Source organism: Caulobacter sp. GW821-FHT11E11, assembly GCF_058808315.1.
This window is the reverse complement of record NZ_JBXARO010000008.1, coordinates 54,928-167,252: the sequence shown is the minus strand read 5'-3', so window position 1 is coordinate 167,252 and position 112,325 is coordinate 54,928. Positions and strand designations below refer to the sequence as shown.

Here is a 112,325-nt window from a genome sequence, read left to right as displayed (position 1 = left end):
GCGGCGAAACGCAGGCCGTTGTCGGGCCATTCGACGCCCGGGGCCTGGAGATAGGGATTGCCCGGGCGCGCATAGAGATGCGGCGCGTCGATCACCAACAGCTCAAGGTCCTTGGCGCGGCCGCGCAGCAAACGCGCGGGCCCGCCCATCAGCGCCTTGAACTGGTGGATCACGATGGGCGCGTCCAGGGCGGCGATCACCGCCGGATAGCCAGGGACCAGGGTGACGACCTGAACGCCTTCGCGCGACAGGGCCAGGGGCAGCGCGCCGACCACGTCGGCGAGGCCGCCAGTCTTGACCAGGGGAAAGATTTCGGCGGCGACCGACAGGACCTTGGGGCCGCTCATCGGCGGACGCCGAGCAAGGCGTGCGCCGCCGGCGCTTCGCAACTGCACAAAAAGCTTTGCCACGCCCCGCACGCCATTGTCTGAACTCCATGAGATGTCCCGGAAACAACGAGCGCGACCAAGGGTTCCGCGAGAATTTTTTGACAGGCCACGGCACAGATTGACCGCCTGTTCGTTGTGCACTCGCAGCAATTTGGAGATGGCGGTGGGGCTGGAAAGTGCGGGGTCTTGGGCGTCCGATCCGTTCGGGTTCCTGGGACGTCACGGCGCAACGGTGCGGACGTTTCAGCCGGGCGCCGCCGGCGTCGAGGTCATCGCCCGCAAGACCCGGCGACGGCTGACGACGCTGGCCGAGGTGGAGCCGGGTCTCTTTGTCGGCGAGCTAAACTCTTCGACTGACTATGCTTTGAGAGTGCACTGGCCAGACGGGCCGCACGAAGCCGAAGACGTCTACGGGTTCGGGCCCGTGCTTTCGCCGGAAGACCTGACGGCGATCACCGAAGGCGAGGCGCTTGATCTGGCGGAAAAGCTGGGCGCGGTCGTCCGCGCGCTGGACGGCGTGCCAGGCGTGGCCTTCAGCGTCTGGGCCCCCAATGCGCGCCGGGTCAGCCTGGTGGGCGACTTCAACAGCTGGGATGGCCAGCGTCACCCCATGCGCCTGCGTCATGCGGCCGGCGTCTGGGAGATTTTCATCCCGCGCCTCGAGGCTGGCGAGCGCTACAAGTTCGACATCGAAGGCGCCGACGGCGTGGTGCGCCGCAAGGCCGATCCGATGGCGCGGGCCAGCGAGACCCCGCCGGCCACGGCCTCGATCGTCGCCCCGGCCCTCGACCATGTCTGGAGCGACCAGGCGTGGATGGCCGGGCGCGCCGAGCGCCATCATCCCGGCGCGGCGATCTCGATCTACGAAGTGCATGCGGCGTCGTGGCGCCGTCCCTGGGACGGCAGGCCCTGCCATGACTGGGACGCGCTGGCCGATCATTTGATCCCCTATGTCACCGGCCTTGGCTTTACCCACCTGCAGCTGATGCCGATCATGGAGCATCCGTTCGGCGGCTCGTGGGGTTATCAGCCGCTTTCGCAGTTTTCGCCCTCGGCCCGTTACGGATCGCCCGCCGCCCTGGCCCGGTTCGTCGACCGCTGCCATCAGGCCGGCCTTGGCGTGATCCTCGACTGGGTTCCGGCCCACTTTCCCAATGATGCCCATGGCCTGGAACGCTTCGACGGCACGGCGCTGTATGAGCATGCCGATCCCAAGGAAGGCTTCCACCCCGACTGGAACACCCTGATCTACAACCTGGGCCGCCACGAGGTGTCGACCTTCCTGATCGCCTCGGCGCTCTACTGGCTGCAACAGTTCCATATCGACGGCCTTCGGGTCGATGCGGTGGCCTCGATGCTCTACCGCGACTACAGCCGCAAGGCCGGCGAATGGACGCCCAACATCCATGGCGGCCGCGAGAACCTGGAATCCATTGCGTTTCTGCGGCGGCTCAACGCCACGATCGGCGAGCACTTCCCAAGCGTCATCACCATCGCCGAGGAATCGACGGCCTGGCCGGGCGTGACCGCGCCGGTCGAGCAAGATGGGCTGGGCTTCTCCTACAAATGGAACATGGGGTGGATGAACGACACCCTGCGCTACATGCACCGCGATCCCGGACATCGGGGCTGGCACGGCGGCGATCTCGGCTTTGGCCTGACCTACGCGTTTTCCGAGCGCTTCATCCTGCCGCTCAGCCATGACGAGGTCGTGCACGGCAAGGGCTCACTGCTCTCCAAGATGCCGGGCGATCCATGGCGCCAGATGGCTAATCTCCGCGCGCTTCTGGCCCTGATGTGGGCGCATCCCGGCAAGAAGCTATTGTTTATGGGCGGCGAGATCGGCCAGTGGCGCGAGTGGAACCACGACGCCGAACTGGATTGGGCGCTGCTTGAAACGCCCGAGCATGCCGGCCTGCAACGCCTGGTGGGCGACCTCAACCGGGTCTACCGCGCCGAGGGCGCGCTGCACCACACCGACGCCGACGCCCGCGGCTTCGAATGGATCGCCGAGAACCACGACCAGGACGGCGTGTTCGTCTTCGAGCGCCGTTCGTTCCACGGCGGCGCGCCGGTGATCGTGGCCGTCAACATGACGCCCGAGCCGCGTCACCAACGCCGCGTGCGCGCGCCCCACGCCGGGCGCTGGGCCGAGATCCTCAACACCGACGCGGCCATCTATGGCGGCGGCGACCTGGGCAACCAGGGCGAGGTGATCGGCTTTATCGACCCGGACGGCCCGGCCCTGCGCATGACCCTGCCGCCGCTGGCCGCCGTCTTTCTCCGTTACCAAGGACCTAGCGCTTGACCTCTTCGCCCGACCGCCTCGAAGCCGGATCACCCTATCCCCTGGGCGCGACCTTCGATGGTCTCGGCGTCAATTTCGCCGTGTTCTCGGCCAATGCCGAGCGCATCGACCTGTGCCTGTTCGATCCGTCCGGCCGCAAGGAACTGGCCCGTTATCCCTTGCCCGAATGCACCGATGAGGTGTGGCACGGCTATCTGCCGCACGCGCGCCCAGGCCAGCTCTACGGTTTTCGCGCCCATGGCCCCTATGCGCCCGAGCAAGGTCACCGGTTCAACCCCAACAAGCTTTTGCTGGACCCCTACGCGCGGCGCCTGGCGGGCCAGCTGCGCTGGACCGACGCCCTGCATGGCTACCATGTCGGCTCGCCGCGCGGGGACCTCAGCTTCGATCGCCGCGACAGCGCCCCGGCCATGCCCAAGTCGGTGGTCACCGCCGACGCTTTCGACTGGGACGGCGACCGGCGCCCCAACACCCCCTGGTCGGAAACGGTCATCTATGAGGCCCACGTCAAGGGCCTGACGGCCCTCCTGGAGGAGGTCGGACCCAAGGATCGCGGCACCTTCGCCGCCCTCTCCCACCCCAAGGTCATCGCCCACCTCAAGCGCCTGGGCGTCACGGCGCTTGAACTCCTGCCCGTCCATGCCTTTACCCAGGACCGGTTCCTTCAGGAACGGGGCCTCTCCAACTACTGGGGCTACAACACCCTGGCCTTCTTCGCGCCCGAGGCCCGTTACCTGGCCAGCGGCAGTCACGACGAGTTTCGCCTGGCCGTGCGCCGGCTGCACGCCAGCGGCATCGAGGTGATCCTTGACGTTGTTTACAACCACACCGCCGAAGGCAGCGAACTGGGCCCGACCCTGTCTCTGCGCGGTCTCGACAACGCCACCTATTATCGGCTTCTGGCCGACAACCCGCGCCATTGCGTCAACGACACCGGCACCGGCAATTCGCTGAACATGGCCTCGGCGCGGGTCATCCAGATGGTGGCCGACTCGTTGCGCTACTGGGCCCAGTCGTTCCGGGTCGACGGCTTCCGCTTCGACCTGGGCGTCACGCTCGGCCGCGAGGGCGATGCAGGCTTTTCGCCGGGCGCGGCGTTCTTCGACGTCCTGCGTCAGGATCCGGTGCTGGGCCGGCTGAAGCTGATCTCCGAGCCGTGGGACATCGGCCCCGGCGGCTATCAGCTGGGCCACCATCCGCCTAGCTTCGCTGAATGGAACGACAAGTTCCGCGACACCACGCGGCGCTTCTGGCGCGGCGACGCAGACCAGCGCGCCGACCTCGCCGCGCGCCTGTCGGGATCGGGCGATCTCTTCGATCGTCGCGCGCGTCGGCCCTGGGCCAGCGTCAACATGCTGACCGCCCACGACGGCATGACGCTCAATGACGTGGTCAGCTACGACCATCGCCACAACGAAGCCAACGGAGAGAATGGCCAGGACGGCCACAGCGAGAACTACTCGCGCAACTGGGGCGCGGAAGGCCCAACCGAGGACGCCGCGATCCTGACCCAGCGTGGCCGCATTCAGCGCTCGATGCTGACCACGCTGATGGCGTCGCTGGGCACGCCGATGCTGTTGGGGGGGGATGAGTTTGGCCGCACCCAACAGGGCAACAACAACGCCTACTGCCAGGACAGCCCCATCAGTTGGTTCGACTGGACCCTGGCGGCCAGCGCGCCGGGCCAGGCGTTGACCGACTTCACCGCGCGTCTGATCGCCCTGCGCAAGGCCCATCCGCTGCTGCGGGCCGGCGCCTTCCTCTACGGCCAGGAAGAGGTCGCCCCGGGCGTTTTGGACATCGACTGGTTCGATGAGCGCGGCGCGCGCCTGTCGGAGGACGACTGGCGTAATCCCGAAGGCCGGGCGCTGCTGATGCGGCGGGCCCGCCGGCTGGAGGATGGCCAGGTGGAGTTGCTCGCCCTGGCGCTCAACGGCGCGGCCGAGGTCCTGACCTTCAAGCTGCCTCACGAAGGCCTGACCTTCGAACGCCTGATCGACAGCGTCGCGCCAGACGCGGCCCCGGGCGCGCTTGGCGAGACCCTCGACCTGGCCGGCGGTGGGGCGGTCGTGCTGCGCGCCGTGGGGAAGCTGGCATGACACGGCGCGCCGGACCAACTTGGCTGGGACCGGATCGGGCGCGCTTCGATCTGTGGGCTCCCAGCTGTACGGCCGTCGCGCTGGAGCTTGGTGACGGCCCCGCCCTGCCGATGCACGCCGTCGGCGACGGCTGGTTCAGCCTGGACGCCTCGGCCGCCCCGGGGGCTCGCTACCGTTTTCGGCTGGACGAGTCGCGGACGGTCCCCGATCCGGCCAGCCGCGCCCTGGCCGACGACGTCCATGGCTGGAGCCTGCTGGTTCCTGATCAACCTTATCCCTGGCGCCACGCCGACTGGCCCGGTCGGCCCTGGCGCGAGGCGGTGCTCTACGAAGCCCACGCCGGCCTGTTGGGCGGCTTCAAAGGGGTGGCCGAACGCCTTCCAGACCTGGCCCGCCTGGGAATCACGGCCCTGCAGCTGATGCCGGTGAATGCGTTTTCGGGCGCGCGAAACTGGGGCTACGACGGGGTCTTGCCCTACGCCGTCGCCCCGGCCTACGGCGCGCCCGAGGACCTCAAGGCCCTGGTCGACACCGCCCACGGCCTGGGCATGATGGTGTTGCTGGACGTGGTCTACAATCACTTTGGCCCTGACGGGAACTATCTGCCGTCCTATGCCGGCGCCTTCTTCGATGAAGACCGCCAAACCCCCTGGGGCCCGGCGATCGCCTTTCATCGCCCGCCGGTGGCCCGGTTCTTCATCGACAACGCCCTTTACTGGCTGGAGACCTTCAAGCTCGACGGCCTGCGCTTCGACGCGGTGCACGCGATCGGCGACAACGGCTTTCTCGACGCTCTGTCGATGGAGGTCCGCGCGCGCGTGGGCGATCGCCCCATCCACCTCGTGCTCGAGAACGAAGCCAACGACGCCGCGCGCCTCACCTCCGGCTTCGACGCTCAATGGAATGACGACTTCCATAATGTCGTCCATGTCCTGCTGACCGGCGAAACCAGCAGCTACTACCAGGACTTCGCCGACCAGCCCGCCGAACGCCTGGCGCGCTGCCTGGCCGAGGGGTTCATCTACCAGGGCCAGCCCTCGCCCAATCACGAGGGGCGTCCTCGCGGCATCGCGAGCGGCCACTTGCCGCCGACCGCGTTCGTCAACTTCCTGCAGAACCACGACCAGGTCGGCAACCGCGCCCTGGGCGAGCGCCTGACACGCCTGGTTGCGCCCGAGCGCCTGCGCGCGGCCATGGGCCTGCTGCTGATGGCGCCGCAGATTCCCATGCTGTTCATGGGCGAGGAAGACGGCTCGACCAGGCCGTTCCTGTTTTTCACAGACTTTCACGACACCTTGGCCGACGCCGTACGCGAAGGCCGCCGGCGCGAGTTCGCCAAGTTCCCCGCCTTCGCCGACCCGGACGCGCGCCAGGCCATCCCCGATCCCAACGCCCCGGCAACCTTCGAGGCCTCGCGGCCGCAGCCAGGCCCGGACGCGTCGGCCTGGCGCGCCCTGATCGGCCACCTGCTGCGCCTGCGCCGCGAGCACCTGGCTCCTCATCTAGAGACCGCCGTCAGTCTCGGCGCCGAGGCGATCGGCGCGAGCGCCGTGCAGGCGCGATGGCGGCTGGAGACCAAGACGTTCACCCTGGCGATCAACCTGGGCGACGAGCCCGTCCTGCTCTCCCGCGCTATGGAGGGGCCGCCCTTGGCCGTGGTCGGGGTCGAGCCGCATCGCGACCTGCTCCCGCCCGCCACCTTCGTCGCATGGCTCGAGGCCGCGCCATGACCAACCGTGCCCTCTTGGCCTTGGCCGAGGCGGTCGGCGTCCTTGTCGACTGGACCGACTTCGACGGCGTCGAGCGCCAGGTCAGCGAGGAGACGCTCCGCGCCGTGCTGGCCGCCCTTGGCCATGATCCCGATGCTCCGCGCGACGCGCTGGCCCGTCTTGAGCACCGGCTGGGGCCGGATCTGCTGGTCGTCCAGGCCGGGCAGACCCTCACCTTGCCGTCCAAGTCCGGACATGCGCGCGTGACGCTCGAGGACGGCGGTATCGTGGACCTGATCGCGACGGGCGGGATGCTGACCTTCAGCCTCGACCCGCCCGGCTACCATGCCCTGGATCTCGATGACCGGGTGCTGACCCTGGCCGTCTGTCCGCAGCGCTGCCTGACGCCGCGCGATCTGCTGGGCCGCCCGGCCTGGGGGCTGGGCGTCCAACTATACGCCTTGCGCGAGTTTGGCTCCTTTGGCGACTTCGCCAACCTGACGGCCTTCGCGCAGGCGGCGGGCGCCGCCGGCGCGGACGCTCTGGCCATCAGCCCCACCAACGCGCTCTTTCCCGCCGCGCCCGAGCGGTGCAGCCCTTACTCGCCGTCGAGCCGGGACCATCTCAACATCCTTTATGGCGATCCCAGCCTGATCGGCGCGGCGTCGCCCGCGCCTACCGGCACGTCCCTGATCGATTGGCCCGCCGACGCGGCCGCCAAGATGGCGCGGCTCAACGCGGCCTATCACGTGTTCTCCGGTGATCCCCGTCTGGAAGCGTTCATCGCCGCTGGCGGAGAAGCGCTGCTCCGCCATGCCTTGTTCGAGACGTTGGACGAGCGCTTCGCCCCCACCCTGGGCGCAGGCGCCTGGCGGCGATGGCCGACGCCTTTCAGATCGCCGCACACCGCCGAGATCGAGGCGGAGGCCTTGGGCCTGGGCGACCGCATCGGCTTTTTCCTGTTCGCCCAATGGCTGGCCGATCTTGGACTTGAGAAAAGCCAGGCCGACGCCAAGGCCGCCGGCATGGGCCTTGGCCTGATCGCCGACCTCGCCGTGGGTCTGGATCCTGGCGGCTCCCACGCCTGGAGCCGTCCGCAGGAGCTGATGATGGGGCTGACGCTGGGCGCGCCGCCTGACGCTTTCCAGGCGGCGGGTCAAGGCTGGGGCATCACCAGCTTCTCGCCCGACGCCCTGGTCGCGTCCGGCTACGCACCGTTCCTGAAAACCCTGCGCGCGGCCCTGCGCCACGCCGGGGGCGTGCGCATCGACCACGCCCTGGGCCTGGGCCGGCTGTGGGTCGTGCCCGACGGCGCGAGCGCCGACCAGGGCGCCTATCTCCGCTATCCGCTCGAGGATCTGATCAGCCTGATCGCCCTGGAGTCGCGCCGCGCCGGCGCAGTGGTGATCGGCGAGGACCTGGGCGTGGTTCCCCCCGGCCTGCGCGCCAGCCTCACCGAGCGGGGGCTTCTGGGCATGCGCGTGCTCCCTTTCGAGCGTGATGCGCAGGGCGCTTTCAAGCCGCCGGCGCGTTGGGACGCCTTGGCGGTGGCCATGACCAGCACCCACGATCTGTCGCCCACCGCCGGCTGGTGGAAAGGCCGCGACATCGACTGGCGCCAACGCCTGGGCGCGGCCGGCGATCGGCAGGCCGAGGCCGCTGCGCGCGAGGCCGAGCGCCAGGCCCTGTGGGAGGTAGTCAATGCGGCAGGCGTGACGGCCGAGCCGGCGCCGCCGACCGAAGCGCCCGAAGCCGTTGTCGACGCGACCCTGGCGCTCGTCGCTAACACCCCGTGCGAGTTGGTGCTGGTTCCCGTCGAAGACCTCGTGGGACTGGAAGAGGCCCCCAATCTGCCAGGGGTCGTCGACGTCCATCCCAACTGGCGTCGTCGTCTCCCAGACAGCAGCCAATCGCTCCTGTCCACAGCCCCCGTCCCCGCGCGCCTGGCGCGGTTGCGCGCCCAGAGACCCGGATGATCCCGACCGCCACCTACCGCGTGCAGTTTCACGCCGGTTTCGACTTCGCCGCCGCCGCGGCCCTGGCGCCCTATTGGGCCGCCTTGGGTGTGAGCCACCTCTATGCATCCCCCATCGCCACCGCGCGTCAGGGCTCCACCCACGGATATGACGTCATTGACCCGACGACGATCAATCCGGCGCTGGGCGGCGAAGCCGGCTTTCGGGCCCTGGCCGACGCGCTTCGCGCCGAAGGGCTTGGACTTGTGCTCGATATCGTCCCCAACCACGTCGCCGTCGGGGCCACCGATAACGCCTGGTGGCTGGATGTGCTGGAGAATGGGCGCGATAGCGCCTACGCCCGCTATTTCGACATCGACTGGGCGCCGCCCGACCCGACCCTGACCGACAAGCTGCTGGCCCCGTTTCTGGGCGCGCCCTATGCCCAGGCGCTGGCCAATGGCGCCCTTGTCCTGGACGTGGAGCCAAGTCTTGGGCGCTTGTCGGTCCTGGCCCATGGCGCGCATCGTTTCCCTCTGCGGCCGCAGGACTACCCCGAGGTTCTGGCGGCGGTGGGCGCAGAGCGGGTCGCCGATGTCGATCCTGGCCAGCTTGCGGCGGTCTACGATCGCGTCCGCCTGCATGCCCTGTTGGAACGTCAGAACTATCGCCTGGCCTGGTGGCGCACGGCCGGTGACGCCATCAACTGGCGCCGATTCTTCGACATTACCGAGCTGGCCGGGCTTCGCATCGAGGATCCCACCGTATTCGAGACGGTCCACGCCCTGCCCTTGCGGCTCTACCGCGACGGTCTCATCGATGGGCTGCGGGTCGACCACGTCGATGGCCTGGCCGATCCGGCCGCCTACGGTCGCCGCTTGCGCGGCGCGCTGCAGGACGCCGCACCCGACCGCACGCCCTGGCTGGTGGTCGAGAAGATCCTGGGCGCCGGCGAAACCCTGGCCAGCGATTGGGGCGTCGACGGCACGACCGGCTACGAGGTGATGAACGAGATTTCCGCCGTGCAGCACGCCGCCCAGGGCGCTGCGCCCCTGGGACGGTTGTGGCGCGACCTCAGTGGCCGCTCGGACGCCTTTGCCGACGAAGAGCATGCCGCGCGCCGCGAAATCCTGACCCGCGATTTCGCCGTTCAGCTCGATAGCGCCGCCCTGGCCTTTCACCGCCTGGCCCAGGCCGACATCGCCACGCGCGACCTGCCCCTCCCAAGCCTGCGCCGCGCGCTCGTCGCCTTGATCAGCCAGTTTCAGCGCTACAGGACCTATGCGGCGGACACCGCGCAGGCCCCGGCCGAGGCGCTGGCCCTGGCGGCGGCGGCCGAGCCGGCGTGCGGCGCGGCCCTGGACCAGATCGGCCTTTGGCTGCAGGGCCAGGGGGCCCCCGACCTGCGCCTGAAGGCTATCCGTCGCTTCGAGCAGCTCAGCGCGCCTGTGGCGGCCAAAGCCGTCGAAGACACAGCCTTCTACCGGTTTGGGCGTCTGCTCTCGCGCAACGACGTCGGCTTCGACCCCGGCCGCTTTTCGACCGCGCCGGACGCTTTCCTCAAGCTGGCGGCCGCGCGGGGCAAGGCCTTCCCCAATAGCCTCCTGACCACCGCCACCCATGATCACAAGCGCGGCGAGGATGTCCGCGCGCGCTTGGCCGTGCTCAGCCACATTCCTGACGTCTGGACCGCGCGCGCCACGGCCTGGCTCGGCGCGGCGGCGCCGGAGGGTGTCGCCCCTGGCGACATCCATCTCCTGCACCAGATGATCGTCGGCGCCTGGCCGCTGGACCTGTCGCCAGAGGACGCCGCCGCGATGGCCGCGTTCGCCGACCGCTTGGCCGGATGGCAGCGCAAGGCGCTGCGCGAGGCCAAGCTGCAGACGTCCTGGACGGCGCCGGATGAGGGCTATGAAAGCGCTTGTGAGCGTTATCTGCGCGCCTTGCTGGTTGGACCTGACACGAGGTTTCGCACCGACTGCGCGGCTTTCGTCGAGCACATCGCCCCAGCGGGCGTGGCCTTCAGCCTGATCCAGACCGGCTTGCGCCTGACCCTGCCAGGCGTGCCAGACCAGTTCCAAGGCGCCGAGTTCTGGGATTTCAGCCTCGTGGATCCCGACAACCGTCGCCCCGTGGACTACGCGGCGCGGCAGACGGCCCTCGGGCGCGATCCGGCCCAGATCCCCTGGCAGGACGGCGCCAGCAAGCTTGCCCTGATACGCCGTCTTCTGGGCCTGCGGCGCCAACACCCGGACCTCTTCGCCGCCCCGCTGCATCCGCTCACGGCGACGGGCGCGCGCGCCAGCCAGGCTGTGATCTTTGAACGGGTCGCGGGCCAACACCGCCTGCTTGTCGTCGCCGCGGTCGGCTGCGCGAAGGCCTGCCTGGCCGCGCGCGCGCCCTTGGTCGGAGGCGATTGGTGGGACGACACCGCCCTCCCCGATGGTCGCCTCTTGGCCGACCTCACGCACGGCGCGCCCTTCTGGCTGGAGATCGCGTGAGACCGTTGGTCGCGGCCTGGTTTGGTTGACAGGACTCGTTATCGGCGCGTCCATGGTCGGGCTTCTGGGGAGGGGCGCCGTGGCCAAGGTCATGATCGACTACGAAGAAAAGCTCTTTTTGGCTCTGGCCGCCCTGCGCGGCGCGGGCTTCTCGCCGCTGCGGCTGGTGCTTGACCGGGCTGCGCGCCTTGGCCCGACCAGCCTCGACTGGCCCAAGGGCGGGCCGCCCCGCGCCCTGGATCTTGAAGTTCAGTTCGAGGCCGACGGCGAACCCCACATTGTCGCCCAGAAGGACGATCGCACGTACCACGCCCCGATCCGGCCAAGCCTCCTGGCCCGCTGGCTGGCCTCCGACGCGGGCGAACGCGAGCCGCTGGCGCTGATCCCGGTGTATGCGCAACCTCGCCTGCGCGTCGTCCGCTAGACGCCAGGCGACAGGCTGATCGCGGCGAGAGATGGCTCCGCGTCGGCGACCGCAACCCCGCCCACAATCGCCAGAACGGTCCAACGCGGGTCCGGCGCGATGGCCGGGCTCTCACGCGAAGGCAAAGCGTTTTCGGCGCGCGACGCGCGCCTAGATCGGCAGGCTCGGCGATCTGACCCGAGAGATCGCCGACGAAGCGCCGTCGATTCTGGCGAGCCTCTAGCCGTCCAAAGGCGTCAGCCGCGAACGTTCGCCGTGGCGCGCCACGAGGCGCATGGCCTTGCCGTGAACGAAGAGGCGCTCGACCTCGATCGCCGCCCAGCCGGACGGCAATACGACGTCAGCGTGCGCCCAGGTTTCAGGTGGCCCTTCCCCAGGCTCCAGTCTCGTAAACCCCAGCAGAAGACTGGTGAGAAACCCGCCCATATTGGCGAAGAACGGTCCCGCGCGCGGCTGCTCGGGAAAACGATCGGGCCGATACTCCATGATCTGCGAGAAGCGGCCCGTCTCGAACTTGGCGTAGCCTTCCTCGAGCAGCTGCAGGGACAGAGCCCGGTCGCCGGTCCGGGCCGCCCACGCGCCATAGAGCGCCGACAGCATCGGGCTCCCCACATAGGCGTCCGCCTGATCAAGGTAGAACGCCAAGGTGGCTTGCTCCTCCTCTGCTGAGAGCGAGAATCCAAACGGCCAGATCCCCATCAGCGGGTCAGGTGTCGCGCCCTTCTCCTCGCGCCTGCGATAGCCGTCATGCGACACCACAACCGCGCCACGTTTGGGGATCGCCATGGCCTCGGCGATCGCCCGCCATTCGGGGTTCACAGCGCGCCCCAGCCGCTGGCCACAGCGAATAGCGTCCTGCAACACCACGACCGCCGCCATGTTGGTGAAGGCGGCGTTGTCGGCCGGCGTCTTTCGCTCGGCGATACCCATGGAGGCGCGGATGTCATAACCGTCGGCCGTCCGATGCGTGCGCGAGACGATCCAGTCGGCGACGCCCGACAACACCGGCCAGGCCTTCAGCCGGCGAAATTCGCCCAGGCCGGTGATGTCGGCATAGAGCGCAAAGGCGCGCGCGACATCAAGGGAGCCGTGGTCTTCGTGCCAGGCGGCCGTTCCGGGCAGCGGCGCCGCCTCTTCGCCGCAAGACGGTGAGCTTTCCCATGGAAACTGCACGCCCCGCCGCCCCATCAGCTTGGCGTTGGCGCGGGCGCCGTCCAGGTTTCGGAAGCGGTAGTCGAGCAGGCTGTCGGCCGCCCATGGCTGGACGAGCGTCAGAACTGGGACGGCGAAGGCCTCGATGTCCCACATCACGTGCCCGTAGTAATAGTGGTAGTCGTGCCAGGTCGCGAGACCGAAGATCGAGGTCGAAGCGCAGGATGACGGATGCACGGAACTGTTGAGGTAGAAGAACGCCGCGTCCGCTAGCGCTTGCCATCTTTCCTCGGCGCCGATCAGCCGAATGCGCCCTCTCCAGAGCTCGTCCCACGCCGCACGGTTCTCCTCGCGCAGCGCGTCGAACCCGTCGAACCTGGCCTTGGCGACCAGGCGAGCCGCCTGCTCATCGGGGCGCGAGTGCATAGCGCTGGGGACCAGGCTGCTGACTTGGCGGAGTTTATACCGCGTGTTGGCGCGCGCCCTGAAGGCATAAAGGCTTGCCAGCCCTTCAGCGTTCAAGGCGGGCCGTTTGGGCTCGACCTTGTCGCCCGCGCCGCCGGTCAGCGCCGTGACGTAGGCCAGGCCCAGGCGGCCCAGACCGCCGGCCGCCTCCCAAAGCAGGCTCCCGTCAAAGTGCGCCGTGTCTTCGCCCGGGGTCTGGCGTAGGAACCCGAGCGCGCGCCCCAGCGTCCCAGCGGTCGAGACGCCGGCGCGAAGCTGCAGATCGCACGCGCCGTCGACCTGGAGGGTGACCTCCTGGCAGACCAGCGTCGGATCTCCGCGACTGGCGAAGGTCAGCACCGAACACGCCAGACGCCGGCCGCCGGCCGTGAACGCGAACCGACTCGTCAACTCCCCCGTGGCGAAGTCGTAGGACTGTTCGAGGTCGTCGACCTGGTGAGCCAGATCCGAAAGCCAGACCCCGTCGATCGCAATATCCCCCGCCAGGGGATAGGGCGCGGGCGCGGCCGCTTCGATCCGCCGTTCCGGGTCCTCGCCCGCATAGCCGCTCACCAACGCCATGCCGGCGCGCAGCGCCTGAGGGCGCACGCGCAGACCAACCAGGCCATTGCTCACATAGGCGGGCAAGGCGTCGCCCCCCTCCCCGAAGACCGACGGCGGACTGATGGGTTTGGACATGACGCCCTCTTCAAGCAGACGAACCTTTCGACGCCCGACGGGCGCGACCTTGCCTTCAATCGCGCGTACGACACGCAAAGGCTCGCGGCGCTGCCAGCGAGCGCTCCGACGCAGCGACGCTGTCGCGCGCCGCCAAGCCCTGAGGCGTCAGCGTCCCGAGCGCTTGAAGGTCTCGCCGACCTCCGTGGCGTCGGGTCCGTCAGGACCGGCCGAGCGTTGCTCAGCCTTGCCGGTTTTCACCGTCGCCTTCTCGCTCACCAGGCCCGGTCTCTCGCCGAGCGGCTCGGCTGCATTGGCCTTGCGGCCATCCGTATTGGCGTTCTGAGCCATCGCTGCGTCCTTTCGCCCGCGGCGCTCACCGCGAGCGCCGCAATCGTTCCTAGTCCGCACCGTTCCCCGGGTCGTCAGCGGTCGGGTCGTGCGTGGCGTCCGTTTTCTGGTTGGGATCGAGCGCCGGCGGTGGCGGGGCCTCAAGGCCCGCGTCACGCTCGAGAGGCGGTTTAGCGCGCTCTTGCGTCATGACTTTGCGCTCCCGGGCTCGGCCATCTTGCGGTGCTGCTCAGCCAGAACGCTTTGGGGCGTCACCGCCGCCATCGCCGCCTGCAGCTTGTTCTTGAAGCCGGCGACGACATCGCCCTCGCCCTTCTGCATGGCGCGATAGCCGGTCAGGGCGACGTCGGCGGGGTCGGCCTTCTTGGGATCGGCGCCGACCTTCGTGTCCAGCATGTCGGCGCGTTCGAAGAACTCGGTGTCGGTGGGCCCGGGCATCAGGCAGCTGACCGTGACGTTGGTGTCCTTGAATTCGTTGCGCAGGGCCCAGGCAAAGCTGTCCAGGAAGGCCTTCGTGCCGTTGTAGACGGCCTGGAAGGAGCCCGGCATCAAGCCGGCGATCGAACCGGTGACCAGGATCTTGCCGTGATCGCGCTCGCGCATGGCCCTGGCGATCTTCTGGATCAGATAAACCGTCCCGGTGATGTTGGTGTCGATGACGAACCGGGCCTCGGTCCAGTCCTGATCGAGGAAACCATGACCCAGGCCCCGGCCGGCATTGGCCATCAGCGCATCGACCTGTCGGTCGGCGATGACGGCCAAGAGCGCATCGACGCCTTGCGTGGTCGACAGATCCACCTGCAGGGCCTCCACCCTGCCGCCGAGCGTTTCGAGCCCGGTTTGCGCCTCGACGATATCGGGCGCATCGGCGGCGATCACCAGGTCGTGGCCATCCTCGGCGGCCAGCCGCGCCAGTTCATAGCCGATGCCGGACGAGGCGCCGGTGACGACGGCCAGGGGGCGAATGTCTTCGATCATCACGCGGCCTCCTTCTGCCAGTCAGGCTTGAGGACGACCTTGGTCACCTCGTTCTGGTTTTCCTTGAACATCTTGTAGCCGTCGGGCGCGTTCTCGAGCGGCAGGCGGTGGCTGATCAGGAAGGTGGTGTCGATGACCCCCTCGCCGATCAGGTCCAGCAGCGGCCGCAGGTACTTGTGGACGTGGGTCTGGCCGGTGCGGATCTGCAGGCCCTTTTCCATCAGGGCGCCGATCGGGATCTTGTCGCCCATGCCGCCGTAGACGCCGGGGATTGAGACCCGACCGCCGGTGCGGCAGGCCATCAGGACCTCGCGCAAGACGTGGGCGCGATCGGTGCCCAGGCGGGTGGCGACCTTGACGGCGTCGACGACGTTGTCGATCGAGAAGCCGTGGCTCTCCATGCCGACCGCGTCGATGCAGGCGTCGGGACCGATGCCGCCGGTCATGGCCATCAGGGCCTCGCGGACCTTGACGTCATGGTAGTTGATCACCTGCGCGCCCAGCGCCCTGGCCAGCTCCAGGCGGTGCGGGTGATGGTCGATCGCGATCACCTTGTGCGCGCCTTGGATCAGGGCGCTCTGGATCGAAAACAGGCCGACCGGGCCACAGCCCCAGACCGCGACGGTGTCGCCCGGCTCGATCTGGCAGTTCTCGGCCGCCATCCAGCCCGTGGGCAGGATGTCGGAGAGGAACAGCACCTTCTCGTCCTCCAGGCCGTCCGGAATGACGATCGGCCCGACGTCGCTATAGGGCACGCGTACATATTCGGCCTGGCCGCCGGCATAGCCGCCGGTCATGTGCGAATAGCCAAACAGCCCCGTCATCGGCGTCCCGTAAGCGATTTCGCCCAGGTCCTGGGTCTCGGCGGGGTTGGAGTTCTCGCAGCCCGAGAACTGCTGCTTCTCGCAGTGGAAGCACTTACCGCAGGCGATCACGAACGGGACGACGACCCGCTGACCCTTCTGCAGGGTCGAGCCAGGGCCGGTCTCGACGACCTCGCCCATGAACTCGTGACCGAGGATGTCGCCCTTCTCCATCGACGGGATGAAGCTGTCATAGAGGTGCAGGTCCGAGCCGCAGATGGCGGTCGAGGTGATCTTGATGATCGCATCGCGAGGATTGACGATCTTGGGGTCGGGCACGGTGTCAATGCGAACGTCATGTTTGCCGTGCCAGGTCAGAGCGCGCATCGGCGTCTCCATCAGATGAGGGTTGGAGTCAGCCTTGCGGCGCGGCGTCGGGGCCTTTGGCCGTGGAGATCTCGCCGGTCTCCATCAGCTGCTTGAAACGGCGTAGCTCGCGGCGCGCCTGAATCTTCGGCTCCTTCTGGAAGAGCTTGGCGATCAACTTGCCCAGGTCGCCACCGGGTGGCTCATAGACAATGGTCGCGGTGACTTCGGTCCCGCGACCGGGCGGGCCGTCGCGAAATTCGACGCGACCGGCGTTCTTGATGTCGGCGCCTTCGGCCGACTCCCAGGCCAGCAGTTCGTTCTCGACCTCTTCGGTCAGGATGCTGTCCCACGCGACGGTCCTGCCGGCCGGGGCCTTGACCACCCAGTGCGAGCGGCGGTCGTCGCCCGGCGTGACACTTTCGACGTTCTCCATGAACAGCGCCAGATTCCGGAAGTCGCGCCAGAAGGCGTAGAGCTCGGCGCGTGGACGATTGATGGTGACGGTGCGGCCGACCAGGGCCGCTTCATGCCAGCCGCGCTCTTCAGCCACCTCATGGGCGATGTCGCGTTGATGGACTGCGGCGGTCAGCGGCGCGTCGCTGTCCAGCGCACGCGCGAGGGTCTCTTCCGACATCTTCGGTCTCCCGGGTTTGGCGGATCAACCTCTCGCCCGACCGCTTGTTCCGAAGGCCAAGGTTCAAGACGCGGGCGCCCATCAAATGAAGGCCCCAAGGCGGCGCCAACCACGCGGCAGCCCCAACAGGCTGAGTTTTTGAGGCCCAGTCCCGGCGCCGGCAGCCCGACATTGGAACGGGGGTCGACCACCTCCGTTTGTGCTGCTCGCCGCCTCAAACGCGGCTCACATGATCAAGGAGGCAAGACGATGCGCCATCTGCGCTCGCGCCGAGCCTCCGTTCAGCTGTCTGGAGTAGCAACCATGTTTGGTGGCGATCGCCTCTCGCGCCTCGGCGCTTTTTCCCCGCAGTTTCCCGACGCGGACGCCCTGCACAAGGGCTTGGCCCATTGGAACCATCGCCGCCTCTCACCGGAAACGCCGAGCGAGTCCTGGCGTGACGACCTCAGTGAAGAACGACGTATGAAGCGCCTCGAAGGCGAATATGTCGAAGCCTTCCGCGCGCATATCCAAGATCTGGTCGTCGACGTGCCGACGGACGCTGAGGCCTTCGTCGCCTGGTTCGAGGCGCTGAAGGAACACGGCCCCGGCCAGGGGGATCCCTTGTTCGACTGGCTGGAAGGCTCGGCCGCCTTCGAGGATCTCAAGTGGTTCCTGACCCAGGAGGCGGCCGGCGAGGCCGGGTTCGACGACCTGGTCGCCCTGACCCAGGTCAAGATTCCCGATCGCGCCAAGCTCGAACTGGCCCGTAACTACTGGGACGAGATGGGCCGCGGCAATGCGCGCGGCATGCACGGCCCTATGCTGGAGCGGACCACCGCCACCCTGGGCATCGCCCCGACCATCGACACCACCCTTTGGCAGTCCTTGTGCCTGGCCAACACCATGACCGCCTTCGCCACGACCCGGCGCTACACCTGGCACTCGATCGGCGCCCTGGGCGTGGTCGAGCTGACCGCCCCCACCCGCGTGGCCTGCGTCGACGCCGGTCTCAAGCGCGTCGGCGTCGCACCCGAGGCGCGCAAGTACTTCGCCCTCCACGCCCATCTGGACGTCGAGCACTCCAAGGCCTGGAACGCCGAAGCCCTGATCCCGCTGGTCTCGGAAGATCCAAACCGGGCGCGCTTCATCGCTGAAGGCGCGCTGATGCGTCTGATCTGCGGCGAGCAGTGCTTCGAGACCTATCGCGCCCATCTGTGGGCCCACACCCATCCGCTCGTCTACGCGGCGGAGTAGGCGCCATGGCCAGCGTGTTCGATGTCTCGCCCTATGACGGCGGCTGGTGCGTGAAGATCGCCGACACCGGCGAAGTGCTCTTCTTCGACGCGCGCCGCCGCGCGATCGCTCGAGCCAGAGGGCTCGCGCAATCCTGGCCACAGGCGGTGCAGGTCAAGGTGCACGGCAGATGTCGTCCGAGGCGCGAAGCCTGGGCGCAAGCGCCGAGCGACTTTGCCTATCCGCTCGGAGCGCCGGTATGACCCTCGCCCTCAAGCGGGCGCCGTCATCGCGCCCATTCGACCGCGCCGCGCCTCAGGCCGTCGAAACCATGATCCGGTTCTCGATCGCGCCAACAGACGCTGGCCCCTGGCTCTGGCGGACGTTCGACAACGACGGCGGCGTCCGGAGCCAAGGTTTGGCGGCGTGCCGAAAGCAAGCCGCCGCCTTAGTCATCCGCGACATCATTCAGGCCTGCGAACCGGTCGCGCCCTCCCTTCCCGCGTTTTCCGCGAAGGCGGCCTGACATGCGCGTTCTCGAGACGGCGACCTATCGCGGCCCGCACCTCTACGCCAATCGGCCGATGATGCGGATCCAGCTGGACCTGGGCGCCCTGGAGGCCTGGCCGACCCAAAGGCTTGCAGGCTTCACCGATCATCTGATGGTCGCCCTGCCCGGCTTGGAGTCGCACGGCTGTTCCTACAAGTCGCACGGCGGGCTGCTGCTGCGGATGCGCGAGGGCACTTGGCTGGGCCACGTGATCGAGCACGTCGCTCTCGAGCTGCAAAAGATGGCCGGGATCGAGGCTGGGCATGGCAAGACGCGGTCGGTCAAGGGCCGGCCGGGCGTCTACAACATCCTCTACGTCTATGAGGGCGAGGGTCTGGGTCGCGCGGCGGGACGGGCCGCCATCGAGCTGGTCCACAGCCTGCTGCCGCACGAATTGCAAGGCGTGGACGGCCTAAACCGGATCGCCCCGCCGATCGGCGACCTGCCCCCGCCGCTGTTCGACCTGCGCCGCACGCTGGAGCAGCTGCGCGCCATCGCCCGACGCGAGACGCTGGGCCCGACGACGCGCGCCCTGGTCAACGCGGCGCGCCGCCGGGGCATCCCAGTCCAGCGCCTCGACGAGCAGAGCCTGATCCAGCTTGGCTGGGGCGCGCGGCGCAAGCTGATCCGCGCCAGCATCACCGGCCAGACCAGCCACATCGCCGTGATGACGGCCGGCGACAAGGCCCTGACCAAGACGCTGCTGACGGCCGCCGGCCTTCCGGCGCCGAGCGGCAGCGTCGTGCGCACGCTTGACGAGGCGCTTGCCCAAGCCAGACGGATCAAAGGGCCGGTGGTCCTAAAACCGCTGGACGGCAATCACGGTCGAGGCGTCAGCCTGGGCCTGGAAACGCCGGACCAGGTGCGCTGGGGCTACGAGCAGGCGATCAAACACGGTCGCCGCGTCATCGTCGAAGAACAGTATGTCGGCCACGACTACCGCATCCTGGTGATTGGCGGCCAGGTCACGGCCGTCGCCGAACGGGTCCCGGCGCAGGTGATCGGCGATGGGGCCAGCACCGTGGCCCAGCTGATCGAGGCCGTGAACCAGGACCCGCGACGCGGGGCCGGCCACGAGCAGGTGATGACCCGCATCGTCGTCGACGACCAAGTCCGCGAGATGCTGGCGCGGGTCGACCTTTCGCTGGACGCCGTGCCGGCGTCCGGCGCCGTGGTCGTCCTGCGCGCCACCGCCAACCTCTCGACCGGCGGCACGGCGATCGACCGCACCGATGTCATCCACCCTGACAATGCCGCCATCGCCCGCCGCGCCGCCCTGACGGTCGGGCTGGACGTGGCCGGCATCGATTTCATGGCCCCTGACATCACGCGCTCGGTTCGCGAGACCGGCGGCGGCATCGTCGAGATCAACGCCGCGCCGGGCTTTCGCATGCACCTGGAGCCTTCCGAAGGCGAGCCGCGCGACGTGGCCAAGGCCGTGGTCGAAAACCTCTTCCCGCCTGGGGCCCGCAGCCGTATCCCAATCTGCGCGGTGACCGGCACCAACGGCAAGTCGACCGTCGTGCGGATGGTCGCTCGCATCGCCCGTGAGATGGGCAAGACCGTGGGCCTGACCAACACCACCGGGGTCTATGTCAACGACGAGAAGATCCTGGACGCCGACGCCAGCGGCCCCAAGAGCGCGCGCATGGTGCTGCGCGATCCGACCGTCGAGGTCGCGGTCCTCGAAACCGCGCGCGGCGGCATGCTTCGGGAAGGCCTGGCCTTCGACCGTTGCGACGTCGGGATCGTGCTCAACGTCACGGCCGACCATCTGGGCCTCAAGGGCGTCGACACCTTGGAAGACCTGGCGGCGGTCAAGTCGATCGTTACGGAGTCCGTCGCCCGGCGGGGGATCAGCGTGCTGAATGCCGATGATCCGCTGACGCTTCGGATGGCGCGTCATGCGGGCGGGCGCATTGGGTACTTCACCCTCAAGGGCGGCCCGGACATGAGCCCGTTCCTTCAAAAGCATGTCGCCGAAGGCGGCCTCTTGGCGGCGTTGGAGTCCTCGGTTCGAGGCGGTGAGCTGGTGCTGCACGACAAGGGCCAGCGTTGGTTGCTCATGCACGCCGATGCCCTGCCAGCCAGCCTCAACGGCATGGCGCGGTTCAACATCGCCAACGCCCTGGCGGCGATCCTGGCCGGCCACGGCCTGGGGGCGACGCCGCAGATCATGGCCCGCGCGCTGGGCGCCTTCAGCTCGTCGCACGCCGAGAACCCGGGGCGGTTCAACATTCATGACGCCCATGGTTTCAGAGTCATTGTCGACTATGCCCATAACCCCGGCGCCATGCGCGCCATGGGAGACCTTGTCGCCCAGCTGCGGCCCAAGGTCGGCCGCGTCATCGGCGTCGTTAGTATCCCGGGCGATCGACGCGACGAGGACATCCTGGAAATGGGCGCGATCGCCGCCGAGATGTTCGACGACCTGATCTTCCGCGAGCTTCCGGACGGCCGGGGCCGGCCCGCAGGTTCGGTGCTCTCGCTGCTCACCGACGGCGCCCTGGGCGCCGGTTTTCCCGATGAGCGCATCCATCGCATTCTCAGCGAAACGCGGTCGGTCGAGGCGGCCTTGCGCATGGCCCGCTCTGGCGACCTGGTGCTGGTCTTCCCAACCGCGGTCGATGCGGTCTGGAAGCAGGTGACGGCGTTCCAGCCGACAAGCGCGCCAGCGTCGCAGGCGGGTGAACCGGAGGTCGCCCTTGCCTGAGGCCCGCGTGCGTGACGGCCATTGGGCGATCATCGTGCATGGCGGGGCCAAGGACATTCCGCCTGGTCTGGAACAGGTCCACCGCGACGGCTGCCTGCTGGCGCTCGCGGTCGGCCAGGCGATCCTGGAGGCCGGCGGCAGCGCTCTCGACGCCGTCGAGGCGGCGGTCCGAGCCCTGGAGGACGACCCGACCTTCAACGCGGGCTATGGCGCGGTGCTGAACGCCAAGGGCGAGGTCGAGCTCGACGCGGCGATCATGGATGGCGCGACCCTGAACGTCGGCGGCGTGGCGGCGGTCAGGACCCTGCGCCACCCGATTTCGGTGGCGGCCTCCATGCTGACGGAAAGACCCGTGCTGCTGGTCGGCGACGGGGCCGAGGTCTTCGCCCGCGATCACGACGGCGAATGCTGCGATCCCAAGGACCTGGTGGTCGAACGCCCGGGCGATCCCGGCTGCGACACGGTCGGCTGCGTGGCGCTGGATCGCCAGGGCAACCTGGCCGCCGGCACCTCGACCGGCGGCCTGACCGGCTGCCATCCCGGACGGGTCGGCGACAGTCCCCTCCCTGGCTGCGGCCTCTATGCCGACAACGCCGTCGGCGGGGTGTCGCTGTCGGGTGACGGCGAGAGCCTGATCCGCACCGCCCTGGCCGCCCATCTCATCAACAGCCTTGAAACCACCCCCCCGGGCCGAGCCATCGCCGCGGCGCTGGAGCGCTTGGCGCGGGTCGGCGGCGAGGCCGGACTGATCGTCATCGACGCCGACGGACGCATCGACTGGGGGCACAACAGCGCCCAGTTCGCCGTCGCCCACGCTTGCTCGGGACACCCCCCTCAGGCCTTCGTCAATCGGGCGCAGGACGTCCAGAAAGACCAGACATGACCCCCGCTTCGACCGCTGAAGGCCCGCTGATCATCATCGGAGGGCACGAGGACAAGGAGGGCGAGAAGACCATCCTCAAGGCCGTCGCCGAGCGCCTGAAGGGCGGCCGCCTGGTGCTGGCCACCATCGCCTCGCACGCCCCCGAGGGCTACTTTGAAACCTATCAGACGGCCTTTGCCGCGCTGGGTGTCACAGATCTCGTCGAACTCTATATCGAAGACCGCGCCGAGACCCACCAGGCCGACAAGCTGGCCCTGCTGGACCATGCCGCTGGCGTGTTTTTCTCCGGCGGCGATCAGTTGCGGATCAGCAGCCAGATCGGAGACACCCCAATCGAGGCGCGAATCCGCGAGATCTGGCGCGGTGGCGGCGTTTTGGCCGGCACGTCGGCCGGCGCCTCGGTGATGAGCGACACCATGATGGTGCGCGGCGCCAGTTCCGAGACCCACCGGATCGGCGACCTGCAGATGGCGCCGGGCCTTGGCCTGGTGCGCGACACCATCATTGACCAGCACTTCGCCGAACGCGGCCGCATCGGCCGCTTGCTGGGCGCTGTCGCCCAGAGCCCGCGCGTGCTGGGCGTCGGCATTGACGAGGATACCGCCATCGTCCTCGAAGGCGACGACTTCAAGGTCATTGGCAGCGGCGCGGTCTATGTCGTCGACGCCGAGGGCGTCAGCGCCTCCAATATCGCCGAGGCTCGCGCCGAGCGGGCGCTGTCGATCTTCGACGTGCGCCTACATGTGCTGGCCAGCGGCGATGGTCTCAACCTGACGACCCGCCGGCCGCACGGCCAGCCGCAAGCCTTGGACTAGGCGCGCTCGATCACCGCCCCGACCGCGGCGATACGCTCGACGTCGGCATAGGCGTCGCGGCGCAATTCCCCGGCGAAGATATCCGGGTCCAGCTCCTCGTAGGTCAGCCGGCAAGGCGCGCGGGCGACCATGTCTTCCAGAGCCGCGCGCAGGGCGTCGATGCCGCCGTCGAGGATCGCGCTGCCGGTGTAGACCACCAGCCGGCCCCCCGGCGCCAGGCGTTCGAGCGCCTGGCCTGTCCAGTCGAGCGCCAAGCGCGCGCCGTGCATGTCGCCACCGTCCTTGTAAGCGCGTCCGGAAACGCCCGCGACATAGGGCGGGTTAGCGACGATGAGATCGTAGGGACCGTCCAAGGCGGCCATCCCATCGCTGATGAGGGTTCGCGCCGCCACGCCGTTATAGGCGGCGTTCACCGCCGCCAGCGCCAGCGCCGCGCCATTGACGTCGCCCAGATCGACGCGGGCGGCAGGGTGGAGGCGGCCGGCGACCAGGCCGCCGACACCCGCGCCGCAGCCGATTTCGGCGATGGAGCCGACCTGGAAGCCAGCCGTGGCTTGCGCGATGAGGCGCGCGAAGCGGTAAGAGTCCGGACCCAGGAAAACCGCGTCGCTGGCCGTGGCGGGAAAGGCCGAATGCAGCAACAGCATCCCCGCTAGCCGCGACACGCGCAACACGCTTCGGCACGCCTCGCCGTCCTCAATGAGAATGCCGGCCGCCTTGCCCAAGGCCAGGATGACCGGGTCAAGATCGGCGCCGGCCACGGCCTGGCTCCACCCGAAGAGCGCTCGGAGCGGCGCGGCCTGCGACAGACGCCGGTCGGCGCCGCGGCGGCTCACCGATGGGGTCGGGGTGACGAAATCATAGCCCGCTGCATCCAGCGCCGCTAACAGCGCAAGCAGCGCATCGCGGTTCAGCGCGGCGTGCGGGCCCGCTGGGTCTTGGCCGACGCGCGCCTGCGGCGCCAGAGGCGAGCGATGATCAGTCCACACGTGCGGCCCCGCTGTCGCATCACGCCTCGGATCGGAGGCTGCGTCGTTGCGATGATGGCTTGCGCAACGCGACGCCGATCACCGGCGTTCCGCCACGATCATTTGAAGGCTCAGCGTCAGACCGCATCGCTCTGCAGGCGCAGGTAGGCCGGGTCGAATTGGCCGAGCTGCGCCAAGGCTGTCCAATCGTTGATCGTCACCTGCCCGCTCTTCCACTCGACGAGGCCTTGCCGGCGCAGCTCCATCAACACGCGGTTCACATGGACCTGCGTCAGCCCCAGGACATCGCCAAGATCGACTTGGGTCATGGGCAGGGCGAACTTGAAGTCGCTGGCCAGGCGGGCCGCCTCCAGGCGGGCATAGAGCTCGCACATCAAGTGCGCCAAACGGCTGGCGGCGTTCTGCTGGCCCATAGTCACCAGCCACTGGCGATGGATGGCGCCGTCGACCACGGTCTCCAGCCACAGGAGCCGGGTTAGGTGAGGATGCTCTTCGGTGAGGCGGCGAAGGTCTTCATGGGCGGCCGGCGCGATGACACAGTCGGACAAAGCCAGGACCCCATGGTCCATCTGGCGCATCAGCAGGCTGTGCAGGTCGACAAAATCGCCGGCGACGTTGATTTCGGTCAGTTGGCGCCCGCCGCTCGGCGTCAGGCTGAAGCGGGCGCAATAGCCGCTGACCAGAAAGGTGCTGAAATGGGGCCGGTCGCCCGGTTCGATCAGTGGCTTTCCCGCCGGCACCGCGCGAGCAGGCCCCAGCAGGCGCGCCAGGGCCTCGCGCTCGACCGGCGTAATGGCATCCCGTCGGTTCATCTTCTCGATCAGTGGCGCGATCGCGGCGGACAAGGACATTGCATGCGAGGCCAAAGGCCCTCCCCAACGAAGCCGACGCCAATCAAAAGACAGGGGCCGATAACCTAGATTGCCGATAACCTAGATTAACGCGCGGCCCGATCGATCCGCCTAGATTCTCCGTCCACCGGAGGTTCTCTTGATCGCCCCACTCATGTTCGTCGCCGCGGCTAACGCGCTCAAAGCGATCTGGATCAACTTTGGCATGGACGCCGTGGATCCTTTCGCGCGCGCGCACGGCGAGCTCGCCGAGCACCGCGGCTGCGAACGCCTCGGGATCTGGCGTGAGGACAGCGGCATCGCGCTCTTCTCGCGTATGGGCCCGGGCCAAGCGTCTTGAACCGTCTTTTGATTGCAAGCCTCGACCGCTTCGGCCCGCTGGGCGATGGTCTGCGCGAGCGGCTGACGGCGTGCGTCCTCAAGGCGGAGACATTCGAGGCGGGCGAGGTCATCGCCCCGGCCGGGGCCCGCGCCCAGCTGCGCCTCCTGGCGCGGGGGCTGGCGGTCAAACAGACGGTCTTGGCCGACGGTGCGCGCCAGATCTTCAGTGTCGCCACGCCCGGCGACCTGATCGATCTTGCCGGCCTTTTCGTCGGGGCAGACCATGAGATCAGGGCGCTGGGGCCTTGCGAGGTACGCCGGCTTGGCGAGCGCGAGCTGCAGACCCTGCTACACGACCATGCCAGTTTGCTGGCCGCACTTTTGCGGGCGGTGCTCACCGAGGCCCGCGCGCAGCGAAACTGGATGGTGGGCCTGGGCCGCCGGTCAGCCGCCGCGCGCACGGCCAATTTCTTCTGCGAAATCTACTGGCGTCAACAGACCCTGGCGCTGGCCAAGGACGGCCGCTGCGCCCTGCCCGCCGTCCAGAACGACATCGCCGATGCGCTGGGCCTGTCGGTCGTGCACATCCACAGGGTGTTGCGCGGTTTGCGCGATGATGGCTTGGCGGTCTTCAAGAGTGGTGGCCTTCAGATCCTGGACTGGGATCGACTGGCCGCGCTGGGGGACTTCGCCCCCGAGGCCTTCAGGCCCCAGATCGACCAGGCGGTCGGCGTCGTCCGGCCAGCGTCGCACGCGCCCTAGCGCGAGACGCTCGAGGCGATCAATTGATGCCCGAGGCGGCGTCCGGGAACGCTCGGGCGCGCGGAGGTTTGCGTCTAGGCGGCCCCTCCCGGCGAGGCCTTGGACGTTCAGATCGCTTGGCGATCAGGGCGAACGTCGATCGCGTCGAACCGGCCAGCCGCCATCCGCCGCGCCCGATCGAGGATCCGGATATGACGCCCCTGCCCCTCCACCACGCCGGTCGCGCGCAGGGCCTTGATCATCCGGCTCGGATGGATGGCGGTCATCCCCAGACCCTTGCTGAGCTGGATGTGGCTCAGTGGCGGCTCAAAAGCGTCTTCGGCCGCCAGGCCGACCCGTGCGAGGCGAGGGGTGATCTCACACAGGCAGCGCGCCAGACGTCCATCGCCGGCCTGCCCCCGGCCCAGGAACCCGTCGCGGTGGCCAGCCCCCTCCAGCGCCGTCTCCAACCCCAACCGGCGCATCCGGTGGGGCTGCTCCTGGGTTATGCGCCGGCGCTTATCGGGCGGCGCCGCGGCGGCGATCAGCCGATCCCCCCTCTACGCCGCCATCGTCCATCAGCTCCTGTTCATCAAGGACCGCCGAGCGTGCGGCGATGAGCACCTATCACTTCGAGATCGACAGTGACGGCGCGACGACCACCGAAATCGTCGAGGCAGCGGACGAGAACGCCGCCATTCGCCAGGCGTTGCTGCTGATTTCCGAGATCCTGCGCGACCACGGACTCTCCAGCCACGAGGCCATCACCGTGCGCCTGCTCGTGCGCGACGCCGGCGGCCAAACGGTGTGGAGCGGCGGCGCGACCGGCGGTCAAACGGGTCCGGCGGCGCCCAGCGACGGGCGGCTGGGCCCGGCCGGCGATCCGGCCGAAGGCAAGCGCGCCCTTGATGACCAAGCTCGCCCGCGTTGAAGCGTGGTCCATGGAAGCGCGTTCGTCCCCGATCCTGCCCTCGTCGCCGATCAGAAGATGGACGACCGCAACCGAAGCTTGGCTTTGACGTTGTGGCCGAGGGAGGGCTGCTGATTCCGCGACGCCCTGCCGCTCGCAATCGCCTTGCCGGATCGCCGCCCTGATGAGCTTGATCGACACCCAGGTTCCGCTGCGCGGCGAAGTGGCGAGCCTGCTGAACGCGGCCGGCGCCCGCACGCGCCTGGGCCCGCCGGCCAGTTGGCCCCAAGGTCTGCGTCAGCAGATCCATGTCATACTCAGCGCGGCGTTTCCGATGTTCCTGGTTTGGGGGCCCGACCGGATCCTGATCTATAACGACGCCTATCGCCCCATCCTCGGCGACAAGCACCCAGACGCGCTTGGTCAGCCTTTCTTTGGCGTTTGGCCCGAGGTCCGCGGCGCCATCGAACCGGTCATCGAGGCCGCGTTCGGCGGCGAGGCCGCCGTCTACGAGGACTTGCCAGTCGTCCTGCATCGCGATGGTCGGACCCGATCAGCCTTCTTCACCTTCTCCTACAGTCCCGTGCCGGTCGACGGCGAGATCCCGGGCGTCCTGTGCGTTTGCGTCGAGACAACTTCAGCGGCCCAGGAGCGCGCGGCGCGGGAGGAGAGCGAACGCACCCTGCTCTTCCTGGATCATCTGACCCGGGCGACCTCGTCGCTGGCCAGCGCCGACGCGGTGATGAGCCGCGCCGCACAGATGATCGGCGAGCACCTGGACGTGGGCATCTGCGCCTATGCCGACATGGATGCCGACCAGGATGGGTTCACCATTCGCGGCGACTGGTCCGGGCCTGGGTCGACCTCGATCGTGGGGCGCTACCGGCTGGCCGACTTTGGCCGGATGGCGGTGGAGAACCTCACTCAGGGCTTGCCGCTGGTCATCAACGACAATCGTGTCGAGCTCGCGCCACACGAGGCGGCCACCTTCCAGGCCATCGGCATCGGCGCGACCGTCTGCATGCCGCTGGTGCGCGATGGGCGGCTGCGCGCGCTGATGGCGGTGCACCACAAGGGCCCTCACGTCTGGACGGATCGCGAGCTGGCCGTGGTGCGCGAGGTCACCGAGCGATCGTGGGCGTTTGTCGAACGGGTCGGCGCCCAGTCCGAGCTGCGCGACAGCGAGGCCGAGCTTCGGCGGATCACTGACGCAGCGCCGCTGCTGATCGCCTATGTCGACAGGGACAGGCGCTACCGCTTCATCAATCGCGCTTACGAGGTCTGGTTTGGCCAAGCGCGCGAGGCCATCCAGGGCCGCCGGGTCGAGGAGGTCCTCGGCGACGCCTATGCGCCGGTCGCCCCCCACCTGGAAGCGGCCCTGGCGGGTCAGCGGGTGACCTTCGAAAATCAGATCAACTACCCGGCCGCCGGCGTCAGGGACGTGCAGGTGGACTACGTGCCGCGAAGGGGTCCCGATGGGTCGGTCGTGGGTTTTTACGCGGTCATCTCCGACATCACCAAACGGCTCGAAGCCGAGCGCGCGCTTCTGCAAAGCGAGACGCGCCTGCGCCTGGCCACCGAATTTGGCGAGGTCGGCCTGTGGGACGTCGACAACGGTGATGGCGCGCTGTTTTGGGATGATCGTGTCCGCGCGCTCTTTGGCCATTCCCCGGGCGTGCCGGTCACCATGGCCGATTTCTATCAGGGCCTGCACCCCGACGACCTGAAGGAAACCTCGCGCGCCTACGCGGCCGCCGCCGACCCGGCTCAACGTGGGCTTTATGATGTCGAGTATCGCACGATCGGCGCCGAGGATGGCGTCGAGCGTTGGGTGGCGGCCAAGGGGCGGGGCCTGTTCGACGACAACGGTCGCTGTCTGCGGGTGGTGGGCACAGCGATCGACATCACGACCCGCAAGCACGCCGAGGAAGCCCGCGATTTGCTGATGCGCGAGGTCGATCACCGGGCGCGCAATTCGCTGGCCATCATCCAGTCGGTCGTCCGCTTGACCGAAGCGCCCGATCCGGCCGCCTTCCGCCAGGCGATCCATGGCCGCATCGAGGCCATGGCGCGGGCTCAGACGACGCTGGCCAAGGGCCAGTGGCGCGGCGGCACCATCGCCGAAGTGGTGCGCGACGAGCTGCTGTCGTCGGCGAGCGCGGCCTCGCGGGTGAGGCTGTCGGGCGGCGAGATCGCCTTGCCGGCCGACCACCTCCAACCGTTGAGTATGATCCTGCACGAACTGGCCACCAACGCGACCAAGTACGGCGCCTTGTCGGTGCGCGAGGGCACGGTCGAGGTCAGCTGGGCCAGCGCGGCGGATGGTTGGTCGCTGCATTGGCAGGAGCGTGACGGCCCGCCGACCACGCCACCGGCGCGTTCGGGTTTCGGATCGCGCCTGATGGCCAATCTCGCGCGCCAGCTCGATGGCCAGATCGCCTTCCATTGGGGGCCCGAGGGCCTGTCGGTCGATCTGATCAGCCGGCGAGCGAGCGCCTAATCGCGCTCTGGCCCCATCGGCGGAAGGTGATTTGCCGCTCGGCCCTGGCGCCGCTCTCGGCAAGCCAGCCCGCGCTGACATCGGGCCACCCATCGTTTGATCGTTGCCGGAACAGGCGGGTGCGCGGGCGGTTGAGACCGCGACCTCTTCCCACTTGCGGAACATCGATCCATGGCGACCACGGCGAAAACGAAGGCCAAGCAAAAATCCGCGCGCGCGACGACCAAGGCCCAGGCGGCCCCCAAGGCGCGCGGCACTGACGCCATCTCCCTGCTCGAAGCCGACCACCGGGAGGTGGAGGACTACTTCGAGAGCTACGAACGCCTGACCGAGGCGGCCGAGAAGAAGGCGCTGGCCGACAAGATCTGTCTGGCCCTGAAGGTCCACACCCAGATCGAAGAAGAGTTCTTCTACCCGCCAGCGCGCGAGAAGACCGGCGACGGCGACCTGATCGACGAGGCCATCGTCGAGCACATGGGGGCCAAGACCCTGATCGCCCAGATCGAAGCGGGCCTGCCCGACCAGCCGCTCTACGACGCCAAGGTCAAGGTGCTTGGCGAACAGGTTCGCCACCACGTCGAGGAAGAGGAAAGCGAACTCTTCCCCGAGGTGCGGGCGACCAATCTCGATCTGGACGCCCTGGGGGCCAAGCTGGCGGCCCGCAAGGCCGAGTTGATGGCGCAGCTCGCGCCGCCCGCCCTCGCCTAGCCGCGCGGTTTTTCGCGCCTCAGGCGCGCATCCCTTTTCGAAGTCAGGACCGACCATGCCGACCAAGACCAAGCCGCCCGCCAACCCGCCGTCCGCGCCCGACACCACAGTCGGCGTCGAGACGCTCACGGCCCCAGGCGGTGAGCTTCACCAGCAGGCCAGCGGCGAGCCGACCCAGCTGACCACCAACCAAGGCGTGCCGATCGGCGACAACCAGAACTCGCTGAAGGCCGGCGCCCGCGGTCCGGTGCTGCTGCAGGACTTCATCCTGCGCGAAAAGATCATGCATTTCGACCACGAGCGCATCCCCGAGCGCGTGGTCCATGCCCGCGGTTCGGCCGCCCACGGCTTCTTCGAGTGCCTGGAAGATCTGTCGGCGATCACCGCCGCCGACTTCCTGCAGCGGCCCGGCGAGCGCATTCCCGTCTTCACCCGATTTTCGACCGTGGCCGGCAACAAGGGGTCCATGGACTTGGCCCGCGACGTGCGCGGCTTCGCCGTCAAATTCTACACCCAAGCTGGCAATTTCGATCTCGTCGGCAACAACATCCCGGTGTTCTTCATCCAGGACGCCATCAAGTTTCCCGACCTCATCCACGCGGCCAAGCAAGACCCCGATCGCGAATTCCCCCAGGCTCAGACCGCCCACGACACCTTCTGGGACTATATTTCGCTGACGCCCGAGAGCATGCACATGATCATGTGGATCATGTCGGACCGCACCATCCCCCGCTCCTACCGGATGATGGAAGGCTTTGGCGTGCACACCTTCCGGCTGGTCAACGCCGCCGGTGACAGCACCTTCGTCAAGTTCCACTGGCGTCCCAAGCTCAATTCCCAATCGGTGGTGTGGGACGAGGCCGTCAAGATCAACGGCGCCGATCCAGACTTCCACCGCCGCGACCTTTGGGAAGCGATTGACACCGGCGACTTCCCCGAATGGGAGTTCTGCCTGCAGACCTTCGGCCAGGACGAGGCCGACGCCCTGCCCTTCGACGTGCTCGACCCAACCAAGATCATCCCCGAGGAGGTCATCCCCTTGCGCGTCGTCGGACGCATGGTCCTAGACCGCAACCCCGACAACTTCTTCGCCGAGACCGAGCAGGTGGCCTACTGCGCCTCGCACGTCGTGCCCGGCATCGACTTCACCAACGATCCGCTGCTGCAGGGGCGGCTGTTTTCCTATCAGGACACCCAGCTCAAGCGCCTCGGCTCGGCCAATTTCCACCAGATCCCGATCAACCAGCCCAAATGCCCGTTCCACAACCTGCAACGCGATGGCCACATGCAGATGAGCGTGCCCAAGGGCCAGGTGAACTACGAGCCATCCAGCCTCGGCGACGACGTCAAGCGCGAGAGCCAGGCCAACGGCTATCGGACCTTCCCCGCTTCGGAGGCCGGCGAGCAGCTGCGCCTGCGGCCCGAGACCTTCGCCGACCACTACAGCCAGGCGCGCCTGTTCTTCCTGAGCCAGACCGAGCCGGAACGCGACCACATCGTCGCGGCCCTGATCTTCGAGCTGTCCAAGTGCAACGTGCCACGCGTGCGCGATGCGGTGCTCTCGCGCCTGGTCTATATCGAGGAGAGCCTGGCCGCACGGGTCGCCGCGGGCCTTGGCGTCAAGGATCCGATCACACCGGCGCCAGCGCCCATCCCGGCCCAGGACCTGCCGCTTTCGCCGGCGCTTAGCATCCTGGCCAAGGCCGCTCCGGGCCTGGTCGGCCGCAAGGTGGGGGCCCTGGTGACCGATGGCGTCGACGATGCGCTTTTGGACGCGCTCAGGGCGGCGGTCGAGGGGGCGGGCGCCAAACTGGCGATCATCGCCCCGACCATCACGGGCGCGACCACCGCCGGGGGCCAGTTGATCCCCGCCGACTTCCGCGTCGACGGCGGCCCATCGGTGTTGTTTGACGCCGTGGCGGTCTTGCCGTCGGATGAGGGCGGCGCGGCCTTGGCGCTGGAAACCGCGGCGGTCAACTTCTTGCGTGACGCCTTCGGCCATCTGAAGGTCATCGCCTATCTGCCGGCCGCCGCGCCGCTGTTCGTCAAGGGCGGGCTTTCCGACGCTAATCCCGACGCCGACGCGGGCCTCATCAACCTGCCCACCAAGGCGATCGCCGATTTCATCAGCGCCGCCGAAGCCGGACGGGTCTGGGCGCGTGAGCCGCTGGTGCGCAAGGTCTTCTGAAGACTTGTCCACGGCCTGGCGCCGCCAGGCCGTGGACGGCGGCGTCGTGACGACTTTTTTGCGCGTTCGCGGCGGAACAACCGGCCTCGACAGCGCTTATGGTCTTGTCCAGGCAGCGCCTTTAAGGCCTCGGGACGCTAGCGGCCCGGCATACGCCCCCCCGACGATCGCCGGGCCGCATCCTCCCCGTCAGCCGTTTATCGCGCCCAAGCCTGGACGCCGCGATCATAGCCCATGCCCAAAGCCGTGATACCGCCCAGATAGACGACGCCGCACGCGCGGCATCCTACGCACGCGGCCATTCGAGCGCTTGCGCCAAGCTCCTCGTCCGGCTCAGCCCGCGGCGGCCCGTTCCAAGGCCTGCGCTTCTTCCAGCGCACGCCAAATCCCAAAACGGCGCGAGGACCCAAGCGCAGCCGTCAGTCAGGCTGACCGGGCCGTACCGGCCGGGCGTTCCCCAAGCGCGGTCGCGCGTTTCAAAAGATCGTCGCGGGCAGCGCCCAACGTTCCGGTCGCAACTCACCGGGGGCCCACGAGTTGTGGCCCTGCCCGTGCGCCCATTGCGCGCCTGCTTGAGAATTTTTCATGCCCGACGCCGCCTCCCCCACGCCCATTGTCGGCGAAACCCTGGCGCCGGGCGCGCGGCCTCATCGCCAGTCCAAGACCGCCAGCGTCCAATCGCCAGCTTCAGCCATCGCCCTCGCCCTGTCGCGCAAGGCCGGCGTCAAGGGCGCGGCGACCCTGGTTCATTTAGCGTCCAGCGAGCGACGCGCCGAAGAGATCGGCCGGGCGCTGGCGGGCTTTACGCCGCACCTGGACGTGCTGGTGCTACCGCCCTGGGATTGCCTTCCCTATGACCGCGCCTCGCCCTCGCGCGACGTGATGGGCCGTCGCCTGCGCGTCCTCAAACAATTGGCCGATCCGCGCGCGCGGCGTGTCCTGATCACCTCCCCCGAGGCCCTGGTGCAAAAGCTGCCACCGCCCGCGGCTTTGCGGGACGCGGTTTGGGCGCTGACAGTGGGTCAGGCGCTGGACCGCCAAGCGCTCGCCGCCTTCGCGGCCCGCACGGGCTATGTGGTCGATGACCGGATCGACGAGCCTGGCGAGATCGCCTTCCTCGGCGAGGTCATCGACGTGTTTCCCGCCGACGCGCCCTGCCCGGTGCGCATCTTGCTCACGGACGACCGCATCGTCGAGATGCGCACCTATGATCCCCTGACCCAGCGGTCCGAAGGCGAGATCAAGGTCCTGCGTCTTGGGCCCGCCAGCGAGCTGCTCCTCATCCCGGATGCGAACGGGACCTTGCCCGATCGCGCAGCCGGCGCTGAGCACGCCATGGCCGAGCACTATGGATCGCTCGTCTCCTTGTTTGATCTCCTGCCCAAGGCGCGGCTGTCGATCGACGCCAAGGCCCAGGGACGGCTGGACGAGGTCGAGGCCCATGTGCTGGATGCGTTCGAAGCTCGCGTCAGCCACGGCGGCGGCGTCGATCCCGGATCGCCCGACGGCCTCAACCTCCTGGGCCCGGCCTTGAAGGCGGCAATCGCCTCATGGACGAGCGTGCGCTTGGATGTCGGCGGCTTCGAGCCGATCGCCAGCCTTGCCCTGCAGCGCAATCCTGGACGGGCTTTCTGCGATCTCATCGATCGTCACCGCCAAGAGCATCGGCGCGTGGTGTTGACCGGCCTTCGCCAGGAACTTCGGCCCTTGGCCCGCGCCTTGGCGCGCGGCCTGGACCTCAAGCCCGAACCGGTGGCCGACTGGGCCGCGGCGATGGCCAGCCCGCGCGGCGCCGTGGTCAGCGTCGAATTGGATCTCGACACAGGTTTCGTCGAGCGCGCACAGGATCTCGTCGTCATCGCCGCCAGCGACGTGGCCGGCGGCCGAACCGCCCCGCGCGCGGCGACGAGCATCCAGGACCTGCTGGCCGAACCGGACCTGCGGCCTGGCGATGTCGTGCTGCACGAAGACCATGGCGTGGGCGTGCTGCGCGACCTCATCCGGATCGAGATCGACGGGTTGGAGCGCGACACCTTGCAGCTGGAATATTATGGCGGCGACACGCTACAGGCGCCGGTCGAGGAGATCGGCCGGATCTGGCGCTACGGCGCGGAGGAAAGCGCCGTCACCCTCGACCGCCTCAAGGGTGATGGCTGGGCCAAGCGTCGCGCCCAAGTCCATCGCCACCTGGAGGCGGCGGCCGCGCAGCTTGTGGCCCTAGCCCGCGCCCGCCAGGCAAAGACCTGCGCCGCCATCGTCCCGGCCAAGCCGGCCTACGCCAAGTTCGCCGCCCGGTTTGCCTATCCCGAAACCGCCGATCAGGCCGCGGCGATCGCGGCGGTCCTGGCCGATCTGGCCTCGGGCCGACCGATGGACCGGCTGGTGTGCGGCGATGTCGGCTTTGGCAAGACCGAGGTGGCCCTGCGGGCCGCCGCCGCCGTGGCTTTGAGCGGCCGGCAGGTCGCCCTGGCCGCGCCAACCACCGTGCTGGCCCGCCAGCACGTCGAGACCTTCAAGCGACGCTTTTCCGGCACCGGTGTCGGCGTGGCGCACCTGTCGCGGCTAGTCACGCCGGCGGAGGCCAAGGCCGTGAAGGCGGGCCTGGAAAGCGGCGAGATCGGCGTCGTCATCGGCACCCAGGCCTTGGCGGGCAAGGACGTGGCGTTCGACAATCTGGGCCTGATGATCATCGACGAGGAGCAGAAGTTCGGCGCGGCTTTGAAGTCCCGGCTGCGGGCGATGGCCGACGATGGCCACCTGCTGACGCTAACGGCCACGCCGATCCCGCGGACCTTGCAGGCGGCGATGATCGGCGCGCAGGACGTTTCGGTGATCGCCAGCCCTCCAGCGCGTCGCCGTCCGATCCGCACCTTCCTGGCGCCGTTCGACGCGGCCAGCCTGCGCATGGCGCTGCTGCGCGAGAAACGTCGCAATGGCCAGAGCTTCGTGGTCGTGCCCCGCATCGAGGACATCGATCCGCTCGCCCAGCAGCTGGAAAGCCTGGTTCCGGAGCTCTCGGTCCGCGTGGCCCACGGCGACCTGACCGCCGAGGACGCCGACGCGGTGATGGTCGGCTTTGCCGATTGCGACGGCGACGTCCTGCTGGCCACCAACATCATAGAAAGCGGATTGGACGTGCCGCGGGCCAACACCATGATCGTCTGGCGACCGGATCGTTTTGGCCTGGCCCAACTCCACCAGCTACGGGGTCGCGTCGGCCGGGGCCGCACCCAGGGCGTGGCTTATCTGCTGGCCGACCCGCAGGACGATCTTTCCGAAGCCACGCGGGCCCGGCTTTCAACCCTGGAGGCCTTCGATCGGTTGGGCTCTGGGCTGGCCATCAGCGCGCGCGACCTGGATCTTCGCGGCGGCGGCGATCTGGTCGGCGAGGATCAGGCCGGACACATGCGAATGATCGGCGCGGGCCTTTACCAGCGCCTCTTGGCCCAGGCTCTGGGGATTGCGCGCGGTGAGGCCAAGGCCGACGACTGGACGCCCGATATCGATCTGGGCGGGCCAGGCGCTATCCCGACGGTCTATGTTCCGGACGCGGTGACGCGGATCAATCTCTACGGACGGCTGGCGCGACTGGAGGGGGCTGGCGAGATCGACGCGTTCGAGGAGGAGTTGGAAGACCGCTTTGGTCCCCTCCCCTTGGAGGTCGGCGCCCTGCTCGATCAGGCGCGGCTGCAGCGTCTGGCCAAGAGCGCGGGCGTTCGCCAGGTGCGGGCTGGTCCCAAGGGCGTGTCCCTGGCAATGCCCAAGGCCGAGTTGGCCGCCGCAGAAGTGCGCCTGTCGCGCTGGCGGGCGGCCTTGAGCATCGGCGAGGACAAGCTGATCGTGGCCGAAGCGCGTGAGGGCGAGGCCGAGCGCCGCGCGCTCGTCCAGGATCTGCTCTTCGCCCTCAGCCCCTAGCGACGCGTTCAGAGCGCCGTTTTGACCCCAAGCGGCCGAGGGCCGGCAAGCGCTCGCCGGCTGCAGTTGTTTTCGATCGGGCGGCCGGCGTCCAGTGCGCCGCATAGAGGCGTGCAAAACGACATCGAGGATCGTCATTCCCTCAGAAGCTGGGTTGGATCGACGCCGACACGACGCGACACCGCTCGCCCAGTGCGCCGGCCTCTGCGCCGACGACCAGCAGGTTCGAGCGCCCGCACCCACCAGCAGGCACAACGCGTGAAAGCGACGCCATCGTGCGGGCCGGCCATGCTTTGGGCGGCGGCTGCAGTGCGCTTGTCCAGCACGATCGCGCGTCGCGACGGCCGCAGCAGCCCGTCCAGGCCCCGTGCAGCCGGCTCTGTCCATCAGGCACCGCAGCCTGTCGTCGCCGATCAGAGGCCAACCGGCCAAGGTCAGCTGAACGCCGCCGACCGGGCGTCATCCCCCGGAACGATTCAAGGGAACAGCGAGACGATCTCAAGCGTAGTTTAGGTGTGCAGCACCAAACGCGTCCTTCGAGACCTTTGGGCGAGCGCGGTAAGTCTTTGCGACAAGCAGGAGGCTCGATGATGTCCGCTTACAGGTTCAAGTCAAATCAGGTCACGCGTTCCCGCGTCCATCCTGTGAAACGGCCGGACAGAACATCACGCGCCGCGCTTGGCGTCCCCGACTTAAAGCCGTGATGGCCTGGCGCGTTCGCATCAGGCCGCACCCTCGACTTCACCAGGAGGCCTAATGCCTCGACCGCTCGCCGATCGGCTCGAGCGCCACCAGCGCCCCGGTCTCCGGGCGCTCCCTTGCGTGGAGTCCAGCGTGCGATCCGTCCGTGACGCGCCAAGCGCTGGTTCGCCACGCAGATTGCTGCTTTCGACAGTCCATCCGAGCCCATTGCGAGGATCAGGCTGACGGCTCACGCCTGCCGATCTCTCAAGAACTGTGGCAGCTCCAGCTCCGGCAGCCAGGGTTCGCGCCGGGATGTCCAGCTCTCGTAGTCCGGCGCGAAAAGGCCCGTTTCATCGAAACTGCCCAACGAAAGTTCGTACTCCTCGCCTCCATTGACGCCTTGATTGACGGCAAGCACCCGCGAGCCGCACCGTCCGCAGAAATAACGAACATAGCCAGGCGAGCTCTCCCAAGCGGCCATTTGGCCGCTGACGATCACCTGGTCGGGAGCAAAGACCAGGAAAGGATTGAAGGCGCCCGCGTGCGCCTTGCGGCACGTCAGGCAGTGACACAGGCCGCCCCGTTTCGGCGGACCGTTGACGGAAAAGCGGAGCTGTCCACAGGCGCAGCCGCCCCACTGTGCGATTTGAGTGTCCATGGCGATCCAACGCGCGGATCGCCATGGCGGGCGCCGGGTCGCTTGCGCCCAAGACGAAGAGTCCACAAGGGCCGTCAGGTCTGGCCCGCCAAACGCGAGGCGCTACGCCGCCGCCCCGTCTCGCGCTGTGGCTGTCTATCCCACGCGTCGCTCGCTGCGACGCACGAGCTGGATGAGAAGCGAGCCGGCCAGCGCGCGTGGATCGCGTCCGTCGAGATAGGCGTAGGTCGAACCAAAATCGCTCTCGACCGTCAACCGGTCGTAGTCGCCGGCGCGCCAAAAGCCGGCATAGGGATGTCCGTCCAGTTCGATTTCAAAGGCGTGCATGTCGGGCTCTCGATAACCGGAGCCATGAGCGCGCGAGGCCCTATTCCGGTTGCATGGTCGGGCCGATCGGGATGGCCAGGATCACCACCGATCCGTGGCCCTGACCGGGCTGGTCGCACCGACACGACCGCTGCGCAGCGCGAAGACCGCGGCTTTGCGCGCGAGGCCGGCGGCGGCCTCGTCGATCGCGGCCTAGCCGGCGCTAAGCTTAGCGCCGCGCCCGCCGCGCCCCCTCCGTAGACGGGAAAACCGTCCTGGCTCAGGCGCTGGTTCTAAAGTCTTTTCACCACCCTAAGCGGACGTTTCGCCCCTCGACGATGCCTCAACCCCGCGAGCTCAATTCGTTGGCCACCGGACTTGCTTGGCGGGACCGATGGTCTCGATCTCGTCGGTTAGGACCAAGCCTGAAAACCGGGCCGGAATGGCTTCCAGTTGGCGTGCGTGGGTCAGCCCTGCCGTGCGGCCTTTGCCAACGGGACCGGCGATCATCACACGGCTATCGACCGCGTCCGCGCGCGCTATCAATCGGTTAGGCCAGCCCCAATAGAGCAGTCGCAGGTTCAGCGGGACAATGATGAAGTTGCGATGACAGGCGTGCGGCATGTATCCGCTCCATCCCATCGCCAGATATTGGGCCGCACAATGCTTGGCGCGCTTCTTCGTCAAAAGTATCGCGCGCGGCGCCAGCGCCAGGACTCTATCCCCGGCCCGACCGTCAGCCCATATCCAGAGGCGCTCGTCGGTGGGTCGCCCGCGCGCCCTCAAGTAGGCGATCAGCCTGTCGGCTTCGGTAGGATCGTGGCTCTTCATGTTGATCAGAAACTGGCGGTCAGGAAACGCCCGGAACACCTCGTCGAGCGTCGGCATCAGGCCAACGCCCTTTCCGCGAAAGGGATAGCTGCGACCCTGGTCGGCGGTGTAGCCGTAACCGACGTCGAGTTTCTTCAGCGTCGACATCGTTTGATCGCGCGTGACGCCTTTTGCGTTCGTGCGGCACTCTAGGGTCCAGTCGTGGAAGACCGCGAACTCCCCATCGGTCGTGGGATGGATATCCAGTTCGACCACCGACGCTCCTGCCGCGAAGCTCGCCGCCATCGAGGGGACCGTGTTCTCCAGGTATGGGTTCGTGGGCGGGTTGATCCGCGTCGCCGTACAGGTGTCCTGAGACAATCCCTCTGCGCTGAAGGTCTGGTGGATGCCTCGGTGCGCCAGGATGCGCAACTGTCCGTGCGGCGTGGGCGCCAGCCACGAGGCGTTGAGCAGCGCCAGGCCGCCTAGGAGAATGACTACACCGCCTGCCACAACCGACCTTAGTTTCATTACCCACCGACCTCGCATCGGTTCAATGCGCCAGCGTAACCCCGACAACGTCCGCGACCCACCCGACCGTCTCATCCACGCAATGATCGGTACGTTGGCTCATCTGCGGGCGGAGCGGGCCCAGCGCTCGAAGGTGCGACGTTGTTCGTGACGATCTCCGACAGCGAGGGCGCGGAAGCGGTTGAGCGGATTCAGTCCATCGGCTGAATCGGTCGACGCTCGCTGCTGAACTCGGCTAGCGGTTGGGCTGAAGCGGCGCCGCTGCGCCAGAAGCCGCCGTCCCGTGGTCGACTGAAACTGGAGGCTGATGGACCTGTTGATCACCAATTCCGAAGCGCTGGCGGCAACATCGCCGCAGAGCAATAACGGAATGCTTCGCCCGCACCGCCGCGACGGAGTGTGAAGGTGAGGTTGTCCTGGATGTCGATGGTCGCCTTCTCGATCGACCGAGGCCCAGGACCTTGGCCAGCATCGATGCACGATTGCTCGAAGTCGTACGAAGAACCGCGCTTGGCCAGCACCTTGATCCGGCAGGCATGCGTGTGGGCGCCGCTCAGGCCTTCCCCATCGTAGCGACGCAGGGCGGCGTTTGGCGGATCGCTGCAGGAAATATCGGCGGCGACGAAGATGCCGTGCTTGAGCGGCAAGCTGCCGCCCAGGTCGCGTGCCGGCTTGATCGGCACGTCGCGCTCGGAAGCGTCCTGAGCCGTTACCGCGGCCATAGCCGGATCAGCGCGGGAAGCGGGTGCCTTGGGCGCGTCCTGTGTCGGCGCGCTCGGTGGCGCTGCTGCCCTGCCGCCCGCATCCGAAGTCGGCAACGCGGGAGCAGTGGAACGTTCGTCACAGGCGGCTAGCGCCAGGACCGAAAACAGGCTGACGGCGGCGGCTCGAAACAGCATGGGGCTTCCTAAACGGTGTGCGCTGGCGGGCGCACGCTGCTTACGTCGCCAAGTGAGGCGCCAAGTGACGTATGGCGAGATCATCCAGCTCAGTCTGCGCCGTTGCCCGGGTCGTCCGCGGTCGGATCATGGGTCGCGTTGGTTTTCTTGTTGGGGTCGAGCTCGGGCGGCGGCGGCGCCTCCTGGCCAGCGGGTCGTTCGCCAGCAGGCGAATTTTCTGACGTAGGCGTTGCCGTGTTGCTGTCGGTCATGGCGGTCTCCTCTCCCGCCCCAATTCCTGACAATCGGAAAGGCTCCCGGCGATCGAGCGCCGCCGAAGGGCGCGCCGGCGCCGCCACCTGGTCGTCAGGGGGGCTGTCAGGTCGCCTTTGATAACATGTGACTGGCCGCTTCCTGGCTGCTTTGCAGGCAACGCGTGAGGCTCGGCAAGCGCGCAGCAAGCCAATGGTCGCCGAATGGAGGCCTTGCTGCACGAAACGGGCGACAAGCTCACCCGCGCTCACGACCTGGCCAAGGCAATCCACTACATGCTGCGGCGCTGGCCATCGTTCGTCCGCTTCCTCGCCAACGGCGGGGTCTGCCTCAGCAACAACGCCGCCGAGCGTGCGCTGCGAGGCATCGCCCTGGGCCGCAAGTCTTGGCTGCTCTGCGGCTCGGATCGCGGCGGCCAGCGCGCGGCGGTCCTCTACAGCCTGATCGTCACCGCCAAGATGAATGACGTCGATCCGCAGGCTTAGCTCGCCGACGTCCTGGCACGGATCGCCAGGCATCCCGCTCAGCAGATCGACGAGCTGTTGCCGTGGATTTGGCGGGCCGGCGCCGCACCGGCGCGGGCGGCCTGACGCTCCGCAGGGAATATCCGGACGTTGGCGGGGACCTTCTTTCCTGTACCGGCGCTGGCGCTCAATTCCGGACGCGATCCATCGCGGACCTTGAGCATGTCGGATGACGGGGCTTGTGGCCTGCTGCTATCGTCGAGTTATGAGCGCGGCTGATGCAAAGATCAGGTTGGCCTGCTTGTGGATCGCGGGGTTCACAATAGCCGCTTCGGTGACGTGCATCTTGTTCGCACCGGCGCGAGTCATTCTTGTTCCGGCCACGATTTTTGTTGGCGGGACAGCTCTACTCCAATTTCTCAGAATGCTTTTCAGTCGACCATTTCGTCAGGGCATCAAGGAAATCGCTGACGAAATGGATGGCGGCGAACCTTGGCCAGGAAAATTAAAGAAGTTCCTCGATCCCGACTGGGGTCTACTCGGAAAACGGGTTGGTTCACCAGCGCTGCTCTGGGTGAGAGCCGTGCTCCTGCTCGGAGTCATTCCTATTTTTACGATAGAAAGCTTCACGGCAGCAGGCGTCATCGGGCTGTGGATGGCGGGGTCGTTTATCTCCATGGAGCTCAGCTTGCTGCATGCAGGGCTCCCGATACACCGCGGCTACGCTGACTCCGCATAACATCCATTCTCCATGTCGGCCTGAGCAAGAGTTTTGCGCTGAAGCCGAGCCACGAGGTGGGCCAATGGCAGGAACCCATGTGTGGACGCCCCCTTCAGCGCAAGACGGATTTTGAAGCTCTGACGCTCGATCGGATGCTGCCATCTGTCCGGCTTGTTGTGCGCCCTTGAGCGCTGGCCCGTATGGAAGTTCGCGGATCAGGTCCAAATCACCCATAGCGTGCTCAAGAGGCAGCTTCCGCCCAATAGCCGCGCGCCTGGAAGCGCAGAAGGCAAAGACTCGCGCTCCTTAACGCTGGGCCCGCGGTCCTGGCCCTCACACCGCAACAAACCTGTAGCCGGCGTGTTCGTCCCAGCCGCAGACCCTCATCAGGCTCTCGACAACCCGCCCCCCAGGCGCGCGGCGCAGAAACACGATCAGGTCGATCGCCTGGCCGAGGGCGCGATGCGGCACGGTCTGGCTGACTTCGCCGATCAGATCTTCCAGTCGAGAGAGGGCTTCGGCCGCGCTGTTGGCATGAAGAGTCGCAAGACCGCCGGGATGCCCGGTGTTCCAGGCCTTAAGCAGATCCAGCGCGCTGCCGTCGCGCACCTCGCCGATGACGATCCGGTCGGGCCGCAGACGCAAGGACACCTTGACGAGGTCGGCCATGGTCACCGCCGGATCGGCGCGTCGGGTCAAAAGCGCCAGTTGGTCTTGCGCCGAGCATTGCAGTTCGGCGGTGTCCTCGATCAGGATCACCCTATCGTCAGCGAAGGCCGGCAGCGCCAGAACGGCGTTGGCCAGGGTCGTCTTGCCCGATCCGGTGCCGCCGACGATCAGGATGTTCTCACGCGCGGCGGCCGCCTCGACCAGGATGCTGGCTTGGGCCTGGGTCATCACAGCCTGGTCGACATAGTCCTCAAGCGAGTAGATCACAGCTGGGCGCTTTCGGATGACGAAGCACGGTCCTGCCGAGACCGGCGCATAGATCCCCTGGAAGCGCTCGCCGCCCGGCAGGGTCGCGCTTATCAGCGGTTGATCGTGGGTAACGACCTCTCCGGCGTGATCAGCGACCAGACGCAAGATCCGCTCGGCGTCGACCGGGCTCATCGTCGCCCCGCTATCCTCGCATCCGCGACCGGCGCGCTCCACCCAGATCCGGCCATCGGCATTGACCATGACCTCAACGACGTCGCTGGCCGCCAGCGCGGCGGCGACGACCGGTCCGAACGCCTGGTCCAGAGCCTCGGACTTCCTCGCCGCCGTCACCGCGTCACGCGTCACCATCGTCAGTCCTCGAAGCCAAAGGTGAGATCGGCCACCGACAGCGCCGCGATCGGCGGCGACGTGGGCGCGGGAGTGGGGGGCGCGGCCTGTAGCGGCCGGCCGTACGGCGCGACAGCGCGCACGCCGAGCCAGTCGATCGGCGGTGGGCCGGGCTGTCGAGCGTCTCGGGGGTCTGGACGAACACCGCCCGTTCCCCGGCGAAGAAATTTCGGGTTCGCGCCGCCAGCGCCGGCTCATCGTAATAGCGCAGCTTGTCGGTGACGAACGGCTTAGCGTTGTTGACGAACAGGAACTGCTTGTCGGCGCCGAGCGCGCGCACGTCCTGCTCTGCGAGGATATGACGCTCGACCTCTGCCTGGTTGCGGCTGCGATGGCCCTTTCCGAAGGCCAGCCGCGGATCGCTGAAGCTTTCCCGCATCTCCAGCGCCCGGCCCGCCCGCTTCACGACCCGTTCGATGCTGGTCGGCTCGGAGGTCGCGAACGCCGCCGTCACATGGCAGTTGTCGAAGATCGAGGTGTGGATCCCGTAGTATTTGAAAACGTCGTTGAACGACTGGCAGATCAGGTGCGCGGCGATGCCGTAGCCGGCCATCTCGCCGAGGGCGTTTTCCAGGAACGGCAACGGCCCAAGCTTTGCAAACTCGTCGAGCATCTTCAGCAAGGGATGAAGCTTCTGGCGGCCGCGACTGTCGGTATCGACGTTTTCCATCAGGCTGTTGAGGCTCTGGCGCAGCATGACCCGCACCAGGAACGACAGGCGGTCTGCGTGGGCCTGCGGGGTGATCAGATAGAGGCTGACGGGCGCTTTGGCGCAGACCAGATCGCCGATGCAAAAATCCGAGGTGCTCGTGGCGTGGCACACCAGGGGATCGGCCCAGAGGGCCAGCGACTTCTGCGCGGTCGCCAGGACGCTGGAGCGGACCCGCGGCTCCATCGCCCGGAACGCCGTGGCGCCGAGCCAGACCTCGGGATGGGTCTCGGCGATCCGCGCGCCATCGGCCCCGCGCGCCAGCCCATCGCCCGCGACCGGGTCAGGCTTCCAGCGGTGCTTGGTCGCCAGCATCGCGTCCAGGGTCGGTTCGATGTCGATCAGCAGCCGGCGGACGTGGGCCAGCGTCTTGTGTTCGTCCGCCTCGGCATAGAGGCAATGCAGGATCACGCCGGTGAAGAAGTTGGCCGCGCTCTGGTCGAAGAAGTCGAGATTGCCACCCTTCAATCCGATCGGGTCGACGAGGATGCCGACGATGTTCTGGATGTCGGCGATTTCCATCGGCCCCTTGCGCACCTCGAACAAGGGGTTCCAGCGGGCGGTGTTGGGATCGGTCGGGGCGAAGTAGAAGGTGTGCGAAAAGGTGCGTCGATGGTCGGCGGTGATGTGCCAGAGCTCGCCCTTGCGATCGTAGGCGAAAAGGCTTTCACACCAGCTGACCATGGTCGGCACGACATGACCTGCGCCCTTGCCGGACCGGGACGCGCCGACGATGACGCAATGGACCAGAGAAGCGATGGCCAGGGCCCGGCCGCGCAGGCGGCCCAGCAGGCGGTCGGTCTTACGCCCGGCCGACACGAGGCCGGCGCGGCGCGCATCGGCCAGACTTCCCCAAGCGCCGCGCCCGAACGGCTTGGGTCGGGCCACGAACCGCCGGGTCAGACCGATGACCACCAGCAGCGGCCAGACAAACACCCCCAGGCCGATAAGGGCGGCCTGGTCGAAAGCCCGCGGATAGGTCTGGGCGTAGCGCCCATACCAGACCAGGAAGGCCCAGGGCGGATAGACCCGCGCCGTCGCCAGTTGCGCCCATCCCGGACCGAAGGCGGCGGGGTAGCCGAACCGATAAGCGGCAAGCTGTGTGGCCACGGCCGCGCCCAAAGCCAGACCCGTCAAACACAACAGCAAGATCGCGAGCGCCTTGGGGCCCCTGACCATCCCTCGCCTCCCAGCCCCCATCAAGGAGTCCAGCAAGGCGCGCCGCCGCGGGCAACCCGCCAATTCTAGGGGGCGCGCCGCAGGCACGCTCAAGGTCCGACCGCCCTGCGGAGGCCTAGCGGTCGAGTCCGGACCGCTCCTGTCCGGGACGCGGGGCCTTGCCGCGCGCCAAGTCCATCACCTGCCGTAGGGACTTTTGCTGCTCGGCGACGGGGTGCTTGGCGATGGCCTCGACTACCCGGCGATCGACCTCGCGCACCGCCTGGCTGACTCCGAGGCTCATCGTCTCGGGCGCCACAATATTGGCCTCGCCCAGCGCCTGGGCCACCAGCAATCGCGTGCGCGTGCGCGCCACCACCTCGATGCGCTTGTCGGCGCGCCGGATCTTCCGCTCCATGGTCCGCCCCGCCCGGCGCGCGGTCTCGGCGGCCTGCTTTTCCGGATCGAGCCGCGCGGCCAGGAACGCGCGACCTTCCGGTCCCCGCAACCAGTCACGCCGCACCGCGTAGCGGATCTCGGCCAGTCGCGCCGCCTGCCGCGCCCGCGCCAAGGCGTTCAGCTCCGCGTGCGCCGCCCAGATCATCCGCGCCGGACTGCGCAGCCAGCGTACAAGGGTGGCCCGCCGGGCCCTACCCGTGGCGATGCGGCGCTCAATGGCGTCCAGCCGTCCCTTGGCCTGCGCCCGGGCCGCCCCGGCCTCGGCGAGGATCTCGTGGACGATATCGCCCGCGCGCGGGGGCGCGGGACGCTGGAGCCCCTCCAGGTCCCGGGCCCACCCATCGCGCTCGCGCACCATGCTGGCGTGGATCGCCTCGAACTCACCGATCACTGCCACGATCGGATAGGGGCCACGGACCAGCCCCTTGGCCATGCGATCCTCCAGGTCGCGGATCTTGCGCGGCCCTTGGGTCCGCGCGCTGTTGCGCGCCTCGATCCGGCGATTGATCTCGCCGCGATCGGATGGCTCGCCGCGCCGTTCCATGCCCGAGGCCGCCGGCCCAAGATGGATCGTGGGCTCCTGGTCCTGGCCCCGCTTGTCCAGGCTCAGATGATCGACTTGCGGGGCGTCCGGCCCGAGGTGCCGGCGCAGATGAAGGTTCTGGATCGCGCACCATTCCAGGCGCAGGGCCCGCACCGCCTCGGGATTGTCCCACTCGCGACCCTTGAGGCCAAAGCCGTCTGGGGTCAGCCGGCGCGTGGCGACCAGGATGTGGGCGTGGTGATTGCGCTGGTCGCCGTGGACGTCGGGATCGTGGATGGCGTAGTCGGCGATCATGCCGCGCGCCACAAGGCTCTGGGCCACGAACGCACGCACCAGGTCATGGCGCTGCTCGTCGGAAAGCTCGTGCGGCAGGGAGATCAGCACCTCGCGGGCGGTGCGCGAGTCCGCGCGCTTGTCGGCCGCTTCGGCGGCGTTCCACAGCGTTTCGCGATCCTGGAACCGGCTCGGGGCGTCCTGCGGCGCCAGGAGGCCCGAGAACACCACCCCGCCCTTGGCGGTGTAGTCAAAGGTCATCTCCAGGCGCGTATCGTGAAGGCTCGCGGCGGCGCGATAGGCAGCCGCGGCGACGGCTGATCGGCCGTCCGCCCGCTTAATCGCCTGCACTTCGAGCCGGAACTGGGCCACGTCTTTCCTCGTCTCTTCGCGCCTCGCGCTCGGGATCGCTAAGGGGTTTGCCCCTTGGCTGCCGACGTCATTGCGATGACGCCGGCGGCAGGCATTACTCGCAATGCATAACTGCGCCCTTGTCACTTACGCCGGTTGAGGGTTACGCTCCTCCCCATCCGAAATCAACCCGCCGCCCTCCCGTCCCCCTTCAGTCCCCTCCGCCCATGCCCGCCGCCGCCGTCCGACCCCGCCGCCGCGCCGAGACCCCGCAAGCCCGGTCTCGCCGTCTACAGGCGCTCGAAGTCACCCTGGCCGATCGCGAACATCGAGCCCGCGAGGCGTTGTCGGGCCTGCGCGGATCGCTGCCCCGCAACCGGGGCCATGTGACCCCGCTGGCCCGTATCGAGGACGACGAAGAGCGCCTGGCCGTCTGGCGCGCCCGTGTCGAGCGGCTGGAGGCCCTGCTCGACCAGACCGAGCGCAAGCGCGAGACCCGCGCCAAGATCGTGCTGGGCACGAGCCTGCTGGCCGAGGCCGCCGCCGATCCGGACGATCCGCTGCTGGCCCGGCTGATGGCCATCGTCGACAGCCGTGTTCATCGCCCCCGTGATCGCCTGGCCATCGCAGAGACCCTGGGTCTGGCGATCGCGCCGGTGAAGGCCCGCGAGGTTCCCGCCCTGCCGGACTTCGACGCCCTGGCCGCGGACCGACTGGCGCGCGAGGCGCACGGCGCCGAGCCGAAGCCCTCCGCCCGCCGGCGCAAAAAAGGGGGCTGACGCCCCCTCCCCTACCCCCGGGTCTCCGCGTCCCAGCGGTCCATCATCGCGTCCAGCGCCGCATCGCATTCGGCCTTCAGCTGCTGGGCGGTCTTGCCGTCGGACGGGAAGTCGACCGCGATGGCGTCCAGGCCCAGATGGTCGAAAGTGATGGCCCAGCGCCTGTCCGGGGTCTTGGCCGCCACGCCGTGCTCGGCCAGGGCCACGTCGCGATCGTCGGTCCACCGGCGGATGAACCCGCCCCGCGCCAGGTAGAGCGTCACGCTATAGCGAGGCTGGCCGCTGGCCCGGTGGGCTTCGATCAGGTCGTGGTCGATCAGGTCGAATTGGTTCGAGAAGGACATGGGACACTCCGCTTTCCCGACGCTCCCTTTGAGCGCCTTTGTCCCTTTGGTCCTGTCGGGCCCCGGCCCGTCACGGCAGGGCGCGCGCAGCGCGGCCGGAGGGGAACCCGCGCCAGCGGGTTGACGGGATGGGTGACAGGATACGATGGGAAGAGGCGCCCCCAGGCTCGGTAGGGCGGGCGACGTCGCCGCCAAGACGCGGCGGCGGCGAGGGCCGTCAGGCCCGAGAGCCCGTCCGGGCCCGCCGGTCGGACGCAGGGCCGACAGGCGCCAAGGCGTGTCCGCCATCGGCGGCCGCCCGCGCCTGGGAGGACCGCGCGCGGGGCCTTCCAGTCGGGGTGCGCGCCGCGAGGCCGCGCCCCCGGACGCTCTGGGGCTTTCGGCGCAAAAAGGGGCCCAAGGCCCCCTGCGATCACGCAAGGCGATCGCGATCGCGCGCGGCCGCGATCTGGTCGGCATAGGCAAGTTCCAACGCCAAGGCCTGCTCTGCCCAAACCCCGTGGGCCTCGATCACGTGGCGATCGAAGGCCACGCCCTTGTCGACCCAGCGACGCGCCGCCTTCAGACCGAAGGCTTCTAGGAGAGCGGTGATGAACTGGTTCATGATCAGAAACTCCGTCTGGCCGCTCCCATCGAGCGCCTTGTTCTCTTCACGCCTGTCGGGCCCCGGTCCGTCACCGCAGGCCGCGCGCCGCGCGGCCGGAGGGGAACCCGCGCCAGCGGGTTGACGGGCTGGGTGACAGGGTATGCTGGGAAGAGGCGCCCCCAGGCTCAGTAGCCGAAGCCGCGCCGTCGCGTGTCGACGGCGACGAGCGTCCTTCGGGCGCTCGCCAGCGAGGCGGGCCCTGCGCCAGACGCGCGCCGACCGGGACCTGGCGCGCTCGCGCCGGGACCGCCGAGGCAAGCGGGCCAGGGCGACGCCGTCGGGGATCCGCGCGCTCGCGCTGCGGCCCCCGCCGATCCGACGCCGCCTAGCGCCGCGTCTCGGCGGCTTGGCCATTCGACAGCACGAAGATGCCGCGGCGAGGATCGGCCATCTCGGTCGTCCCGGGCGCGCTCACGTTCGGCGCGAAGATCGGATCGGGCTCTGGCGCCGCGCGCAAGCCTGGCGCCGGGGCGCGCCAACCGCCCGTCGCAACGTAGAACGCGTGGTCGCGGATCACCGTGGTTGGCGTCGCGCCGCCAAAATGCACCCGCCGCGCCGACACGGTCCCGGCCGCCGCCCGCGCCGCGACGACGCGCGGATTCTGGAACCACAGAGCGCCGCCGGTCGGGTCGGGCGCGCGGCCCTCCAGCACCAGGTTGATCAGGGTGTCGATGCGCGCCCGCTGGATGGGGGTGGCCGGCGGCAAGGACCGCCAGTCGCCGCCGGCCCGCAGTACCGGCTCAAACTGGGCGCGGGCGTTGACGACCGCGTCGATGCTGGCGCCCCAACGCTGGTCGGAAAGGCGATTGAGAATGGTGCAGACAACCGCCAGCAGGCCGCTGTCGCCCTGATTGGCCGCCTCGGCCCAGGCGACCCGGGCGATGGCCTCGCGCGCCCCGGGCGCGCCCACGGCGGCGGCGAGCGCGCGACGGGCGTTGTCGCCCGGCTCCAAAGCCCACGCCGTGCCCGCCTGCAGCGCCAGGAAGGCCGCCAGAACCCCAAAAGCGCGCCCTGCCCGCCTCATGACCCTACGACCCACAAAGGGGCGTACACGCCGAGAATTTCAGCCCGGCGCACGGGACCATAATAGCGACTGTCGAAACTGTTGGGGATCCGGCTTGAGAAGACCATGACCTCGTCACGAGCCAGTCTCCGACAGCCGCGCCAGCGTGGCAGGCGCCGGCCGCCACGGTCGACAACCGCGACCGGACCCAGGATCCGCCCGTCGACCGACAACGTGGTTCCCGCACAAGCCAGCGCCCCGGGTCCGGCCGCCACGCCCTTGAGGATGCTGCCGCGCGCCCGCCCCGGCTGCGCGGCCGCCAGATAGTTGGCGGCCGCTGGCGGCGGACGAAAGGCGATCAGGGCGCCGACCGACGTCCCGGCCGCGACGCGACGGTAGAGGCCGGGCGGCTCGCTGGGCGAGGTGTTGAGGAGCAGGATCGGCGCATCGAGCACGGCCGCGCCCAGCGCCAAGGGCGCAGGAAGCAAGGCGGCCAGAACGATGGGACCCCAAGCGCGCATACGCCAAGCCTGTCGACCCCGCGCCGCCGGCGCAATCCCTCAGATTTCGGGGGGGCCGGCCTGGAGTGGCAAGGGTGTGGTTGCCGATCGGGTCACCGATCCCCCGTGAGTTGCCACGTGGCAACTTCATCGCCGGGGACCGCCCAGGACCCTAGCATCGAGGGTCGGCGACCATGCCGGCGGGCGGAGTTGCCACGTGGCAACTTCACCCTCGCAGATCCCCAGGACGCCACGATCGACGGTCGACGACCATGACGACGTGGAAAGTTGCCACGTGGCAACTCGCCAGCGGGCATTGAAAAACCCCGCCGGATGACCCGACGGGGTTTCAGTGACGCGATGCCTTGGGCGCTGGGCCCTAGGCGCTCGGCCGTAGCCTGGCCAACTCCGCTTCGAGGGCGGCGACGAAGTCGGCGTTCGAGGCCCCGGCGTCGAGCGCCAGTTCCAGCACCGCCTTCGTGGACCCTTTCGGCTTGATCGTGAACAGGGTGACACCTCCGACCTTAACGACCCGCGCCTCGGCCGGCGTGGCCGGCGCCTCGGTCTTGCCCAGGCCCGCAGCCCGCAGGAGGGCGATGACCTTCACCGGCTCCAGATAAGGCGCGTTGGCCTCGCGACGCTTGGCCTGGTCCTCGCCCAGCCGCTTGGCGGCGGCGATGACCCGGGCCCGCTCGGGGTTTTGCGCCAGCACCGACTTGAGGTCGCGGGCGTGCTTTTCCAGGACCTGCAGGTGGTCGCCGAACGCGGCGACCACCTCGGCCGGCAACCGCCCCAGGTCGAGGAACTTCGACAGCCAGGCCTTGGTGACGTCCAGCCGCTCGGCCATGCGCGAGGCCACGCCGCCGTAGTAGAGGTCCATGGCGCTCAGATAGTCGACGGCCCGCTCATAGTCGGAAAGGTCGCGACGGGCGCGGTTCTCGACATCGGCCAGACGGAAAGCCTGCTCGTCGGAGAGCTCGCGCTCCTCGATGAGGTACTTGATCTCCCGGTGCTCGACCGCGCGCAAATAGCTCACCGCCCAGTGGCGGCGGGCCCCGGCGATGACCTCGTAGTCGAAGTTCGGATCGTCGGTGACCCGGCGCACGATGGCCGGGAACTCCTGCTTGCCCTGGGCCCTCAGGCCTTCCAGCAGCTCCCCGCAGGTCTCGGGGGTGAGCAGCTCGTATTTGCGATTATGGCGCGACCACATCCGGCAGCGGGCCGGATCGACGAGCCGCAGGGTCTTTTCCTGCAGGTCGCCCGAGGCCAGGCGCGAGAGGCCCAGCATGCGGTCGTTGACCCGCGGCGGTATGGCGGCGGGCGCGGGCGGAGCCGGCGCCGACACCGGCTCCGCCGCCGGGGCCGGACCGGTAACCATCGGGGGATTGGTGACCGCCGGGGGCGGCGGCGCATCACCGATCAGATTGCCCAGGATGTTGCGGTTCTTGCTCGTGGTCGACGCCATGGGTCCTCTCCCTCCCCTAGCCGACGCCCAGTCGGCGAAGATCAGCACGGTGGCTGGGCCAGGCCTTGCGGATCAGGATCTCGATCTCGCCATTGAGACGATCGAGGTTGTTGCGGCAGCGCTCATGGACCCGTCCGCCGCCCGACACCTCGTAGACGGTGCGCAGCTGGACGTTGGCGTTGTCGATCTCGGCCGAGTCCAGCAGCGAATTGGTCAGCATGTCGGAGCCGAACACCGTCGCCATCACCTCGCGGATCTGGAGGTGGGCGCTCTTGGCTTCGTCGACCTTGGTGGCGACCACGCGCAGGAACTCGTAGCCACTCTTGCTCAGCCCGTACTGGTCCAGGACGCCGACGGTGTCGACGATCATGCGCAGAAAGTGGGCGGTCGAGGCGAAGTCGACGGTGGATGGCGGCGTGGGGATTAGCAAGGCGTTGGCCGCCCGCAGCACGGCCAGCGAAATCATGCCTAGCGCCGGCGGCGGATCGAGTAGGACCACGTCATACCGGTCGGCAATACCGGCTATACCGTTGCGCAGGCGGTCGAGAAGCTCGGGCTTACCGCGCATACGGGCGGCCGCCTCGTATTCGGCCTGGTAGAGCCCCAGATTGGCTGGGATCAGGTCGATGCCGGTCCAGGCCGTGGGGCGGATGGCGTAGTCGAGCGTCGGCTCGCCGCCATGCCAGAAGAACGGCAGCAGGGTGTGGTCGTCGTCGATGTCGATGTCCGGGTTGAAGCCGAACACCGTGGTCGAGGAGGCCTGGCTGTCGCAGTCGATAATCGCGACCCGATAACCCTTTAGCGCCAGATATTGCGCGATGTGGCAGGTCAGGGTGGACTTGCCCACGCCGCCCTTGAAGTTCTGCACCGCCAGAACGATCGGCGGGTCGCCCTCGGCCCGGCGCGGCCGGGTGCCGAAGAGATCGCGCATGGCGTTGACCTCGGCCAGGCTATACCCTTCGCGCCGGCCGCTCTCGGTCATACGCGGCGTGGGCAGACGGCCTTCGGCCTCGGCCTGCCGTATGGCTTCCGGGGTCCTACCGACCATCTCGGCGGCCTTGCTGATGGGAAAGCGCGTGTCGACGATCTTCTCGATCCCCGGCGCGAACACCGAGGCCCGCAGGCGGGTGATCACGTCATCGGCGCGTGCGGTCAGATTGGTCAGCGCATCGAGCAGCACGGGCCCGGTGGCTTCGGTCGCCAAGGCGGTCGCGTTCATCACCCCTCCACTTTGCAAATTTCGATGAGACTAGACGAATTTTGCAAAGTTGTCGGTGCAGAGCGTAAACAAAAGCTTAAGCCGTCAGCGTCGCGTCGAGCCCCCAAAGGCTCGCGACGCGTCGCGCTGGCAAAGCCTCTCAGCGCGCCGTTAGAAGAGATCGTTATGGGAGGAAGTTAAAGAGGTTAAGCCGCCTCGGAACGCTCACCAGGCCTTGTGGCACAAGGCGTTGCGCAACCCCTCGGTCACCAATCCCCCGTCACCTCGGTCACCGTTACCCCGAAGCGCCGGTCACCGTTCCCCCGTGGAAAAGGTCATCAATCCCCCGAGGGCCGGGCCCGGCGCTCCAACAGCGCATCCATGGACAGGGCGCGGGCGTCTTCCTGGGCGCGCCGCGAATCGGCCGCCGCCAGAGCCTCCAGCTCGGCCTTGATTCGGGCCCGTTCGGCCGCGTCCCGGCGGATGAAGTGGACGGCCGCCTCGCCGTCCTTGGTGGTGGCGTGGCTCAGGGCGTAGTCGGGCAGACCGTCGGCGGCGATGATCTTCTTCAGCAGATAGGTGAACTGCTTGAGCGGCCCCTCGCTCCCCGACTTTTCGTGCAGCAACTTGACCCGGCAGGTCCAGCCGCCCGGCTGGTCGCCGGCGTGCTTGCGGGCGATGCGGTAGATCGCCCGCTCCAGCCCGCCGGTCAGCAGGAAGTAGTCCGGATGCAGGGTCAGCAGGGCCCGGTCGCGCATCAGGCCCTCATAGACCCAGTTGGACAGGGTCAGGGTCAGGCCGCGCGGCGCGCCGGTGACGGGATCGGATTCCAGGGTCCACTCGTCGAGCCAGCCGAACTGGGCGCGCTTGTTGCGCTTGGGCGCGCGCAACGAGGTCTCGATCGTCGTCGACTGCAGCCGCTCCAACGCCGCCTGCAGCTCGCGATAGCCCGTGCCGCCGGTGTCGCGGTGGATGGCCTTGAGCAGGTCGTAGGAGGTGGTGCGGATGGTGCGCGGGATGTCGTTGTCGCCCCGCTCGCGCAGCTTGTTCAGGTGCGAGGTCGCCCAGATCAGGATGTCGGCGTCCCAGATGGTGGCGATGCCGAACTGGGGATTAGCGCTGACCCGCACCGACACGTCGCCGTCGGGGCTGACATATTCGATGGGCTTGAGGCGCTTGCGTTTGCCCAGCGAAAAGAACGGCCGCTCCATCAGCTCGCGCTGATCCTTCCACGCCAGGTCGGCGACCTGGGGGATGAAGAGGTCGAACTCTTGGTTGCGAATCGCGCGCTTGGACATCGCGCCATTGTGCGCTGAGCCGGAAGGCGACGCAAAAAGGCCCTGCCCGACCGGCGCGGCGCAAAAGTTGCCACGTGGCAACTTTCCCAGCGGGCCACGTCCTCGCCATCGTCGCGTCGCCCTCGAAGCAAGAAGTTGCCACGTGGCAACTTCCTCAACCGGCCGCACGCCGTCCCCTTCTCGCGCGCCTTCAGAACCGGAACCTCGAGAAGTTGCCACGTGGCAACTCGCCCGCCTCGCCGCCTCCGGCTCGGGGGATCAGTGACCGCAACGGCCCGCCCCGATGGGGGCGGGCCCGCCGGGTCAGCCTTCCTCGCCGGGCTCGGGATCGGGGTTGGTCTCGGGTCGATCCAGCGACTTCAGCTCATGGCCCGGGCCGGCGACGACGATCTTGGTGAAGTAGTGCTCCTGGCCGTCCTTCTCGTAACGCTCGTTGCGGATCTCGCCCTCGACGAAGACCTTGGCGCCCTTGGGCAGGACCCGGCCTTCCAGCCACTTCACCGTGCCGGGGCTCCAGATCTCGACCTGGTGCCAGGTGGTGAAGTCCTGCCGCGCGTTGTCCTTCTTGGCGTAGCGGCTGGTGGCCACCCGCAACACCGCGTATTTGCGGCCCTTCGCCGTGCAGCGGATCTCGCTTTCGGCGCCGGTGAAGCCGATCAGTTGAGCCTTGTTCAGCATGGTCTTTCTCCGTCTCCCGCCGGGAGAAGCCCAGGCGGTCCGCGGCCCTCGCCGCGATCACGGGCCCTGGCAGGGCGGGGAGCAGGGAGGGCCCAGGCCCGCGACGGCTGGAAGCCAGCCTGCACGCAGCGCAGCGCAGGAAGGCCGGAGGGTCCGGCCAAAGCGCCTGGCAAAGCCAGGTCGGCTTGGACCCGGCCCGCCCCGCCCTAGGGACGACGTGATCGATCGCGGCGAGGCTGCGCGCCCGTCCGGACCTTCCCGCCCGGAGCGGCGACTGACGCCCTGTTGAGCACGCTCATTCCCCGGCTTGCCGCTCCGCGCGCGAGGACCCTGCACGCCGAAGAACAGTCTGGCGACGCGCCCCGGTCGCCAACGCCACGCCTTGGGCACAGAGAACGGCCGTCCCGCCATCACCAGAACGGACAACGGCCCCAAACGGAGGAGGCGGCGAAGGCGACCGCCGCCCCAAAGCCGAGCCGGCGTGACGGCGTGCGATTCAGCGCCGCCACGAAACCGCTAGGGCCCGCCGCAACCTCGTCGGCGACGGCGCGAAAGATCGCCTCAAGAACGAATCGCCAACCGCTACCGCTCGTGGAGGCTCGCCCGGACGCCGCAATATCTGGGTTTGTGTTCCGGGTTCATTCCCGCCAAGTCGGCGCGGCGACGCTCGGTCGCCGCGCCAACGCGCCACCTCAGGCCCGGGCCCGGATCGCCACCCAGCGGCGACCGCAATCCTCAGCCTTCTGGCCCAGGTTCTGGGCGGGCCCGAAGGGCTTGCCCTCGCCCCGGCGGCTCGGATCCAGGCTGGCCGCCAGGGTCAGGATGCAGACCGGCTCCAGCGCCAGCAGGTCGTCATTGGCCCGGAACGGCGCGGCCCGGCCGTTGCGGTTGAAGTCGGGCTTGGCCAGCACGAGCTTGACGCCCTTCTGGCCGGCCCAGTCGATGGCCAGCGCCTCGCCGCCCTTGGCGCCGCTGGTGGCCAGGGTCATGTCTGGCCAGGTCTCGCGCGCCCAATTGAGGGCGTCGAAGATGCGCCCGGCGTCCAAGGCGGTGTCGGCCAGCGGAGAGGCGCGAAACGCCACCACGGCCGCGCCCGGGTCCACGGCCTGATGGCGGCGCGCCTTCATCGCCCGGATGGCCTCGCGGGCGGCCACCTGACCGGCGGTGATCCGCGAGGGACGCACGCTGCCCTTCCACGGCGTCCAACGCTCGCCCGTCGCCACCCGGTAGGTCTCGGCGGCGGCGTCCCGGACGAGGTCGACGGCCAGGACCGCGACGTCGGCCGCCCGGGTCCTGGCGGTGACGGCCTGCAGCTCGGTGTCGGCCACCTCCGAGGCGTCGAAGTCCCGCAGCAGCCGGTTGATCTCGTCGCGCCCGCGATCGGCGTCGCGGTCGAGGCGCTGGGAGGCCGAATGGAAGGCGCCGATCAGGGCCTCGCACAGGACGGCCTGGAAATCCTCCAGGGCGGTGTCGCCGACCAGGTCGAGCAGCTCGGTCATCAGGACCTGGCCCAGCTGCACGAGGGCGGCCTCGGGCGGATGGGGGCGCGGGTCGCCCAGGTCGATGGCCTGGGCCTCGAGCGGGGTCAGCGGATCGGGGAGGGGAGGGGGCTGGAAGGTCATGGGATGGCTCCGGTCTGGGGTCGAGGAACGAGCCCTTCGGCTCGCGACCGTCCCCGCGCCGACGACCGGCGGCCGCCGCAGGGGCTTTGAGCGCAGCGTCCCTTGCGGCGGCCGCAGGACGGTGGCGAGGTCGCTCGAGCCGCAAGGGCCGGCCCCGACGCCCAGCAGCCCCGCCCCGGACCCGCCCTGGCCCCAAGCGCTTCAGGCCGATCGCCGAGCCGATCGCCCCAGGTCGGGCGCAGGCGCGGGGTGATGGACCCGCGCGCGATGGTCCTCGCAATAGGGCCCAACCCGGCCGACCGTTCGGGCCACCGGCGCGCCGCACAGGCTGAACCCGGCGGTCTTGGGATCGCCGATCGCCCATCGGCAGGCGCCGCGGGGCAAGACGGCCAGATCGGCGTCCCGGCCCACCGCGTCGACCGGCGGCGCGGCGCGCGGACGCCGCGACACGGCCGGGCCGGCGGGCGAGCCGTCCGGTGGCCCGGGCGAAGGTGGGGCAGGGGAGGGAACGCGCCGGGGGCGCTGCGCCCTAGGCGGTGTGGTTGGGCGACGACCGGGCGGGGAGGGCGGCTTGCGGCCGGCCCAGGCGATGGATCTTGCCGAGGACGGCGTTGCGGGTCGTCGCGCCCAAGGCCAGGGCGATCTGGCTGGCGCTCAGGCCTTGAGCCAAGAGCGCCTTGAGACGCTCGACGCGCCCCTCGGTCCAGCCCGAGCCGGCAGAAGAGGCGGCGGAAGCAGGCGACATGACGGGAAACTCCACGGTGCGCGCCCGATCGGCGCGCCCGCCTCCGCCCTGAGTTTAGCCTTTCCCATCCCCCTAGTTTTCGGGTATTGCAGCGCACCCATTCACAATCTAGCGTTTTATTTGCAACTCAGTCGCTCTTGCCTGTTGTCACGCCCCGCAGCAGGCGGTGACCATAAGCCAACGGCTGGGCCGGGTGGTCGACGTTATGTCCAAGCCTTCGGGCCGAAGGCGTCGCGCGCGCGGTTCACGCGGTCTCAACACCCGGCTTTGCGCAGAGCGCCCGTCCAGGCTCCGCCCAAGCCCATGCCTAGCCTCGCGTCTCAGCCACCAAAGTCAGGTCCGCCCAGCGGCTGGTCAGGCGATCACGGTCGGCCGCCGCCAGCGGCAGGTCGGCCATCGCCGCCGGCCAGGTGTCCAGCGCCCGCTGCACCGTGGTCTTGACCTCCTTGCGGATCCAGGTCGGGTCCAGGCGCAGGAAGCCCGCGGCGCGGTCGAACTGGTGCAGCGACAGGCTGGAGAACTTGTGGATGCCAGCGAAGGGCAGGGCCAGGGTCTCGTCGCCATAGAGCGTGGTCGGGACGATGTCGTAGGCGGGCGACAGCCGGATCTCCCCGGGCGCGGGGAAGATGAACGACCAGTTCTTCAGGTGGTTGTCGCCATTGCCCAGCAGCACGTCGACCACTAGGCGGCGAAAGCCCTCCAGGACGTCGCCGCGCCAGTCGGTGGAAAAGCGCTGGATCATACGCAGGACCGTCTCGCTGTTGCCCTTGGTGTATTTCTGGTCGCCGACCGCGCCCAGAATCTGGGCCATGTCCTCGATGTGGATGCGCCGGCCGTCCTCGGGACGGTCGAAGCGCTCGACGGCCAGGGCGTGGTCGCCAACGATCAGCTCGGCCGGCACGTCGACGATGGCCGCCCGCTCGATCAGCTGGAACGGGGCGGTGCGCACGCCGGCCAGGCCGGCCAGGGTCATGCCGGCGAACTCGGCCTGGGGCAGGGAAGGGTATTTCTCGCTGTCCAGCTTGACGATGTAGCGGCCCTCGCCGGCCCTCGCTGGGGCGGCGAACTTGTCCTTGCGCAGGCTGGTGGTGAACTTCAGCTGCACCCCGGCCAGAGAGAACTTGACGAACCCCTTGGGCACGGGCGCGCGAAAGCCCGCTACGCTGGCCAGGTCCAGCGGGCCGGGCGCGTCCAGGGCCTCGGCGTTCTCGGGCACGACCATCACCGCGCCGGCCAGGTCCGCGCCCAGGCGGGTGATGACGTCGAAGGAGCCGTGGTCGCCCGGGCCCATCTCCGCGGCGACCAGCTCACGCAGGGCGCCTTCCGGCAAAACCCCCTCGAACCAGGGCGGCAGCCCGCCATAGAGGGCGATCTTGTCAGTGCGCATGGCCAGGCGGGCGCGCGCGGCCTCCGGATCGGCGCCCACCCAGCTTAGGCTGAGGATCGGGCGCTGCTCGTCGCGCAGATAGGCCTCGTCGGGCACAAAGGCCGTGGCCCCGACCGCGTCACGCGACAGGGTCCCCACACGCACGGCCGCGCCGCCCGCCTCGAACAGTTGCACGCCCAGCACCGCCGCCGGCTTGGCCATCAGCGGCGCTCCCGATCCGGCGAGGTCCGCCCCGGCTCATTCCCGGACGCCTCGTCCGACAGGTCGACGAACAGATCGTCGAACATCGAGGCCTGTTGGGGATGGACGGCGCGCCGCGGCGTCGCGGCCACGACGTCCTCCACCCGGGCCAGGGCTTCGCGCGGCACGGCCACCAAGGCCAGGTCCAGGGCGTCGCAGACCTCGGCCAGCAGAGACAGGCGATCGCGGCCGATGCGGTCGCGCAGCAGGTCGGTTTCCAGCTCGGAGATGCGCGGGACCGGCCGGCCAACGCGCGCGGCCAACTCGGCTTGGCCAAAGCCCCGCCGACTCCGCGCCGCACGAATGGCCGTCCCGATGGGCGGCAGGAAAGGCTCTCGCATACGGATATCCGTAAATTTGGCGTCAGATTACGCATATGCGTAATCTATCCAGTCACCAACGTCGAGCTGGAAATTACGGATATCCGTAATATTGGCCCGTACTTACGAATATCCGTAAGACACAAACGGTGTGGTTGCCGCCCGGAAGCCAGGACCCAACCTCGCCAAGACCAAATTACAAGGGCCCGCCAATCCAGCACATGAGGCCTTAGACTGGGGCGGCCCTAGATGAAGAACGCCGAGCCGCGGCCGGCCCCGACGGCGAACCCTCCGGCGGCTGCGGCGGACGCGAAGCCGGGGAGGGGAGCCGACGGCGACGCTGGACCCTCGGTGGTATGGTGGCGCGCCGGCCGGGCGGGGAGGGGAGGGGGCTTGGGGCGGCCCCGCCGCCTGGAGCCCAGCCGCAGGAGGTGGACACCCCGCCCAGACCCCGTTGAGGCGCGTGGCCGTCCGGTCGCGCCCCAAATAGGCCTGAGCGGCGCCGGTTTGCCCCTTCAGCGCGTGCAAGGCATACTGAGGCGATCTTGGGGCTGTGGCAGCCGCCCGATGGAGACGTCATCTCATGATCGTAGCGTTGACGCGCCGGATCGCTCGGATCGCGCTTGCTGGCGCCGCGGTCATCCTGCTGGGTGTCGGTCTGGTGTGGTTGGTCGTGGTGATCGGCGGCTATCCCGCCGGTCTGAAAATCGAGCCTGGCCACTTCTTCGCGACGCTTCAATCGCTGGCGGTGTGGTCCCTTTGCGCGGTCGCTGCGAGCTGGATGATCCTGCGCTGGTACGGCGTGGACAGGCAAACGCGCTAGCCCGAAAGCCAGGGGCGCGCTCATCCTGACCGCGGGCCGCAAGCTAGAGCCCTTCGCGCTAGCCGGCGCGAGCCTGGCTGGGCTCCAAACCGCACGCTCGGGGCAGGTGGGCGCCGGAAGTGTTCGGCCAGATGGGCCCTAATGTGGTCCGCGCCTTTGCGCCACAGCAGCATAGGCTACGGCGACATCCGCGGCGGCGTCCATGTCGCGGGTGATCCGCTCAACCGTTGGGCCCAGATCACGATAAGCACGGACCGGCTCTATGCATCAGACGACATCAATCCCACATCTGATATCTTTTAACACATCAAACCCCGGCTGGGCGCTTACTTTGATGCGGTATACGATATCAAAACGCTTTCTGATATAATTCCCGACATCATGACGCCCGACATCCCAGGCCGCCTTCGCCAAGCCCGCCGCGCCAAGGGCTGGTCGCAGCGGCAGCTGAGCGAACGCGCCGGTATTCCCCAAGCGCACATCTCGCGCATCGAAAGCGGCGCGGTCGATCCCAAGGTCTCCACGCTGCAGGATCTGGCGCGGGTCCTGGACCTGGAACTGCTGCTGGCGCCGCGAACGGCCCTGACCGCGGTGGACGCCCTGCTGCGCGAGGACGCCGAGGAGGTCGGCCGCCGGCGCGTGCAAGAGACCATCGCCGGCCTGTGGAAGGCGGCCACCACCCTACAGGCCATGGCCGGAGGCCTCAACGACCGGGTGGCGGACGCGGCCACGGCGCTCTCCCGGCTCGACCTGTCCGACCTTTCCGCCTCGATGCGTCAGGAGGTGCTGGCGGCCGCCGGTGTGGTGGATGAGGCCGTGCGCGGCCAGAGCCCCCAGCGCCTGGAGCCGGCGATCGCCAGCCTCAACCGGGTGGTCGCCGACGCCAAGACCCAGGTCGAGCGTGGCGCAGCTCGCCCGGCCTACAGCCTGGACGACGAGGACTAGCCATGGCCGGACTTGACGCTTGGCTGGGCGATCGCCGGTTCGGAGCCATCACCTATCTGGGCGGCGACCAGTCGGTCTTCGCCTTCGACGACGCCTACGCCGAGGCCGCGGACCGGCCGACGTTGAGCCTGGCGTTCAAGAGCGTGGCCGGCGGCCTGCTGCGGGACGTGCGCCCCACCCGAGCCCGCGTGCATCCCTATTTCTCCAACCTGCTGCCCGAAGGCCCCTTGCGCGACTACCTGGCCGGGCGCGCCGGCGTCAAACCCGGCCGCGAGCTGCACATGCTGGCGACGCTGGGCCAGGACCTGCCCGACGCCGTCGTCTTGCGTGTCCAGGACGAGGAACGCCTGGCCGACGCCCCCGCCCCGCCGCGCTTCGAGACGCGCCAGGCGGCCACCGCCCTGCGCTTTTCCCTGGCCGGCGTGCAGCTGAAGTTCTCGGCCGTGGAGAAGGCGCAAGGCGGGCTGACCATCCCGGCCACCGGTGTCGGCGGCGACTGGATCGTTAAGCTGCCCTCAACCCGGTTCTCCGGGGTGTCGAAGAACGAGTTCTCGATGATGTCCCTGGCCAGCGGCCGCGCGGCCTGTCCCCGGTGCGGCGGGGACTCCAGCCGCGGGGGCGGTTAAAGCTACGGTTCGCCCTCGCCGTCCTCCTACGCGCCGCCGTCCTTCCCCCGCCTCGAGCGGCGGCGGCGCCCCGGGGCAGTCTTCCTCTGCCATGCCTGGGACGATCGGCAGGGTCCAGCCACGGATCTACATGACCTACTTGAGGCGCGTGGCGTGAAGGTCTAATTCAGCGAGAAGGATATCGCCCCAGGGGGCCCTTCCTGCGCGAGATCGACAGGGGACTGGCCAAGTCTCGGGTTGGGATCGTGCTGGTGACGCCCAACTTCGCCTTCCCGGAGGCCCGACACTGCCGTTAGTGGCAGGTCGGCGTCGGAAAGTGTTCGGCCAGATAGGCCTTGATGACGTCCGCGCCCTTGCGCCACAGCGCATCGGCCGCGGCAAGGTCCGCGGCGGCGTCCATGTCGCGGGTGATCCGCTCGACTGTCCGGCCCAGGTCACGATAGGCTCGGACCTGCTCCAGGGTCAGGCGCCCGGCTTTCAGGTCGTCCCGGATCATCATGATCCGGGCCAGTAGGGCGTCGGCCTCATCCTCCTGATCCTCCACGCGCGTCACGCACACCTTCCAGAGCCCGATCGCCGGCCGGACAATCATCCTGATTGATCCGGCGCCGGCAAGCCAAGCCCCGAGCCGTCCGGCGGTTCCCAGGCGCGCGATACACCCTCGCTGATCCGCCCGCCCCCGCCGGTGTGCAGGGTGGAAGAAGCTTCCCACGCCGCCGGGTTGTGTCGGCGAGGCCCGATTTCAGCCAGAGCGCCCGTTTCAACGCGCGTTGAAACCAAGCTTTCCAATGAAATGACGTCCCTTCGCAAAGGTCGCGAGCCGGCGCGCCGCCAAGACCAGGTCATCGGTCGTCGCCCGTCCCGCCGTTCTAACCCAATCCTCCCCGGAACGCAGAACACGACAACCGTCCGGCGCCGCCCCGCCCAGCTCACCCCGTTGGCCCGCCGGTATGGCAGGATGGGCCGACGATTCTTCCGGACGCCCATGCCCGACGCCGCGCCGACATCCCCCGATCAGCCCGACCCCGCCGCCCTGGAGGCCATGGCCGCCCAGCTGGAGGCCAGCGGCCGCTATCGGCTTCTGCGCCGGTTCGAGACCTGCACGCTCCACGCCGACTTCGACCCCGCCACCCTCAAGCGCGGCGTCTATCTCGACACCGAGACCACGGGCACGGACGGCCGCAAGGACGAGATCCTCGAACTGGCCATGGTCCCGTTCGACTACGACCCCGACGGCCGCCTCTGCGCCGTCCACGCCCCGTTCGTAGCCCTGAACCAGCCAAGCCATCCCATTCCGCCGGAGATCACCAAGATCACCGGCATCACCGACGCCATGGTGGCCGGTCAGACCATCGATCCGGCGGCCGTCGCCGCCTTCATCGCCGAGGCGGTGATCATCGTCGCTCACAACGCCGCCTTCGACCGCCTGTTCGCCGAACGCTTCTGCGAAGCCTTCAAGCACAAGGGGTGGGCCTGCTCGATGAGCCAGGTCGACTGGAAAGGGCAGGGCTATGAGGGAACCAAGCTCTCCTACCTGGCCGGCCAGGCCGGCTTCTTTTTCGACGGCCACCGGGCCGAAAACGACTGCCTGGCCGGACTGGAAATCCTCGGCCGCGCCCTCACCGACGGCCGCACGGCCCTGGCTCACCTGCTGGAGGCCGCCCGCGCGCCAACCTGGCGCATCGTCGCCGAGCGCTCGCCGTTCGAGATGAAGGACAAGCTGAAAGCCCGCGGGTACCGGTGGAACGGCGAGGAGGCCGCCGGCCCCAAGGCTTGGTTCACCGACGTGCCGGAGGCCGACCGCGAGGCCGAACTCCTCTTCCTCGCCCAGGAAATCTACGGCTACGACCCGCACTTAACCCCAAAGCGCCTCACCGCTTTTGAGCGATTTTCCGACCGTACATAGCGCAGTCCGGCACTCCGAGGGGAAGCGGGGCCTGACCCCCGTCTCGTCATAGCCAGGTGACTTCCGCTTTTGTGGGTGGGCCGGTTATGGCGCTATGGAGCTTTGGCGAGCAGGCCGCTGATGTTGAAGCCTAGGCGCCGATCGAACCAGATCAGGGTCAGACTGATCAGTGTGGCCCAGACCATGCTGGCGAGCGAACCGATCAGGAAGTATTCGGCGTGCAGCTGTTGATCGAGCTCCTTGAAGCGGCCGACAGTCTTGAGTGCAATGACGGCGGCGATGATCTCCCATGAGCCCGCGGCAAGGCCCAGGAAGATGATGATTCGCTCCAGGGAGCCGATCATGCGGCCGGCTCTAGCGCTTGTCGCGGGGCGCGCTCTGGGTATTAGGGTGGCGGCAACGACAGCTGCTGCGGCGCTGGCAGGCGCAGGCGCCGCAGACGTTGCCAATGGGGCAGGACCTGTTGGCGCGCTCGGTGAGGGCGGCGGGCCGTTGGAGCCTTGCGCCGAGGTCGGCGGGGCGCTCTGCGCGGGCGATGGAGCAGGCAGATTGGCGACGGCGGCGGCTTCTGGCGGCGGCAGGCTGATGCCCGACCAGGTCAGGAGGCGCCGGCAGGCCAGGTTGCCGCCCCACGTCAGGGCGAAAAGGCCGAGCAGATAGTAGCCGATATCGAGAAGCGGCCAGGGATCGCGGGCCAGGGCTCTGACGAAATCGTTGATCATGGTTGCGTCTGCTGTTGGTCAATCGTCAGGGCCGCTTGGCCTAAGGCGGACCACAGGGTGGCGTAGAGATCGAACTTCGCGGCCCGGCGAATTTTATAGAACACCGACTCCCTGACCTTGAACCGTTCAGCCAGGGCGGCGGCGCCGTCATCATGGTTGAACGAGGCCAGCAATACTTCACGTTGGCGCTCGGTCCAGCCCTCCTCGATATCCGTGAGTGCGCGACCCACGCCATCCATCAGGATTTGGAGGGTCGGTTGGTCGGGCAGGCTGAAGCGATAGGCGTTGGGATCACGCTTCTGCTCAAGAATTTCGCGAGCGGTCGCCAAGCCGGGCCCCATCATGTTCCAAGCGCGATTAGGGTTGAGCGGCGTCGCCAAGTCCACCAGACCGATCACGAAACGGCAACGGACTCCGTTGTCCAGCAAGCGCCAGCGGACCTGACGCACGATCGCAAGGGCGGCCGTCAAATCCTGCACGAGACCTTGGAACTCATCACCCAGCGTGATCGTCAGGGGGGAGGACAAAACCGAGCCGTAGGCGATGTTCGCCGCATCGACGGCCAGGTTGAAATCCCTATGTAAACGTTCAGTCGAAGTCGATTGCTCGCTTCGCACAAGATCGCCCATCACCACATAGTAGGTGCGCGGTGCGGCTTGAGCGGCGGCGAGTGGTTGCACAGGCAGAACCCTTATGGCCCAAAAATGGGCGCGCCCTCTTAACTGACCCGAAAATGGGTCATTCGTCAAGAATCACCCAAAATTGGGTGCGATCGCCTCATTGTCGGCGGGACGATGGATGTCTCATGACTGCGCTTGGCTCGGACCTGGGAGCCTTAGTCTAGACGTCCTTTCAAAAACGCCTCGCTCGCGCGCAAGCCAGCCTCGTCGATGTCTTTGTACGTCGGACTACGCGTGAAGTCTGGTACCTGGAGCAGTACTAAGCTCTGCGCTTGGCGCGCTCCTGACTATCTCCGTCGCACGATCTGAAGCCGAGCATTCACGCCGGCCAAGATGGAACTGACGAGACCGGCTGGAAAATCCGCCGGCAAGTCCGCTTCAACGGCTTCAAGCGCCGGCGCAATTCGTTCCATCAGCGCCTCGAAGATCGCCTCAACCGCCCTTTCTCCTATCCCGGCGCGCCGCGCGGTCTGGACGAAGTGACGAGGCATGATAGAGCCTACTGCGTCGTGCCGGTTGTCGCCGACGGCCATCGAGAGCTTGTACGGGTTGTGGCGCACCTGACCGGCGTCGACCAAGGGCTGAACCGAGAGGATGTCGTAGAGCGGCGTCAGCCGGAAGCGGCCCCCAGGACCGAGGGCGACGCTGAAGTTTTTGGCGTGGCCGTCCGTGGCGCCGAGCAGCCAGAACCAGATGTTGGCTTTGAGGAACGTCGCCTGATCCAAGGAGGGCTCATCGCTGCCGGAGAGGACGCGCAGGATCTTCTCGATCCCAGGACCGCCGTACGCCTCATACTTGATGGCCGGCGGCGTCGAGAGCGCCTGGCACATGTCCTCTTGAGGAAGGCGCAGCAGGCGGCCGTCTTGCGCCCAACGGCGGTCGAAGCGCTCGACGATCAGCGCGCGACGCCCGTCGAAATCGGCGATCTTGACATCGGCGACCGGCAAGCCGATCGCTTTGGTCAGCTTCATGCAGAGATATTCGTTCTCGACGCTCTGGGAGAGATCGACGCCATTGGCCGGGCCGATCTGCGGCTTCAGGATGTGGGTCGTCGGCGTCGCGCCGGCCGGCGCCCACCAGGCGCCGTCCTTGAACAGAAGCGCGGTCTTTTCCTGTGCGCCGGCCAGCGAGATCCGGAAGCTGGCGTCCTCGGTCAGGCCCAGCGGCGCGCGGGCCAGGTCGCCGAGCAGGGCGCCGACCTGCGCCGTGTCGAGCTGGACGCCGTCAACGACGCCGGCGGGGCCGGGGTTCATGTCGGCGGGCAAGAACTGGAGAGCCCCGACGCAGTCGCGCCCGATCGCGCCGAGCAGGCTGAAGGCGTCGATGCCGTCCGCTCGGACGCGCGCTGCCAGGGTGCGCCGAATGTCGTCATTATCGGGGAGCAGATTGTCGAACACGGCCATGACCGGCGCGCCGATGTAACGCTCCTCGCGCAGGGGAAGTGATAGCGACACGGGGATGGCCGGCGCCCAGCCTAACCAGTCGGGGTCATAGGTGAAGTCGATGGCGCCAGAGGCTTCCTGGCGCAGCCGGCCAACAAGCCGACTGTTGAGAAAGACGTTGAGCGGGGCGTGGCGGGCGCGCCGCGCCATCAGAACAGCGCCTCGATATCGGCGCCGCCGCCGCTGGAGCGAGGGCGAACGACGAGTTCCAGGTTGAGGGCCGCCAGGGCGTCGAGCAACGTCGTCAGCTTCGTATCGACTTCGCCGCTTTCGAGTGCGGACACCGTCGCCTGGCGCAGATTGATCCGTTGGCCAAGCTCGGCTTGCGAAAGGCCGAGGTGTTTCCGCCTCCGGCGCAGGGCCGCGCCAAGCTGTGTGGAGGTTCGGGCGATTTGATCCATCACATGCGCTCCAGCGTATAAAGCTACTGTATACGCTACGGCGAATAAATTAGCAATATGCGCCCTGGCGTATAGATTCACCTTATGCGCTAAGGCGTATATGGGGTTTGCTGAGACCGTTGAATGTTCATCGCCACGCCGAGTTCAGCCAGGGAAGCGCCGGCTCCCGCGCAGGCGCTCGGCTGAAAACTGGAATGAGCAGACGATCGTCTTGTCCTCTCACGCCGGGATGCGGATCGAGGTAGCGCCTCGCGCCTTCCTCGCCGATCGCTCGCACGACAGCCGCTCTCACATCGCTGTCGGCAAATCCCCGCCAAGGTGCGAACGCGCTCGGGTCCGTTGTCTTGCTGCAGAGGTGGGCGCGGTTGGTGATGCGTCGATCGGACGGCGCTCGCCGCGTTGTCCGGTGGGGCCCGCCTCACCACGCCGCCGCTGCTCTAGCCAAACCTTCACCTGCTGAAGATTGCGAGAGATCGGCGCGGGGGCGCCATTTTCGCGGCGATCTCGGCCGCGGCCGCTAGTTTACTGGTGAACTGACAAACAGCCTCTCCAACAACTGTCACGCCATCCGGAGATCTGAGCCCGACTCGCGTAAAATATATCGCCCCCCGGACGCTTGCGACGTGAAAGGCAGATTGGCTGAAGGTCGCCTTTCGGGAGGCGCGCCGACGGCAGCAAATGGCGCAGATCGCAGTATGCGATCCTTGGCGCCGGCGCCGCACTGTGGCATCGCCCCTTAGACCGCAGCAACGACGCCAACTCATGACCGCCGACGACTTCCGCCAACTGGCGCTCAGCCAACTCAACGCCCGCGTCGCCACCCGCCTGGGGACGATCGAGTTCCTGGTCGGCGATAAGGTCTTCGCCACCCTCGGCGCGCCCGACCCGGCCTTCGCGATCCTGCGCCTGACGCCCGAAGACCAAGCCGCCGCCATCGCCGCGGCGCCGACCGTGTTCTCGCCGCAGACTGGAGGGGCGGGGGCTCGAGGCGTCACCTGCTTGCGTCTGGCCCAAGCCGCCCCCTCCGACCTCAAGCCGGTCCTGGCCAAGGCCGCCGCCAAGGCCCGCAACAGCCGCTCGGCCTTCACCAAGCTGGGCTGATCCGCCTCAATCGCGCCCCTGCGAGGCCGGTCGGCCATTTCGCGCACTCAACCGCTTTGGCCGCGCCCGGCCTTGCCCATTCACCGAACCGCGTTCCAGCCTCGACGCGCGCCGCTGAAAGCGCGGCATCGAGGCGTGAGACCCTCGCTTTCACCGACGCTTCGCGTTCGGCTCCGCCCCGGCGTGACCGGCGTGCTGCGCCGGGCGGCGCCGACTGTAACGGCCGTTCCACACTCAAGCTTGGTCTCGCGGAACCGGCTTTCGGGCCGATCGATCATCAGGCTCATTCCTTGGGCCACGCCAGGCAGCACGCCAAAGGGGCGAGAGAATGGAACCAAACCCTGACGATGGCGCCTGCGCGATATTCACTCGTGAGTCTTGGGGGCGTGGATTTTTCGCGACCTAAAGCAGGCCCAGGGCGCGGAAGCTTTCAATCTTCGCCGACCCGACGATCAGGTGATCGTGCACGGTCACGCCCAGCACCTTGCCCGCCTCGATGATCACCTTGGTCATGGCGATGTCGGGCCGCGAGGGTTCGGGATCGCCGGAAGGGTGGTTGTGGGCCAGGACCAGGGCGGTCGCGCCCACCTCCAGGGCGCGCCGCAGGACCTCGCGGGGATAGACCGGCGCGTGGTCCACCGTGCCCACTCCCATCACCTCGACCACGATCAGCTGGTTCTTCTTGTCGAGGAACGCCACCCAGAACTCCTCGCGCGGCAGGCCCCGAAGCTTTGCCCGGAAGAAGTCGGCGACGGCGCTGAACGACGACAGCACCGGTCGCGCCGCCAGAGCCGCCAGACTCACACGGCTGGCGACCTCACGCAGGATCTTCAGGTTGACGATGGTCTGGTCGCCGACATGGCGGCGCAGCTCGGCGCGGTCGGCGGCGAGCACGCCCGCCAGCCCGCCGAACCGTTCGACCAGGCGCTTGGCCAGATCGAGGCTTTCGACGCGATCAGGGCCGGCCATCTGCAGGCAGACGATCTCGGCGTCCTGCATGACGTCCGCGCCAAACCGGACGGCAAGGTCGAGCACACGCTCGTGCGATTTGGACCCTCCGACAGGACCGGTCGGAACGGTGGCGTCCTGGACGGCGTGGTCTGACGGATCGCAAACGGCGGCGAGGGCAGGGGAGGCGGACATGACGTCCTCCAGAATTGACGGCGCCGAACCCCAATGTCCGGATCGCCCGCTCGCTCCGGCCCTGCCTTCCTCCTTTGGTCAGACCCCGGCGGTGGCCGCCTCATCCCAGTCGCCGAACGGCGCCGGGGGCAGGGCGACCCGCGCGGCGATCTCCAGACAGCTCAAGCCCTGGGCCAGGGTCTGCGCCGAGGCCTCGCCATCGGGGCCCCTATCGGCGGCGATCAACACCGAGCGCACGACCGGCGGCGGCCGCCAGCGCCGAAGGTTGGAGGTCGACAGCAGGGCCCAGGCCGGCAGCGAAAACCGACGACGGGCGGCCAGGGTGGTGAACAGGCCCTCGGCCACCAGCATCTCCGCCGCCGGCGCATCCAGGCGCACCGCGCTGCCGGGCGGCACGAGACCCACGGTCTTGCGCGGCAGGGCCAGATCGAAGGCCCGCCGCCCGCCGGGCGTCAGATAGGTCAGCTCGACCGCGGTCAGCGTCCCGTCAGGATCGACGACGCCGGCCATCAAGGCCGGCCGCGACAGCCCCGTCGGACGATAGATCGAAACCGGCGCGCGCTCATGATGTCGCAAGGTATCGGCGTCCGGAACGGGTCCGACCAGCCCGCGACCTCGGCAGTAGCGCTCCGAAAGCGTGCCGGCGAGCGCGCGACCCTGGGCCCACAGCGCCTGAGCGACGTGCCGGCGATGCAGCCTGGCCAGGTCATCCGACGCTTCCCGCGCGGCCGAAGCCAAACCCGAGGCCGACGCCGGCGGACCGGCGCGGCCTTCGCCCAGCAGACCCAGGCTGCGCAGGTGGTCGCGCACCGCGCGCCAGTCGCCATCGCCGAAGGTGTGGATGATGATCCGGCCGTCGCGCTCCAGCAACGAGACCGACCGATCCCGGCGGCTATGGCCGGGCGCGGGAATGTTGGCGCGGCGACCGCCGTCATAGAGATCCCCGCCGACACGGCGGACGATGGCGCGAAGGGACATGGCTGGGCTCCTGGGCCGCACCCCGCGGCCACAGACCCTGTCCCTGCCTCCGGCCTTTCGATCCGGCCCCGGAAAATCGCCGCTGTGGCGCACAGAGCAAGCCAAACCCCTACTCGGACCTGTCCGTGCGCCTGCCGCGCGCTTTCGGCGGGGCGCTGCGATCCTTCAGGCCGTAGAGGCTGGGCAGCAGCTTCAGCGCTCCGACCTTTTCACGCTCGCACATCGCCCGCAGATAGCCGCCGGCCGAACTTCTGATCTCGCCATCCTTCCAGCGCGCCAGCACCGTGGCCAAGGCGATGGCGGCGCGGTTGCGGCCCATGGCGTCGCGCGCTTCCCGGACCGCCGACAGGTTGACGCCCATCAGGGGCGCGGCCCGGGCGACGGCGTCGACCAGGTCCTCCCACTGGGCGGCGACCGGGTCGTCCAGGAACTCAGCCACTTCGGGTACGGCCTCCAGCACCAGCGACAGCGGGATCACCTCCTCGCTGATCGCCGCCTCCACCTGGGTCAGATCCGCTTCCACCGTCCGCCGGGCCGATCGCGCCGGGGGCTCAACTACCTCTTTTCGAAGAGAGGAATACGTTGCTCCTGTGGATCTAGGCTCGGTTGTAGGTTCTTTCTGGGCATCGTCCATGACGCCCCTGGGCTCAGATTGACCTGCATTCCGAGCCTTGACCCAGGCCTCGTCCACGGCCGCCAACAGCGCCGAGAACGTCGCATGCAGCGCCTCAAGCTCTCCGAGGCTGGGGGTCCTTGGCAGGCGGCCCAGGGCCAGGTCCACCGCGCCCGACCAGTCGTAACCGTCATAGCCGCGATAGAGGGCATCGGCGCAGACCGTGCGGATCTCGCGGCGGATCTCGCCCAACTTGCGGATCAGGGCCCGGCGCTGGGCCTGCTCCAGGCCGCGGGCGGCGGCCAGATCAGCGAACTCGTCCCAGCGCACGGCCAGGGGCGCCAGATCAAATCCAAAGGCCTCGACGATGAAGCCGCGCGCGTCGCGATAGCCCCAGCGCTTGCCGTTGCCGCTGTCCTTCATGTGCACGAGCCCCGCCCGCACGGCCATGCGGATCAGGCCCTGGACGCAGCTGCGCGAGCGCTGCAGCTCTTCGCAAAGGGCGTCATTGGAGGGCCAGGCGACCGGCCGGGTGCGCCCGGTCCAGTCCTGCTCGGCGGTGACCCGCACCAGGGCGCGGATCAGGCGCACGACACCGTCACCGAGCCCCAGGCGGGGCGCGGCGCGTTCGAAACGATCAAGCAGCATGGCCTTGGAGATCGCCTCCGGCAGGCCTTGGTAGGTGTCCGCTAACCGCGCGGCCGCCCATTGGGCGTCCGCCAGACGGCGCACGTCTCCCACCCCGTTCGAGACGGTCTGCATCTTCTGCTCCTCTTGGCGAGGCCGCAGGCACACAGCTTCCCGTCGCGCGAACGCGCGTTTTTGGATTGCAGCGATGTCGGTGATTCGGTTAGAAAGAGCAGGACTTGAAGAGCTCGGTCGGGGTTGGCGCCCCGTTCTAGCGAATGACCTGGATGAACCCGGCGCGTTCCAGCGTGCCGGGTTTTTCTATGCGCTCACGGCAGGGTTCCTTTCGATTTCGCCCCACTCGAAATATTCGCTGAGCACCAGCTCGAGCGCGTCGTTCCGATTGGCGAGACCACGCAAGGCCTTGATGGCGTCCAGGCGCGTGACCAACTCGGCGCGCACGAGCGCGGTGAGCTGGCGTTTCCCAGCAGCGCGGGCGTTGGCGCGCAGGCGCTTTTGGTATTGCGCTTGATAGGCAAGGTCGGTTGCGGTCGTCATGGCGCCGCCGATAAAATCGCGATTCCGTCGCCTCAACTAATAAAGGCAGCAGGGGAAAGACCCCTGATAGGCGAATAAAGGCCCTTGCGAGGCCGGGGAATCGCCCGGCCAAAGTGAACGCGCTCAGTCGACGCGATACGATGATCGGCCCGCCCAGACATCGGATCACGATCGATCCGCTGCCGGAATGGCCCGGTCCCGCGCCAACATGCCGCAGCCGCGATCGCGGCCGGCGGCGCCAGCGATTAAAATCTTCGGTTCAGAACAAGGCCTCGTTGCTCACGAGGCTGACGTGTTCAGGTTCAAGACCGCCGCCCCGACGTCCGAACTGCTGCGCGCCCAAGTCCAGGCCTTCGCCCGGCAGGTGCCGCTGATGTACGCCATGGTGCTCGTCAACACGATCGCCCTGGCCTGGACCCACGCGCGCAGCGCGCCCCTCGTTCTGACCCTGGGTTTTCCCAGCCTGTTGGCCGTGATCAGCGTGGTGCGGTTGGCGATCTGGCTGCGCACCGGCCGGCGTGAGGTCGATGAGGCCGGCGCGCAACGGATGCTGCGCCAGACCATGGTCTTCGCCGGCCTGCTCGGCTGTGGCTTCACCTTCTGGTCGTTCGCGCTCTTTCCGTATGGCGACGCCTTCGCCCAGGCCCACGTGATGTTCTACATGGCCATCACCTCGATCGGCTGCGTCTTCTGCCTGATGCACATGCGCGCGGCCGCCTTCCTGCTGACCGGCCTGGTGGTCGGTCCGATCACGGTGTTCCTGATCTCGAGCGGCAACCCGGTGCTGACGGCGATCGGCCTCAACCTGTCGCTGGTCGCCGTGACCATGATCATCATCCTCCTAATCGCCTACCGCGACTTCGCCCGGCTGGTGGAGTCGCGCTGGGTCGCCGAGCAGCGCCAGGCCGAGATCGAACGGCTCAGCGGAGACTATCTGCGGCTGGCCCATCTGGACGGTCTCACCGGCCTGCCCAACCGCCGGCGGTTCTTCGAGCACCTCGCCGAGACCATCGCCGCGGCGACCAAGGCCGGCGAAGGCTTTGCGGTCGGGGTGATCGACCTGGACGGCTTCAAGCCCGTCAACGACGCCTACGGCCACGCCGTCGGCGATCGGGTGCTAATCGAGGCGGGAGCGCGGCTCTCCCACGACCATGGCGCGCCGCTGTTCGTCGCCCGGCTTGGCGGCGACGAGTTTGGCCTGGTGGTCGGCGCCGCGCTCGACGAAGCGGCCCTGCGGCGCCTGGGCGCCTCGCTCTGCGCGGCCCTGCGCGCGCCCTACTGCCTGCCGGGCGTCACCGCCCAGGTCTCCGGCTCGGTCGGCTTTGCGCTGTTCCCGCAAGCCGGCGACACGCCCGAGGTGCTCTACGAGCGCGCCGACTACGCGCTCTACCACGCCAAGCAGAACCTGCGCGGCGCGACGGTGGTGTTCTCGGCCGACCATGAGACGGCGATCCGCCGGGCCAGCCTGATCGAGCAGGCGCTGCGCCATGCCGACCTGGACACTGAGTTTAGCCTGGCCTTCCAGCCGCTCGTCGATATCCGCGCGCGAACGACCATCGGGTTCGAGGCCCTGGCCCGCTGGACCAGTCCGCACCTGGGGCCCGTCTCGCCCGGCGACTTCGTGCCGGTGGCCGAGCGGTCGGGCCTGATCGCCCAGATCTCGCCGGTTCTGCTGGACTGGGCCCTGCGGGCGGCCGCCCAGTGGCCAGAGCACCTGCGCGTGGCCTTCAATCTCTCGGCCCGCGACATCACCTCGCCCGGCCAGGTGAGCAAGATCATCGATGTCATCCAGGCCAGCGGCGTCGCGCCCAACCGGATCGATCTGGAGGTCACCGAGACGGCGGTGATGCGTGATCTGGCCCAGGCCGAGCGCGCCCTGGGCGCCCTGAAGGCTCTGGGCGTGCGCATCGCGCTCGACGACTTCGGCGCGGGCTATTCGAGCCTTGGCCATGTCGACCAGCTGTCGATCGACAAACTGAAGATTGACGGCAGTTTCATGCGCGGCCTGACCGAGACCGGCAAGCGCCGGGCCATCGTCAAGACGATCCTGGACATGTGTCGTAACCTCGAACTGGATTGCGTGGTCGAAGGCGTCGAGACCGCAGCCGAACTGGCCCTGCTGCTGCCGCTGGGCTGCCAGGTCGCCCAAGGGTATCTGTTCTCCAGACCGATGACCGGCGAGGCAGTCGCCGCCTATCTCGCCGCCGAGGCGGGCGAACATCGCCAGAGCCCGACAGCCCCGGCGATCCCCCCTCGGCGCCGCGGCGCCCGCTAGCCTCCGGCGCGAGATCTGCGCCGACCTCAAGCCCGCCCAAGACCTGGCCTTGCTGACAGGCGACGAGCGGCAGTTGGCGGCCCCCTGACCGCCCGGGCCAAATGGATCGGGTGGGCGCGACCGAAGATCCACGACGAAGGCCCCGCCAAGCGTTCGCCCGGGGCTGGACGCAGGCCGATCTCTCCCACTGCGCCCGACATCCGCTGACTGCCAACGACCAGCGCCTAAGGCGAGCGTGCTCCGCCCAGCAGCCGCGGGTCGACCGTTCGCACTATAGGATATCGAGCCTGATCGCTGCCGAGCTAACGTCCTAAATGGGTCGATCTCGCCTGTGCGCGCTGGAGTCGCACCCATCCGGTGAACACCGCGGTGGACTGAGCTCGGGCCGGACGGCGCAAGACGCTGTTGCCCGTCTGGAGCGCAAGAGGCACACCATGGCCAGCGGCTAAAGGCTCGCTTGTACGTGAGATTGCGCCTAGCATCGATCGATGGACGCAGAGATCACGGCATTCATCTCTGAATGGATGCAAAATAACACGCACGTTCTCGAAGAGATCGTCCTGCTCCAAGGCGACGATCCTACCACCGAGTACGGTGAAGCTATCCGCAACCACATGAAGGCAGCAGCCGATTGGTCTCCAGATCCTGAGCGGATACCCAGAGGACTGCCGTGATGTAATCGGCCGAGGCCTACACGTCACGCAAGCGCTTCACACCTGTTGACCTCATGCCGCCTGCACGGGCGCGACGCTCGCCAGGCGCTTCTTCAGCTTGTAGGGCGTGAAGTTCTTGTCGCAGGTGTTCACCGCCTTGAACTTGCTGCCGTCGATGGCCACCAGCGCCGCCCCGAACAGGCCGATCTGGCGGCACAACACCACGAACCGGGCGCAGGCAGCCTGGATCGCTGGGCCGTTGTCCTTGCGAAAGTCGGCGATGGTCTTGTGATCGGGCGCAAGCCGGCCCGTGAGCCACATCAGCTCGACATTGCGCCCAGCCTCGCGCTCCAGTCGCCGGCTGGACTGCACCTTGTTCAGGTAGCCGTACACGTAGAGCTTCAGCAGCGTTGCTGGATGGTAGCCCGGACGGCCGGTCGCGGCCGCCGTCACCTCAAAGCCCAGCCCTGGCAGATCCAGCTCGTCGACGAACACATCGACCACCCGCACCGGATTCTCCGCGGCGACATAGCCGTCCAAGCCTTCGGGAATCTTCGCTATCGCTACTGCGAGATCGCCCAGAGTCTTGTCGAGACGTTGGAAGCCTGCATCTAGTTGCAACCAGCGATGCGCGGATCGGGGACGTGGCACAAGTCTGAGTGAGCGCCTGCTTGAAAGATCAAAAGTTGGCGTAGTCTGCTTTGCCGTAGACGCCGATCAGGTCGACGGCAAACGTTGCCCCATCAGCCAGGTCGGTAAGGAAGGCGTCATTCGCCTTAGCGTACATGCCCACGTCCGCCTTGACGGCTTCTGCTAGGAGCCAGCCGACCATTGCCGCCTTGGTGCCCTGTCCATTGACGCCGTCTCCGCCGTAGCTGGCGAAGTAGTCGGCTCTAGTATCGATGAGGGCGTGGATCTTGGCGTCCGTCGGCGTAACGCCGAAGATCGTCTTGTAAGTCTCGCGCGTGGCGTCGAAGAGGCTGAGTGAGTCATACTTGACTGCGAAGGTATCCTTGCCTTCCCCGACCTTGCCCAGGTTCACCGCGAAATTGATGTAGCGGTTTTCCAGGTTGAAGCTCTGGTAGTAGGCGCTGTTGAGGTTGTTGGCGTTTGGGCCCGTGGGCGAGACGAGGTAGTCGATGCCGCCTTTGGCCGGGGATTTTTCCGGTGAAGAACTGGTAGGCAAGCGTAGCAACCGAAGTTGTAGCACCAGCCTTCGCGTGGTCTTCCTCCAGGAGATCATGGCGAACCTCGAGGAGTCGTCCCTGGAGCTGGTGCGCAGCCGGCTCAAGTTTTACGGGCTGCTCGCTTCTGCCCACAAAGGACATCAAGCTTATCACTCACCTCGAGAAATATTCTGGGTGTCGGCCGAAATCATTCCATTTGGGAATGTCCGGAACGAAGCGCTCGCTAGGTCGAAGCCAAGGCAAGGCCGCAACGGGGCCCCGATCGACTGGCTCATCGACCACCTGGATATCAAGCCTCTCGATCCGCAGCCCGCCGCCCGCTAGATCGCGGGGATCAACTAGGCGGCCAGTTTCAGGGCGGTCGAGGTCGGTGAAGGCTATGATGCTCGGGTAATTGTAAATTGGGACCTCAACTAGGGGCGTCGGGGCCTCCGCGACCAGGCTGCTAAGCCCGGGAAACTCTCCCTCGGACCAGCTCAAGTCCGTCCCGTAGGCAAGGCTTAGCAGTCGCAGGCAATCCCAGGCTGGCAGCTCACTGGACGACGTGCTGCTGAGCGTTTCACCCTCATTTGTAACCAGCAGGGCGAAGATGCTTGAGCCGCCGTCCGTACCTAGGGGTATGGCGTCGCCTGTCAGATGAATGTCTAGCTGCCGTCCAGGATTGGGAAAGACAGATATATCTTGAATGGACAAATGCCAAACTCCGGCGCGCCGTAGCGAAATGCCGTTCCCCTTCAATAAAAAATGCAATTTTATCGGCACTGAAACTCTGGTCGCCTTCGAGCATCCTTGGAGCCCTGCGGCCGAAATGATCGCCGCAAGCAAACCTGTCAGCGCATGGCGACGGAGAAGCCCCTCCCTCTCGACATCGGCCGCAGCCACTTTAGACGCGAAAAACAAACGCCGCTTCCATCCAAACGGACCAGGTTGGATTTGACTTGTAGCCCCGAAATGAATGTCCGCAACGGGTCGGCAGCAGCGCCGGCGCTGAAAGCGGACCTGGCACTCGACGCCACCGAGCGGACCATTCTAGCGTCAACTAAGGGTGGAAGGCCGTTCTTGCTCGCCACCTGGAATCGATCGGGCTTCGCTCACCATAGTGGCGGCTTCCTCACGAAGAATTCGGGGTGCTGGCGAAAATCGGTCCAGCTCGATGTGCTGGAATTCGCGGGCGGAGCATTGACCCACGGCAAAAGCTCGGACGCGCCGCGGGTTGGCGGATCATCCACGAGCTCAATTTCAGCGCGATCAAAGGCCCAACCTTCCCCTGCGATCGCGGAGAGTTCGTTAGGGTGAATAAGGCGCCCCGACAACGGATCATTCAAATCGCCGAAAGTGGCCAGCGCCGGCAAATTCTCTATCGGCAAGTTCACGGGCGCCATGGGCTCTGCGGTGCTCAACGCGCTCACACCCTCGCCGCCAGGCTTCGCCCAATCGGCCTGATCGCCATACGCCAGAGCCAGCGTTGGCGCAGCTTTCCATGTGAAGAGGCCCTTGGAGCTGTCCGACACGCCTCCGCCGCCGTAGTCGACCAGCAAGGCGAAAGCGTTCTTTCCGCCGTCAAAGGCCATAGGAATGGCTTCGCCGATCAGCGTTTCGTTTAAGCCTTCGCCCGGATTAGGAAAGGCGCTGACCCTTATTTCCCTGGCCTCCCAAACCCCAGAGAAAGATCTCTTCTCCATCGAATGCGAGAAGTGAAACGTCAGACGAATTCGAAAAACAGCTTCTTGCGGGCGCGGATCGCAACCCGAAAGTCCCATGAGAGATATAGATCCCAATAGAAACTTTCTACGGCGGAGGCGATCCCTCCTAAAAGCCGCGTTTTCCTCGCAAGCGCTCAGTACTAAATCGCTCGCACGAAGCATGAATTTCAACTCCACCCGCGGGCGAGCCTACCAAGCGTCAGCTCGTTGCGGCAGACTCGAAATCGCGCCGTGCAGATGCTCGGAGGCCTTGGGCCTAGGTTCAGCGGACTCCATCAAGTTCCGACTAGGGTCGGGCTGGGAAATCAGGCCCGCGCCCTGAACCGGACATTTGACGATCTGCCCTAGTGCGGACGTCGCTGACGTCAGTGAGGGATGGGACACGGACATTAAGCTGAGCCGTCAGTTCGCTGTCTCGAGGCGATCAACGAACACTTCAACCTTCGAGAGCACGGCGGGCCATTTGTCAGGGGATTGTTTAACTAGATCGAACGTTACAGCCACGCCCCTGTGCGTGACAAAAGAGATGCGGCAGGCAGTGAAGCGCGACGGCGGCGCCTCCGTGCAGTCGCCTTCAACCGGTGTGCCGCGTATGCCGCCCGCCGGGCTGAAGACAAGCACGGGGCCCTTCGTTCTGGTGACTTCGAAGCCGCCCTCCATTTGAGTTGGAAATCCAAATATCCTTGGACGAACGCCGGTTTTCGGGAGGCCGATGATCATAAACCTGACTTCGGGAGCATCCGGGACCGTCGGATAGAGAGAGACCGAATAAGCGCGCGGCGCAGGCGAGGTCGGCTTCTGACAATAGACCCGACGCAATTCGGCGCCGTGGGGCCAGAAGGCCTGCAGGAGTGTTCTCCCACGCGCGTCGAAAATCGTTGGCTTGAGATCAGAGGGGAATGTGAGGGTGTGTCCCTGGAGGTCCACCCTGACTTTTTCCGCTACGGTGCAGGGAGAGAGTTTTCCGCAGCTGGCGAGCCCAAGCCCCATGGCCGCAATCGCCAAGCGTCCCATCCGCCTTCCAAACCCCGAATACTGACAGACGCGCTTATCTCACCCGAACGCTTAACGTCACCTTCGGGTCGCGTCCGGATTTGAGCGCCAGCGCCGACAACGGACCTTGGATACCTACTCGCAGAGCGGACCTCGTTTACGTCCGCAACGGGTGGAAAACAGACGTACCGCTACTCGCGGTCGTCGTAGAATGTGCTGCCCCGGTTCGTTGCGGATAGCAGCTCGTGCCATCCAATCCGCCACGCCTTCTCGATTACCATCAGGGGCGGACCGCTCTTCCAGATTGATGCGGAGGCGCCAGCAGTGAACTCGTGCTGCAGTCGGCTCAAAACCTTAGCTGCTGCGGAAGTTTCATCGGAAGCGAAGGCGTGTCGGGTCGTGAAAAATCCGCGCTGACCATCCGGAAGACGCTCATCCGTCCCGTGCACGGAAAACCTGTAAAAGGGCATGCATCCCCCAGCTGCGATCACGTGCACTATCGCTGAAGGCGGGCGGTGCACAATCGGCCTTCGGTGACTCCTGCTATGGGTGGTCACCTGTCGTCCGGAGAGGGCCGGCGGCTTCTTGCCATTAGCATCAACGGCAAGACGAGCGTGATGGTCAGCGCAAAAGCAATAAGGAGAGCTACCCCGGCTAAGATCTTTGCTGAAAACGCGAGTTCTAAGAGCCAAAATTCTGGATCCGCCTCAAAGCCAACGCGACTGAATGCGAAGAGCAGTTTAACAGCTGCGGCTAGGGCCCCGACTTGCAAAGCGCAGACAGCAACTGTCTTAAACATCCTCCTCAGTGCTTCGCGTTGCGCCTGCTTATCGTCACGCAGTGTTTGCACGTTGAAAATCCGTCCGGTTATTCGACATGCATCTATCTCGCAAGGTGAGCGAGGAGTCCGCAATGCGCATGAAACGCCGTTCCTTCGATATTCACGACAAGCCTTCGGAACAAGACACGCTGATCGTGCCGACAATCAAGCTCGGCTAATCCCTAGCGGCAAGGTCCGCCTTGGGTCGGGTGCGGAGTTGAAGCCCACGCCTGAAACCGGACCTTTGACGCCTTGCCAGACAGCGTACGCATCCGGTGAGGACCGCGGTCTAGGCCCAGTTTGCGAACGTCAACAAGTTCGGGGCGGGGTGGTTAGGAGGCTCCGGCTCTGCGCTTGATTAGCGGGCCAGTCGCCAGAATGACCGTAGCCAGCGCGAGTACGGGCGCTCCGACGAAGAGAGCGTTGAGCACAAGGTCTGCGGACCCAGCTGAGACGACATCGGGCGGGGCAAAGGTGAGTCCGAGCAGCCCAGCGCACCCAAGAAGCGAGAGTAGCGACATTAGCCGGAGGCCAGAGACGTTGCTGGCTGTCCGCGACGCAGAATTCCAAGTCAGGAGTGCCCCGGCCGTCAGCGAGATCGCGCCCAGCGGCAAACCTATCCCCAGAAAGACAAGCTCGGGATATGACTCAGAGGGGCGCCCCTGAAACTGCCAAACAAGAGGCGTCAGGCCTAGCACCGCCATTAACGCGAACGCCGCCACGCCGACCCAGAATGCCATACTTCGAGCGTTCATCTTTGAGCCCTCACGAGCTCAATCGTGGGCGAGGTTTTAAAGGTCCGCAACGGGTGGAAAACCGACATAAGGCTTAGAGACTAGATCAGCCGCTGTAGTCGAAATTGGACGGTTTCTTAGACTTACCGCCAAAAGCGTAGCTTAGGCCCAGCGTGAAGCGGCGCGAATTGTTGTCGTACTCTAGGCGCTGTCTCAGGCCGGGCTGCGTAACGTATTCCCGGGTCTGGCTGGTGTTGAGCACATCGCGCACGGTGGCGACCAACGACAGGCGCTCGTCGATCTTGTGGCGAAAGCCCAGGTTCAGCGTGCTGTAGGCCGGCGCGTAGCCTTGCGGCGTCAGGCGCTTGGCGCGGAACTGGGCGTTCAGCTGGAAGAGATCGGCGGGGGTGATCTGGCAGTTCAGCGAACCCTTGCCGCCGACCAACAGCGCCGAACGGGTCTTCGCGCCGGTCAAGCCCTCGGCGTCGATCTCGGAATAGGTCGCCGTCGTGCTGGCGGTGTAGGTCAGCTTGGAGGTCAGTCGCCCCCCCATCGATAGCTCTAGACCGATGTTACGCTTGCGGCCCAGGTTCTGCTTGGTCGACAGCAAGGTCCCGGCGGTCAGCGGCGTGACGATGTCGGTGACCGTGTCGCGGATGTCCCGGTAGAACACCGTCGCCAGGTGATAGGCCGGGCCGTCGCGATACTCGTAGGAAGCCTCGATGCCGCGGGTTTCCTCCGGCTTCAGGGCCGGGTTGCCGGCCGTGACCGTCAGCGCTCCGGCGGTGTTGGGGAAAGGGTTCAGATCGTCGGGATCGGGACGCTCCATGCGTTGTGTGTAAGACCCCTTCAACTGGCGCTGATCGTCGAGGGCGTAGCTGAGGTGCAATGACGGAAAGGCGCGGGTGTCGGTGTCGCGATGCGTGCCGCCCAGAGTCAGCTGCTCAGTCTTGATGCGCGCGCTCTCGACGCGCAGTCCCATCAGTGCGGTCAGCTTGCCGAACGGCTGCTCCAGCGTCGCATAGGCCGCCAAGACTACCTGGCCATAGTGGAAGCGGTTCGTCAGGCTGGGGTCCGGGCGGGCCGTCGCCGCGTCGGCTCCCCGCGCGCCGCTGTTCTCGTAGAGATAGCTGTCGTCCTCGACCTGGCCGCCGGCCGTCAACTTGGCGTCCTTGGGCAAGGGCTTGCGGTAGTCGGCGGAAAGCCGTGTCAGGGTCTGATGCTGGTCGAAGTCGAACGCCTGATAGGCGCCCGTTGGCGGCGCGCCGGCTAAGTATGCGTAGGGCTGACGGTCCTTGTTGATTGTCGCACTGTGGTCAAGGTCCAGCGTCAGGTCGTGATCCTCGCCAGTGAATTTGCGCACCAGCTGGGTCTCGAGCTCATCGTCATAAACGCGATAGGTTTTGCGGCCGACGCGCGTGGACGAGGTCTCGCGCCCCGGGGAGCGGACGTCAAAGGCGTCCGCCTCGTGGGTAATCCAGTCGAGCCGCAGGTGGTGGGCGTCGGCCGAAATCTGGGTGCGCTCGTCTACCTCGTAGTCGGCCGACAGATGGAGGTTGCCGAAAAAGGCCGATGTGCGCCCCTGGTAGACGCCGTCGCTATCGGCATCGCCAGACAGGTCGCGGTGATCGCGGATCCTTTTCTTGAGGATGTTTTGCCGGAGGGAAAGGTCACCGTTCAGCGACAGCTTGCCGGAATTGTAGCCGACGTTCCCCGCGCTGTTCGCCAGGCCTTGGTCGCCGACATTGGCCTGCAACGAGCCGGTGATCCCCGCGCCCTTCGCCTTCTTGCTGATCAGGTTGATGACCCCGCCCGAGCCGTTGGCGTCGAATCCGGCCGACGGGTTGGTGATGATCTCCACCCGCGCGTATCGGTCGGCGGGCAGCTGCTGCAGGGCGGCGGAGCGACCCGCCCCCTTGAACAGGCCCGAGGGCTTGCCATCGACCAGGATGGTGACGTTGGGGTCGCCGCGCAGCGAGACGCTCCCCTGCGGATCGACCTCGACCGACGGCAGATTGCCTAACGCATCGCCGATCGAACCGGTCTTGGCCTGTAGGTCGTCGGAGAGGCTGTAGCTCCGGCGATCGATCCGGGTCTGCACGCCCGCCTGCGAGGGTGCGGAGATGACGACTCCGTCGATCTGGTTGTCTGGCGTAGGCGGTGCGGGGACTTGGGCTAGGACGGGTTGAGCGGCAAAAACAACGGCAAGGCCAAACTGGCCAAGCAAAACTCTCATCGCCGCGTCTCACCTGAAGGCTGCAAAATCCAAGCAACCTAGAGGTTGCAGCCAGTACGCTGTCAAGCTTGAGTGGTGGGGCCTGCTGGAGTTTTCCGCGAAGCTCTCGGAGGGGCGTACGCATCCGGTGAGGACCGCGGCGATCCAGGTGCGGTCAGCGGACGACATCAAGTTCCTGGTGGGGTGGTTAGGGGACCCCAGGAAGCTGAAACCCGGTGAAGTCTAGGGTGGCTAATTCCTGACCGCCCATCTCGTCCTCGCCATAGGTCACACCTTCGATCGTCGAGAGGTAGCCCTCATCGTCCCAGAGGGTGACCGACATGCCGTAGCGCGTTCCGGGCACGTCAAAATGAGCGTCCTTGTGTGTGATGGGAAGCGGCGCTGAGCGGGCGCAGTCCACGGCGACACGCGTATAAAAGCCGACGACGGTGTTCACCCTATCGGTGACACGGCTCGCCACGATCTGCCGTCTGAATTCATCTGCGTACGAGCCGAGGGAGCTGGCAATCACCTCCAGGGCTCGGCGCTCGAAGTTCGTGAACTGCGGAAAAGGAGGGGCCGGTGGCAAGCTTGCCAACGGTTCATCGAGCCATCCCGTTCGGCTAGGAACATCGACCATCCGGGGATTGTTCATGACCCTGTGAAGGTGCGCAATGGGTCCGGTCCAGCAATTGCCGCTGACATCGATGGCGGACCCTGGACGCCTGGCGCCAAAGCGGACGCCGCTTAGGTCGGGAAAGGGGGCAGAGACGTTCACCTACAACCACTCAACCTTCCAGCCAGCCTCCGTAAAGTACCCAACAAGGTCATCGTGATCCGCTACCCAGCCGTCATAGCCTGTGTCGAATGTCGGCGAAGGAGAGGTAAGGATTAGGAAGCCACTGGTGCTGGGGCTGTCATCTAGCACTTTGACGAACCACCCAGCTTCATCACCAGCCAGTATCTTGCCAACCCGATCGATCGGAACGCTCATGGCCTCATACTAGCTGGCCTGAGGTCCACCGTCAGCTAAGGTCGAGGCTAGCGGCCACCGCCAGGAACAGGTCGCTTTTGCTCGTCATGATCAGCTCGTGAACCAGTCGCGGTTTTCGGAAAATATGGGCTCGGCGAAGTTTCCTCGCGGCAGGGCGCCTGGAACCCAGGGGAGATCCTTGGCGATGCCGCGAGTGACTGGCGCCGAGGTCAGTCTCATCTCGCAGCGCTTTACGGCGCAGCCAGTCCCACAGACCAAGGAGAGGTCTTTCGGATCGAGCAGGACTCCAGAGTCAGGTCGCAGGGGATCGGCGAAGTACGCCAGGGCCGGCATCGCGGAGAGCGGAATGTCGATCGGCTCGCCTTCTTGGATTGCCGCTAGCCGTTCCCAAGCTCGATTGCGCCCGCCTTGCCAATCGTTGGTCTCGCTATGCCCCATCAGGAGGTAGCGGGTGTGATTCCAGGAGTACATCGAACTAAGGTCACTCAAGGGGCGCTCGTCGCCATGCGCATAGAGCAAGACGTAAATGGTCCGCCCGCCTTCCAGCAGAATTGGGAAGGCATCCCCCTTGAAGCTCAAAGTTAAGGTGCTTCCTGGATTGGGAAAGGTCGTCGTGTTACCGACTTGGAGCTGATAGACGCCACTTCCCGTACGCTCACCGTGTGGCGTATCCACCACGACGGTGAGGCGATATCTCATTCGATACTGCGCCGAGCACCCGGACAACGCCATCGCGCCCGCTAGGATCTGAAGCGTCGTCCTGCGAGTAACTCGCGTTTCGCGCTGCGGCTTTTGACTTTGGCGCTTAGCCGACCCGAATTCGCCTTCCACGAGCATAAGCTCAAGCTCCATCGCGCGCGAACCACTTGATTGTATCCCGCCACGGAGCGGACCCATTTAAGATCCGCAGTGGGTCTGGAGCGAAAGGAAGCGCGAAGGCTGGATCCAGACCTTCGTGGGTTGCCGGCGAGGGACCGGTTTCTGGAGCTATCCCAACGGCGGCTAAGTCTCCATAGCGATGGACAGGCAGGAACAGGTCGTTCTTACTCACCACGATGGGACTTTCCTCACGAAATATTCGGGATGCTGACGAAAATCATTCCAGCGCCAATCACCGAACTCTTTGGGCGGCGCATTGACCCAGGGCAGCAAATTGGGACGCGCCCGGAGTCGGGCGATCGTCGACAACCTGAATCTCGGCGCGCTCGAAGGTCCAGCTTTGCCCCGCAATCGCGGAAAGTTCCGATAGCCGCACGAATCGACCCGTAGCTGGGTCGGCGGGATTCTGGAAAACGACCAGCGCCGGCATATCCTTGGTCGCGAGCGTTAGAGGATGCTCCCGACTTGCCGTAATGGAATCTTGAAAACGACCGCTTGGCTGACCGGGAACCGCGTATCCCGGGTGAGAGGCATTGTGGAGAGCCTTTGCGCCGCTCCAGGTAAACAGTCCGATCGCATCTTCGGGCGCTCCACCGCCATAGTCGGCTAGCAGCGCGAAAACGATCTGACCGTTGTCGAAGCGCATGGGAATGGCTTCACCGAACAGGCTTTCAGTTAAGTTGGTTCCAGAGTTCGGAAAGCCGCTAAACCGCGTTTCCCATACTTCCCAGACTCCAGAGAAAGACCTGCTGCCTGCTGGACGCGAGAAGTGAAACGTCAGGCGCAGCCGGAAAATGTTCTCCGGCGTTTTTTTGCGACCGCAGGCTGACACCCCCAAGACAGAAAATGCTCCTGCCAAAAGTCTGCGGCGAGGGAGGCTGCTGCGAACGAAAAGGTCCGGGTCCCTCATTCGCTCGCTCTCTATGTCTCTCGGTTGAGAATGTCTCACACCGGCCTCCGTTTGCTTCCAGGCCAGTAATCTTCAGCCAGGATTGATGGTTCGCTCAGGGTCGGGTCCGGAAGATACCGCCGACGCCGAGGGCAGACCTAGGATGCCTGGCGCCAGATCGGATGCCGCCTAGCTCAGGAAAGGGTGGTGAGCAGGCGTTAGTTGGACGCGCTCAGCGGCCGGCTCGTGCGATGGGCGGCCGTTGGCACACATCCGAGATGCACGACGCTCAGCGAAAGCATCATGCACCGACGCCCATTGCCAGAACGGCTACCAGTAAACCCTGCTTGTCGGTCATTACTCACCTCGAGAAATACCGTGGATTTGCTGGAAAATCATTCCAGATAGCGGAATTCGGCGCGAACCCGCGCGAGCGAAGCCAGGGCAGCTTGGAAGCCGGACCGCGGCTCACCGCCTCGTCGACCACTTGCATTTCAAGCTTTTCGATGCGCGGCCCGCCAGCCCCCCGTCCTGTCAGGTCGGCAGGATCGACCAATCGCCCGGTCTCGGGGCGGCTAGGATCGGAAAAAGCAATGAGGCTCGGATAGTCACTATGCGAAAGCTCGACCGGAGATGTCGGAGCCTCGGCAAGAAGCTGGCGGAGCCCCGCGGGGCCGTCTTCACCCCACCCCGGACTGACGCCATAGCCTCGCGCCAAAAGGGGGACGCACTCCCACTCTGCAAGTCGCGTCGGGGAGTTCGAATAGTCAAGTATTCTGGACGAAGCCAAGGCGACAAAAATATCCAGCCCCTCAATTCGACCAAGATGTATAGCATCGCCAATGAGACTTGTAATAATCATCGATCCTGGGTTCGGAAACGATGTCGTATTTTGCAGAACAATTTTCCACACCCCAGAAACCTCGGATATGGATCCGTTCATACTCAGAAATAGATTGAGCTTTATGGGAATGGAGATCGAATCTTTTCCCGCGCACCCTTGGATGCCACTCAACGAAATCAAGGCAAGGGGCAGCGCCGCCAAAACCCGACGACGACCTAGCCGAGCATATCCATGCAACCGAACACCCCACTTTTCACACGCGAGCGAGCGCCTAGCTCCACCACAGCGAGTGATACCACGCGAAATCGACGATGGGCGAGATCACCAAAATCGCGTTGCGCAAAATGCCAAGATTGTCTCAAGCGCTAGGTTTTCCCTGTCCAGACTGGGATTTCGTTGACGCCTTAGCCCACTCCGCGCCTTCGGCAATTGGCGATTACGCGAAGGTCTGCAGCACTTAACAACGAAGGCAGCAGCGGTGACGCGCTATGCTCGCGTCGCTCGGCGATGGAAACCTGAATGTCCGCGAACGGTCGTGAGCGGAATCTGGCTCCTTGTCGAAACCTGAGCCTGACGCCCCCAAATCGAATGAGGGGGCCGGCAGCGGACCTACCCAACTTCAGCGAGGGGTGAGGAGTTGCCCTAGCTAACCTGGGTCGGAAAGCTCAACCCAAAATTTACTTCGCGACTGCCATCTTCGCCTAGGAAGCGAGGTTGCATGTCACGCAAAGGGATAGTGGTTCTATCGTTTTGGGCTGGGTTCATCGCGCTGATCGGGCTCTGGGCGGTCATTCTGTTCAATGCCACCGTCAGCTTCGAGTGGCTGCCTTTCCTGGCGGTCCCTATTGCGTTCGGAGTAGTCTATCTAATGCGGCGATCGAAGGGCCCCAAAGCTCGTTAGCGTTCCGCTTCCCTCCTCTGTCCGCCAAGGGTCGAAGGTGCAGGGAGCCGGCTATTCGTAGAATTTGCCCGCATAGCCGATATGCGCGCAGCGCTTCCAAAGATCGGCGTCCGGGGGTGGCGATCCTGTGAACAGCTCTATGTGACCCCGCGCCGCCGCGCCGACAACGGCGTCAACCGGTGCATTCTCCCAGCCAAGCTGACTTGGCCCGTATCGATCCCGTCAGCACCGTCTCCAACAAATGTCCTCGTCTTATGGACATTGTGGACATCTCAAGGTTCGGCTTCGGCAGGCGGCAGGATCAGGTCACGGTCGATCAGCACCCGAACCCGCTGCCCCGGCGCGATCTTCAGGGTTGGCGCGCGCTGCAAGTCGCGCTCGACCAGCCGCTGGCCCGTCTGGCTGGCCGCCGAGGCCACGCCGCCCGCCGCGTCCTGCAGCACCACGCGGTCATCGCGCCGGCCGGCGCTGTTCTGCGCCGCCGCCCCGCCGATCGAGATCAGGGTCGACAGGCCGATGGCCCGCGCCAGCCGCGGCACGTGCGTGTCGACCTTGCCGGCAAGACCGCTCATCCCGGCCGCGTCCAGCCCGACCATGGCCCCCAAATCGACGCTGCGGCCGCTCGGAAAGACGATCTGGGTCCAGACCACCAGCACCCGTTCCTGGCCGTAGCCGACCTGGCTGTCATAGCGACCGATCAGGCGCGCGCCCTGCGGGATCAGCGTCCGCTGGCCAGTGCGATGATCGAAGACCGGCTCGGTGACCTGGGCGATCACCGGGCCGGGAAGATCGGAATTGATGCCGGTGATCAAGGCCGCCGAGATCAGGGCCCCGGCCTTGACCTCCCAGGGCGACAGCGGCGGCCGCGGCAAGATCGGCGCCCCGGGGCCGCGCGCGGCGGCCGCCGCGATGAACTGTTCCTTGGCCGAAAGACCAGGCCCCGCCGCCGGCGCGGCTAGACTCGAACTCTCGGATGAAGCGACGACCGCCGGCGAGGGCCCCGGCCGGCTTGCGCCCGCGCCGCCAAAGAACGGCCCCGAGGCCCGGGCGGCCTGGGCCTCCTGGCGCGCGCGCTGGACCTCGGGGGAGGGGGCCCGCGGGCTCGCCACACCCTGCTCGCGCGCGCCGACGGCGCTGGCCGCGTCCGCCTCCGGCGGCGGAAGGCCGCCCGCGCCGGGCGGCGGCGCGGCGGCCGGATCGTCGTATCGGGCCGGCAGGCGCGTCTCCAGCGCCGATGGCGGGTCGCTGGTCTCCGCCGGCGTCGCCTCCGCCCGCTGCCGTCGGGCCGGGCTGCTGAAGCCGATGATGAAGGCTGCGCCCACGACCAGGAATAGCGCGCTCAGGGCGGCGGCGACCACGAACGGCCGGTAGCGGGTAATGCGCCGGGGCGAGGTCATCAGCAGCGGCTCGGGCGGGGGCTTGACCTTGGCGGCGGCGGCCGTGTGCGGATCACTCATGAGCGCGCGCCCCGACGGGTGATGCGCACCACCACCGGCTTTTTGTCGCCCAGCCGCAGCTCGGCCCGCTCGATCAGCCGGTCGACGACGAGATAGCGTCCGGTGAACCGCGGAATGACGAGTTGGACCTGATCGTCGTCGCCGAGCAGAAAGAGCGGCGGGGCCTCGCGCACCGCCAGGTCCGGCGGAAACTCGACATAGGTCTTGGCCCCGTCGTTGAACACCCGCACCGGGCGCCACGCGGGCGCGCGGCCCTTCAAGGTTCGGACGTCATAGCCGAAGTCGAGCCGCTCGACCGGGACGGCCAGGGACACCACCGGGACCGCGAGACTGGCCGCCGATGCGGCCCGGGCCCGGGCCTCTTCCTGCGGATAGGTCCACGACAGCACGCTGGTATAGGCGCCCGAACCGGTCGAGATCGCGTCGATCAGATAGGTGCGCTGGTCGGTGGTCAGGACGATGTTGGTGCGCAGGCTCGACCGCATCGGCTTGACGAAGATGACGACCTGCTGGGTCTCGCCCGCGCCGGCCTCGGTCTCGCCCAGCACCCAGCGCACCGTGTCGCCGGCCGCCTTGGAGATCAGCTTCTCGCCCGGCCGCAGGGCGATGGCGGTCAAGAACCCCGGGCTGGTGTGGATGGCGTAGATCCGGCCCGGTTCGAACGGATGATAGAGCGTCGAATTGACGAAGGCGCCGCTGGCGGGCCCGTCACGCGCCGCCCGGTTGGCGCGCAGGAGTTCGGTCAGAGGCGCGCTGGTGGCGACCGGACGAGGGCGCACGCGCTTGGCGCGGCGCGGGCCGACCGTCGGCGCCCTGAGCGCCGGCGGCGGGGCCGCCGCGCGCGACGGTAAGCTGGCCAATGCGCCCACGGGTTTGTCGGCCGGCCCGCCCAGGACAGGCGCGGCCAGCACCGGCGTCCCCGCCAGCAGAGCGGCCAGGAGGATCAAGGGGATCAGACGCGTCATAGGTCCCGGCTCCACTGAAAGCTGGTGATCTCCAGGCCGCGGGGATTGGCCAGCAGTTCGGCCTCGGTCCTGGGCTTGCGGGCCGCCAGGGTGAACAGGCCCGTCCAACGCTGCGGCGGCGCGGCCACGCCCTGCAGGTAGGTGGTCTCCCGCCACTGCACCTGGAAGGTCGTCGGCGCGGCCTGCAGGACCGAGACGATCTCCACCGCGATCGCCTCCTGACCCAGGCGCGCAGCCGGGTCGTGATCCTGGCCGTACTGGACGAGCTGGGTGCGGGCGGCCTTGCCGGTCATGGCCAGGCCCCGCTCCCAAGCCCCGCGCAGCACGACCGGATCGGTGCTCTTGGACCGCACGGCCTCGACGAAGTCGGCCGCGAAGGCGGCCTTGATCGCCGGGTCGGGCTGGTAGGCGCGGTCGGCCAGCTCGATGCGGCCCGGCCGGCCAAGGCGGTCGATAGGCACGACATAGGTGGCGATCGGGTGATTGAGCTGCACATAGACGAAGGCCCCGGTGCTGAGGCTCGCCAGGGCCAGGCACCCGAACGCCATCAGCCGCCAGTTGCGAGCCTGGACGAGCTTGGCGCCGTCGCGGTCGTCATGGACCTGGGCGGCCCGCTGATAGGGCGTCTCGACTGGACTGGAAGCGCCATAGCGGTCCTGCGGGCGCGTGAAGGCGTTCGACACGGGAGCGCTCCTTCATCGATTGGGGTTGATCGGCGGATCGACGGCCCAGACATCGGGCTCGGCGGCGTCTGCGGCCGGCGGCTTCGGCGACGGCGCATCGGCCTCGGCGGCGGGACGCGGCGGCTGGTAGGACTTGCGCGCCTGGCGCACGAGCGCTGCGGATCCCGCCGCGCCGCGGCGGTGTGTCGACGCCCCGCCGTCCCCGCCACCGCCACCGCCACCGCCGCTGGGACCACCCCCTGAGCCGCCGCCCGAACCTTCCGGGCCGCCACCTGATCCGCCAAAGGCGCTGACCACGCGCGCCGCACGACGCGCGCTCTGCATCGCCCCACCGGCCGCCCAGCGGCCCACCAGCGCCGCACCCCCGACCGTGGCGGCCAGCCCCACGGCCCCGGCGGCGGCCGAGCCGGCGCTGAGTTGGGGCCCGCCGGTGATCTGGGCGGCGGCCAGGGCCGGAATCTTCAAGGCCAGCATCAGGATCATCACGGCCGCGGCCAGCAGGCCAACGGACTCGTGCCACGGCGGCTCGCTAGAGACGGTGAAGCCCGAGAAGAGCTGCTCACCGATCGAGACGACCAGGGCCAGGGCCATGACCTTGGCCCCGACCGAGACGACGTAGCCGATGGCCCGTTCGGACATGAAGGCGGTCTGGGTGAGGATGCCGAACGGCACGGTCACGAAGCCGATCAGGGTGACGATGTAGAACTCGATGATGGTGACGGCGATCTCGATGCCGAGCACGACAAACGCCAGGATGATGCCAATCGCCGCCAAGCCGGTGACCGCGATGGCGTCGATATGATTGAAGAACCCGGTGCCCATGCCTTCGCTGGCGAGCCGGCCGATGTACCTCAGGAGATCAAACGCCACATCGAGTCCGTCCCTGACGATCAGAGACGGCTGGGTAAGGTCGCTGACCTCGAGATGTCCGCCACCAGCCTTCAGCCCCAGCGCGGCAAAGCCATTGACGACCGTCAGGGTGAGGGCGTGCCAGCCGCTAATCAGCCAGGCGAAGAAACCAAACAGCAGGATCTTGCGCACCAGGGCGGCCGGCACGTTCTGATGCTCGTCGAGCGCCCAGAGCAAGGCCGACAGGCCCAGGCTGATGACCATCAGCGAGCCGAACACCGCCTGGACATCGCCCTGCACCAGGCCAAAGCCCGTGCCGACCTGCGTCGTGTAGCGGTCGAGCAGTTCGTCGATGACGGCGGGCGAGGCAGATGACACGCCCGCCTCACAAGCTGTTGGGCTTGGCGCGCCTTTTGATCGGCGGCAGATACATCGGCGAGCACGGGTCGTTCTTGTCGCGAAGATCCAGGTCCGGGCACTTCCTGCCAGGCTTTGCCGTCGGACGTTTGTCGGTCTTCGACACCGGCGCCGGGCTGCAGCTGGCTAACCCGATCGTCCCCGCGATAATCAGCACCAGGATACGCATCAGAGGCTCTTTCGGGGGCGTCGCGGCGCGGGGGGCGGCAAGACCGAGAGCCGCTGGCGATCGGCTTCGGCCTTGGCCGCGAGCGCGCGCTTTTCGGCCTCGAAGGTCTGGACCTGACGCGCCTGGCTGATCAGCAGGGTCTGAAGCTGGGTGAGCTGGACCGAGAGTGCGGCCAGCAGCTGGTTGGTGGCCTGGACGGCGGCGGTCTGGCCCGCGGCGGCCTGGGACGCGGCCACGGCGCCGGTCACGGCCCCGGCCGTCTGGCCCTGGGCCTGGACGATCTGGCTTTGGACCTGCATCGCCTCCTGCAGGGTCTGGCGACTGGCCTGGTTCCAGGCGGCGAGCTTGTCGGCCAGCTCCGCGGGCGAGAGGCCCGCCAAATCGCCGGGATAGAGGGCGGCGAAGTCCCGCGACAGGTCGGCGGCGTTGTAGCCCAGGCCCTGGGATTGCCGCATCAGGCCCGTCGCCTGGCTGGCGATGTCGCGCAACGGGCCGGTGACGTCGACGCCGAGCCCCTGCAGCATGCGTTCGGAATTGGCCAACTGAGCCTGCAGGGCCTGGATCTGCTGCAGGCCCTGGCTGACTTGCCTGAGCATCTGGCTCACGGCGGCCGGATCATAGACGGTGAGCTGGGCCCTGGCCGACGTCGCCGCGCCTAGAAGCGCGAGCGGTGCGGTGGCCATGAGCGCACGGCGAGACAGGGTCATCAGAGCGGCTCCTCGAGATTGGCACCCCGCCGCGCCAGGGGCGGCGCGGGCCGGCGCGGCGCCACGCGCCGCCAGACGATCGTCGCTGCCGCCAACCAGGCGAGACCGGCGACGATGAGCGGCGGGCAGACCAGGATCTGCGCGCCGGCCACGGCCATGACCACGCCGGGAAAAAGCAGGGCCACGAGCAACAGCCGCCGGCCCCGCGTCGCGCCCAGGCCGGCGGCCGGTATCCAAATCCGATGAGGACGCCCTTCAGGCCGCATCACGAACCTCCGCCAGGAAGTCGGCGACCTCGGACAGGCCTTTGGCGCGATAGAAGGCCGCCGCGAAGCCAGCCTGGCCATGGGCGTCCAGCAGCCGGGTGATCAGCGCCTGATCGCCGGGCGAGGCCGAGCCGACGGCCGCCAGGGCCACCGGCCCCAGGCCCAGCTCGAACAGGCGATTTCCCGCCGCGCTCTGGTAGTAGTACTCGCGCTTGGGCCTGGCCCCGGCGATGATCGCCACCTGCTGGGCGTTGAGCCCGAAGGCGCTGTAGGCCTTGGCCAGCTCGGGCGTGCGCGCGTCGGGGTTGGGCAGGAAGATCCGCGTCGGGCAGGCTTCGAGCAGCGCCCCGGCGATCGGCGAGTCCAGCGCCGTCTTCAAGCTTGGCGTGGTGAACATCACCACCACGTTCTTCTTGCGCAGGGTCAGCAGCCACTCCCGGATCTTGGCGGCGAAGACGGTCGACTCCAGGAGCAGCCAGGCCTCGTCGAGCACCAGCAGGGTCGGGCGGCCGTCGAAGTCGCGGGCCAGCAGATGGAAGAGGTAGGTCAGCACCGGTCCTGCGGCCGCGCGGCTGGCGATCAGTTCGCCCATCTCGAAGGCCTGCCAGTCGGCCCGGGCCAGGTCCGCCCCCGCGCCGTCGAGCAGCCGCCCATGCGGACCGGCCAGGGTGAACGGGGTCAAGGCGGCCTTGAGGACGCGATCCTGCAGGGTCGCGGCCAGCAGGGTGAGGGTGCGCTGCTCGCGCGGCGCGGCCGAGAGGCTCTGCAAGGCCGTCCAGACGCTGTCGCGCACGCTGGGATCGGGCGTCACCCCACCGGCGACCAGCAGGTCCTCAACCCAGTCCTGGGCCCAGGCCCGCTCGTCCGGATCGTCGATGTCGGCCAGGGGCTGGAACGCCAGCCCGCCGCCGCCGCCCAGATCGTGGAATGCGCCGCCGACCAGCAGGGTGGCGGCCCGGGCGCTGGCGCCCTTGTCGAAGATGCGGACCTGAGCCTGCGGGAACCGCAGCCATTGCAAGGCCAGGGTCAGCAGACACACCGACTTGCCCGCGCCCGTTGGTCCGGCGACGAAGGTGTGGCCGACATCGCCCTGGTGCAGGTCGAGCCGGAACGGCGTGGTCGCGCCGGTCAAGGCGTGCATCAGCGGCGGCTGGGGTCCGGCAAACCCGCGCTTGGCGCACTCGGCCGACAGATGGGCGTTGTGGCTGGGACCGGGCCAGATGGCCGAGAGCGGCAGCATGTCGCAAAGATTGAGCGTGCTGACCAGCGGTCGCCGCACATCAGCATAGGCCTGGCCCGGCAGGCTGCCCAGCCAGGCCTCGACCGCATTGAGGTCCTCGACCTTGGCCACGAAACCGGCGCGGTTGATGGCCGCCTCGACCTGACGGACTTGGGCGGCCAGGGCGTCGGGGTCGGGATCCATCAGGGTCAAGGTCGGGGTGAAGTAGCCCATGGCCGCGGCGTCCTCGCCCAGCAGGGCCAGGGCCGCGTCGGCGTCCTGGGTCTTGTGCAGGGCGTCGGGATCCTCCAGCGCCGAGGGCTCCTTGGTGAGGGCCTCCTTCAGCAGGGCCAGGACGCCCTTGCGCTTGGAAAACCAGCGCTTGCGCAGGGTGGTGACGGCCCGGCGCGCGTCCTCGCGATCAAGCGGCAGATAACGGCTGACCCAGCGATAGGGCAGGCCCAGGGCGTTGAGCTGGTCGAGGATTCCCGGCGCGGAGGCGGCCGGAAACGCCCGGATCGACAGGGTGCGCAGATAATGCTGGCCCAGACGCGGGTAGAGCCCGCCATGCAGGTCATCGTCGGTCAGGAAGGCGTCGAGATAGGCCGGGACCGGCGGCGCCGCGACCGGATGGGCCTTGGTCGAGATGCAGGCGTGCAAGTAGGTCAGGGTCTCGCCGTCATCGAGCGGCGCCACCATCGGCAGGACGGCGGCCAGGAGATCGCGCAGGCTCGCGACCGTCACCTTGAACTCCTCGAAGGCGGCCCTGTAGAGGGCTTCGGCGCCCTTGCCGCCGGGCAGGTTTTCCACCAGCAGGCTGGCGGCCGCGCCCACCGCGTCCTGCGGCGGCAGGAAGGTCAGGGTCAGGAAGTAGCGGCTTTCGAAGTGGACGCCTTCGGCCTCGAACTCCAGGCGCCGCTCCTCGTCGACGAGATGGCTGACCGGATCGGGAAAGGCCGCCGGCGGATAGGCGCGCGAAGGCGTGCGGACGGCCTCCACATGCAGGCACCAGCGCGACCCCAACCGGCGCAGGGCGTTGTTGAGCTGGGCGCGGGCGGCCACCAGGCCCACATCCGTGGCGCTGGCCAGGTCGGGCCCGCGAAACGCCAGGGTCTGCTGGAAGGCGCCGTCCTTGTTGAGCACAACGCCCGGACCGATCAGCATCGCCCAAGGCAGGTGATCAAACAGGCGATGGGACCGGCGGCGGTATTCGCCCAGATAAAGCATGGCCGCCCCCTTATCCGTCGTAGGCGGCCGGCTGGCGAACGTGCCGGCGTAGGACGTCGAAGACATAAGGATCGCGGCGCGCCAGGACGTAGGCGCCGGTCCAAAGACCCAAGCCCAGCGGCAGGCCGATCAGCGGCACCTGCAGGCCCAGGGCCAGCATGGCCGTCAGGGTGCCGATCAGGATGGCGACCCCGCGCGGCACGCCCGCCAGGGTCACCGGCTCGGCCAAGGCGTTGTGGAAGGCGATCTCGAACCCTTCGACCTCGGCCATGTCAGAACGCCGCCCCGCTGGTGAAGCCGAGCCAGGGCAAGAAGAAGCTCGAGGCGGTGAAGGCGATGGCCAGCCCCATCAGAACGCTGCAGCCCCGCCGCAGCGTCGATCCGCCCTCCGAGACCGCCACCCCAAAGCCGAACAGGGCGATGGCGATCACGCCGACCGCCCGCGCCACCGGCCCGGTAATGGAGTCGGCGAGGGCCGTCAGCTTGTCCTCCCAGGGCATGGCTCCGCCGCCCGAGGCCAGGGCCGGCCCGGCCAGGCAAGCCAGGACGCCCGCGGCGAGCGCGACCCGGACGGCGCGTCGACGCGCCAGACGCTGCGGGGAAAGATCGATTGGAAGCGACATGGCGTTTACTCGCGTTGAACGCGAAAATCCTGCTCGCCACGACCCCGCCTCACAATCGAGAGGAATTAAGGGACGAAAACCTAGGCGGCTTGAGCATATCGGCGCCGCGGCCGGGCTCGCCAGGCGGGCCGGTCAGGATCTCCCGATGTGTCGAGGCCGCCCGATGGACGCTGGCGTCGAGTCCTTCGCGCCCATAGCCTTGCGCCATGCGGGGATCCCCGGAACCGGACTGGATGGGGCGGGCGATACGGGTTGCCCGGTCGTTCACCGCGACGACGCGCGGCGCCCGCGGCGCCCGGCAGTCGGTCTATGTGATCCTGTTGCGCGACGCGCGGCGCGATCCGCCGTGGGGGCTCTATGTCGGACAAACCTCGCGCGATCCGGACCTGCGGTTCGACCAGCACAAGGCCGGCTACAAGGCCAGCGGCGCGGCTCGCCGGTTCGGCGTGCGCCTGCTGCCCGACCTCGTCGCCCACCTCAATCCCATGCGCCCCTGGGAAGCCCTCGACCTGGAAGCGGCTCTGGCCGAGGCCTTCAAGGCCTGCGGCGTCCCCTGGGTTGAGGGCGGACATTGACCACCCGGTTGATCTCCCTTCGCGCAAACCGCCACACGAAGATCAATTACGGACGCGGCGATCTTTCACTCTTCACCACGACGGTGTCTGCCCTCGGTGGCGGAGCCGGACCGCCAAGCCGCGGGCGATGAAGGCCGCGCAGCTGCGCACGATGGCGCCGCCGCAGCCTCTGCCCTAGTCGAAGACGCCTGTCGCGTGGCGGACGCTATCGATTCAGCGGCCAGGCGGCCCGAAGCTCATCGGGCGTTCCGTAATAGACATTGATGTCCATGTCGGTCCGGGTTCCCGGGACGCGGTAGGGGCAGGCCGCGGCCGAGCAGTTGATTTCGCTCGAGAACTGCCAGAGCGTGTAGCGGTCCCAAGGACGCGCGGGGAAATCGGTCACGGTCGCCTTGAACCGGGCATACCACAGCTGCACGCCGCCAAATTCGGCGCTGTTGGCCCAGCGCGCCGAAAGAGCCTTGGTGACGCTATGGTTGGCGTAGACCAGCGGCAGTCGCCCCGTCCTTCGCTTAACCTCGCGCAGCGCCGCCTCGACCTGTTCGACCGTGACCTCGAAGCTGGCGGCTTGGCACTTGTCCGACCCGACGAGACATTCGACATCCACTGCATAGGTCTCATCGCCATGCTCGCCCGTCGCGGCCAGATAGGTGTCGATCTGACGGGTGACGCTGGCGGTCGTCAGCAGGTGATAAGACCCCCATAGATAGCCGCGCTTGATGGCTTCGCCTCTACGCGCCGCATAGGCCGGATCGCGGCTGGAACCTTGCGAGGCCTTGTGGATGACCGCGACGACCTTCTTGTCCGTCGCGACCTGATCCCAATCGATCGCGTTGCCGGCATAGGGGTCCAGGACGATCGCCGACTTGGTGTCTTTCCACGGCGCTGCCCATTCGCCCGCCACGCCAGGCGAGGCCCATAGAAGGCTGGCGGTCAAGGCGGCCATGGCCGCCGCGCCCAAGCCCGAGGTCCGATTGCCCATCATGCTGCCCCCAAACGGCGGATGCCGCGCCCCGCATGAGGCTGCACTTTGACGTGTGCGTCGTCAATCAATCCCCTTGGCGTTTAGCCGCGGCGATGTCCCCAACCACGCGTTATGCTTGCGCCTGACCGAACATTGTTCGATGTTGATCGCAGCGAAGCGGCGAGGGGGCTCTCTGCAGGTCAATCGATTGCAAGGCCCGCGCCGTCAGCGCGTCGATTAGGCTTCGCAATCGCACGGACCGACGCGGCGAGGGCGACCGCGACGGCGGTTCAAAGCGAGCAAGAGGTCGCCCGTTGGGGCGATCCGATGCGATCACGGGGGAGCATCGCATGATGGCGCGGGGACTTGTCACGGTGGGACTGGCGGCGTTGATGGGCGGCCTGGCCCTTGCGCCGACCAAGCCGGCCAAGGCCTTCGGCACCGCCGACCTCTATCCCTGGGCCGGCGAGCATCGGCGGATCACACGCTTTGCGCTGCGCGCCGAAGGCTTTGGACCCCAAACCCTTGGCCTTCTTTCAGGCACGGGCGGCGTCAATGGCGACACCTATGGCGCGGTCGGCGCGCCAGACCGCCTGACCAGTCCGCTCGGCGATGTGCATGAGGCCCATTGCGACCATGGCGACTATCTGGCCGTCGCCAAATACCCACAGACCGCGGCCCAGGCCGAGACCAACCTCACCGCTTGCCGGCAGTGGATCGCGACGGTGATGGACAAAGCTGAGATCTTGGCCGGGCGGCTGGTCGATGCGGCCGGTGTGGTGCAGGCGAGCGAGGCGGCGACCGCGCCACGCTGCAAGTTCGATGTCACCAGCGAACGCGCCAAGTGCGAGGTCCTCGAACAGCTCGGCATGGCTTTCCACGCCACCCAGGACTTCTATTCGCACACCAATTGGGTGGACCGTCCTGCGCCCGGAGCGGTCGCGCCTGACAACCCGCCAGGGCTGGGCCAATCTGGTCCCGCACCTTGGCTCAGCCTGCGCCAGACGACGGCGTTTCCGGCCGGATTGATCAGCGGCTGCTATGAGGGCAAGCCCGAGATGGTGAAGTGCCGCTATGACGGCCTGACCAATCGGATCAAACACGACGACCTCAACAAGGACATCGGCCCGATCAACGAGACCACCGGCGCGGCGGGGCCGGGCGGCTCGGACCGCGGGAAGATCAACGACAATTTCAGGCGCGCGGTCGAGGCCGCCAGCGCCGACACAACCGACAAGTGGCGGCTATTCGCCGAACGCGTGAAGGCCCGATACCCGGGCGCGCGAGGCGCAAAGATCCTTTGCGTGGTGCGCACCGACACGCCCGCACAGTGCTGACGCCGTCAGCGCCCGCTGCCGTTCAAGGATCCAGAACACTTTGCCATCGACGCCGATCGAGACCCTATCGCTTGACGCGCCCCAGCAGGCGGCGCTGGCCGCGCACGACATCGTCACGGTCGAGCGCCTCTGGATGCTCGCCCAGGCGCCGGAAACGCGCACGCTCCTGGCCGGTATCCTGGCCTTGTCGGACGCGGCGCTCGCCGCCCTGGTCGCGCAGGCGCAGACCGCCTTGCCCGCCTCCACGCTGGACGAACTCAACCGTCCCTTACCGCCGCGCGGCCTGGGCGCGCTCGAGCCCACCGACGACATCCGGGACACCGCCGCGCGGTCCCCCGAAATCGAAACCGACGGCGTCCTGCCCGCGGCGATCGACCGACGCGCCGAAATGCCGGCGATCCGGGATCAGGGCTGGCGCGGCGCCTGCGTGGCCTTCGCCCTGACCGCGGTCTATGAGCACCTGCGCGGCCGCCAAGGCGCGATGGCCGACTACTCCGAGCAGTTTCTCTACCGCGAAGCCAAACGGATCGATTTCGTGCCCAAGGTCTGCGGCACCTGGATGATGCAGGCGGCCAATGTCTACAGCCAGTGGGGGCAGTGCCTGGAAGCGACCTGGCCGTACGCGCCCTACACGGAGTGCAACGCCCACGGCCGCTTGCCCGCCGGCGCTCGCGCCCAGGCCCAACGCCATCGGGCCCGCGGCGTGATCCTGCGCTGGCGGAGCATCGAGAGCGTCAAACGCGTGCTGGCGGACGGCTCGGTGGTGGGCTGCACGGTTCCGATCTACGCAAGCTGGGACAATGGCGACGTCTTCCGAACCGGCAATATCGGCATGCCCCTGCCCGGCGAGGCGACGCGCTCGGGCGGCCATGCCTTCTGCATCGTCGGCTATCAGGACGATCCGCGCGCGCCCGGCGGCGGGCGCTTCTTGATCCGCAACAGCTGGGGTCCCGGCTGGGGGAACGGTGGCTACGGAACCATGCCCTACGCCTTCATCGCCAAGCATGGTTGGGAGCTGGTCACGCTCGCGCCCTAGGCGCGGCAAACATCATACTGTCAAACGCAGGCGGTGAGCCTCGCCGGCCAGCCCGATACCGCCAACGCCTTGCGCCAAGATCAACACGGCCTATCCGGCGCGCCGGACCGTGGATCGACGCCAGGCCGCGACCACTCACCGCTAGGCACGACCGCTCGAGCGCGTCAGACCGCGAGCGCGGCAATCTCGCCCAGACGCACCGCTTGCGACACCGCGTGGGTGCGATTGCGCGCCCCGAGCCTTCGATAGGCGTCCGAGAGATAGCCATTGACCGTGTGTTCGGAGATGCCGAGCAAGTCGGCGATCTGGATGGCGGTCTTGCCCATTTGGGCCAGGACCAGGCACTCGCGCTGGCGAGGGGTCAGAAGAAAACTCGGCACGTTACGAACTCCGCTGAAAACGGTCGGCGCGGGCCAGACGCCTGAACTCAGGACGCGATCACAGTGAATAAATACAACCATACGTAACTCTCGCCAAGCGCGTATTTCGCGCGGGGCGAGCAATCGCGGCTCGCCCCCTTTGCAAGGACGTAGATCCAGGTCTGCCGTCCGGCTTAGGCGGGCGCGTCTTCCGTGGCCAACGCGCGCGCCAGGTCCAGGACTTGCCGACGAATCTGGCTCCTGCCGATACGTGGAAACAGCGCCGCCAGCTCCAAGCTTTCCGACGTCGACAGGAAGGCCTGGATCATCTGGCCAGCCTGGTCGGTCATCAGATCCTGGCCCCGGCCATCCAGGGGATCGGGCAAGCCCTCGAAGAAGAAGGCCACGGGGACCTGCAGGGCCCTGGCCGCGTCATAGAGCTTGCTGGCGCTGACCCGGTTTGCGCCGCGCTCGTACTTTTGAACCTGCTGGAAGGTCAGGCCCATGGCTGCGGCCAATTGCTCCTGGCTGACGCCGAGCAGCTTGCGGCGCATGCGCAGGCGCAGGCCGACATGCACATCGACCGGGTTGGGGCTGGGCGTTTCGCTCGCTTTGGTCATGAAATGCTCGATCGTTCGAGAGGGGACAGGCCAGGACGAGAAGGGCGGCGCCCCCGCGTCTAGGGCCCGATCGCCGGGGGAGCGCGGTCGCGCCAGGCCAGCACCCGCGCGTGATCGGGGCGCGCGGTGACCGCTAGCGGGTAATAGGCGGTCAGCACGGCCTGGAAGTTTTCCGGTCGGGCGGTGCCAAACACCCCGCTGATCCGCAGCTCGGCGATGCGGGGATCCTCGATCACCAGGCGCTGAGCGGCATACCGGTTCATTTCGGCCACCGCATCGCCCAGGCGCTCGTCGCGAAACACCAGCTGACCGCGTTTCCACGCGGTGTCGCGATCGACATCGGCCACCGCGACACTGATGGCCCGTCCCACGTCGGCGACCAGGGCCTCGCCCGGCTCGAGCGCCTGGCGCTCCAGCGGCAACAGGCCCGTCAGCCCCGTCCGTCGCAAGGGATCGACCACCACGCGACCTTCGATCAGCACGACCTTGACCTGGTTGTGATCGAGCCGGACGTCGAAGGCCGTGCCGGTGGCGGTGATGCGCCGATCGCCAGCGGCGACGACGAACGGCCGAGGCTGGTGCTTGGCGACCTCGAACAGGGCCTGGCCCTTCAGCAGCCGCACCAGACGCTGACGGTCGTCATAGGCCACTTCGATCAGACTGGCGGTGTTGAGGGTGACGCGCGAGCCGTCGTCGAGGCGCACGCTCAGACGCTCGCCGACGCGGCTGGCGTAGCGCCGCCCGGCGCTGGACGCGTCCTGGCCGGCGGACGGCGAGGGCGTCACGGCGGCCGGCGGCTCGCCAAGCCAGGCCCAGGCGCCCGCCAGCCCGAGGACAGCGACCAGGATCGTCGCGGCCAGCGCCCAGACCGCGACGGAAGCGCGGCGGGTGGGATACCGCGTCAGGGCCATGTCCCGCAGGGCGAGGATCTCCTCGGCGCCCGCCAGATCCCCGGCCATCTCGAGGGGCGCGTCGACCTCGGCATAGGCCGCGGCGTTGACGGGATCAGCGAGCCAGGCCTGGAAGCGCGCCTCTTCACGCGCCGACGCCAGGCCCAGCCGTCGTCGCGCCGCCCAGTGGACGGCGGCGTCACGCGGCGCGGCGGGCAGGGCCCGTCGCCTGTCGATCCACCAAGGGGTCATGCCCTCTATTTCACCCGGTCGCGCAAGAACGCCACCGCTCGCATCATCTCCTTCTCGACCAGACTGATCGACAGGCCCATCCGCTTGGCGATCTCGCGGGCGGGAAGCTGTTCGTAGCGGTTGAGGACAAAGATCATGCGAGCGCGCTCCGGAAGCGCACGCAGGCCGCCCAGCAGCTGCCCGTAGGCTTCCCTACCGAGCAAGATGCGTTCTGGCGAGGATTCCTCATCGCCGCCGAGCGCGCCTTCGTCGAATTCATCGGCATCCAGCGCGATCCGCCGTCCGGCCAGCCGATATTGCTCGCGCAGGATGTTGGCGGCGGTCTGAAAAATATAGCCCTCGATATTGTCGATCGACCGCAGGTCGGCGCGGCGCAGCAGCCGCACGAACACCTCCTGGGCCAGATCATCGACATCGCTGGCGTTGGTCACACGCCGGCGCAGATAGGCCCGCACCGGGGCGCCATAGGTCTCCACCAGGTGTTCGAGGCGGGCGCGGTCGTCGATCGCCGTGTTGGGCATCGTGGTCTCGGCGGTCGTCTGGGCCAATCCAGATCGACTATGAATTGTGCTCGGGCAATCCATGTCAATCCGGACAATCGACGAGCGTGATCAGGTGAACACGACATGACCTGAAAAACAGCACGAGTTTCGCCGTCAAGTTGAAACAGCAACGTCCAATATCTCGTCTTGCGGCATATTCGAAGACCACGGGCGTGTAGCGCACGAAACCACAATACAACCGACAATTGTTACGAGGAGCCCACGAACCTAGACGCCAAGGGCCAAAACCGGGTCGCGCTAGATGAGATGATTTCGCATCAAGCACTCAGGGTAGATCACCCCGGGTGCGGCTTCGCCGAAAGCCCCAGTCTGAGTAGATTTTTTGAGCGAACGGCTCTGGACGGAGACGATCAGGCGCGCGCCGCCCAGATCACCAAGGCCAAGCCCGCCAGGCCGAACAGAGAGACCGTCCAGACCCCGATGCGCCGACGACGCTCCTGACCGAGCGCCTGGCGTCGCAGGCGCACGACCTCCGGATGCTCGGCCAGGACGCCGGCCTGTTCGACCGCGGCTTCGGCGGCGCGGAAGGCCGCGGCCTCGTCCGCCCCGCTTCGCCAGCGTTCGAAGGCGGCCTCGTCGGCGGGGTCGTTAAGGCCCAGCCGCCGGCGCGCCGACCAAAAGGCCGCCGCCTGGGCGATGTCGGCGGGCGGCCGGGCGCGGTGATGACGGAGGGCAGGGCGCACTGAAATACCCGGCTCACGGGATGATGACGGACTGAAATACTACCGTCGGTATAAACCGCATCGCCGCTATCGCCAAGCTTCAGGTGCGAAAGCCGCGCTGAGCCGCAAGACCCAGCAGGTTTATAATCAGGTTATAAATCTCGGCCCTAAGATTATTCTCTGGTTATCATCGTTGCCGATCGATCCTCCGAAGATCAACGTCACGGCATCGCGAATATCCGCGATGTTCAGAAGGAGGACTTTGCTATGGAACGCATCGAAGACCTGATCGATCTGGGCGCCGTCTCGGTGGAAACCAAGGGCGACGGCAACGGCATCGACGACACTGGCAGCCCGCCGCTGCACCCGCGCCAAGTCGAAGAAGGCGTCTCGGTCGACTGAGCGCGGCCCCGGGGCGCGCGCGCCGCGCGCGCCCCGATCTGCGGTGGCGCGATCACGCCGCCGAACGCCTCTCCAGCGCCCGCTCCAGCGCCCGGAAACGATCATGCCAATGTCTTTGCGAGACGGGATCTCGTTCACCTTCATCCGCGACCGCGCCATCTTCCTCGACGTCGATGAGGACCGCTATTTCTGCCTGGGCGCGCGCGCCAACGCGGCGTTTCTCCGGCTAAGCCAGGGCCAGGACCTTGGCGAGGACCATGTCCAGGCGCTTGGTCCGCTGATCAAGCGCGGCCAGCTGGTGGCGCGACCGGGCGGCCAGCGCCCGACCGCGGTCGCGCCGGACGCCATCCCCGTCGCCGCGATCGCCATGGGATCATTAGAGAGCGACTGGCGCGGCGCGCTCGGCGCGATGACCGCCTACGCCGTCGCCGACGCCGGCTTGAAGCTTGGCCATCTGGCCGGGATGATCCGCCGGCTGAGGCACACCGCTCCGATCTCGGCGGCGAGCCCGACCGAGGCTGGCCGACTAATGGAAACGGCCGCCGCCGTCTTCTCCCAGACCGGCCTGTTCTACTCCTTCAAGCAAGGCTGCCTGCCGCGATCCCTGGCGATCATCGGCTACCTGGCGCGACGCGGCGTGCGCGCCCGGCTCCACATCGGCGTCCAGCTGCCATTCGCCGCCCATTCCTGGGTGCAACACGACGCGACGGTCGTCGGCGACAGCCTGGATCGGATCGCGCCGTTCAAGCCGATCCTGGTGGTCTGATGCTCCGCCGTTTCGTCGCCGTGATCGCCCATGGCGCCGCGCCGTTGTCGCCCGGGCGCGCGCCGCCCGGCTTCAACCCGGTCCACGCCAGCGAACGCCTGGTCGTCCATGCCGACGGAGAGGCGATCGCGCTTGGCCGGCGCGGCGTCATCCTGGGCGCGCTCTTCACCCGAAGCGCGCCGATGCGGCGCGTGAACGCGATCGCCGACGACGACGTCGAGGGCGGCGACCCGGCCCTCGTCCAGCAACTGCTGAAAACCTACTGGGGAGGCTATGTGGCCCTTTGCGCGCCGGCCGACGGCGGCGCCCCCTGGGCCTTTCGGGACCCCTCCAGCGCGACCCAGATCTACTACTACGACACGCCGACCCACTCGGTGCTCGCTTCGGACCTGCCCGCGCTCTACGGCCACGAGGGACGTCGGCCGGCGCTCGATTGGGACTACATCGCCGCATCGGCCCAGGAGCCGCCCGAAAAGCAGCGCGAAACCGCCCATCGCGGCACCTACGAGCTGCTGGCCGGCAACACGGCGACCTTTTCGCCATCCACGGCGCAGACAGCGGCCTGGTCGCCCTGGCTCCACGTGCGGCGGCCGCGAAACGGCTCGGCCGAGGATCTGGCGCAGGAGCTACGCGCCACGATCGTCGATTGCACGCGCGCCTGGTCCGCCGGCTACCGGGGCACATCGATCGGCGTGTCCGGAGGCCTGGATTCCTCGATCATCGCCGCGATCCTCGCCAGGTCCGGCGCGGCGCCGCGGTGCTACACCATGGTGGCCGATACCCCCGACAGCGATGAGCGCCCCTATGCGCGGGCCCTGACCGATCATCTAGGTCTTGCCCTGAGCGAGGTCTTCTACCGCGTCGAGGACGTCGACCTCACGCGGACCACCTCCGACGAGCTCCCGCGCCCTGGCGCGAATTACGGGGCTCAGGCGCTCGAGCGACAGATGCTGCGCCTGCAGGAGACTTGCGGCGTCCAGGCCCACTTCTCGGGAAGCGGCGGCGACAACGTCTTCAACTACAATCCCAACGTCGCGGTGATCGCCGACCAGATCCTGGCCGAGGGCGTATCGCCCGCGCTCTTCAAGTCGGTGCTCGACTTTTCACAGGCCACCAAGGCCAGCGCCGCCTACATCCTGCGTCACGCGGCCCTGCGCGCCCTGAGACCGGGACGCTACCGCCCGACGCGAAACCCCAACCCTTTCGCCAGGCCCGCGCCGCGACAGGATCCCGAGCGGCCGATGCATCATTGGCTGCGTGATCGGGGCGGGAGCTTGCCCGGCAAGGTCCGCCATATCGCGTCCATCGGGGTTTGCGATTTTCAGGTCAACGGACCGCCCTCCGAGGGCCGCGCGCCGGTCATCACGCCCCTCATGTCCCAGCCCGTCGTGGAGCTCTGCCTCTCGATCCCGTCCTGGCGATGGTACGAGGGCGGCGCCAACCGCGGCCCGGTCCGTCGGGCCTTCGCGGACCTGCTGCCCGAGGCCGTCGCCAAGCGGACCAGCAAGGGCGGCCCCTCCAGCTTCATCGACCAGCTCTATGAGATCAATCGTTCAACCCTGCGCCGACTCCTGGGCGACGGCCGGCTCCGGCGCGACGACATCATCGACTTCGACCGTATCGACGCGGTGCTGACCTCGGACCGGCCGGCCACCCGGCCCGAGCGCCGCCATATCCTGCAACTGGCCAGTCTCGAGACCTGGACCGACCGCTGGGCCTAGGGCGCCGCCAAGGCGATCGGCGGCGCCGGATGACGCGCGCGCAGGCCCCGCCATCGCTCATATTGCGCCGCCTTGGCCGGGCTGGGGTCGATCACGTCGCGTAGCCAGAAATTGAACCAGTCGACGGCCAGGTCATAGATCGCGGCGCGATGCGACGGCTGCCACTTCACGTGATGCTCGTCGGGATAGACGTGCATTTCGGCCGGTTGGCGCGCCGCCTCAAGGGCGGTGATGGTGGGCACGGCCGATAACATCTCGCCGTCGGAAATCAGCATCAGCAGGGGGGTGTTCATGGTCCTGGCGTGCTGAGACAGCGACAGCTCGCGGTAGAAGCCGGTCCCCTCGCCGGGAAACGGCTTGCCGCTTCGCAGCTCGGCCTGAACCCCCTCGGCGTTGTGAAAGCTCATGCGGAACTCATCGTCGCAGCAATTGCTGATCGCGGCGGCGGCGAAGGTCTGGCTGTGGAGCAGGGCCCATTGCACCGCGCCCGAGCCGTCGCTCACGCCGGTGACGCCGACCCGCGCGCGGTCGATCAGGCCAGTGGCGAAGGCCGCGTCCAGCGCCGCCGCGAGAGAGGCCTGGACGTTTCGGCGTTCGGCGAAACCCGTCAGGTTGGCGCGGGCGCGGTCGGCCGGGCCGAGCGCGTCGAGATCGGGCAGCCCGCGATACCAGGGCAGGGGCCGATTGACCGACAGCACGGCAAAGCCGCTCTTGGCCAGCAGCAGTACCGGATACTGGTCGCCGGTGCCGCCGCGCAGAAAACCGCGGGCCTCGTACTGCACGACCACGAGCGGCAGCTTTTCGCCGGGCCGCCGCCGCGGCGGCAAGGTCAGGGCGCCGAAGGCTTCGAAGCCGCTCGCCGCGCGCCAACGCAGCGGCAGCACCTCGCCGAGCGCGAGCGCCTCGAACTCGGGATTGGGCTCCAGGAGCACGCGGATCGCGCCGGTGCGGATGTCAATCGTCACCAGGCGGCGGGGCTGGGCGGCGGCCTCCTCGCCACACACCAGCTCGAGGCCGGCCAGGACACACCCCACATAGTGCTTGGACGAGGCCAAGCGCCGGACCGGGGCGGCCTCGCCGCGCGTCCAGCTGTACAGGGCCGTCTCCGAGGCGCGCCATCCCTCGCGTTTCAGATAGACCACCGTCGCCCGCGACGACGCGACCCACAGGCCATAGACGCCGTCGCAGATGGGGTCTTGGCAGATCTCGGGGTCGGCCGAACGCCCCTCGACCCGCAGTCCCATGGCGGTCAGGCGGGCGCTCGGATCGAGCGACCCCGTCGGCCGGCGATCGGCCGGCGCCAAACCATAGGTCCAGGCCCGGACACCGTCGGCCCCCACGGCGAACGCCTTGGCGCCGGGGGGTCTGGCGTCCGCAGCCGGCGACCCGTCGTGATCGGCCGGGCGGTCCGAGGGCGGCCCGTCACGGTCTTCGGCGATGAAGTACCGCACCGGCGCGTCGGCGAGGTTTGGCGCCCCTCCGCCCGCCATCTCGAACGCGGCGTCATAAAGATAGCCCGTCGCCGCCTGGCGCTGGAGCCTCTGGGCTTCGGCCAGAAGGCCGGGCTTGGCGCCATAGACCACCTCGCGTCCCGTCGGCGCCCACCGGAAGCTGACGACATCGGCGGCCGAATGGGTCAGGGGCCGGGCGCGCAGGCCCGCCACGTCGGCGCGCCAAACCTGGGTCACGCCGTTGTCACGGCGCAGATAGGCGAGCGTCCTGGAGTCGGGGGCCCATTGCGGCACGACGCGAACCAGCCCGCCCGACCGCCAAAGGGCGTCCGTGGCGATCGGATCGGTCTCCAGCATGACCTCGCCCCCGACATCGATCAGCCTCAGGCGGCCGGGATGGGCGAGATCGACGACGCCGATCCCCAGGCAATAGCGGTTGGTGGCGGCGTCGGCGCGTCGGATCTGGAAAGCGATCTTCCGGCCGTCTGGCGAGACGCTGACGATGGGTCGATCCCCCACCTGCTCGGCCGTCAGGCCGATGTCGCGCAGACCGATCAGGTCATCGCGCGCGATGAGCCTTCGATCGCCGGTCTCGACCGCCGCCGGCGTCAGCCGCTGGCGACAGGCGTCTTCGGGCGACGCCGCCGCGGCGTTCGCGGCGACCGCCACCCCGGCGGCGAGCGCCAAACCCAGGACGCGCCGCATCAGAACGCCTTGGAGACGCCCAGCGTGATCAGCCGCCCCGTCGCGGCATAGGCGGTCGCGTCGAAGCTGGATTCGGCCGGCGTCGCGGATGGCACGACCGTCGGCTTGGCGTTGAAGGCGTTGATGACGCTCAGCGACACCTCCAGGCCCGCCACCCGCGACGGCGACCATTGGGCGGTCAGGTCGATGGTGGTCACCGCCTTGACGTCCTTGGGCGGCGAGACGGCGCGATAGCGCGCCGCGCCGGTGTAGGTGACATAGCCCGAGAGGGCGAGGTCGCCATCCTGCCAGGTGAGGCCCGAGCGCGAATTGAAGTGTCGCGGATAGAAGAAATTGCCGGTGATCCCGACCTCGGGCAGCGTCGACACCAGGGTCTGGGTGATGTCGAGATAGGTCGAGGTCGTCGAGACGGTGAGATCCGCGCCGTTGGCCAGGCGATGACGATAGCTGGCGGAGAGATCGAAACCCTCGATCGTCTGTCGGGTGGCGTTGGTCAGCTGCCGCGCGATGATCGCCACCACCCTGGAGGCGTCATAGGGCGTCGGTGTCGTCACCCGCAGCCCATTGGTCGCGCGGGCGATCAGCGCGGCCTGCTGGGCCACGGTCGGGTTCTTGACCACGAAGTCGACATAGAGCGGGTTGGTCAGCACGCCGGCCGAGCTGACGAAGGGCTGGACAACCCGGTCCTTGAAGGCGATGCGGTAGACACTCGCCGACACCCGCAGTCCCGGCAGAGCCTTGGGATGATACTCCCCGGTCAGGGTGGTGCTGGTCGCGCGCTCGGGCTTTAGGTCCTTGTTGCCGCCATCGATGATCAGATAGGTCGCGCCGGCCGGATACAGCGCCCCATACCCGTTGACCGTGCTGTAGCTGACCGAGGTGGTCGAATATCTCTGGCTGAAGGTCGGGGCCTTGAAGGACTTGCCCCACGAGCCCTTGAGCGTGACGTCCTCGGTGACATCGTAGATGAGCCCGAGCTTGGGCGTCGCGATCGAGTCGGCGTTGGCGTAGTCCTCGTAGCGGACCGCGGCGCTGAAATTGAGGGCGCGCGCCAGAGGCAGGTTCTGGTCGGGCCCGATCAGCGGGATCGCCAGCTCCCCGAAGCCATAGGTCACGCCCTGGACCTCGGCATAGCGGGTCGTTGAACCGCTGCTGGCGTAGCGGGAGGTGTTCTCCCGATAGCCGCCGCCCAGGGCCAGATGCGCCTGACCAGCCGGCAGGCTCAGCAGCGGCCCGTCGGCGCTCACCTCGAACGACTTCGAGCGATTGCAGAAGCAATAGGCAGTGTCGGTGGCCACGCCGCCGAGCCGCGAGGTCGTCACGCCCGACTGGTGATCGACCGCGAAGGTCGCATAACCCTCCAGCCGCCAGTCGCCTGGCAGATCCAACCTGAAATTGGGGGCGAAGGACGTCGAGCGGGTCTTGGCCAGGCCGGTGAGGCCATTGAGCGCGATGGGCGAGGCGACGTAGTAACCGACCTTGGCCCGGCTCTTGTTGAAATTGGACAGGACGTCGATCCCGACCTGGAGCCGTTCACCCAGCCCGTGGTGGGCCGAGATGAAGAGGTTGGTCCTGTCCTGTTGGGGAAACAGGGTCTCCTCTGGGTTCATGCCGGGGGTGTAGGAACGTTCACCGGCGTTGATGTCGCCGATATGGGACTGGGTGGCGGCCAGCAGCACGCCGCCCTCCCGCCAGGCCGCGCCGCCGACCAGGCTGAACTGACGCTTGTCGTAGCCGCCGTCGGTCGAGCCGCCATAGAGCGCCGACACCGTCAGGCCGTCGTAGTGGCGTCTGGTGATGATGTTGGCCACGCCGCCGACGGCGTCCGAGCCGTAGAGCGCCGAAGCGCCGTCGGTGAGGATTTCCAGCTGCTGCAGCGCGGCCAGGGGAACGGCGGTGATGTCCACGCCGCTGTTGCCGTTGGTCGACAGCCGACGGCCGTTGAGCAGGGTCAGGGTCGCGTCCGGCCCGATGCCGCGCAGGTTCAGGGTCGAGGCGCCGCCATAGTCGGCGCTGCCCGATCCGGAGCGATTGCCGCTGCCCGGATTGATGCCGCCGGCGAAGTTCTGCGGCAGCGCCCGCACCACCTCGCCAAGGTCCTGATGACCAGCCTTGCGCACGTCGTCGGCCGTCACCACCGTCAGCGGCGAGGCCGGGGGCGCGCCGCGGATCCGGGTGCCGGTGACCACCAGCTCCTCGACGATCGCCGGTTCAGCGGTCGCGGCGACCGCGACGTCCTGGGGGCCGGCGGCCTCCACAATGATGCTGCTGGCATTGACGCGGCGCGCCCGCAGGCCGCTGCCGTCCAGCAAACGGCGCAAGGCGTCGTCCGGCCGATAGGGACCCAGCACCGCCGGGGCGCGCTTGCCGCGGGTCAGTCCCGCGTCGAAGACGATGTCCTGGCCGCTCTGATGGCTGAAGGCCTCCAGCGCGCCGCCCAGCGCTTGGCTGGGAATGTCGAACCGGCGGATCTCGTCGGCCCAAGCGGGCGCGCCGATCACCGCGACCGCCGCCCCCGCCAAGGCCCAAGCCCGAACACCCAATCCGCGATGACCGACCATATCCAAACCCCCTCTAGCGCCCGCCGTTCGCGGGTCTCATGGGGTCAGATGCCGGCCGTCGCCGATCCTTCATAAAAAAGTTCTCGCCCTGAACGGCGCCGGCCATTTTTCTCCGGCGCGGATCGGGACCATTCGGATCAGGAAAAATCCGACTCCGAACAAATCGGCGACCGCACCGCCCAGACCCTGACCGTTCGAGCCGCGCCCTGCCGCGAAGGCACGGACAGGGCTCGCCCAATCCCTTGGACGTTTGCGCAAGTCTTGTTCTTCTATAGCCTTCAACGACTGAAAGACTCGGGAGCTTGGCCATGGATGACGGCAAGAAGAACCTTGCACTTACCACCGGCGTCGTCGCGGCCTATGTCGGAAACAACAGCGTCGCCATCGCCGATGTTCCGGCGCTGATCCGCGCGACCTACGCCGCGCTCACCAAGGCGGGCGCGCCTCAACCGGCCACGTCGGCCGCGAGCGCTCATCCGCGCGCCACGCCGGCCCAGATCCGCAAGTCGATCACGCCCGACGCCCTGATCAGCTTCGAGGACGGCAAACCCTATAGGACCATAAAGCGTCACCTGTCGGGCCTGGGCCTGTCGGTGGAGGACTACAAGGCCAAGTGGGGCCTGCCGGCCGACTATCCCACGACCGCCCCTAGCTACAGCGAAGCCCGGTCCCGGATGGCCAAGGCCGCGGGCCTGGGCAAAGGCGGCCGGCGCGGCGTCCGGAAGGGGCGCTAAGATCCCGGGCTGACCTTCGCCTTTTCATGCACACCCGCGACGGCTATGTCAGCCAGGGCGAGCGGCGCCTGAGGTTCGACCAAGGCGTTCGCCCCGCGGACCGTGCGCCACAAGGATGTCGAAAACTTCCTGGTCAAGATTGTCAGCTCTTCAGACGCCGTTGTGGCCTGGCACGGCGAGAGCGCGCTCTTCTTCTATAGCCCACAGGGCCGTGAATGGCCCTGGAGCGACCTCGTCGCCCTGGCCGCGATCGGCAAGGGCGCTGTGTCGCTGGACGAGAGCGGCAACTGGTGCTCTAGACCGAGCAGGGCCAAGAGGTTCGCCGCGTCAAAACCAAACACGACAACCTCTATTCGGAGATTGCGGTCCTCGAAACCGGCATCCTGCTCAGCGGGTCGGGCGAGACCGCCTTCTGGTCTTTCGACCTCGATCTCCTTCACATCAACCCCACCGCCGACGACGTCTTCGGCTTGATGCCCGATGGCGAGATCGAACGCCGCGGCGGCGCGCTGGTGCGCCGGCGGCGCGAGGGCGGCGACGAACGCCTGGCAGCCGAACCGCCGGCTGGAACATCTTTGAAGGTCGGGACCTCATCGCCGCCTGGGCTTTGGACGGCTTTGTGCAGACCTGGACTTCGGCCGGACAGCCGCTAGGCCGCTGGCTTGTTCCCGGCGGCGTGCGCGACATCTTCCAGGGCTCGGGAGATACGCTCTTCGTGCGCGGGCGCGAGCTTTGGGTGTACGCGCCGGACGGCCACATGACTGGTTGCTGACGGCCTCGCGTCCGACCTCAAGGCCAAAGGTCAATGCGCCAAAGGCGACCCGCGCCTCGACCCAATCACCTCTGATCGCGACCAGCATCCTCATTGGAAAGCCGCGCCAACAGCGACAATTCCAACGCCGACTCTAGCCCCGCCCAACCAGGGCGTGTAGACTCGTTCCAGAATTGTTCTCGCGTCCGAGCGTCCCATGGCCAAGCCCGAGCATCACCGCGCCGCCCGCGCCGAAGAGGCGCTTGCCACGCGGCGAGCCACGGGCGACACCACGACCATGGCCAACACCCTCGACCATCTGCCGGACGGCAAGCAGCGCGAGCTGGCCGTCGTGGTCGATATCCTCAAGACCGCCTTCGCCCGGGAGGTCGCCCAGCGCTCGGGCCAACTCGGCCAAGGCAAGATCCTCAAGATCATCCTGTTCGGATCCTACGCGCGGGGCGACTGGGTCGAGGATCCGGTGGGCCGCTACTTCTCCGACTACGACCTGCTCGTCGTCGTCGACCAGGAAAAGCTCGCCGACACCCTGGAGTTCTGGAGCGCAGCCGAAGAGCAGCTCCTGGCCGAACTTTCAGCCGGCCAACGCCTTCGCACCCCGGTCAACTTCATCGTCCATGATCTAACCGACGTGACCGACCAGCTCGCTCGCGGCCGCTACTTCTTCGTCGACATCCTGCGTGACGGCGTCGCCCTCTATGAGGAACCAGGCTTTTCACTCCCTGAGCCAACGCCGCTCTCGGCCAACGCAGCGCTGACGGAAAGCCAAGAGTACTATTCAGAGTGGCTAGAGAGCGCGACCGATTTCCTGGAACAGGCAAGGTTCGCGGTATCGAGGCAGCGCTCAAAAGTAGCTGCGTTCGAACTCCACCAGACCGCAGAACGCCTCTACTACTGCCTGCTCCTCGTCGTCTCCCTCTACGCCCCAAAGTCGCACAACCTCGTGCGTCTGCGCGCCCTGGCCGAGCCACTCGATCCGCGCTTGGCGGAGATCTGGCCGACCGAGACGAAATTCGAAAAGCGTTGTTTCGAGCTTCTGCGCGCCGCCTACGTCAAAGCGCGCTACTCCCCGCACTACAAAATCAGCGCCGAGGAACTGGCCTGGATCCAGGCGCGGATCGAGCGCCTGCGCGCGCTCGTCCAGGATCTCTGCGAGGCGCGCCTACGCCAGCTGAAGGAGGCGGTTTCCTAACAAAGGCCCATCCATCGAGGACACCACGCTCGTGCGCGCGTCTGCAGACTGCCCGGTTCTGACCGGGGA

102 protein-coding genes and 3 pseudogenes (1 of these 105 running past the window's edge) are annotated in these 112,325 nt (G+C 67.5%); 38 read left to right on the top strand and 67 right to left on the bottom strand.

All coding sequences use genetic code 11. The features are described from left to right. On the bottom strand, window positions 1-347 hold the start of the coding sequence (gene glgA, locus AC1RR5_RS20355) for a glycogen synthase GlgA (protein WP_492924426.1). 1,318 nt of this gene lie to the left of the window's left edge; the window shows 347 of its 1,665 coding nt (coding positions 1-347); the start codon lies at window positions 345-347; the stop codon falls past the left edge of the window. Between the two features lie 94 nt (window positions 348-441). On the opposite strand from glgA, the gene glgB reads away from it, so the two are divergent. From glgB to AC1RR5_RS20325, 6 genes are all read left to right on the top strand, one after another. Further along, a complete protein-coding gene (gene glgB, locus AC1RR5_RS20350; protein WP_492924424.1) occupies window positions 442-2,697 on the top strand; it encodes a 1,4-alpha-glucan branching protein GlgB in 2,256 nt (751 codons plus the stop codon). Next, window positions 2,694-4,796, top strand: coding sequence for a glycogen debranching protein GlgX (glgX, locus tag AC1RR5_RS20345; protein WP_492924422.1), 2,103 nt, complete (start codon window positions 2,694-2,696; stop codon window positions 4,794-4,796). Before glgB ends, glgX begins: the two co-directional genes overlap by 4 nt. Further along, complete coding sequence (gene treZ / locus AC1RR5_RS20340) at window positions 4,793-6,526, top strand: malto-oligosyltrehalose trehalohydrolase (protein WP_492924420.1); 1,734 nt, start codon at window positions 4,793-4,795, stop codon at window positions 6,524-6,526. The genes glgX and treZ overlap by 4 nt, the downstream gene beginning before the upstream one ends. After that, a complete protein-coding gene (gene malQ / locus AC1RR5_RS20335) occupies window positions 6,523-8,481 on the top strand; it encodes a 4-alpha-glucanotransferase (RefSeq protein ID WP_492924418.1) in 1,959 nt (652 codons plus the stop codon). The genes treZ and malQ overlap by 4 nt, the downstream gene beginning before the upstream one ends. Continuing rightward, the gene (gene treY / locus AC1RR5_RS20330) at window positions 8,478-10,961 is read left to right on the top strand and encodes a malto-oligosyltrehalose synthase (RefSeq protein WP_492924416.1); all 2,484 of its coding nucleotides are present in this window, start codon (window positions 8,478-8,480) and stop codon (window positions 10,959-10,961) included. The genes malQ and treY overlap by 4 nt, the downstream gene beginning before the upstream one ends. Window positions 10,962-11,040: 79 nt before the next feature. Continuing rightward, window positions 11,041-11,385 carry a hypothetical protein gene (locus AC1RR5_RS20325; protein ID WP_492924414.1) on the top strand — a complete coding sequence of 115 codons (345 nt, stop codon included), beginning with the start codon at window positions 11,041-11,043 and terminating at the stop codon, window positions 11,383-11,385. A gap of 219 nt (window positions 11,386-11,604) precedes the next feature. On the opposite strand, the gene AC1RR5_RS20320 is transcribed toward AC1RR5_RS20325, so the two are convergent. The 5 genes from AC1RR5_RS20320 to AC1RR5_RS20300 form a co-directional block, all read right to left on the bottom strand. Further along, the gene (locus tag AC1RR5_RS20320; protein WP_492924412.1) at window positions 11,605-13,680 is read right to left on the bottom strand and encodes a glycoside hydrolase family 65 protein; all 2,076 of its coding nucleotides are present in this window, start codon (window positions 13,678-13,680) and stop codon (window positions 11,605-11,607) included. Window positions 13,681-13,827: 147 nt separating this feature from the next. Continuing rightward, on the bottom strand, window positions 13,828-14,010 hold the full coding sequence (locus AC1RR5_RS20315; RefSeq protein ID WP_492924410.1) for a hypothetical protein: 183 nt from the start codon (window positions 14,008-14,010) through the stop codon (window positions 13,828-13,830). A 186-nt stretch (window positions 14,011-14,196) separates the two neighbouring features. Continuing rightward, on the bottom strand, window positions 14,197-14,988 hold the full coding sequence (locus AC1RR5_RS20310; RefSeq protein WP_492924409.1) for an SDR family NAD(P)-dependent oxidoreductase: 792 nt from the start codon (window positions 14,986-14,988) through the stop codon (window positions 14,197-14,199). Continuing rightward, window positions 14,988-16,178 (bottom strand): zinc-dependent alcohol dehydrogenase, encoded by a 1,191-nt coding sequence (locus AC1RR5_RS20305; RefSeq protein WP_492924407.1) that lies wholly within the window; start codon window positions 16,176-16,178, stop codon window positions 14,988-14,990. The genes AC1RR5_RS20310 and AC1RR5_RS20305 overlap by 1 nt, the downstream gene beginning before the upstream one ends. A gap of 28 nt (window positions 16,179-16,206) precedes the next feature. Further along, complete coding sequence (locus AC1RR5_RS20300) at window positions 16,207-16,794, bottom strand: SRPBCC family protein (protein ID WP_492924405.1); 588 nt, start codon at window positions 16,792-16,794, stop codon at window positions 16,207-16,209. 462 nt (window positions 16,795-17,256) lie between these two features. Between AC1RR5_RS20300 and AC1RR5_RS20295 the strand changes: the two genes are divergently transcribed. Genes AC1RR5_RS20295 through AC1RR5_RS20270 form a run of 6 tightly spaced genes read left to right on the top strand, consistent with a single transcriptional unit; the run spans window position 17,257 to window position 22,970 of the window. After that, on the top strand, window positions 17,257-18,030 hold the full coding sequence (locus AC1RR5_RS20295; RefSeq protein ID WP_492924403.1) for an iron-containing redox enzyme family protein: 774 nt from the start codon (window positions 17,257-17,259) through the stop codon (window positions 18,028-18,030). 5 nt (window positions 18,031-18,035) lie between these two features. Further along, a complete protein-coding gene (locus AC1RR5_RS20290; RefSeq protein WP_492924401.1) occupies window positions 18,036-18,272 on the top strand; it encodes a DUF2188 domain-containing protein in 237 nt (78 codons plus the stop codon). Continuing rightward, entirely contained in the window at window positions 18,269-18,535 is a 267-nt protein-coding gene (locus AC1RR5_RS20285) for a hypothetical protein (RefSeq protein WP_492924399.1), read from the top strand. Before AC1RR5_RS20290 ends, AC1RR5_RS20285 begins: the two co-directional genes overlap by 4 nt. A 1-nt stretch (window position 18,536) precedes the next feature. After that, window positions 18,537-21,272 carry a cyanophycin synthetase gene (gene cphA, locus AC1RR5_RS20280; RefSeq protein WP_492924397.1) on the top strand — a complete coding sequence of 912 codons (2,736 nt, stop codon included), beginning with the start codon at window positions 18,537-18,539 and terminating at the stop codon, window positions 21,270-21,272. Next, the gene (locus AC1RR5_RS20275; protein WP_492924395.1) at window positions 21,265-22,155 is read left to right on the top strand and encodes an isoaspartyl peptidase/L-asparaginase family protein; all 891 of its coding nucleotides are present in this window, start codon (window positions 21,265-21,267) and stop codon (window positions 22,153-22,155) included. Before cphA ends, AC1RR5_RS20275 begins: the two co-directional genes overlap by 8 nt. Beyond that, on the top strand, window positions 22,152-22,970 hold the full coding sequence (locus tag AC1RR5_RS20270; protein WP_492924393.1) for a cyanophycinase: 819 nt from the start codon (window positions 22,152-22,154) through the stop codon (window positions 22,968-22,970). The genes AC1RR5_RS20275 and AC1RR5_RS20270 overlap by 4 nt, the downstream gene beginning before the upstream one ends. Here AC1RR5_RS20270 and AC1RR5_RS20265 read toward each other — a convergent pair. Then, window positions 22,967-23,959 carry a methyltransferase gene (locus tag AC1RR5_RS20265; protein WP_492924391.1) on the bottom strand — a complete coding sequence of 331 codons (993 nt, stop codon included), beginning with the start codon at window positions 23,957-23,959 and terminating at the stop codon, window positions 22,967-22,969. The genes AC1RR5_RS20270 and AC1RR5_RS20265 overlap by 4 nt on opposite strands. A 116-nt stretch (window positions 23,960-24,075) precedes the next feature. Beyond that, a complete protein-coding gene (locus AC1RR5_RS20260; protein WP_492924389.1) occupies window positions 24,076-24,810 on the bottom strand; it encodes a Crp/Fnr family transcriptional regulator in 735 nt (244 codons plus the stop codon). Window positions 24,811-24,949: 139 nt separating this feature from the next. On the opposite strand from AC1RR5_RS20260, the gene AC1RR5_RS20255 reads away from it, so the two are divergent. Together AC1RR5_RS20255 and AC1RR5_RS20250 are read left to right on the top strand one after the other, a co-directional pair. Further along, window positions 24,950-25,150, top strand: coding sequence for a hypothetical protein (locus AC1RR5_RS20255; RefSeq protein ID WP_492924387.1), 201 nt, complete (start codon window positions 24,950-24,952; stop codon window positions 25,148-25,150). Then, window positions 25,147-25,893, top strand: a complete 747-nt coding sequence (locus tag AC1RR5_RS20250; protein ID WP_492924385.1) for a Crp/Fnr family transcriptional regulator — start codon at window positions 25,147-25,149, stop codon at window positions 25,891-25,893. The genes AC1RR5_RS20255 and AC1RR5_RS20250 overlap by 4 nt, the downstream gene beginning before the upstream one ends. Window positions 25,894-26,000: 107 nt before the next feature. On the opposite strand, the gene AC1RR5_RS20245 is transcribed toward AC1RR5_RS20250, so the two are convergent. Beyond that, complete coding sequence (locus tag AC1RR5_RS20245; RefSeq protein ID WP_492924383.1) at window positions 26,001-26,357, bottom strand: helix-turn-helix domain-containing protein; 357 nt, start codon at window positions 26,355-26,357, stop codon at window positions 26,001-26,003. Between the two features lie 131 nt (window positions 26,358-26,488). Between AC1RR5_RS20245 and AC1RR5_RS20240 the strand changes: the two genes are divergently transcribed. The 5 genes from AC1RR5_RS20240 (at window position 26,489) to AC1RR5_RS20220 (ending at window position 36,093) form a co-directional block, all read left to right on the top strand. Then, window positions 26,489-26,803, top strand: coding sequence for a DUF6894 family protein (locus AC1RR5_RS20240; protein ID WP_492924381.1), 315 nt, complete (start codon window positions 26,489-26,491; stop codon window positions 26,801-26,803). A 163-nt stretch (window positions 26,804-26,966) separates the two neighbouring features. Next, on the top strand, window positions 26,967-29,282 hold the full coding sequence (locus AC1RR5_RS20235; protein ID WP_492924379.1) for a PAS domain S-box protein: 2,316 nt from the start codon (window positions 26,967-26,969) through the stop codon (window positions 29,280-29,282). Between the two features lie 171 nt (window positions 29,283-29,453). Next, complete coding sequence (locus tag AC1RR5_RS20230) at window positions 29,454-29,990, top strand: hemerythrin domain-containing protein (RefSeq protein ID WP_492924377.1); 537 nt, start codon at window positions 29,454-29,456, stop codon at window positions 29,988-29,990. A gap of 55 nt (window positions 29,991-30,045) precedes the next feature. After that, complete coding sequence (locus AC1RR5_RS20225) at window positions 30,046-32,178, top strand: catalase (RefSeq protein WP_492924375.1); 2,133 nt, start codon at window positions 30,046-30,048, stop codon at window positions 32,176-32,178. 585 nt (window positions 32,179-32,763) lie between these two features. Continuing rightward, window positions 32,764-36,093 carry a TRCF domain-containing protein gene (locus tag AC1RR5_RS20220; RefSeq protein WP_492924373.1) on the top strand — a complete coding sequence of 1,110 codons (3,330 nt, stop codon included), beginning with the start codon at window positions 32,764-32,766 and terminating at the stop codon, window positions 36,091-36,093. Window positions 36,094-37,024: 931 nt separating this feature from the next. Here AC1RR5_RS20220 and AC1RR5_RS20215 read toward each other — a convergent pair. The 5 genes from AC1RR5_RS20215 to AC1RR5_RS20195 all read right to left on the bottom strand — a co-directional run bounded on the left by AC1RR5_RS20215 (window position 37,025) and on the right by AC1RR5_RS20195 (window position 40,232). Next, window positions 37,025-37,435, bottom strand: a complete 411-nt coding sequence (locus AC1RR5_RS20215) for a GFA family protein (protein WP_492924371.1) — start codon at window positions 37,433-37,435, stop codon at window positions 37,025-37,027. A gap of 135 nt (window positions 37,436-37,570) precedes the next feature. Further along, window positions 37,571-37,762 carry a hypothetical protein gene (locus tag AC1RR5_RS20210; protein ID WP_492924369.1) on the bottom strand — a complete coding sequence of 64 codons (192 nt, stop codon included), beginning with the start codon at window positions 37,760-37,762 and terminating at the stop codon, window positions 37,571-37,573. Window positions 37,763-38,098: 336 nt separating this feature from the next. Further along, window positions 38,099-39,082: a glycerophosphodiester phosphodiesterase family protein gene (locus AC1RR5_RS20205; RefSeq protein WP_492924367.1), complete on the bottom strand. Its 984-nt coding sequence runs from the start codon at window positions 39,080-39,082 to the stop codon at window positions 38,099-38,101. 320 nt (window positions 39,083-39,402) lie between these two features. After that, entirely contained in the window at window positions 39,403-39,981 is a 579-nt protein-coding gene (locus tag AC1RR5_RS20200) for a hypothetical protein (protein WP_492924365.1), read from the bottom strand. 89 nt (window positions 39,982-40,070) lie between these two features. Further along, window positions 40,071-40,232 (bottom strand): hypothetical protein, encoded by a 162-nt coding sequence (locus AC1RR5_RS20195; RefSeq protein ID WP_492924363.1) that lies wholly within the window; start codon window positions 40,230-40,232, stop codon window positions 40,071-40,073. A gap of 213 nt (window positions 40,233-40,445) precedes the next feature. Between AC1RR5_RS20195 and AC1RR5_RS20190 the strand changes: the two are divergent. Next, window positions 40,446-40,823, top strand: a pseudogene (locus AC1RR5_RS20190) (IS66 family transposase). Between the two features lie 103 nt (window positions 40,824-40,926). After that, a complete protein-coding gene (locus AC1RR5_RS20185) occupies window positions 40,927-41,436 on the top strand; it encodes a hypothetical protein (protein WP_492924361.1) in 510 nt (169 codons plus the stop codon). A gap of 315 nt (window positions 41,437-41,751) precedes the next feature. Here AC1RR5_RS20185 and trbB read toward each other — a convergent pair whose 3' ends face one another. The 3 genes from trbB to mobQ all read right to left on the bottom strand — a co-directional run bounded on the left by trbB (window position 41,752) and on the right by mobQ (window position 46,259). Beyond that, a complete protein-coding gene (gene trbB / locus AC1RR5_RS20180; RefSeq protein ID WP_492924359.1) occupies window positions 41,752-42,705 on the bottom strand; it encodes a P-type conjugative transfer ATPase TrbB in 954 nt (317 codons plus the stop codon). Beyond that, window positions 42,692-44,632: a type IV secretory system conjugative DNA transfer family protein gene (locus AC1RR5_RS20175; RefSeq protein ID WP_492924357.1), complete on the bottom strand. Its 1,941-nt coding sequence runs from the start codon at window positions 44,630-44,632 to the stop codon at window positions 42,692-42,694. Before AC1RR5_RS20175 ends, trbB begins: the two co-directional genes overlap by 14 nt. A 115-nt stretch (window positions 44,633-44,747) precedes the next feature. After that, window positions 44,748-46,259, bottom strand: coding sequence for a MobQ family relaxase (mobQ, locus tag AC1RR5_RS20170; RefSeq protein ID WP_492924356.1), 1,512 nt, complete (start codon window positions 46,257-46,259; stop codon window positions 44,748-44,750). 206 nt (window positions 46,260-46,465) lie between these two features. Here mobQ and AC1RR5_RS20165 point away from each other — a divergent pair, with 206 nt between their 5' ends. Then, on the top strand, window positions 46,466-47,017 hold the full coding sequence (locus tag AC1RR5_RS20165) for a hypothetical protein (protein ID WP_492924354.1): 552 nt from the start codon (window positions 46,466-46,468) through the stop codon (window positions 47,015-47,017). Between the two features lie 11 nt (window positions 47,018-47,028). Here the strand turns inward: AC1RR5_RS20165 and AC1RR5_RS20160 are convergent, their stop codons facing one another. The 13 genes from AC1RR5_RS20160 to AC1RR5_RS20100 form a co-directional block, all read right to left on the bottom strand. Next, window positions 47,029-47,361, bottom strand: coding sequence for a hypothetical protein (locus AC1RR5_RS20160; protein ID WP_492924352.1), 333 nt, complete (start codon window positions 47,359-47,361; stop codon window positions 47,029-47,031). Between the two features lie 412 nt (window positions 47,362-47,773). Then, window positions 47,774-47,965 carry a hypothetical protein gene (locus AC1RR5_RS20155; RefSeq protein ID WP_492924350.1) on the bottom strand — a complete coding sequence of 64 codons (192 nt, stop codon included), beginning with the start codon at window positions 47,963-47,965 and terminating at the stop codon, window positions 47,774-47,776. 367 nt (window positions 47,966-48,332) lie between these two features. Next, complete coding sequence (locus tag AC1RR5_RS20150; protein WP_492924348.1) at window positions 48,333-49,031, bottom strand: cell wall hydrolase; 699 nt, start codon at window positions 49,029-49,031, stop codon at window positions 48,333-48,335. Further along, window positions 49,028-49,531, bottom strand: coding sequence for a S26 family signal peptidase (locus AC1RR5_RS20145; protein WP_492924347.1), 504 nt, complete (start codon window positions 49,529-49,531; stop codon window positions 49,028-49,030). The genes AC1RR5_RS20150 and AC1RR5_RS20145 overlap by 4 nt, the downstream gene beginning before the upstream one ends. A gap of 358 nt (window positions 49,532-49,889) precedes the next feature. Then, window positions 49,890-50,975 (bottom strand): ParB/RepB/Spo0J family partition protein, encoded by a 1,086-nt coding sequence (locus tag AC1RR5_RS20140; protein WP_492924345.1) that lies wholly within the window; start codon window positions 50,973-50,975, stop codon window positions 49,890-49,892. A 16-nt stretch (window positions 50,976-50,991) separates the two neighbouring features. Continuing rightward, window positions 50,992-52,194 (bottom strand): AAA family ATPase, encoded by a 1,203-nt coding sequence (locus AC1RR5_RS20135; protein ID WP_492924343.1) that lies wholly within the window; start codon window positions 52,192-52,194, stop codon window positions 50,992-50,994. Window positions 52,195-52,511: 317 nt separating this feature from the next. Next, entirely contained in the window at window positions 52,512-53,471 is a 960-nt protein-coding gene (locus tag AC1RR5_RS20130) for a replication initiator protein A (RefSeq protein WP_492924341.1), read from the bottom strand. A gap of 303 nt (window positions 53,472-53,774) precedes the next feature. Then, on the bottom strand, window positions 53,775-54,149 hold the full coding sequence (locus AC1RR5_RS20125) for a single-stranded DNA-binding protein (protein ID WP_492924339.1): 375 nt from the start codon (window positions 54,147-54,149) through the stop codon (window positions 53,775-53,777). Between the two features lie 692 nt (window positions 54,150-54,841). Next, a complete protein-coding gene (locus AC1RR5_RS20120; RefSeq protein WP_492924337.1) occupies window positions 54,842-55,771 on the bottom strand; it encodes a DUF2493 domain-containing protein in 930 nt (309 codons plus the stop codon). A gap of 201 nt (window positions 55,772-55,972) precedes the next feature. Continuing rightward, window positions 55,973-56,362, bottom strand: coding sequence for a GcrA family cell cycle regulator (locus AC1RR5_RS20115; RefSeq protein WP_492924771.1), 390 nt, complete (start codon window positions 56,360-56,362; stop codon window positions 55,973-55,975). Continuing rightward, entirely contained in the window at window positions 56,301-56,516 is a 216-nt protein-coding gene (locus AC1RR5_RS20110) for a GcrA family cell cycle regulator (protein ID WP_492924335.1), read from the bottom strand. Before AC1RR5_RS20110 ends, AC1RR5_RS20115 begins: the two co-directional genes overlap by 62 nt. Before the next feature lie 307 nt (window positions 56,517-56,823). Further along, complete coding sequence (locus AC1RR5_RS20105; protein ID WP_492924333.1) at window positions 56,824-58,104, bottom strand: type II toxin-antitoxin system HipA family toxin; 1,281 nt, start codon at window positions 58,102-58,104, stop codon at window positions 56,824-56,826. After that, window positions 58,104-58,484, bottom strand: coding sequence for a helix-turn-helix domain-containing protein (locus AC1RR5_RS20100; RefSeq protein ID WP_492924331.1), 381 nt, complete (start codon window positions 58,482-58,484; stop codon window positions 58,104-58,106). The genes AC1RR5_RS20105 and AC1RR5_RS20100 overlap by 1 nt, the downstream gene beginning before the upstream one ends. Before the next feature lie 562 nt (window positions 58,485-59,046). Between AC1RR5_RS20100 and AC1RR5_RS20095 the strand changes: the two genes are divergently transcribed. The 3 genes from AC1RR5_RS20095 to AC1RR5_RS20085 all read left to right on the top strand — a co-directional run bounded on the left by AC1RR5_RS20095 (window position 59,047) and on the right by AC1RR5_RS20085 (window position 60,857). Continuing rightward, the gene (locus tag AC1RR5_RS20095; protein WP_492924329.1) at window positions 59,047-59,286 is read left to right on the top strand and encodes a hypothetical protein; all 240 of its coding nucleotides are present in this window, start codon (window positions 59,047-59,049) and stop codon (window positions 59,284-59,286) included. A gap of 381 nt (window positions 59,287-59,667) precedes the next feature. Next, window positions 59,668-60,231, top strand: a complete 564-nt coding sequence (locus AC1RR5_RS20090) for a helix-turn-helix domain-containing protein (protein ID WP_492924327.1) — start codon at window positions 59,668-59,670, stop codon at window positions 60,229-60,231. A 2-nt stretch (window positions 60,232-60,233) separates the two neighbouring features. Next, complete coding sequence (locus AC1RR5_RS20085) at window positions 60,234-60,857, top strand: type II toxin-antitoxin system HipA family toxin (protein ID WP_492924325.1); 624 nt, start codon at window positions 60,234-60,236, stop codon at window positions 60,855-60,857. A 292-nt stretch (window positions 60,858-61,149) separates the two neighbouring features. On the opposite strand, the gene AC1RR5_RS20080 is transcribed toward AC1RR5_RS20085, so the two are convergent. Further along, the gene (locus tag AC1RR5_RS20080; RefSeq protein WP_492924323.1) at window positions 61,150-61,410 is read right to left on the bottom strand and encodes a hypothetical protein; all 261 of its coding nucleotides are present in this window, start codon (window positions 61,408-61,410) and stop codon (window positions 61,150-61,152) included. A 405-nt stretch (window positions 61,411-61,815) separates the two neighbouring features. Between AC1RR5_RS20080 and AC1RR5_RS20075 the strand changes: the two genes are divergently transcribed. Further along, window positions 61,816-62,763, top strand: a complete 948-nt coding sequence (locus tag AC1RR5_RS20075; RefSeq protein WP_492924321.1) for a 3'-5' exonuclease — start codon at window positions 61,816-61,818, stop codon at window positions 62,761-62,763. Window positions 62,764-62,855: 92 nt separating this feature from the next. Here AC1RR5_RS20075 and AC1RR5_RS20070 read toward each other — a convergent pair whose 3' ends face one another. From AC1RR5_RS20070 to AC1RR5_RS20050, 5 genes and pseudogenes are all read right to left on the bottom strand, one after another. Then, complete coding sequence (locus AC1RR5_RS20070; RefSeq protein WP_492924319.1) at window positions 62,856-63,485, bottom strand: hypothetical protein; 630 nt, start codon at window positions 63,483-63,485, stop codon at window positions 62,856-62,858. After that, complete coding sequence (locus AC1RR5_RS20065; RefSeq protein WP_492924317.1) at window positions 63,482-64,165, bottom strand: SatD family protein; 684 nt, start codon at window positions 64,163-64,165, stop codon at window positions 63,482-63,484. The genes AC1RR5_RS20070 and AC1RR5_RS20065 overlap by 4 nt, the downstream gene beginning before the upstream one ends. A 287-nt stretch (window positions 64,166-64,452) precedes the next feature. Further along, on the bottom strand, window positions 64,453-65,418 hold the full coding sequence (locus AC1RR5_RS20060) for a HipA domain-containing protein (RefSeq protein ID WP_492924769.1): 966 nt from the start codon (window positions 65,416-65,418) through the stop codon (window positions 64,453-64,455). Between the two features lie 24 nt (window positions 65,419-65,442). Beyond that, a pseudogene (locus AC1RR5_RS20055) lies at window positions 65,443-65,757 on the bottom strand (HipA N-terminal domain-containing protein); the annotation flags it as partial. Further along, window positions 65,757-66,008: a helix-turn-helix transcriptional regulator gene (locus AC1RR5_RS20050; protein ID WP_492924315.1), complete on the bottom strand. Its 252-nt coding sequence runs from the start codon at window positions 66,006-66,008 to the stop codon at window positions 65,757-65,759. The gene AC1RR5_RS20050 and the pseudogene AC1RR5_RS20055, both read right to left, overlap by 1 nt. Window positions 66,009-66,770: 762 nt before the next feature. Here AC1RR5_RS20050 and AC1RR5_RS20045 point away from each other — a divergent pair. Next, complete coding sequence (locus tag AC1RR5_RS20045; protein ID WP_492924313.1) at window positions 66,771-67,109, top strand: hypothetical protein; 339 nt, start codon at window positions 66,771-66,773, stop codon at window positions 67,107-67,109. Window positions 67,110-67,511: 402 nt separating this feature from the next. Here the strand turns inward: AC1RR5_RS20045 and radC are convergent, their stop codons facing one another. The 4 genes from radC to AC1RR5_RS20025 all read right to left on the bottom strand — a co-directional run bounded on the left by radC (window position 67,512) and on the right by AC1RR5_RS20025 (window position 71,028). Then, the gene (radC, locus tag AC1RR5_RS20040; RefSeq protein ID WP_492924311.1) at window positions 67,512-68,252 is read right to left on the bottom strand and encodes a RadC family protein; all 741 of its coding nucleotides are present in this window, start codon (window positions 68,250-68,252) and stop codon (window positions 67,512-67,514) included. Between the two features lie 78 nt (window positions 68,253-68,330). Continuing rightward, window positions 68,331-69,230, bottom strand: coding sequence for a DUF7146 domain-containing protein (locus AC1RR5_RS20035; protein ID WP_492924309.1), 900 nt, complete (start codon window positions 69,228-69,230; stop codon window positions 68,331-68,333). 109 nt (window positions 69,231-69,339) lie between these two features. Continuing rightward, window positions 69,340-70,605 carry a plasmid replication protein RepC gene (gene repC, locus AC1RR5_RS20030; RefSeq protein ID WP_492924307.1) on the bottom strand — a complete coding sequence of 422 codons (1,266 nt, stop codon included), beginning with the start codon at window positions 70,603-70,605 and terminating at the stop codon, window positions 69,340-69,342. Between the two features lie 186 nt (window positions 70,606-70,791). Further along, on the bottom strand, window positions 70,792-71,028 hold the full coding sequence (locus tag AC1RR5_RS20025) for a transcriptional regulator (protein ID WP_492924305.1): 237 nt from the start codon (window positions 71,026-71,028) through the stop codon (window positions 70,792-70,794). Between the two features lie 292 nt (window positions 71,029-71,320). Between AC1RR5_RS20025 and AC1RR5_RS20020 the strand changes: the two genes are divergently transcribed. Both AC1RR5_RS20020 and AC1RR5_RS20015 read left to right on the top strand, forming a co-directional pair. Beyond that, the gene (locus AC1RR5_RS20020) at window positions 71,321-73,303 is read left to right on the top strand and encodes a putative bifunctional diguanylate cyclase/phosphodiesterase (protein WP_492924303.1); all 1,983 of its coding nucleotides are present in this window, start codon (window positions 71,321-71,323) and stop codon (window positions 73,301-73,303) included. Window positions 73,304-73,791: 488 nt separating this feature from the next. After that, on the top strand, window positions 73,792-73,977 hold the full coding sequence (locus AC1RR5_RS20015; protein WP_492924301.1) for a hypothetical protein: 186 nt from the start codon (window positions 73,792-73,794) through the stop codon (window positions 73,975-73,977). A gap of 72 nt (window positions 73,978-74,049) precedes the next feature. Here AC1RR5_RS20015 and AC1RR5_RS20010 read toward each other — a convergent pair. Further along, window positions 74,050-74,538: pseudogene (locus AC1RR5_RS20010) on the bottom strand (transposase); the annotation flags it as partial. Between the two features lie 97 nt (window positions 74,539-74,635). After that, window positions 74,636-75,199: a hypothetical protein gene (locus AC1RR5_RS20005; protein WP_492924299.1), complete on the bottom strand. Its 564-nt coding sequence runs from the start codon at window positions 75,197-75,199 to the stop codon at window positions 74,636-74,638. Here AC1RR5_RS20005 and AC1RR5_RS20000 point away from each other — a divergent pair. Beyond that, window positions 75,198-75,467 (top strand): hypothetical protein, encoded by a 270-nt coding sequence (locus AC1RR5_RS20000; protein ID WP_492924297.1) that lies wholly within the window; start codon window positions 75,198-75,200, stop codon window positions 75,465-75,467. The genes AC1RR5_RS20005 and AC1RR5_RS20000 overlap by 2 nt on opposite strands. A 767-nt stretch (window positions 75,468-76,234) precedes the next feature. On the opposite strand, the gene AC1RR5_RS19995 is transcribed toward AC1RR5_RS20000, so the two are convergent. The 17 genes from AC1RR5_RS19995 to AC1RR5_RS19915 form a co-directional block, all read right to left on the bottom strand. Further along, the gene (locus tag AC1RR5_RS19995) at window positions 76,235-76,903 is read right to left on the bottom strand and encodes a hypothetical protein (RefSeq protein WP_492924295.1); all 669 of its coding nucleotides are present in this window, start codon (window positions 76,901-76,903) and stop codon (window positions 76,235-76,237) included. 345 nt (window positions 76,904-77,248) lie between these two features. Beyond that, window positions 77,249-77,851, bottom strand: coding sequence for a hypothetical protein (locus AC1RR5_RS19990; RefSeq protein WP_492924293.1), 603 nt, complete (start codon window positions 77,849-77,851; stop codon window positions 77,249-77,251). A gap of 1,648 nt (window positions 77,852-79,499) precedes the next feature. Further along, the gene (locus AC1RR5_RS19985) at window positions 79,500-81,494 is read right to left on the bottom strand and encodes a TonB-dependent receptor domain-containing protein (protein ID WP_492924291.1); all 1,995 of its coding nucleotides are present in this window, start codon (window positions 81,492-81,494) and stop codon (window positions 79,500-79,502) included. 322 nt (window positions 81,495-81,816) lie between these two features. After that, window positions 81,817-82,263 carry a hypothetical protein gene (locus AC1RR5_RS19980; protein WP_492924289.1) on the bottom strand — a complete coding sequence of 149 codons (447 nt, stop codon included), beginning with the start codon at window positions 82,261-82,263 and terminating at the stop codon, window positions 81,817-81,819. Window positions 82,264-82,692: 429 nt separating this feature from the next. After that, window positions 82,693-83,439 carry a hypothetical protein gene (locus AC1RR5_RS19975; protein ID WP_492924287.1) on the bottom strand — a complete coding sequence of 249 codons (747 nt, stop codon included), beginning with the start codon at window positions 83,437-83,439 and terminating at the stop codon, window positions 82,693-82,695. 274 nt (window positions 83,440-83,713) lie between these two features. Continuing rightward, on the bottom strand, window positions 83,714-84,319 hold the full coding sequence (locus tag AC1RR5_RS19970) for a hypothetical protein (RefSeq protein ID WP_492924285.1): 606 nt from the start codon (window positions 84,317-84,319) through the stop codon (window positions 83,714-83,716). 412 nt (window positions 84,320-84,731) lie between these two features. Beyond that, the gene (locus AC1RR5_RS19965) at window positions 84,732-85,415 is read right to left on the bottom strand and encodes a hypothetical protein (protein ID WP_492924283.1); all 684 of its coding nucleotides are present in this window, start codon (window positions 85,413-85,415) and stop codon (window positions 84,732-84,734) included. 972 nt (window positions 85,416-86,387) lie between these two features. Continuing rightward, window positions 86,388-87,572: a TraB/TrbI/VirB10 family type IV secretion system protein gene (locus AC1RR5_RS19960; protein WP_492924282.1), complete on the bottom strand. Its 1,185-nt coding sequence runs from the start codon at window positions 87,570-87,572 to the stop codon at window positions 86,388-86,390. Then, window positions 87,569-88,537: a TrbG/VirB9 family P-type conjugative transfer protein gene (locus AC1RR5_RS19955; RefSeq protein ID WP_492924280.1), complete on the bottom strand. Its 969-nt coding sequence runs from the start codon at window positions 88,535-88,537 to the stop codon at window positions 87,569-87,571. Before AC1RR5_RS19955 ends, AC1RR5_RS19960 begins: the two co-directional genes overlap by 4 nt. Then, entirely contained in the window at window positions 88,534-89,220 is a 687-nt protein-coding gene (gene trbF, locus AC1RR5_RS19950; RefSeq protein WP_492924278.1) for a conjugal transfer protein TrbF, read from the bottom strand. Before trbF ends, AC1RR5_RS19955 begins: the two co-directional genes overlap by 4 nt. 12 nt (window positions 89,221-89,232) lie before the next feature. Beyond that, a complete protein-coding gene (trbL, locus tag AC1RR5_RS19945) occupies window positions 89,233-90,447 on the bottom strand; it encodes a P-type conjugative transfer protein TrbL (RefSeq protein ID WP_492924276.1) in 1,215 nt (404 codons plus the stop codon). Between the two features lie 7 nt (window positions 90,448-90,454). Further along, window positions 90,455-90,655 carry a hypothetical protein gene (locus tag AC1RR5_RS19940; RefSeq protein WP_492924274.1) on the bottom strand — a complete coding sequence of 67 codons (201 nt, stop codon included), beginning with the start codon at window positions 90,653-90,655 and terminating at the stop codon, window positions 90,455-90,457. Next, window positions 90,655-91,362, bottom strand: coding sequence for a TrbJ/VirB5 family protein (locus AC1RR5_RS19935; protein ID WP_492924272.1), 708 nt, complete (start codon window positions 91,360-91,362; stop codon window positions 90,655-90,657). The genes AC1RR5_RS19940 and AC1RR5_RS19935 overlap by 1 nt, the downstream gene beginning before the upstream one ends. Beyond that, entirely contained in the window at window positions 91,362-91,553 is a 192-nt protein-coding gene (locus AC1RR5_RS19930) for a hypothetical protein (protein WP_492924270.1), read from the bottom strand. The genes AC1RR5_RS19935 and AC1RR5_RS19930 overlap by 1 nt, the downstream gene beginning before the upstream one ends. Window positions 91,554-91,617: 64 nt before the next feature. Further along, window positions 91,618-94,074 (bottom strand): conjugal transfer protein TrbE, encoded by a 2,457-nt coding sequence (gene trbE / locus AC1RR5_RS19925; protein ID WP_492924268.1) that lies wholly within the window; start codon window positions 94,072-94,074, stop codon window positions 91,618-91,620. Between the two features lie 10 nt (window positions 94,075-94,084). Continuing rightward, window positions 94,085-94,345, bottom strand: coding sequence for a VirB3 family type IV secretion system protein (locus AC1RR5_RS19920; protein WP_492924266.1), 261 nt, complete (start codon window positions 94,343-94,345; stop codon window positions 94,085-94,087). Window position 94,346: 1 nt separating this feature from the next. After that, window positions 94,347-94,697, bottom strand: coding sequence for a TrbC/VirB2 family type IV secretion system protein (locus AC1RR5_RS19915; RefSeq protein WP_492924264.1), 351 nt, complete (start codon window positions 94,695-94,697; stop codon window positions 94,347-94,349). A gap of 206 nt (window positions 94,698-94,903) precedes the next feature. Between AC1RR5_RS19915 and AC1RR5_RS19910 the strand changes: the two genes are divergently transcribed. Then, window positions 94,904-95,272: a GIY-YIG nuclease family protein gene (locus AC1RR5_RS19910; protein WP_492924262.1), complete on the top strand. Its 369-nt coding sequence runs from the start codon at window positions 94,904-94,906 to the stop codon at window positions 95,270-95,272. Between the two features lie 205 nt (window positions 95,273-95,477). Here AC1RR5_RS19910 and AC1RR5_RS19905 read toward each other — a convergent pair whose 3' ends face one another. Beyond that, entirely contained in the window at window positions 95,478-96,257 is a 780-nt protein-coding gene (locus tag AC1RR5_RS19905; RefSeq protein WP_492924260.1) for a glycoside hydrolase family 25 protein, read from the bottom strand. 371 nt (window positions 96,258-96,628) lie between these two features. Here AC1RR5_RS19905 and AC1RR5_RS19900 point away from each other — a divergent pair, with 371 nt between their 5' ends. Continuing rightward, on the top strand, window positions 96,629-97,573 hold the full coding sequence (locus tag AC1RR5_RS19900) for a hypothetical protein (protein ID WP_492924258.1): 945 nt from the start codon (window positions 96,629-96,631) through the stop codon (window positions 97,571-97,573). Window positions 97,574-97,613: 40 nt separating this feature from the next. Next, window positions 97,614-98,609, top strand: a complete 996-nt coding sequence (locus AC1RR5_RS19895; protein ID WP_492924256.1) for a C1 family peptidase — start codon at window positions 97,614-97,616, stop codon at window positions 98,607-98,609. A gap of 164 nt (window positions 98,610-98,773) precedes the next feature. Here the strand turns inward: AC1RR5_RS19895 and AC1RR5_RS19890 are convergent, their stop codons facing one another. The 5 genes from AC1RR5_RS19890 to AC1RR5_RS19870 form a co-directional block, all read right to left on the bottom strand. Further along, window positions 98,774-98,989 (bottom strand): helix-turn-helix domain-containing protein, encoded by a 216-nt coding sequence (locus tag AC1RR5_RS19890; RefSeq protein WP_492924254.1) that lies wholly within the window; start codon window positions 98,987-98,989, stop codon window positions 98,774-98,776. A 173-nt stretch (window positions 98,990-99,162) separates the two neighbouring features. After that, window positions 99,163-99,588, bottom strand: coding sequence for a helix-turn-helix domain-containing protein (locus tag AC1RR5_RS19885; RefSeq protein WP_492924252.1), 426 nt, complete (start codon window positions 99,586-99,588; stop codon window positions 99,163-99,165). Window positions 99,589-99,647: 59 nt separating this feature from the next. Next, on the bottom strand, window positions 99,648-100,730 hold the full coding sequence (locus AC1RR5_RS19880) for a FecR family protein (RefSeq protein ID WP_492924250.1): 1,083 nt from the start codon (window positions 100,728-100,730) through the stop codon (window positions 99,648-99,650). Window positions 100,731-100,735: 5 nt separating this feature from the next. Then, window positions 100,736-101,278 carry an RNA polymerase sigma factor gene (locus tag AC1RR5_RS19875; RefSeq protein ID WP_492924248.1) on the bottom strand — a complete coding sequence of 181 codons (543 nt, stop codon included), beginning with the start codon at window positions 101,276-101,278 and terminating at the stop codon, window positions 100,736-100,738. A 365-nt stretch (window positions 101,279-101,643) separates the two neighbouring features. Beyond that, a complete protein-coding gene (locus AC1RR5_RS19870) occupies window positions 101,644-101,976 on the bottom strand; it encodes a hypothetical protein (RefSeq protein ID WP_492924246.1) in 333 nt (110 codons plus the stop codon). Between the two features lie 246 nt (window positions 101,977-102,222). Here AC1RR5_RS19870 and AC1RR5_RS19865 point away from each other — a divergent pair, with 246 nt between their 5' ends. The 3 genes from AC1RR5_RS19865 to AC1RR5_RS19855 all read left to right on the top strand — a co-directional run bounded on the left by AC1RR5_RS19865 (window position 102,223) and on the right by AC1RR5_RS19855 (window position 104,844). Continuing rightward, window positions 102,223-102,357 carry a benenodin family lasso peptide gene (locus tag AC1RR5_RS19865; RefSeq protein WP_492924244.1) on the top strand — a complete coding sequence of 45 codons (135 nt, stop codon included), beginning with the start codon at window positions 102,223-102,225 and terminating at the stop codon, window positions 102,355-102,357. A gap of 109 nt (window positions 102,358-102,466) precedes the next feature. Further along, window positions 102,467-103,123 carry a lasso peptide biosynthesis B2 protein gene (locus tag AC1RR5_RS19860; protein WP_492924242.1) on the top strand — a complete coding sequence of 219 codons (657 nt, stop codon included), beginning with the start codon at window positions 102,467-102,469 and terminating at the stop codon, window positions 103,121-103,123. Beyond that, window positions 103,123-104,844: an asparagine synthase-related protein gene (locus tag AC1RR5_RS19855; RefSeq protein ID WP_492924240.1), complete on the top strand. Its 1,722-nt coding sequence runs from the start codon at window positions 103,123-103,125 to the stop codon at window positions 104,842-104,844. Before AC1RR5_RS19860 ends, AC1RR5_RS19855 begins: the two co-directional genes overlap by 1 nt. Here the strand turns inward: AC1RR5_RS19855 and AC1RR5_RS19850 are convergent. Beyond that, window positions 104,841-107,000, bottom strand: coding sequence for an Atxe2 family lasso peptide isopeptidase (locus AC1RR5_RS19850; RefSeq protein ID WP_492924238.1), 2,160 nt, complete (start codon window positions 106,998-107,000; stop codon window positions 104,841-104,843). The two genes, AC1RR5_RS19855 and AC1RR5_RS19850, sit on opposite strands and share 4 nt — an antisense overlap. Continuing rightward, complete coding sequence (locus tag AC1RR5_RS19845; protein WP_492924236.1) at window positions 107,000-109,561, bottom strand: TonB-dependent receptor domain-containing protein; 2,562 nt, start codon at window positions 109,559-109,561, stop codon at window positions 107,000-107,002. The genes AC1RR5_RS19850 and AC1RR5_RS19845 overlap by 1 nt, the downstream gene beginning before the upstream one ends. Window positions 109,562-109,869: 308 nt before the next feature. On the opposite strand from AC1RR5_RS19845, the gene AC1RR5_RS19840 reads away from it, so the two are divergent. Both AC1RR5_RS19840 and AC1RR5_RS19835 read left to right on the top strand, forming a co-directional pair. Then, window positions 109,870-110,295: a Ros/MucR family transcriptional regulator gene (locus AC1RR5_RS19840; RefSeq protein WP_492924234.1), complete on the top strand. Its 426-nt coding sequence runs from the start codon at window positions 109,870-109,872 to the stop codon at window positions 110,293-110,295. A 968-nt stretch (window positions 110,296-111,263) separates the two neighbouring features. Next, window positions 111,264-112,256: a HEPN domain-containing protein gene (locus AC1RR5_RS19835; protein ID WP_492924232.1), complete on the top strand. Its 993-nt coding sequence runs from the start codon at window positions 111,264-111,266 to the stop codon at window positions 112,254-112,256. Window positions 112,257-112,325: the final 69 nt, after the last annotated feature.

What these genes read in the sequence shown, in the direction of transcription:
- glgB (WP_492924424.1), top strand. Translation starts at nt 442, where the DNA reads ATGTCCCGGAAACAACGAGCGCGACCAAGGGTTCCGCGAGAATTTTTT.
- treZ (WP_492924420.1), top strand. Translation starts at nt 4,793, where the DNA reads ATGACACGGCGCGCCGGACCAACTTGGCTGGGACCGGATCGGGCGCGC.
- malQ (WP_492924418.1), top strand. Translation starts at nt 6,523, where the DNA reads ATGACCAACCGTGCCCTCTTGGCCTTGGCCGAGGCGGTCGGCGTCCTT.
- treY (WP_492924416.1), top strand. Translation starts at nt 8,478, where the DNA reads ATGATCCCGACCGCCACCTACCGCGTGCAGTTTCACGCCGGTTTCGAC.
- AC1RR5_RS20320 (WP_492924412.1), bottom strand. Translation starts at nt 13,680, where the DNA reads ATGTCCAAACCCATCAGTCCGCCGTCGGTCTTCGGGGAGGGGGGCGAC.
- AC1RR5_RS20315 (WP_492924410.1), bottom strand. Translation starts at nt 14,010, where the DNA reads ATGGCTCAGAACGCCAATACGGATGGCCGCAAGGCCAATGCAGCCGAG.
- AC1RR5_RS20310 (WP_492924409.1), bottom strand. Translation starts at nt 14,988, where the DNA reads ATGATCGAAGACATTCGCCCCCTGGCCGTCGTCACCGGCGCCTCGTCC.
- AC1RR5_RS20305 (WP_492924407.1), bottom strand. Translation starts at nt 16,178, where the DNA reads ATGCGCGCTCTGACCTGGCACGGCAAACATGACGTTCGCATTGACACC.
- AC1RR5_RS20300 (WP_492924405.1), bottom strand. Translation starts at nt 16,794, where the DNA reads ATGTCGGAAGAGACCCTCGCGCGTGCGCTGGACAGCGACGCGCCGCTG.
- AC1RR5_RS20295 (WP_492924403.1), top strand. Translation starts at nt 17,257, where the DNA reads ATGAAGCGCCTCGAAGGCGAATATGTCGAAGCCTTCCGCGCGCATATC.
- AC1RR5_RS20290 (WP_492924401.1), top strand. Translation starts at nt 18,036, where the DNA reads ATGGCCAGCGTGTTCGATGTCTCGCCCTATGACGGCGGCTGGTGCGTG.
- AC1RR5_RS20285 (WP_492924399.1), top strand. Translation starts at nt 18,269, where the DNA reads ATGACCCTCGCCCTCAAGCGGGCGCCGTCATCGCGCCCATTCGACCGC.
- cphA (WP_492924397.1), top strand. Translation starts at nt 18,537, where the DNA reads ATGCGCGTTCTCGAGACGGCGACCTATCGCGGCCCGCACCTCTACGCC.
- AC1RR5_RS20270 (WP_492924393.1), top strand. Translation starts at nt 22,152, where the DNA reads ATGACCCCCGCTTCGACCGCTGAAGGCCCGCTGATCATCATCGGAGGG.
- AC1RR5_RS20260 (WP_492924389.1), bottom strand. Translation starts at nt 24,810, where the DNA reads ATGTCCTTGTCCGCCGCGATCGCGCCACTGATCGAGAAGATGAACCGA.
- AC1RR5_RS20245 (WP_492924383.1), bottom strand. Translation starts at nt 26,357, where the DNA reads ATGCGCCGGTTGGGGTTGGAGACGGCGCTGGAGGGGGCTGGCCACCGC.
- AC1RR5_RS20240 (WP_492924381.1), top strand. Translation starts at nt 26,489, where the DNA reads ATGAGCACCTATCACTTCGAGATCGACAGTGACGGCGCGACGACCACC.
- AC1RR5_RS20235 (WP_492924379.1), top strand. Translation starts at nt 26,967, where the DNA reads ATGAGCTTGATCGACACCCAGGTTCCGCTGCGCGGCGAAGTGGCGAGC.
- AC1RR5_RS20230 (WP_492924377.1), top strand. Translation starts at nt 29,454, where the DNA reads ATGGCGACCACGGCGAAAACGAAGGCCAAGCAAAAATCCGCGCGCGCG.
- AC1RR5_RS20225 (WP_492924375.1), top strand. Translation starts at nt 30,046, where the DNA reads ATGCCGACCAAGACCAAGCCGCCCGCCAACCCGCCGTCCGCGCCCGAC.
- AC1RR5_RS20220 (WP_492924373.1), top strand. Translation starts at nt 32,764, where the DNA reads ATGCCCGACGCCGCCTCCCCCACGCCCATTGTCGGCGAAACCCTGGCG.
- AC1RR5_RS20215 (WP_492924371.1), bottom strand. Translation starts at nt 37,435, where the DNA reads ATGGACACTCAAATCGCACAGTGGGGCGGCTGCGCCTGTGGACAGCTC.
- AC1RR5_RS20210 (WP_492924369.1), bottom strand. Translation starts at nt 37,762, where the DNA reads ATGCACGCCTTTGAAATCGAACTGGACGGACATCCCTATGCCGGCTTT.
- AC1RR5_RS20205 (WP_492924367.1), bottom strand. Translation starts at nt 39,082, where the DNA reads ATGAAACTAAGGTCGGTTGTGGCAGGCGGTGTAGTCATTCTCCTAGGC.
- AC1RR5_RS20200 (WP_492924365.1), bottom strand. Translation starts at nt 39,981, where the DNA reads ATGCTGTTTCGAGCCGCCGCCGTCAGCCTGTTTTCGGTCCTGGCGCTA.
- AC1RR5_RS20195 (WP_492924363.1), bottom strand. Translation starts at nt 40,232, where the DNA reads ATGACCGACAGCAACACGGCAACGCCTACGTCAGAAAATTCGCCTGCT.
- AC1RR5_RS20185 (WP_492924361.1), top strand. Translation starts at nt 40,927, where the DNA reads ATGACGGGGCTTGTGGCCTGCTGCTATCGTCGAGTTATGAGCGCGGCT.
- trbB (WP_492924359.1), bottom strand. Translation starts at nt 42,705, where the DNA reads ATGGTGACGCGTGACGCGGTGACGGCGGCGAGGAAGTCCGAGGCTCTG.
- AC1RR5_RS20175 (WP_492924357.1), bottom strand. Translation starts at nt 44,632, where the DNA reads ATGGTCAGGGGCCCCAAGGCGCTCGCGATCTTGCTGTTGTGTTTGACG.
- AC1RR5_RS20165 (WP_492924354.1), top strand. Translation starts at nt 46,466, where the DNA reads ATGCCCGCCGCCGCCGTCCGACCCCGCCGCCGCGCCGAGACCCCGCAA.
- AC1RR5_RS20160 (WP_492924352.1), bottom strand. Translation starts at nt 47,361, where the DNA reads ATGTCCTTCTCGAACCAATTCGACCTGATCGACCACGACCTGATCGAA.
- AC1RR5_RS20155 (WP_492924350.1), bottom strand. Translation starts at nt 47,965, where the DNA reads ATGAACCAGTTCATCACCGCTCTCCTAGAAGCCTTCGGTCTGAAGGCG.
- AC1RR5_RS20150 (WP_492924348.1), bottom strand. Translation starts at nt 49,031, where the DNA reads ATGAGGCGGGCAGGGCGCGCTTTTGGGGTTCTGGCGGCCTTCCTGGCG.
- AC1RR5_RS20145 (WP_492924347.1), bottom strand. Translation starts at nt 49,531, where the DNA reads ATGCGCGCTTGGGGTCCCATCGTTCTGGCCGCCTTGCTTCCTGCGCCC.
- AC1RR5_RS20140 (WP_492924345.1), bottom strand. Translation starts at nt 50,975, where the DNA reads ATGGCGTCGACCACGAGCAAGAACCGCAACATCCTGGGCAATCTGATC.
- AC1RR5_RS20135 (WP_492924343.1), bottom strand. Translation starts at nt 52,194, where the DNA reads ATGAACGCGACCGCCTTGGCGACCGAAGCCACCGGGCCCGTGCTGCTC.
- AC1RR5_RS20130 (WP_492924341.1), bottom strand. Translation starts at nt 53,471, where the DNA reads ATGTCCAAGCGCGCGATTCGCAACCAAGAGTTCGACCTCTTCATCCCC.
- AC1RR5_RS20125 (WP_492924339.1), bottom strand. Translation starts at nt 54,149, where the DNA reads ATGCTGAACAAGGCTCAACTGATCGGCTTCACCGGCGCCGAAAGCGAG.
- AC1RR5_RS20120 (WP_492924337.1), bottom strand. Translation starts at nt 55,771, where the DNA reads ATGACCTTCCAGCCCCCTCCCCTCCCCGATCCGCTGACCCCGCTCGAG.
- AC1RR5_RS20110 (WP_492924335.1), bottom strand. Translation starts at nt 56,516, where the DNA reads ATGTCGCCTGCTTCCGCCGCCTCTTCTGCCGGCTCGGGCTGGACCGAG.
- AC1RR5_RS20105 (WP_492924333.1), bottom strand. Translation starts at nt 58,104, where the DNA reads ATGGCCAAGCCGGCGGCGGTGCTGGGCGTGCAACTGTTCGAGGCGGGC.
- AC1RR5_RS20100 (WP_492924331.1), bottom strand. Translation starts at nt 58,484, where the DNA reads ATGCGAGAGCCTTTCCTGCCGCCCATCGGGACGGCCATTCGTGCGGCG.
- AC1RR5_RS20095 (WP_492924329.1), top strand. Translation starts at nt 59,047, where the DNA reads ATGATCGTAGCGTTGACGCGCCGGATCGCTCGGATCGCGCTTGCTGGC.
- AC1RR5_RS20090 (WP_492924327.1), top strand. Translation starts at nt 59,668, where the DNA reads ATGACGCCCGACATCCCAGGCCGCCTTCGCCAAGCCCGCCGCGCCAAG.
- AC1RR5_RS20085 (WP_492924325.1), top strand. Translation starts at nt 60,234, where the DNA reads ATGGCCGGACTTGACGCTTGGCTGGGCGATCGCCGGTTCGGAGCCATC.
- AC1RR5_RS20075 (WP_492924321.1), top strand. Translation starts at nt 61,816, where the DNA reads ATGGGCCGACGATTCTTCCGGACGCCCATGCCCGACGCCGCGCCGACA.
- AC1RR5_RS20070 (WP_492924319.1), bottom strand. Translation starts at nt 63,485, where the DNA reads ATGATCAACGATTTCGTCAGAGCCCTGGCCCGCGATCCCTGGCCGCTT.
- AC1RR5_RS20060 (WP_492924769.1), bottom strand. Translation starts at nt 65,418, where the DNA reads ATGAACCCCGGCCCCGCCGGCGTCGTTGACGGCGTCCAGCTCGACACG.
- AC1RR5_RS20050 (WP_492924315.1), bottom strand. Translation starts at nt 66,008, where the DNA reads ATGGATCAAATCGCCCGAACCTCCACACAGCTTGGCGCGGCCCTGCGC.
- AC1RR5_RS20045 (WP_492924313.1), top strand. Translation starts at nt 66,771, where the DNA reads ATGACCGCCGACGACTTCCGCCAACTGGCGCTCAGCCAACTCAACGCC.
- radC (WP_492924311.1), bottom strand. Translation starts at nt 68,252, where the DNA reads ATGTCCGCCTCCCCTGCCCTCGCCGCCGTTTGCGATCCGTCAGACCAC.
- AC1RR5_RS20035 (WP_492924309.1), bottom strand. Translation starts at nt 69,230, where the DNA reads ATGTCCCTTCGCGCCATCGTCCGCCGTGTCGGCGGGGATCTCTATGAC.
- repC (WP_492924307.1), bottom strand. Translation starts at nt 70,605, where the DNA reads ATGCAGACCGTCTCGAACGGGGTGGGAGACGTGCGCCGTCTGGCGGAC.
- AC1RR5_RS20025 (WP_492924305.1), bottom strand. Translation starts at nt 71,028, where the DNA reads ATGACGACCGCAACCGACCTTGCCTATCAAGCGCAATACCAAAAGCGC.
- AC1RR5_RS20015 (WP_492924301.1), top strand. Translation starts at nt 73,792, where the DNA reads ATGGACGCAGAGATCACGGCATTCATCTCTGAATGGATGCAAAATAAC.
- AC1RR5_RS20000 (WP_492924297.1), top strand. Translation starts at nt 75,198, where the DNA reads ATGGCGAACCTCGAGGAGTCGTCCCTGGAGCTGGTGCGCAGCCGGCTC.
- AC1RR5_RS20005 (WP_492924299.1), bottom strand. Translation starts at nt 75,199, where the DNA reads ATGATCTCCTGGAGGAAGACCACGCGAAGGCTGGTGCTACAACTTCGG.
- AC1RR5_RS19995 (WP_492924295.1), bottom strand. Translation starts at nt 76,903, where the DNA reads ATGGGACTTTCGGGTTGCGATCCGCGCCCGCAAGAAGCTGTTTTTCGA.
- AC1RR5_RS19980 (WP_492924289.1), bottom strand. Translation starts at nt 82,263, where the DNA reads ATGAACAATCCCCGGATGGTCGATGTTCCTAGCCGAACGGGATGGCTC.
- AC1RR5_RS19975 (WP_492924287.1), bottom strand. Translation starts at nt 83,439, where the DNA reads ATGCTCGTGGAAGGCGAATTCGGGTCGGCTAAGCGCCAAAGTCAAAAG.
- AC1RR5_RS19960 (WP_492924282.1), bottom strand. Translation starts at nt 87,572, where the DNA reads ATGAGTGATCCGCACACGGCCGCCGCCGCCAAGGTCAAGCCCCCGCCC.
- AC1RR5_RS19955 (WP_492924280.1), bottom strand. Translation starts at nt 88,537, where the DNA reads ATGACGCGTCTGATCCCCTTGATCCTCCTGGCCGCTCTGCTGGCGGGG.
- AC1RR5_RS19940 (WP_492924274.1), bottom strand. Translation starts at nt 90,655, where the DNA reads ATGCGTATCCTGGTGCTGATTATCGCGGGGACGATCGGGTTAGCCAGC.
- AC1RR5_RS19935 (WP_492924272.1), bottom strand. Translation starts at nt 91,362, where the DNA reads ATGACCCTGTCTCGCCGTGCGCTCATGGCCACCGCACCGCTCGCGCTT.
- trbE (WP_492924268.1), bottom strand. Translation starts at nt 94,074, where the DNA reads ATGCTTTATCTGGGCGAATACCGCCGCCGGTCCCATCGCCTGTTTGAT.
- AC1RR5_RS19920 (WP_492924266.1), bottom strand. Translation starts at nt 94,345, where the DNA reads ATGGCCGAGGTCGAAGGGTTCGAGATCGCCTTCCACAACGCCTTGGCC.
- AC1RR5_RS19915 (WP_492924264.1), bottom strand. Translation starts at nt 94,697, where the DNA reads ATGTCGCTTCCAATCGATCTTTCCCCGCAGCGTCTGGCGCGTCGACGC.
- AC1RR5_RS19910 (WP_492924262.1), top strand. Translation starts at nt 94,904, where the DNA reads ATGCGGGGATCCCCGGAACCGGACTGGATGGGGCGGGCGATACGGGTT.
- AC1RR5_RS19905 (WP_492924260.1), bottom strand. Translation starts at nt 96,257, where the DNA reads ATGATGGGCAATCGGACCTCGGGCTTGGGCGCGGCGGCCATGGCCGCC.
- AC1RR5_RS19900 (WP_492924258.1), top strand. Translation starts at nt 96,629, where the DNA reads ATGGGCGGCCTGGCCCTTGCGCCGACCAAGCCGGCCAAGGCCTTCGGC.
- AC1RR5_RS19885 (WP_492924252.1), bottom strand. Translation starts at nt 99,588, where the DNA reads ATGACCAAAGCGAGCGAAACGCCCAGCCCCAACCCGGTCGATGTGCAT.
- AC1RR5_RS19880 (WP_492924250.1), bottom strand. Translation starts at nt 100,730, where the DNA reads ATGACCCCTTGGTGGATCGACAGGCGACGGGCCCTGCCCGCCGCGCCG.
- AC1RR5_RS19865 (WP_492924244.1), top strand. Translation starts at nt 102,223, where the DNA reads ATGGAACGCATCGAAGACCTGATCGATCTGGGCGCCGTCTCGGTGGAA.
- AC1RR5_RS19860 (WP_492924242.1), top strand. Translation starts at nt 102,467, where the DNA reads ATGTCTTTGCGAGACGGGATCTCGTTCACCTTCATCCGCGACCGCGCC.
- AC1RR5_RS19855 (WP_492924240.1), top strand. Translation starts at nt 103,123, where the DNA reads ATGCTCCGCCGTTTCGTCGCCGTGATCGCCCATGGCGCCGCGCCGTTG.
- AC1RR5_RS19850 (WP_492924238.1), bottom strand. Translation starts at nt 107,000, where the DNA reads ATGCGGCGCGTCCTGGGTTTGGCGCTCGCCGCCGGGGTGGCGGTCGCC.
- AC1RR5_RS19845 (WP_492924236.1), bottom strand. Translation starts at nt 109,561, where the DNA reads ATGGTCGGTCATCGCGGATTGGGTGTTCGGGCTTGGGCCTTGGCGGGG.
- AC1RR5_RS19840 (WP_492924234.1), top strand. Translation starts at nt 109,870, where the DNA reads ATGGATGACGGCAAGAAGAACCTTGCACTTACCACCGGCGTCGTCGCG.
- AC1RR5_RS19835 (WP_492924232.1), top strand. Translation starts at nt 111,264, where the DNA reads ATGGCCAAGCCCGAGCATCACCGCGCCGCCCGCGCCGAAGAGGCGCTT.